The 114,700-nt window shown below is 64.5% G+C and carries 98 protein-coding genes and 2 pseudogenes (2 of these 100 cut by a window edge); 45 read left to right on the plus strand and 55 right to left on the minus strand.

All coding sequences use genetic code 11. The annotated features are described in order from the left end of the window. On the minus strand, window positions 1-309 hold the 5' portion of the coding sequence (locus ACVW16_RS19235) for a MarR family winged helix-turn-helix transcriptional regulator (protein ID WP_092232161.1). It extends 174 nt beyond the left edge of the window; the window shows 309 of its 483 coding nt (coding positions 1-309); its start codon is at window positions 307-309; its stop codon lies off the left edge, out of view. A gap of 156 nt (window positions 310-465) precedes the next feature. Between ACVW16_RS19235 and ACVW16_RS19240 the strand changes: the two genes are divergently transcribed. The 4 genes from ACVW16_RS19240 to ACVW16_RS19255 all read left to right on the plus strand — a co-directional run bounded on the left by ACVW16_RS19240 (window position 466) and on the right by ACVW16_RS19255 (window position 4,249). Next, on the plus strand, window positions 466-960 hold the full coding sequence (locus ACVW16_RS19240; RefSeq protein ID WP_456700720.1) for a Fur family transcriptional regulator: 495 nt from the start codon (window positions 466-468) through the stop codon (window positions 958-960). A gap of 34 nt (window positions 961-994) precedes the next feature. Then, a complete protein-coding gene (locus tag ACVW16_RS19245; RefSeq protein WP_456738257.1) occupies window positions 995-1,948 on the plus strand; it encodes a DMT family transporter in 954 nt (317 codons plus the stop codon). A gap of 12 nt (window positions 1,949-1,960) precedes the next feature. Further along, window positions 1,961-3,244, plus strand: a complete 1,284-nt coding sequence (gene ispG, locus ACVW16_RS19250; RefSeq protein WP_456700721.1) for a flavodoxin-dependent (E)-4-hydroxy-3-methylbut-2-enyl-diphosphate synthase — start codon at window positions 1,961-1,963, stop codon at window positions 3,242-3,244. A 177-nt stretch (window positions 3,245-3,421) separates the two neighbouring features. After that, on the plus strand, window positions 3,422-4,249 hold the full coding sequence (locus tag ACVW16_RS19255) for an N-acetylmuramoyl-L-alanine amidase family protein (protein ID WP_456736640.1): 828 nt from the start codon (window positions 3,422-3,424) through the stop codon (window positions 4,247-4,249). Between the two features lie 133 nt (window positions 4,250-4,382). Here ACVW16_RS19255 and ACVW16_RS19260 read toward each other — a convergent pair whose 3' ends face one another. From ACVW16_RS19260 to ACVW16_RS19270, 3 genes are all read right to left on the minus strand, one after another. After that, window positions 4,383-5,993, minus strand: coding sequence for a Na+/H+ antiporter (locus tag ACVW16_RS19260; RefSeq protein WP_456736639.1), 1,611 nt, complete (start codon window positions 5,991-5,993; stop codon window positions 4,383-4,385). A 45-nt stretch (window positions 5,994-6,038) separates the two neighbouring features. Next, window positions 6,039-6,896 carry a class A beta-lactamase gene (bla, locus tag ACVW16_RS19265; protein ID WP_456700723.1) on the minus strand — a complete coding sequence of 286 codons (858 nt, stop codon included), beginning with the start codon at window positions 6,894-6,896 and terminating at the stop codon, window positions 6,039-6,041. A 166-nt stretch (window positions 6,897-7,062) separates the two neighbouring features. Beyond that, on the minus strand, window positions 7,063-7,437 hold the full coding sequence (locus ACVW16_RS19270) for a nuclear transport factor 2 family protein (protein ID WP_456700724.1): 375 nt from the start codon (window positions 7,435-7,437) through the stop codon (window positions 7,063-7,065). A gap of 92 nt (window positions 7,438-7,529) precedes the next feature. Here ACVW16_RS19270 and ACVW16_RS19275 point away from each other — a divergent pair, with 92 nt between their 5' ends. Together ACVW16_RS19275 and ACVW16_RS19280 are read left to right on the plus strand one after the other, a co-directional pair. Continuing rightward, entirely contained in the window at window positions 7,530-7,958 is a 429-nt protein-coding gene (locus ACVW16_RS19275) for a GFA family protein (RefSeq protein ID WP_456705128.1), read from the plus strand. Window positions 7,959-8,135: 177 nt separating this feature from the next. Beyond that, complete coding sequence (locus ACVW16_RS19280) at window positions 8,136-9,941, plus strand: caspase family protein (protein ID WP_456736638.1); 1,806 nt, start codon at window positions 8,136-8,138, stop codon at window positions 9,939-9,941. A gap of 45 nt (window positions 9,942-9,986) precedes the next feature. Here ACVW16_RS19280 and ACVW16_RS19285 read toward each other — a convergent pair whose 3' ends face one another. Both ACVW16_RS19285 and ACVW16_RS19290 read right to left on the minus strand, forming a co-directional pair. Further along, window positions 9,987-10,676, minus strand: a complete 690-nt coding sequence (locus ACVW16_RS19285) for a DUF1345 domain-containing protein (RefSeq protein WP_456736637.1) — start codon at window positions 10,674-10,676, stop codon at window positions 9,987-9,989. Window positions 10,677-10,683: 7 nt separating this feature from the next. After that, window positions 10,684-11,607, minus strand: a complete 924-nt coding sequence (locus ACVW16_RS19290; protein ID WP_456738999.1) for a polyprenyl synthetase family protein — start codon at window positions 11,605-11,607, stop codon at window positions 10,684-10,686. 161 nt (window positions 11,608-11,768) lie between these two features. Here ACVW16_RS19290 and mtgA point away from each other — a divergent pair, with 161 nt between their 5' ends. The 3 genes from mtgA to ACVW16_RS19305 all read left to right on the plus strand — a co-directional run bounded on the left by mtgA (window position 11,769) and on the right by ACVW16_RS19305 (window position 13,583). Next, a complete protein-coding gene (mtgA, locus tag ACVW16_RS19295) occupies window positions 11,769-12,443 on the plus strand; it encodes a monofunctional biosynthetic peptidoglycan transglycosylase (RefSeq protein ID WP_456700727.1) in 675 nt (224 codons plus the stop codon). A gap of 171 nt (window positions 12,444-12,614) precedes the next feature. Then, window positions 12,615-12,797, plus strand: a complete 183-nt coding sequence (gene rpmF / locus ACVW16_RS19300; RefSeq protein ID WP_007598106.1) for a 50S ribosomal protein L32 — start codon at window positions 12,615-12,617, stop codon at window positions 12,795-12,797. A 144-nt stretch (window positions 12,798-12,941) separates the two neighbouring features. Continuing rightward, on the plus strand, window positions 12,942-13,583 hold the full coding sequence (locus tag ACVW16_RS19305) for a hypothetical protein (RefSeq protein WP_456700728.1): 642 nt from the start codon (window positions 12,942-12,944) through the stop codon (window positions 13,581-13,583). Between the two features lie 74 nt (window positions 13,584-13,657). On the opposite strand, the gene ACVW16_RS19310 is transcribed toward ACVW16_RS19305, so the two are convergent. After that, window positions 13,658-13,918, minus strand: a complete 261-nt coding sequence (locus ACVW16_RS19310) for a hypothetical protein (protein ID WP_456738256.1) — start codon at window positions 13,916-13,918, stop codon at window positions 13,658-13,660. Between the two features lie 219 nt (window positions 13,919-14,137). Between ACVW16_RS19310 and ACVW16_RS19315 the strand changes: the two genes are divergently transcribed. Then, window positions 14,138-15,832, plus strand: coding sequence for an EAL domain-containing protein (locus ACVW16_RS19315; protein ID WP_456736636.1), 1,695 nt, complete (start codon window positions 14,138-14,140; stop codon window positions 15,830-15,832). A gap of 137 nt (window positions 15,833-15,969) precedes the next feature. On the opposite strand, the gene ACVW16_RS19320 is transcribed toward ACVW16_RS19315, so the two are convergent. From ACVW16_RS19320 to ACVW16_RS19330, 3 genes are read right to left on the minus strand one after another with little or no spacing between them, the layout of a single operon-like run. Then, window positions 15,970-16,845, minus strand: a complete 876-nt coding sequence (locus ACVW16_RS19320) for an acyl-CoA acyltransferase (protein ID WP_456700730.1) — start codon at window positions 16,843-16,845, stop codon at window positions 15,970-15,972. Between the two features lie 35 nt (window positions 16,846-16,880). Beyond that, a complete protein-coding gene (locus tag ACVW16_RS19325; RefSeq protein ID WP_456736635.1) occupies window positions 16,881-17,861 on the minus strand; it encodes an amino acid--[acyl-carrier-protein] ligase in 981 nt (326 codons plus the stop codon). 40 nt (window positions 17,862-17,901) lie between these two features. Further along, window positions 17,902-19,119: an acyl-CoA dehydrogenase family protein gene (locus ACVW16_RS19330; RefSeq protein ID WP_456700732.1), complete on the minus strand. Its 1,218-nt coding sequence runs from the start codon at window positions 19,117-19,119 to the stop codon at window positions 17,902-17,904. A 358-nt stretch (window positions 19,120-19,477) separates the two neighbouring features. Between ACVW16_RS19330 and ACVW16_RS19335 the strand changes: the two genes are divergently transcribed. The 3 genes from ACVW16_RS19335 to mtnA all read left to right on the plus strand — a co-directional run bounded on the left by ACVW16_RS19335 (window position 19,478) and on the right by mtnA (window position 22,014). Further along, a complete protein-coding gene (locus tag ACVW16_RS19335) occupies window positions 19,478-19,750 on the plus strand; it encodes a phosphopantetheine-binding protein (protein WP_456700733.1) in 273 nt (90 codons plus the stop codon). 260 nt (window positions 19,751-20,010) lie between these two features. Further along, window positions 20,011-20,886, plus strand: a complete 876-nt coding sequence (locus ACVW16_RS19340) for an S-methyl-5'-thioadenosine phosphorylase (RefSeq protein WP_456736634.1) — start codon at window positions 20,011-20,013, stop codon at window positions 20,884-20,886. Between the two features lie 18 nt (window positions 20,887-20,904). Continuing rightward, window positions 20,905-22,014, plus strand: a complete 1,110-nt coding sequence (mtnA, locus tag ACVW16_RS19345; protein WP_456700735.1) for an S-methyl-5-thioribose-1-phosphate isomerase — start codon at window positions 20,905-20,907, stop codon at window positions 22,012-22,014. Window positions 22,015-22,092: 78 nt separating this feature from the next. On the opposite strand, the gene ACVW16_RS19350 is transcribed toward mtnA, so the two are convergent. Beyond that, a complete protein-coding gene (locus tag ACVW16_RS19350) occupies window positions 22,093-22,728 on the minus strand; it encodes an HAD-IA family hydrolase (RefSeq protein ID WP_456738255.1) in 636 nt (211 codons plus the stop codon). Between the two features lie 87 nt (window positions 22,729-22,815). On the opposite strand from ACVW16_RS19350, the gene ACVW16_RS19355 reads away from it, so the two are divergent. Continuing rightward, entirely contained in the window at window positions 22,816-23,574 is a 759-nt protein-coding gene (locus ACVW16_RS19355) for a S1 family peptidase (RefSeq protein ID WP_456700737.1), read from the plus strand. Window positions 23,575-23,694: 120 nt separating this feature from the next. Further along, entirely contained in the window at window positions 23,695-25,197 is a 1,503-nt protein-coding gene (locus ACVW16_RS19360; protein ID WP_456700738.1) for a flavin-containing monooxygenase, read from the plus strand. 63 nt (window positions 25,198-25,260) lie between these two features. Here ACVW16_RS19360 and ACVW16_RS19365 read toward each other — a convergent pair whose 3' ends face one another. The 4 genes from ACVW16_RS19365 to ACVW16_RS19380 all read right to left on the minus strand — a co-directional run bounded on the left by ACVW16_RS19365 (window position 25,261) and on the right by ACVW16_RS19380 (window position 31,595). Then, on the minus strand, window positions 25,261-26,091 hold the full coding sequence (locus ACVW16_RS19365) for an MlaD family protein (protein ID WP_456736633.1): 831 nt from the start codon (window positions 26,089-26,091) through the stop codon (window positions 25,261-25,263). Between the two features lie 141 nt (window positions 26,092-26,232). Beyond that, a complete protein-coding gene (locus ACVW16_RS19370; RefSeq protein WP_456802388.1) occupies window positions 26,233-28,452 on the minus strand; it encodes an acetate--CoA ligase family protein in 2,220 nt (739 codons plus the stop codon). 180 nt (window positions 28,453-28,632) lie between these two features. Then, on the minus strand, window positions 28,633-29,202 hold the full coding sequence (locus ACVW16_RS19375) for a class GN sortase (RefSeq protein ID WP_456738254.1): 570 nt from the start codon (window positions 29,200-29,202) through the stop codon (window positions 28,633-28,635). 125 nt (window positions 29,203-29,327) lie between these two features. Further along, window positions 29,328-31,595 carry a marine proteobacterial sortase target protein gene (locus ACVW16_RS19380; protein WP_456736631.1) on the minus strand — a complete coding sequence of 756 codons (2,268 nt, stop codon included), beginning with the start codon at window positions 31,593-31,595 and terminating at the stop codon, window positions 29,328-29,330. 187 nt (window positions 31,596-31,782) lie between these two features. Here ACVW16_RS19380 and ACVW16_RS19385 point away from each other — a divergent pair, with 187 nt between their 5' ends. Beyond that, window positions 31,783-32,553, plus strand: coding sequence for a helix-turn-helix domain-containing protein (locus ACVW16_RS19385; RefSeq protein ID WP_456700742.1), 771 nt, complete (start codon window positions 31,783-31,785; stop codon window positions 32,551-32,553). Window positions 32,554-32,625: 72 nt separating this feature from the next. Here ACVW16_RS19385 and ACVW16_RS19390 read toward each other — a convergent pair whose 3' ends face one another. Both ACVW16_RS19390 and ACVW16_RS19395 read right to left on the minus strand, forming a co-directional pair. Continuing rightward, on the minus strand, window positions 32,626-33,846 hold the full coding sequence (locus ACVW16_RS19390; RefSeq protein WP_456700743.1) for an ABC transporter substrate-binding protein: 1,221 nt from the start codon (window positions 33,844-33,846) through the stop codon (window positions 32,626-32,628). Between the two features lie 74 nt (window positions 33,847-33,920). Beyond that, window positions 33,921-35,471, minus strand: a complete 1,551-nt coding sequence (locus tag ACVW16_RS19395; protein WP_456700744.1) for an acyl-CoA synthetase — start codon at window positions 35,469-35,471, stop codon at window positions 33,921-33,923. Window positions 35,472-35,734: 263 nt separating this feature from the next. On the opposite strand from ACVW16_RS19395, the gene ACVW16_RS19400 reads away from it, so the two are divergent. The 7 genes and pseudogenes from ACVW16_RS19400 to ACVW16_RS19430 all read left to right on the plus strand — a co-directional run bounded on the left by ACVW16_RS19400 (window position 35,735) and on the right by ACVW16_RS19430 (window position 44,402). Beyond that, window positions 35,735-36,871, plus strand: coding sequence for an acyl-CoA dehydrogenase family protein (locus ACVW16_RS19400; RefSeq protein WP_456802389.1), 1,137 nt, complete (start codon window positions 35,735-35,737; stop codon window positions 36,869-36,871). A gap of 17 nt (window positions 36,872-36,888) precedes the next feature. After that, on the plus strand, window positions 36,889-38,052 hold the full coding sequence (locus ACVW16_RS19405) for an acyl-CoA dehydrogenase family protein (protein WP_456736629.1): 1,164 nt from the start codon (window positions 36,889-36,891) through the stop codon (window positions 38,050-38,052). Next, window positions 38,052-38,708, plus strand: coding sequence for a glutathione S-transferase family protein (locus tag ACVW16_RS19410; protein WP_456738253.1), 657 nt, complete (start codon window positions 38,052-38,054; stop codon window positions 38,706-38,708). Before ACVW16_RS19405 ends, ACVW16_RS19410 begins: the two co-directional genes overlap by 1 nt. A 175-nt stretch (window positions 38,709-38,883) precedes the next feature. Continuing rightward, the gene (locus tag ACVW16_RS19415) at window positions 38,884-39,684 is read left to right on the plus strand and encodes a helix-turn-helix domain-containing protein (protein ID WP_456736628.1); all 801 of its coding nucleotides are present in this window, start codon (window positions 38,884-38,886) and stop codon (window positions 39,682-39,684) included. A gap of 127 nt (window positions 39,685-39,811) precedes the next feature. Continuing rightward, window positions 39,812-40,679 (plus strand): annotated as a pseudogene (locus tag ACVW16_RS19420) (3-keto-5-aminohexanoate cleavage protein). A 136-nt stretch (window positions 40,680-40,815) separates the two neighbouring features. Continuing rightward, on the plus strand, window positions 40,816-42,432 hold the full coding sequence (locus ACVW16_RS19425) for an acyl-CoA carboxylase subunit beta (RefSeq protein ID WP_456736627.1): 1,617 nt from the start codon (window positions 40,816-40,818) through the stop codon (window positions 42,430-42,432). Next, window positions 42,429-44,402 carry an acetyl-CoA carboxylase biotin carboxylase subunit gene (locus ACVW16_RS19430; RefSeq protein WP_456736626.1) on the plus strand — a complete coding sequence of 658 codons (1,974 nt, stop codon included), beginning with the start codon at window positions 42,429-42,431 and terminating at the stop codon, window positions 44,400-44,402. Before ACVW16_RS19425 ends, ACVW16_RS19430 begins: the two co-directional genes overlap by 4 nt. A 37-nt stretch (window positions 44,403-44,439) precedes the next feature. Here the strand turns inward: ACVW16_RS19430 and ACVW16_RS19435 are convergent, their stop codons facing one another. The 7 genes from ACVW16_RS19435 to ACVW16_RS19465 form a co-directional block, all read right to left on the minus strand. Then, window positions 44,440-45,426, minus strand: coding sequence for an ABC transporter ATP-binding protein (locus tag ACVW16_RS19435; RefSeq protein WP_456736625.1), 987 nt, complete (start codon window positions 45,424-45,426; stop codon window positions 44,440-44,442). Next, window positions 45,423-46,427, minus strand: coding sequence for an ABC transporter ATP-binding protein (locus tag ACVW16_RS19440; RefSeq protein ID WP_456736624.1), 1,005 nt, complete (start codon window positions 46,425-46,427; stop codon window positions 45,423-45,425). Before ACVW16_RS19440 ends, ACVW16_RS19435 begins: the two co-directional genes overlap by 4 nt. Then, window positions 46,427-47,320: an ABC transporter permease gene (locus ACVW16_RS19445; protein WP_456736623.1), complete on the minus strand. Its 894-nt coding sequence runs from the start codon at window positions 47,318-47,320 to the stop codon at window positions 46,427-46,429. Before ACVW16_RS19445 ends, ACVW16_RS19440 begins: the two co-directional genes overlap by 1 nt. Window positions 47,321-47,510: 190 nt before the next feature. Continuing rightward, entirely contained in the window at window positions 47,511-48,458 is a 948-nt protein-coding gene (locus ACVW16_RS19450) for an ABC transporter permease (RefSeq protein ID WP_456700755.1), read from the minus strand. Between the two features lie 100 nt (window positions 48,459-48,558). Then, window positions 48,559-50,157, minus strand: coding sequence for an ABC transporter substrate-binding protein (locus ACVW16_RS19455; RefSeq protein WP_456736622.1), 1,599 nt, complete (start codon window positions 50,155-50,157; stop codon window positions 48,559-48,561). Window positions 50,158-50,419: 262 nt separating this feature from the next. Then, a complete protein-coding gene (locus ACVW16_RS19460; protein ID WP_456739001.1) occupies window positions 50,420-51,970 on the minus strand; it encodes an AMP-binding protein in 1,551 nt (516 codons plus the stop codon). A 19-nt stretch (window positions 51,971-51,989) separates the two neighbouring features. Continuing rightward, window positions 51,990-53,144, minus strand: coding sequence for an iron-containing alcohol dehydrogenase (locus tag ACVW16_RS19465; protein WP_456736621.1), 1,155 nt, complete (start codon window positions 53,142-53,144; stop codon window positions 51,990-51,992). 324 nt (window positions 53,145-53,468) lie between these two features. Here ACVW16_RS19465 and ACVW16_RS19470 point away from each other — a divergent pair, with 324 nt between their 5' ends. From ACVW16_RS19470 to ACVW16_RS19480, 3 genes are all read left to right on the plus strand, one after another. Then, window positions 53,469-54,686: an efflux RND transporter periplasmic adaptor subunit gene (locus tag ACVW16_RS19470; protein WP_456700759.1), complete on the plus strand. Its 1,218-nt coding sequence runs from the start codon at window positions 53,469-53,471 to the stop codon at window positions 54,684-54,686. Next, window positions 54,683-57,847 (plus strand): efflux RND transporter permease subunit, encoded by a 3,165-nt coding sequence (locus ACVW16_RS19475; protein WP_456736620.1) that lies wholly within the window; start codon window positions 54,683-54,685, stop codon window positions 57,845-57,847. The genes ACVW16_RS19470 and ACVW16_RS19475 overlap by 4 nt, the downstream gene beginning before the upstream one ends. Window positions 57,848-57,933: 86 nt before the next feature. After that, on the plus strand, window positions 57,934-59,136 hold the full coding sequence (locus ACVW16_RS19480; protein WP_456736619.1) for an ABC transporter substrate-binding protein: 1,203 nt from the start codon (window positions 57,934-57,936) through the stop codon (window positions 59,134-59,136). A 65-nt stretch (window positions 59,137-59,201) separates the two neighbouring features. Here the strand turns inward: ACVW16_RS19480 and ACVW16_RS19485 are convergent, their stop codons facing one another. The 4 genes from ACVW16_RS19485 to ACVW16_RS19500 are packed head-to-tail and all read right to left on the minus strand — an operon-like array spanning window position 59,202 to window position 63,799. Further along, window positions 59,202-59,588, minus strand: coding sequence for an MAPEG family protein (locus tag ACVW16_RS19485; protein WP_456700762.1), 387 nt, complete (start codon window positions 59,586-59,588; stop codon window positions 59,202-59,204). A gap of 26 nt (window positions 59,589-59,614) precedes the next feature. Further along, entirely contained in the window at window positions 59,615-60,697 is a 1,083-nt protein-coding gene (locus ACVW16_RS19490; protein ID WP_456802390.1) for a lipocalin-like domain-containing protein, read from the minus strand. Further along, on the minus strand, window positions 60,687-63,149 hold the full coding sequence (locus tag ACVW16_RS19495; protein WP_456700764.1) for an FtsX-like permease family protein: 2,463 nt from the start codon (window positions 63,147-63,149) through the stop codon (window positions 60,687-60,689). The genes ACVW16_RS19490 and ACVW16_RS19495 overlap by 11 nt, the downstream gene beginning before the upstream one ends. After that, the gene (locus ACVW16_RS19500; protein ID WP_456700765.1) at window positions 63,146-63,799 is read right to left on the minus strand and encodes an ABC transporter ATP-binding protein; all 654 of its coding nucleotides are present in this window, start codon (window positions 63,797-63,799) and stop codon (window positions 63,146-63,148) included. Before ACVW16_RS19500 ends, ACVW16_RS19495 begins: the two co-directional genes overlap by 4 nt. A 143-nt stretch (window positions 63,800-63,942) precedes the next feature. On the opposite strand from ACVW16_RS19500, the gene ACVW16_RS19505 reads away from it, so the two are divergent. Beyond that, a complete protein-coding gene (locus ACVW16_RS19505) occupies window positions 63,943-65,280 on the plus strand; it encodes an MFS transporter (RefSeq protein WP_456700766.1) in 1,338 nt (445 codons plus the stop codon). Between the two features lie 70 nt (window positions 65,281-65,350). On the opposite strand, the gene ACVW16_RS19510 is transcribed toward ACVW16_RS19505, so the two are convergent. The 10 genes from ACVW16_RS19510 to soxX form a co-directional block, all read right to left on the minus strand. After that, window positions 65,351-66,562: an MFS transporter gene (locus ACVW16_RS19510; RefSeq protein ID WP_456736617.1), complete on the minus strand. Its 1,212-nt coding sequence runs from the start codon at window positions 66,560-66,562 to the stop codon at window positions 65,351-65,353. A gap of 215 nt (window positions 66,563-66,777) precedes the next feature. After that, complete coding sequence (locus ACVW16_RS19515; RefSeq protein ID WP_456700768.1) at window positions 66,778-66,963, minus strand: hypothetical protein; 186 nt, start codon at window positions 66,961-66,963, stop codon at window positions 66,778-66,780. A 75-nt stretch (window positions 66,964-67,038) separates the two neighbouring features. Beyond that, window positions 67,039-68,076: an MBL fold metallo-hydrolase gene (locus tag ACVW16_RS19520; protein WP_456700769.1), complete on the minus strand. Its 1,038-nt coding sequence runs from the start codon at window positions 68,074-68,076 to the stop codon at window positions 67,039-67,041. Window positions 68,077-68,221: 145 nt separating this feature from the next. Beyond that, window positions 68,222-68,677 carry a DsrE family protein gene (locus ACVW16_RS19525; RefSeq protein WP_456700770.1) on the minus strand — a complete coding sequence of 152 codons (456 nt, stop codon included), beginning with the start codon at window positions 68,675-68,677 and terminating at the stop codon, window positions 68,222-68,224. A 3-nt stretch (window positions 68,678-68,680) separates the two neighbouring features. Beyond that, entirely contained in the window at window positions 68,681-70,426 is a 1,746-nt protein-coding gene (gene soxB, locus ACVW16_RS19530) for a thiosulfohydrolase SoxB (protein WP_456700771.1), read from the minus strand. Between the two features lie 46 nt (window positions 70,427-70,472). Continuing rightward, window positions 70,473-70,778, minus strand: a complete 306-nt coding sequence (locus ACVW16_RS19535) for a hypothetical protein (protein WP_456700772.1) — start codon at window positions 70,776-70,778, stop codon at window positions 70,473-70,475. Further along, window positions 70,775-71,638 carry a sulfur oxidation c-type cytochrome SoxA gene (soxA, locus tag ACVW16_RS19540; protein WP_456700773.1) on the minus strand — a complete coding sequence of 288 codons (864 nt, stop codon included), beginning with the start codon at window positions 71,636-71,638 and terminating at the stop codon, window positions 70,775-70,777. Before soxA ends, ACVW16_RS19535 begins: the two co-directional genes overlap by 4 nt. Continuing rightward, window positions 71,638-71,949 carry a thiosulfate oxidation carrier complex protein SoxZ gene (gene soxZ, locus ACVW16_RS19545; RefSeq protein ID WP_456700774.1) on the minus strand — a complete coding sequence of 104 codons (312 nt, stop codon included), beginning with the start codon at window positions 71,947-71,949 and terminating at the stop codon, window positions 71,638-71,640. The genes soxA and soxZ overlap by 1 nt, the downstream gene beginning before the upstream one ends. 10 nt (window positions 71,950-71,959) lie before the next feature. Further along, a complete protein-coding gene (soxY, locus tag ACVW16_RS19550) occupies window positions 71,960-72,445 on the minus strand; it encodes a thiosulfate oxidation carrier protein SoxY (protein ID WP_456736615.1) in 486 nt (161 codons plus the stop codon). A 21-nt stretch (window positions 72,446-72,466) separates the two neighbouring features. Beyond that, complete coding sequence (gene soxX, locus ACVW16_RS19555; protein WP_456700776.1) at window positions 72,467-72,823, minus strand: sulfur oxidation c-type cytochrome SoxX; 357 nt, start codon at window positions 72,821-72,823, stop codon at window positions 72,467-72,469. Window positions 72,824-73,045: 222 nt separating this feature from the next. On the opposite strand from soxX, the gene ACVW16_RS19560 reads away from it, so the two are divergent. Further along, window positions 73,046-73,720, plus strand: coding sequence for a DUF938 domain-containing protein (locus ACVW16_RS19560; RefSeq protein WP_456700777.1), 675 nt, complete (start codon window positions 73,046-73,048; stop codon window positions 73,718-73,720). A gap of 5 nt (window positions 73,721-73,725) precedes the next feature. On the opposite strand, the gene ACVW16_RS19565 is transcribed toward ACVW16_RS19560, so the two are convergent. Next, window positions 73,726-75,795, minus strand: coding sequence for a prolyl oligopeptidase family serine peptidase (locus ACVW16_RS19565; RefSeq protein WP_456736614.1), 2,070 nt, complete (start codon window positions 75,793-75,795; stop codon window positions 73,726-73,728). Window positions 75,796-75,982: 187 nt separating this feature from the next. On the opposite strand from ACVW16_RS19565, the gene ACVW16_RS19570 reads away from it, so the two are divergent. Further along, window positions 75,983-77,230 carry an MFS transporter gene (locus tag ACVW16_RS19570; protein WP_456736613.1) on the plus strand — a complete coding sequence of 416 codons (1,248 nt, stop codon included), beginning with the start codon at window positions 75,983-75,985 and terminating at the stop codon, window positions 77,228-77,230. A 138-nt stretch (window positions 77,231-77,368) separates the two neighbouring features. Then, window positions 77,369-78,607 carry an MFS transporter gene (locus ACVW16_RS19575; RefSeq protein ID WP_456700780.1) on the plus strand — a complete coding sequence of 413 codons (1,239 nt, stop codon included), beginning with the start codon at window positions 77,369-77,371 and terminating at the stop codon, window positions 78,605-78,607. Window positions 78,608-78,765: 158 nt separating this feature from the next. Here the strand turns inward: ACVW16_RS19575 and ACVW16_RS19580 are convergent, their stop codons facing one another. Both ACVW16_RS19580 and ACVW16_RS19585 read right to left on the minus strand, forming a co-directional pair. Continuing rightward, complete coding sequence (locus ACVW16_RS19580) at window positions 78,766-79,260, minus strand: VOC family protein (RefSeq protein WP_456802391.1); 495 nt, start codon at window positions 79,258-79,260, stop codon at window positions 78,766-78,768. A 108-nt stretch (window positions 79,261-79,368) separates the two neighbouring features. Then, window positions 79,369-79,914, minus strand: coding sequence for a carboxymuconolactone decarboxylase family protein (locus ACVW16_RS19585; protein WP_456736612.1), 546 nt, complete (start codon window positions 79,912-79,914; stop codon window positions 79,369-79,371). A gap of 125 nt (window positions 79,915-80,039) precedes the next feature. Between ACVW16_RS19585 and ACVW16_RS19590 the strand changes: the two genes are divergently transcribed. After that, window positions 80,040-81,239, plus strand: a complete 1,200-nt coding sequence (locus tag ACVW16_RS19590) for an acyl-CoA dehydrogenase family protein (RefSeq protein ID WP_456700783.1) — start codon at window positions 80,040-80,042, stop codon at window positions 81,237-81,239. A 149-nt stretch (window positions 81,240-81,388) separates the two neighbouring features. Beyond that, window positions 81,389-82,528: an acyl-CoA dehydrogenase family protein gene (locus tag ACVW16_RS19595; protein ID WP_456700784.1), complete on the plus strand. Its 1,140-nt coding sequence runs from the start codon at window positions 81,389-81,391 to the stop codon at window positions 82,526-82,528. 267 nt (window positions 82,529-82,795) lie between these two features. Here the strand turns inward: ACVW16_RS19595 and ACVW16_RS19600 are convergent, their stop codons facing one another. The 10 genes from ACVW16_RS19600 to ACVW16_RS19645 all read right to left on the minus strand — a co-directional run bounded on the left by ACVW16_RS19600 (window position 82,796) and on the right by ACVW16_RS19645 (window position 93,981). Next, a complete protein-coding gene (locus ACVW16_RS19600) occupies window positions 82,796-83,833 on the minus strand; it encodes an amino acid ABC transporter substrate-binding protein (protein WP_456705131.1) in 1,038 nt (345 codons plus the stop codon). A 94-nt stretch (window positions 83,834-83,927) separates the two neighbouring features. After that, the gene (locus ACVW16_RS19605) at window positions 83,928-84,521 is read right to left on the minus strand and encodes a L,D-transpeptidase (RefSeq protein WP_456700785.1); all 594 of its coding nucleotides are present in this window, start codon (window positions 84,519-84,521) and stop codon (window positions 83,928-83,930) included. 345 nt (window positions 84,522-84,866) lie between these two features. Next, complete coding sequence (locus ACVW16_RS19610; protein ID WP_456736611.1) at window positions 84,867-85,841, minus strand: hypothetical protein; 975 nt, start codon at window positions 85,839-85,841, stop codon at window positions 84,867-84,869. Window positions 85,842-85,919: 78 nt separating this feature from the next. Next, complete coding sequence (locus ACVW16_RS19615) at window positions 85,920-86,486, minus strand: redoxin family protein (RefSeq protein WP_456736610.1); 567 nt, start codon at window positions 86,484-86,486, stop codon at window positions 85,920-85,922. 29 nt (window positions 86,487-86,515) lie between these two features. Continuing rightward, window positions 86,516-87,214 carry a cytochrome c biogenesis CcdA family protein gene (locus tag ACVW16_RS19620; RefSeq protein ID WP_456736609.1) on the minus strand — a complete coding sequence of 233 codons (699 nt, stop codon included), beginning with the start codon at window positions 87,212-87,214 and terminating at the stop codon, window positions 86,516-86,518. Between the two features lie 296 nt (window positions 87,215-87,510). After that, window positions 87,511-88,122 (minus strand): sigma-70 family RNA polymerase sigma factor, encoded by a 612-nt coding sequence (locus ACVW16_RS19625; protein ID WP_456700789.1) that lies wholly within the window; start codon window positions 88,120-88,122, stop codon window positions 87,511-87,513. A gap of 275 nt (window positions 88,123-88,397) precedes the next feature. Next, window positions 88,398-89,135 carry a response regulator gene (locus ACVW16_RS19630; protein ID WP_456700790.1) on the minus strand — a complete coding sequence of 246 codons (738 nt, stop codon included), beginning with the start codon at window positions 89,133-89,135 and terminating at the stop codon, window positions 88,398-88,400. A gap of 35 nt (window positions 89,136-89,170) precedes the next feature. Then, the gene (locus ACVW16_RS19635; RefSeq protein ID WP_456736608.1) at window positions 89,171-90,916 is read right to left on the minus strand and encodes an ATP-binding response regulator; all 1,746 of its coding nucleotides are present in this window, start codon (window positions 90,914-90,916) and stop codon (window positions 89,171-89,173) included. Next, the gene (locus ACVW16_RS19640) at window positions 90,886-92,916 is read right to left on the minus strand and encodes an ATP-binding protein (RefSeq protein ID WP_456738252.1); all 2,031 of its coding nucleotides are present in this window, start codon (window positions 92,914-92,916) and stop codon (window positions 90,886-90,888) included. The genes ACVW16_RS19635 and ACVW16_RS19640 overlap by 31 nt, the downstream gene beginning before the upstream one ends. Before the next feature lie 54 nt (window positions 92,917-92,970). Then, a complete protein-coding gene (locus ACVW16_RS19645; protein WP_456739003.1) occupies window positions 92,971-93,981 on the minus strand; it encodes a TRAP transporter substrate-binding protein in 1,011 nt (336 codons plus the stop codon). A gap of 204 nt (window positions 93,982-94,185) precedes the next feature. Between ACVW16_RS19645 and ugpB the strand changes: the two genes are divergently transcribed. From ugpB to ACVW16_RS19695, 10 genes are all read left to right on the plus strand, one after another. Beyond that, window positions 94,186-95,499, plus strand: a complete 1,314-nt coding sequence (gene ugpB, locus ACVW16_RS19650) for a sn-glycerol-3-phosphate ABC transporter substrate-binding protein UgpB (protein ID WP_456738251.1) — start codon at window positions 94,186-94,188, stop codon at window positions 95,497-95,499. A 186-nt stretch (window positions 95,500-95,685) separates the two neighbouring features. Then, entirely contained in the window at window positions 95,686-96,642 is a 957-nt protein-coding gene (locus ACVW16_RS19655; RefSeq protein WP_456736607.1) for an aminoglycoside phosphotransferase family protein, read from the plus strand. Between the two features lie 218 nt (window positions 96,643-96,860). Continuing rightward, window positions 96,861-98,483 carry an ABC transporter substrate-binding protein gene (locus ACVW16_RS19660; RefSeq protein ID WP_456736606.1) on the plus strand — a complete coding sequence of 541 codons (1,623 nt, stop codon included), beginning with the start codon at window positions 96,861-96,863 and terminating at the stop codon, window positions 98,481-98,483. 100 nt (window positions 98,484-98,583) lie between these two features. Beyond that, window positions 98,584-99,597, plus strand: a complete 1,014-nt coding sequence (locus ACVW16_RS19665; RefSeq protein ID WP_456736605.1) for an ABC transporter permease — start codon at window positions 98,584-98,586, stop codon at window positions 99,595-99,597. A 140-nt stretch (window positions 99,598-99,737) separates the two neighbouring features. Then, window positions 99,738-100,637: an ABC transporter permease gene (locus tag ACVW16_RS19670; protein WP_456700797.1), complete on the plus strand. Its 900-nt coding sequence runs from the start codon at window positions 99,738-99,740 to the stop codon at window positions 100,635-100,637. Window positions 100,638-100,725: 88 nt separating this feature from the next. Next, complete coding sequence (locus ACVW16_RS19675; protein ID WP_456802392.1) at window positions 100,726-102,495, plus strand: dipeptide ABC transporter ATP-binding protein; 1,770 nt, start codon at window positions 100,726-100,728, stop codon at window positions 102,493-102,495. Between the two features lie 15 nt (window positions 102,496-102,510). Next, on the plus strand, window positions 102,511-102,690 hold the full coding sequence (locus ACVW16_RS19680) for a DUF4089 domain-containing protein (RefSeq protein WP_128930863.1): 180 nt from the start codon (window positions 102,511-102,513) through the stop codon (window positions 102,688-102,690). A 7-nt stretch (window positions 102,691-102,697) separates the two neighbouring features. Next, window positions 102,698-104,092 (plus strand): AtzE family amidohydrolase, encoded by a 1,395-nt coding sequence (locus tag ACVW16_RS19685; protein ID WP_456736603.1) that lies wholly within the window; start codon window positions 102,698-102,700, stop codon window positions 104,090-104,092. A 1-nt stretch (window position 104,093) separates the two neighbouring features. Then, entirely contained in the window at window positions 104,094-104,486 is a 393-nt protein-coding gene (gene hpxZ, locus ACVW16_RS19690; protein ID WP_456700800.1) for an oxalurate catabolism protein HpxZ, read from the plus strand. 4 nt (window positions 104,487-104,490) lie between these two features. Next, on the plus strand, window positions 104,491-105,213 hold the full coding sequence (locus ACVW16_RS19695) for a GntR family transcriptional regulator (protein ID WP_456700801.1): 723 nt from the start codon (window positions 104,491-104,493) through the stop codon (window positions 105,211-105,213). Between the two features lie 3 nt (window positions 105,214-105,216). Here the strand turns inward: ACVW16_RS19695 and atzF are convergent, their stop codons facing one another. Next, the gene (gene atzF / locus ACVW16_RS19700) at window positions 105,217-107,022 is read right to left on the minus strand and encodes an allophanate hydrolase (RefSeq protein WP_456736602.1); all 1,806 of its coding nucleotides are present in this window, start codon (window positions 107,020-107,022) and stop codon (window positions 105,217-105,219) included. A gap of 192 nt (window positions 107,023-107,214) precedes the next feature. Beyond that, entirely contained in the window at window positions 107,215-107,709 is a 495-nt protein-coding gene (locus ACVW16_RS19705; RefSeq protein WP_456738250.1) for a MarR family winged helix-turn-helix transcriptional regulator, read from the minus strand. Between the two features lie 148 nt (window positions 107,710-107,857). Here ACVW16_RS19705 and ACVW16_RS19710 point away from each other — a divergent pair. Then, a pseudogene (locus ACVW16_RS19710) lies at window positions 107,858-109,715 on the plus strand (feruloyl-CoA synthase). A 317-nt stretch (window positions 109,716-110,032) separates the two neighbouring features. On the opposite strand, the gene ACVW16_RS19715 reads toward ACVW16_RS19710, so the two are convergent. Next, window positions 110,033-110,536, minus strand: coding sequence for a MarR family winged helix-turn-helix transcriptional regulator (locus ACVW16_RS19715; RefSeq protein ID WP_456736600.1), 504 nt, complete (start codon window positions 110,534-110,536; stop codon window positions 110,033-110,035). 82 nt (window positions 110,537-110,618) lie between these two features. On the opposite strand from ACVW16_RS19715, the gene ACVW16_RS19720 reads away from it, so the two are divergent. Next, the gene (locus ACVW16_RS19720; RefSeq protein WP_456736599.1) at window positions 110,619-111,827 is read left to right on the plus strand and encodes a cytochrome P450; all 1,209 of its coding nucleotides are present in this window, start codon (window positions 110,619-110,621) and stop codon (window positions 111,825-111,827) included. Between the two features lie 192 nt (window positions 111,828-112,019). Here the strand turns inward: ACVW16_RS19720 and ACVW16_RS19725 are convergent, their stop codons facing one another. Next, window positions 112,020-113,285: an NAD(P)/FAD-dependent oxidoreductase gene (locus tag ACVW16_RS19725; RefSeq protein WP_456736598.1), complete on the minus strand. Its 1,266-nt coding sequence runs from the start codon at window positions 113,283-113,285 to the stop codon at window positions 112,020-112,022. A 313-nt stretch (window positions 113,286-113,598) separates the two neighbouring features. Between ACVW16_RS19725 and ACVW16_RS19730 the strand changes: the two genes are divergently transcribed. After that, window positions 113,599-114,700 carry the 5' portion of an ABC transporter substrate-binding protein gene (locus ACVW16_RS19730; protein WP_456700809.1) on the plus strand. The gene runs 71 nt beyond the window's last position, so 1,102 of the gene's 1,173 nt are visible here — the first part of the coding sequence; it begins with the start codon at window positions 113,599-113,601; its stop codon lies beyond the right edge, outside the window.

Below are 114,700 nucleotides of genomic sequence, written 5' to 3' on the forward strand. Positions count from 1 at the left end.
CAGCGCCCGGCCGGCCTTCTTCAGGTAGAGGCGCTTGACCCGACGGTCGGTGGCGTCGTTGCGACGCTCGATCCAGTCGCTGTCACAGAGCTTGTCGATCAGCCGCGTCAGCGTGATGGGCTGCATCTCCAGCAACTCGGCGAGTTCCGACTGCTTCATGCCCTCGCTGCGCTCGACTTTGGCCAGCACAGCCCATTGCGCGCGGGTGATGCCGAAACGCGAGGCCTCCTTGTCGGCATAGACGCGCAAGAGGCGGTAGAGCTCGCCGAGCGTGAACAGGAAGTTCTGGTCGACAGACCCGCGGGTCATAAGCTTGGTCTCCAATAAGCTTGGATATAATAAGCTAGCTTATGATTATTTCATGGCAGGTAGATGCGATGCTGTCCCGCGGCAAAAGCATGGCTGACCGCCATCGTGGCGGTCGTGCTTTGGGTTCCCTGGCCGAAATGCTAGAACCCCGGTCGAATGACCCTCGCAAAGCCGGCATTTCCGACGCCCGACCACGATCACGGCCGCTGCACCGCGGACGCGCTGGCGCATGCGGAGGCGGTTTGCGACGCCCGCGCGCAGAAATTCACGCCGATCCGCCGCCAGGTGCTGGGCGCGCTGCTCTCCAGCCATCGCCCGCTCGGCGCCTATGAGGTGATCGACGAACTGGCCAAGTCGATGCCGCGGCCGGCGCCCATCACCGTCTATCGCGCGCTCGATTTTTTGATGGCGAACGGCCTCGTGCACCGCATCGAGAGCCGCAACGCCTATCTCGCCTGCGCTGCCCACGACCACGACGCGACCTCGGCGGTGGCGTTCCTGATCTGCGAGCGCTGCGGCCTCGTCGGCGAAATCCCGTCAGGATCCTTTGCCGGGGATCTCAACGCCGCAGCGCGCGCCTCGGGCTTTGCACCAAAGCTGTCCGTGGTGGAGATCACGGGCGTCTGCACTCATTGTCAGAAAGCATCTTAAAGCAACAACGGCGCAAGCCGGGACTCAGGAAGACATGCCCCCACTCCAAGCCATTCCGTCCGCCGCGCGCCCGCTGAGTGCCGGCGCCATCGCCCTGATGCTCATGCTATGTCTGACCTGGGGCTTCAACCAGATTGCGGTGAAGCTGGTGTTGCCCGATATCCCGCCGATGCTGCAGGCGATGATTCGCTCGACGGTCGCGTTGCCGGTGCTGTTCCTCATCGGTACATTTCGGGGCGTCAAATTTTTCGAGAATGACGGCACGTGGAAGCCGGGCCTGATCGCCGGGTTGATGTTCGGCCTCGAGTTCGTGCTGATCTTCCAGGGCCTGCGCCTCACCACGGCCTCGCGCGCGGTCGTGTTCCTCTACACCGCGCCCTTCTTCGTCGCGCTCGGCTCCTACCAGATGCTCGGCGAGCGCCTTGGCAGCACGCAGTGGTTGGGACTGGCCGTGAGCTTTGCCGGCGTCGCGCTCGCGATCGGCGTCCCGCAGGCCAATGTGGATTCACATGTGCTGCTCGGCGATCTCATGATCGTCGGCGGTGCATCGCTGTGGGCCGCGACCACGCTCGTCGCCAAGGGCACGCGGTTGCGTTTCGCCGCGCCGGAGAAGGCGCTCGGCTATCAGGTCGCAACCTCGATCCCGATCCTCGGCACCGCCGCCCTGTTATCAGGGGAAACCATCAGCCACACCCCGTCGCCGCTGTCGTTCGCCTTGATGGCCTTTCAGGCTGTCTGGGTGGTCGGAACCACGTTCACGCTTTGGTTCGCGCTGGTGAAGGCCTATTCGGCCAGCAAATTGTCGGCTTTTACCTTCATCACCCCTTTGTTTGGCGTGGTGGGTAGCTATTTCATCATGCACGACAGCCTGAGTCTGGCCTTTGGGGCGGCAGCCGTCCTTGTAATTGCTGGACTTTTTCTGGTTAACCGTCCGAGCCAAACGGCCGCGGCGCCGGCTGATGCATTGCTGAACGTCACCAAAACCTGATATTTGGACCCCATGAACAAGCTCGAGAACACCATCGATTCCGACCTCGCAGGCCCCGCGCCCCGGCACAAGACCACCCAGGTCAAGGTCGGCAACGTCAGCGTGGGCGGCGGCGCGCCGATCGTCGTCCAGTCGATGACCAATACCGACACCGCCGACATCGACGGCACCATCGCCCAGGTCGCAGCGCTCGCGCGCGCCGGCTCCGAAATGGTCCGCATCACCGTGGATCGCGAAGAGGCGGCGGCCGCCGTCCCGCATATCCGCGACGGCCTCGCCAAGCGTGGCATCACCACGCCGCTGATCGGCGACTTCCACTATATCGGCCACAAGCTGCTCGCGGCCTATCCGGCCTGCGCCGAAGCGCTGGCGAAGTACCGCATCAATCCCGGCAATGTCGGCTTCAAGGACAAGCGCGACACCCAGTTCGCCGACATCATCGAGATCGCGAACAAGAACGGCAAGCCGGTGCGCATCGGCGCCAATTGGGGCTCGCTCGACCAGGAACTGCTGACCAGGCTGATGGATGAGAACGCCGCGTCCGCCAATCCGCGCGACGTGCGCGCGGTGACGCGCGAGGCGATGGTGCAGTCGGCCCTGCTGTCGGCCGCGCGCGCCGAAGAGCTCGGCATGCCCAAGGATCGCATCATCCTCTCCGCCAAGGTCTCGGCGGTGCAGGATCTGATCGCGGTCTATCAGGATCTCGCCAGCCGTTCCGATTACGCCATCCATCTCGGCCTCACCGAAGCCGGCATGGGCTCGAAGGGCATCGTGGCGTCCTCGGCCGCACTCGGAATCCTGCTGCAGCAGGGCATCGGCGACACCATCCGCATCTCGCTGACGCCGGAGCCCGGCGGCGATCGCACCCGCGAGGTGCAGGTCGGCCAGGAGCTGTTGCAGACCATGGGCTTCCGCACCTTCGTGCCGCTGGTTGCAGCGTGCCCCGGTTGCGGCCGCACCACATCGACCACGTTCCAGGAGCTGGCGCGCTCGATCCAGGATTTCATCCGCGACGAGATGCCGAACTGGAAGAGCAAATATCCTGGTGTCGAAGAGCTCAACGTCGCGGTGATGGGCTGCATCGTCAACGGCCCCGGCGAATCCAAGCACGCCAATATCGGCATCTCCTTGCCCGGCACCGGCGAAGCGCCGGCCGCGCCTGTTTTCGTCGACGGCAAGAAGTTCCGCACGCTGCGCGGCCCGACCATCTCGGCCGACTTCAAGGCACTGGTGATCGACTACATCGACCAGCGCTACGGCCAGGGCGCCAAGGCGCCGGTCACTGCGGCGGAGTAAGCGTCGTTCGACATCGAAATTGTAGGGCGGATTGGCGCAGCTAATCCGCCCTATTTTTTGCCCGAGCGAAGTGGCCGGTTACGCTTCGCTAACCCGCCCTACATTGCTACGATAATTCCCGATCAGAACGCGGACCCGCTCGGGGGCGCGCGTGACGGTGAAGGGGGAAGGGCCGGTGTGAAAAATGCGTGGCGCATCACCGCCGCTCTTGCTGTGTCGCTGATCCCGCTATTGGTCTTGCCAGGTCACCATGGCGAAGCGGTCGCGGCGCGCAAGGCCGCGAGAGCAAAGCCCAGACCCTCGTCGATCAAGCCGCCTGCGCCGAAGACATGCGATCCGCGCAAATTCAAGATCATTCTCGATGTCGGACACACCTCGGACTCGCAAGGCGCGACCAGCGCGCGCAACGATGTGGAATTCGGCTTCAACCTGCATTTGGCGCGGCTGATCGGGGAGCGCTTGACCTCGGCAGGCTTCGCCGCGACCCGGGTGCTGGTGACCGAGGGCAACGCGCGCGCAAGCCTGCTCAAGCGCGTCGGCACCGCCAACGCCGCGCATGCTGATTTCTTTCTCTCGATTCACCACGATTCCGTGCCGGACAAGATGCTCGAGCCTTGGGAGTTCGAGGGCGCGAAGAGCTATTTCAGCGACCGCTTCAGCGGTCACTCGCTGTTCGTGTCCGAGCGCAATCCGCACTTCGCCGCCAGCCTGCTCTTCGCCAGGCTGCTGGGCCGGGAGCTGAAGGACAAGGGCCTGCACTACGCCACCCAGTACGCCCTGCCGTTGATGGGCCATTACCGCCACCCATTGCTCGACAAGGATGTCGGCGTCTACCGCTACGACCGCCTTGTCGTGCTGTCGCAGACCCGGAGCGCCGCGGTCCTGCTGGAAGCCGGCTCCATCATCAACCGCGACGAGGAGATGGCGATGAACTCGCCGGAGCGGCAGGAGTTGATCGCGACGGCCGTGGTGGCGGCGATGCGGACGTATTGCGAGCGTCGGTAGACCGTCACCGGTCATTGCGAACGCAGCGAAGCAATCCAGAATCTTTCCACGGAGACAGTCTGGATTGCTTCGTCGCCAGCGCAAAATTGCTTCGCGATTTTGTCGCGGGCTGCCCGCAATGGCGAGAAAGCCGCTATAGCGGCCCGCCACGATACTCCCGGTTCGCCAGGCTCGCCTCTTCCAGATCGAGATCGCGCTCGATCCTCCGCCGCGTTTCGTCGGTGATCCGGCCGTCGCGCAGGAGATCATGGATGAATTTGCGCTCGGCTTCGATCAACTCGCGGGTCAACGCGGTGCCGGCGGCGGAGACGTCGTGGTGGGCGGGATCCAGTGAATCGGGAAGCTGGTTGAGGCGGATTTCGTGGCGGGCGCGCAGGAGCCGCATCACCTCGTCGGAGACCTCCTTCTCCTCGGTCAAGGCATCGAGCGATTTCAGCGCGGCGTCCAGCGCCTGGCGCCGTGCCGCGATCTCGGCCTCGTGTTCGGCGACGTGCTCAACGCGGCCGGCTTGCGCGATGCCGAGCCAGCGCACCACCGGCGGCAGCGTCAGGCCGACGCCGATCAGCGTGATGAAGATGACGCCGAAGGCGACGAACAGGATCAGGTCGCGATAGGGGAAGGCGTCGCCCCCAGGCAGCGTGAACGGCAATGCCAGCGCGGCTGCCAGCGACACCGCGCCGCGCACGCCGGTGAACGCGAGCGCGAACGGCCATTGCCAGGGCGGCGATGGATCCCGCATTCGCAGCGACTTCGAGAGCATTCGCGGCAGATAGGTCGCGGGATACAGCCAGGCGAAGCGCGCCAGGACGATGATGGCCATGACCAAGGCGGTCGCGATCATGATGTCGTCGAGCGGGAACGCCTTCGATTTCTCGTACAGCGCCCGCATCTGGAAGCCGGTGAGCAGGAACAGCAAGCCCTCGATCAGATAGATGATGAGATCCCAGAAGAAGATGCCTTGCAGCCGCGTCGACGCCGATATCAGCAGCGGCCCGTTCCAGCTGACATAAAGGCCGCAGGCAACGGTCGCGATCACGCCGGAGCCGCCGACATGCTCCGGCAGCCAATAGGAGACGTAAGGCGTGATCAGCGACAGCGTCAGCTCGACCTGCGGATCCCCAGACCATTTGCGGAAGCGCAGGGACAGCCAGCCGACGCCGATGCCGAAGGCGATTTCGCCCGCGACGATCAGGGAAAATTCACCGGCCGCCAGCGGCAACGAGAAATGTCCGACCATGATCGCTGCGAGCGCGAAGCGGTAGAGGATCAGTGCCGTGGCGTCGTTGGCGAGCCCTTCGCCCTCGAGGATGACCAGGAGGCGGCGCGGCATGTTCAGGCGGCGCGCGATCGCGAGCGGCGCCACCACGTCGGGCGGCGCGACGATCGCGCCCAACAGGAAGCCGACGTCCCAGGGCAGGCCGATCAGATAATGGGTCGCGGTTGCGACCATGGCCGCAGTGAAGATGACCGCGCCGACCGCGAGCAGCACGATGGGGCGCAGATTGTTCCTGAACTCGCGCCAGCTCATCGCGACGCTCGCCGAGTAGATCAGCGGCGGCAGCACCATCAGCAGCACCAGCTCCGGCGGCAGCTCCACCGGCGGCATGCCCGGCACGAAAGCCAGGCCGACGCCGGAAAGCATCAGCAGAATGGCAGGTGCCATGTTGAAGCGGCGTGCGACCAGCGCCGTGCCTGCCAGCACCGCAAGCAGGATGAGGAAGGTCTGGAATTTCGCTGCGATCATGACCTGTCTTGGCCCGGAAGCGGCCAAGAGGTCAATGCAGACGGCTTACACCAGCCGCTCGGCCACCATGCGCCCGATCCGCGCGAATACGGCCTCGAGCTGCGCCGCATCAGGTGTGCCGCCCTGGGTGTAGGCGGTGATCAGGATCGGTGCACCGGGTTTAGGCCAGGCGACCGCGATATCGCCCGATGCGTCCTTGCCGTTGTTGCCCGTCTTGTCGCCGATCGTCCAGCCTGCCGGCAGACCGCCGCGCAGCCGGTTCGCGCCGGTCTTGCAACCCACCATCCATTCGGTGAGTTGGGCTCTTGAGGCCGCCGACAGCGCCTCGCCTGTCACCAGCCGCTTGAGATTCCCAGCCATCGCCGCCGGCGTCGTGGTGTCCCTGACATCGCCGGGCGGCGAGCGGTTGAGCTCGGGTTCATTATGGTCGAGCCGCGATGTGGTATCGCCGATCGAGCGCCAGAACGCGGTGAGCGCGGCGGGGCCGCCGATCCGCGCCAGCAACAAATTGGCGCAGGTGTTGTCGCTGAGCTCGACGCTCGCCTTGCACATGTCGGCCACCGACATCGCGCCGGCCGAGAGGTTCTGTTTCGCGACCGGTGCGTACTCCAGGAGATCGGCCTTGCCGTAGGAGATCGTTGCGGCGAGCTTCTCCTCGCGGCGATCCACCCGCGCCAGCACGCACGCCGCGAGCGATGCCTTGAACGTCGAGCACATCACGAAGCGCTCGTCCGCGCGCCAGGCGAGCTTCGCGCCGGTGACGAGATTCTCCGCATAGACCCCGATCCGGCCGCCGCTCTCGCGCTCATAGGATTCGAGATCTTGCGGCGCGTCAGCTGCAAATGCGGGAGAGGCGGCCATCCAGCACAGCGAGGCGAGCAGGGAACGACGATCGAGATTCATGGGTGACTTTCGGGGGGAAGGAGGTGAGGTGCGGATGCGTCATCCGCACCGTCATTGCGAGCGCAGCGAAGCAATCCAGGCTGTCTCCGGGACGGGATACTGGATTGCTTCGACCCGCAATGACGGAGAGTGAGGGACGAGTGGGCTCGATTCGGGCAGCGGCCCCTCATTCCTTCAGATCATACCGATACGATTTCGACACGATCTGCCAGCCGCCGGCGAGTTTCATCGCCACCAGATAATCCGTGAAGAACCGCGGCGGCAGCTGGCATTTGACCTTGATGAAGGCGGTCTTGTCGTCCGAGCGGTCGATCGTGACGATGAAATCCTCGCGCGGCTTGCCTTCGGCCTTGGCGGAGGGACGTTTGCGGACCCAGGCAAGCCAGTCCGGCACGGTCAGGATCTTCAGCTCGCCGTTTTCCACCCAGCGCAGATCGGCGGACGGATGAAAGACGGCTCCGAGCTTGTCGGCGTCACCCTCGTAGAGCCCGTCGAAATAGGATTGCACGACGGCTTCGACGCTGGACCGGTTCTCGCTCATGGGTCATCCTTTCGCATGATGGCTGCGCGGAAACTTAGTCGTACACGTCAAATCGCGCTATGGCTGTCTTCTGCCATTTTCGCGAGGGCATCATGACCGGTTCACAACATCGGAACGCTCGTATCCTTGCCGGCGAATGCTTTTGCCGCGCCGTCCGCTACGAGGTGGCGGACGCGTTTTCCTATGCATTGAACTGCCACTGCTCGAATTGCCGCCGCACCACCGGTTCCGCCTTCAAGCCGTTCGCCGGCATCGCGTACGGCCAGCTCCGCCTCATCGGGGGTGAAGACCAGCGGATGATCTACGGGGACGACACCACCCATGACGCGCACTGCGCCCGTTGCGGCTCGCTGCTTTATTCCCGGGTTCGCGAAGGACAATGGATCCATGTCACCTTGGGAACCCTGGTCGACGCCCCCTCGATCCGCCCGAGCGCCCATATTTTCGTCGGCTCCAAGGCGCCATGGCACGAGATCACGGACAATCTGCCGCAGTATCGGGGCCATATCGGGGACGGTTAGGGAAGCCGGCCCGCGCCGATTCGGCGGCGAACCGCCAACGCGCTGGCGCGACTAACAAAAGGGGCTCCTCAACCTGCCAGGGTGCCGTCTTCGTGACCCCCATCACAAGCGCGGATGGCGGAGCTTGCTAAGGTCGTCCCGGAGGGTGTGAACTGCTCCGGATTTGGAAGTCTCGTCATGCGCAATTTGTTCAGACCATTGCTCCTCGCTGTCGCGCTGATGTTTGCCGCCGGGCCAGCCTTCGCCGGAAAGCGCGTCGCGCTGGTGCTCGCCAACTCGGACTATCAGCACGCTCCCTCGCTCGCCAACCCCGTCAATGACGGTGCGGTGATGGCGACGACGCTGAAGGATGCCGGCTTCGATGTCGTCGATTCCCGCCACGACCTGACGGCGCTCGATACGCGGCGCGTGCTGCGCGAATTCGCCGACTCTGCACGTGATGCCGATATCGCCGTCGTCTATTACGCGGGCCACGGCATCGAGGTCGACGGCGCCAACTATCTGATTCCGGTCGACGCCAAGCTCGAACGCGACACCGACGTGTATGACGAAGCGTTGTCGCTCGACCGCATCCTTGTCGCGATCGAGCCGGCCAAGCAGCTTCGTCTGGTGATCCTCGACGCCTGCCGTGACAATCCCTTCGGCAAGGCCATGAAACGCACGATCGCCTCGCGCGGCATCGGGCGGGGCCTGGCGCAGGTCGAGCCGGGCAGCCCCAACACCCTGATCGCCTATTCGGCCAAGGCCGGCTCCACCGCGCAGGACGGTGACGGCAGCAATAGCCCATTCACGGTTGCGCTGTCGAAGCATCTGACGACGCCGGGCCTCGATGTCCGCCGCGCCTTCGGCTTCGTGCGCGACGACGTCTTGAAGATCACCAACAACAAGCAGGAGCCGTTCGTCTACGGCTCGCTCGGCGGCGAAGACGTGCCGTTGGTGGCAGTCAAGGCCGCGGCGGCGCCCGCACCTGCGATCAATCCGCAAGCCGATATGCGCCGCGACTACGAACTGGCGCTTCAAATCGGCAACAAGCCGGCGTGGGAAGCCTTCCTGGCCCAGCACCCTGATGGGTTCTACGCGAGCCTCGCCAAGCTCCAGCTCGACAAGATCGAGGCCGAGCAGGTTCACGCTGTCGCGATCGAGAAGGCGAAACAGGCGGAGGCCGAGCGCGACCGTCTCGCCGCGCTCGGCGCGCAGAAGGATGCGCAGACCAAGGCTGCGGCCGATGCGAAGGCGGCCGAGCAGGCCCAGCTTGCCGCGCAGAAAGCCAAGGAGCAGGCGCAGCAGCAGGCTGCGGCTGCCGAGCAGCAGCGCGTCAATCTCGCCGCCTCGGCGCCGGGCGCTGCGCCTGCCAGCTCGGCGAGCCTCTCCGGCACCGATGTCGCCGCGTTGACGCCAGCAAGCGCGCCGGCCGATCTCAGCCGCGCAGTTCAGACCGAGCTCGGTCGCGTCGGTTGCTTCTCAGGCCAGGCCGATGGCAACTGGAACACGTCCTCGCAGCGGTCGCTGTCGCAGTTCAATCGCTATGCCGGCACCAAGCTCGACGTGAAGGTGGCGAGCACCGATGCGCTCGACACGATCAAGTCAAGGCAGTCGCGCGTCTGCCCGCTGGTCTGCGATCACGGTTTCAAGTCCGACGGCGACAAATGCACCAGGATCGTTTGTGGCGACGGCTATGTGCTGAACGACGACAATGAGTGTGCCAGGAAGCGCGACGCAAAGCCCGCAACCGCCAAGCGCGACGATCGGGACGAGCGTCCGGCAAGACAGCGTCGCCAGCCCGGCGGTGCGGTTGCCGGAGCGGAGGGCGGCCACGGCGCCGCTGCGGGCATTGCCGCTGCCGCCGGCGCTGGCCGCGGCACGGGCAGCGGTCAGATTTTCTGCAACACCCTCGGCTGCCGTCCGGTCTCGCGTGGCTGTCATCTCGAATATCGCGGCGGTGGCGGCCCCCACAATGACGCAAATGTCGAGGTGTGCAATTAGGGGGCACTGCGTCAACGCCGTCCTGCGCGACGGTACGGACGGCGGTCAAGTCGAGATCGCGCTCGCCGCGATGTTCACCGTCAGCGCCAGCAGCGCGGTGTTGTAGATGAAAGACACGATGCCGTGCGCCGTGGCCGTGCGGCGGATGGTCTTGTCGGTGATGCCGACATCCGAGACCTGAGCGGTCATGCCGATCACGAACGAGAAATAGACGAAGTCCCAATAGTCGGCGTGGTCTTCCTTGTCGCCGCTCGGGAACTGCAATCCGCCGGACGGCGGACGGTAATAGTCATGGGCGTAATGCAACGCAAAGGTCGTGTGCACGGCGGCCCAGGACAGCGCGATCGTGGTGATGGCAACGGTCAGTTCCATCGCGCCGCGGTGGGGCGTGCCGAGCTCATAGACGATCGCGGCAATGCTCGCGAAGGCACCGGTCGCCGTCACCAGCAGGATCACGAAGCGGCCGTCGTCCTGCATCGCGGCCGCACGGCGAATGTGCTGGTGGTCGTTGCACAGCATCATCGTGTAAACCAGCACGAGATAGGCCGCGATCAGCGCATCCCAGCCGAACAGCAGCCGAGTCACCAACCGGTACGAGCCGGGCATGAGCAGGCAGACGAGGATTCCGACGCCGAGCGAGATGAAGGTCCGCGGCCGCGAGTAAACCAGCCGCATCGGCCGCGACATCTGGCGGAAGCGGGCGAGGACGGGATCTTCTTTGCCCTCGGTCGCCATGAACGCGTCAGTTCTTGCGTTCAGCCACAAACCGCGCAGCGGCTTGCAACACGGCGGCGCGGTCGCCGAAGATCGAGACTGCGCTGTCGGCGCGCGCGAGCAGATCGCGCACCCGCTGCTTGGCGCCTTCGATGCCGAGCTGGGTGACGAAAGTGGTCTTGCCGAGTGCAGCATCGGCGCCGGCCGGCTTTCCGAGCGCGGCCGCATCGCCTTCCACATCGAGCAGGTCGTCGGCGATCTGGAAGGCTTCGCCGAGCGCGCGGCCGTAATCGTCGAGCGCCTGATATTCCGCCTTCGAGGCCTGGCCGAGGAGCGCGCCGGCGATGCAGCCGTAGCGCAGCAGCGCGCCGGTCTTCATCTGCTGAATGCGGGCGACGTCGATCGGCTCGTTGCCGCCGAAGCGGCCTTCGCCGGCCAGATCGAGGATCTGACCGCCGACCATGCCGCCGATGCCGGCGCAGCGGGCCAGCGCGCGGGTCAAGAGCAGCCGCACATTGGCGTCGCGATGGACCTCGTCGCGGGTGATGATGTCGAAGGCGATCGTCAGCAGGCCATCGCCGGCGAGGATCGCGGTGGCGTCGTCGGTCTGCTTGTGCAGGGTGGGGCGGCCGCGGCGCAGGTCCGAATTGTCCATCGCCGGCAGATCGTCATGGATCAGCGAATAGCAGTGGATGCATTCAAGCGCGGCGCCGACCAGCAGCGCGGCCTCGCGGGGAACGCCGAACACGGCGGCGCTCTCGACCACCAGGAACGGCCGCAGGCGCTTGCCGCCGCCGAGGCTCGAATAACGCATTGCGTCCATCAGTCGCTTGGGGCGCGCGATCTCATCGTGCAGGATGTCGTCCGACAGCAGGCGAGCGAGCAAGGCCTCGGTGTCGTCAGCGGTCTTGTCCAGACGCTTGGCGAAATCGGACGGGGACGTGCCGGTCATCAAGAAAGGCTCCAGGACTAAAATTCGGCCGGACAATCCTTTATGCGCCCGCCCCAGTCAATCGTTTGGAAGGCCTAAAAAGTGCTGGAAAACGCCCGAATTATCACAGACTTAATGCCGGGATCCGTGGCCGCGTTTGATTTCCCGCCGGAAAGGTCGATTTGCGCATCGTCAAAATCCTGCTGGTAGCGCTGGCGGTCGTGGCTCTCGCACCCTACGTGGTCGCGCCGTTCTACCGCAGCGGTCGTCCGGTTTCGACGCTGATGGCCTGGCGCTCGCTGACGGGCGCGCCGATGCATCGGGAATGGATGGATCTGGCGGCGATGTCGCCCTATTTGCCGCGCTCGGTGGTGGCGGCCGAGGACGCCCATTTCTGCAAGCATCACGGCATCGATTGGGGGGCGCTGCGCGAGGCGATCGACGACGCTCAGGAGGACGGTACGCCGTTCCGTGGGGCCTCCACCATCACCCAGCAGGTGGCAAAGAACCTGTTCCTCTGGCAGGGCCGGGATTTCGTTCGCAAGGCGCTGGAATTTCCGCTGGCGCTCTGGATCGACCTCGTCCTGCCCAAGCACCGGATCCTGGAAATTTACCTCAACATCGCGGAGCTCGGCCCCCAGGGCCAGTTCGGAGCGGAGACGGGGAGCGCGTATGCCTTCGGCAAGTCGGCCGCGAGCCTCTCCCCGCGGGAAGCGGCGCTTTTGGCCTCGATCCTGCCGAATCCGGTCAAGCGCAGCGCCCGGACCCCGGGGCCTGGCGTTCGTCGGCTGGCCGGGACCTATGTGGCGAGGGCGCAAGCCTCCTCGCTTTTGACCTGCTGGCGGGAAAATCGCTGATTTCGGGCCATTTCCGGGCGCATTTTCCGTTCCAGAACCCTAGCTTTACGGCCAGCCTTCCTCTATAAGCCCGGCCTTGATCGGCATTCAGCTCGCCTCGTATTTGCGGGTGCTGAGCCGTCCCTCCGCGGACGATGCCCGGATGAACACCAATCCCTAGAGGATACTGAAATGGCCGTTCCGAGAAGAAAAACCTCGCCGTCGCGCCGTGGCATGCGCCGCTCGGCAGACGCCATCAAGAAGCCGACCTATGTGGAAGACAAGGACTCCGGCGAGCTCCGTCGTCCGCACCATCTCGACCTCAAGACCGGCATGTACAAGGGCCGTCAGGTCCTGAAGAAGAAAGAGTCCTGAAGTTTAGGACCTTTCTCCGGGCAGAATGATTTCACCTGCCTGATTTCGGCCAACCCATGAGATATGACAGTGACGGCGGCGGAGCCAATGCTTCGCCGCCGCATTGTCCTGCCTGGACATCTTGATCGAGAAGGCGATTTGCCGATGGTCGGTTTCCCGCTGCTCCTGATTCCGCTCGCGGTGTACAATATCATCGCCTTCCTGATGCCCAGCGTGTCCTTTTCGGACGTGCTGTTCAAGGTGCCGATGATCACGGGCGAGACCTGGCCGGTTACCCTGGCTGATCTGCTGCTGGCGCTCGGCGTGTTGCTGCTGCTGCTCGAAGTGGTCAAGGGCGCGCGGCCCGGCGCCAAATTCCTGATGGATCATCTGCTGTCGCTGATCATCTTCGGCGCGGCCGCGGCCGAATTCGTGATGTGGCCTAAATTCGGCAACTCCACCTACTTCCTGCTGGTGCTGCTGGCGATGGCCGATTTCCTCGGCGGCATCGCCCAGCGCGCGCGCCGGCGCATCGCCTATGTCGCCGCCGAGACCGTCGCGGTGCCGCGCAAGACGAAGCGCCAGGTCGAGGCGCCGCCGCCGGCGACGGCGTTCGAGCCGAAGCTCGATCCGGTGTCCGCGCCGCAGCCCGAACGGCCGCCAGCGCCCTCGGCCCAATCGGTTGCGGAATCCGTTTTGATGGATCACCCCGCGCCCAAGCCGGGCATCGTCCCGTCGCCGGAAATTCCCTCGCCGCATTTGCAGCCGGGCAACGGCACGCCGCCCTCGCCCGAAGAGCCGCGCTGATCTTGCGGCAGGGCCAGTGTGCTCCCCGGCCCCGCTCTTACGGGCAGAGGTGAAGGGGAGAAGGCCTCGCTTGCTCAAGCCACCTGGCGCGTACGTGCGCTGACGCTGGGCAGCGGGCGCTTGCTGCCATAGGCCATGCGCGCGTCCTCGGAGGAGCCGCGCCGCAGCCGGCTCGCCTGCGGCAGGTGCTCGGCGTTGGCGATCAGCTGGGTGACGAAGCTAGGATCGGGTCGCGTCAGCGGCATTTTGCGGACCCACTGCAAAACCGGCGTCAGCGGGACCAGCGCGGTACTTGCTTCCCGCGTTGTTTCTTCGATCTGGTCCGCATTCACCATCGCCACACCGCTGATCCGGTTGAACTGGCGCATTTCGGGACGCTGGCGCCGGTGCATGTGATGGTCTCGCAAGGCCTATGCCGGCCGAGCCTATTCCGTTCCCAGGGCCTCGGGAACGTGGTTTCCAAATTGTTTATGAACTTTGCCTAGGTTGGACGACGAATCTGGCCGTATCCTGTGCCGGCCCAGGACTCCCCGCTGTCCCGAAACGAGGCGCTTTTGACCCCAGCATTGCCGCAAGCCTCCGAGATCCTGGCCGCCCTCGGCCAGGCGGTCTTCGTCTGGGATATCGCCAGCGATGCCATCGTCTGGGGCGAGCAGGCCGGCGCCATCTTCCCCGGCATCCCGGCCGAGCGGCTCGCGACCGGCGCCGAGTTCGCCAAGCTGATCGAGCCCGCGCAGACGCTGCGGAGCGCCGCGCTGACGCAAACCTCCGCCGTGCATGGCGCCGAGGGCACGCCCTACCGGATCGAATATGGCGTGCGCCTGAGCGCGTCCGATCCCGTGGTCTGGATCGAGGAGACCGGCCGCTGGTTCGCCGGTGCCGACGGCCGCCCAACGCGTGCGATCGGCTCCGTCCGCATCAACAATGAGCGGCACGCGCGCGACGAGGAACTGACCAAGCTTGCGCGGCTCGATCCGCTGACCGGCGAGCTCAACCGCTCCCATCTGCTCGCGGCGCTGGCCGAAGCGATCGAGGAGACGACCCGCTTCCGCTCGACCGCGGCCTTCATGCTGGTCGGCATCGATCACCTTGCCCGCGTCAACGATGCTTTCGGCTTCGACGTTGCCGATGCCGTGATCCTCGATATCGCCAGGCGCATTCGCGCGCGCCTGCGTGGCGGTGACGTGCTCGGCCGTTTCTCCGGCAACAAGTTCGGCCTGATCCTGAAGAACTGCACCGTCGACGACATGAACGTTGCCGCCGAGCGATTTCTCGCCGGCATCCGTGACGAGGTGGTGCCGACCAAATCGGGACCGGTTTCGGTCACCGCGTCGATCGGCGCGGTCAGCCTGCCGCGCTATGCCCGCAATGCCGGCGAGGCGGTCAACCGCGCCCATGAGACGCTGGATGCCGCCAAGCGCCGCCGCGCCGGTTCGTTCGCGGCATGGCGCCCGGACGCCGCGCGCGATGCGCAGCGCCGCGTCAACATCCGTGTCACCGACGAGATCGTCACCGCGCTGAACGAACGCCGCATCAAGCTCGCCTATGAACCGGTGGTGTCGGCCGCCTCGCGCGAGGGCGCGTTCCACGAATGCCTGGTGCGCATGGACCAGGGCGACGGGCAGGTGCTGCTCGCGCCCGACATCGTGCCGGTGGCCGAGCGGCTCGGCCTGATCCGGCTCGTCGATCACCGCGTGCTCGAGCTCGTGGTCGCCGAGCTCGCGGCTGCGCCGGATGTCAGGCTCAGCCTGAATATTTCGCCCGATACCACGATGGATCCCGATTGGTGGGCCGGGATCGAATCGCTGATGCGCGCCCATCCCGGCGTGGCCGAGCGGTTGATCGTGGAGATCACCGAGACGGTCGCGATCCAGGACATCGACGATGTCCGCGCCTTCGTCGGCCGCCTGAAGAATTTCGGCAGCCGCATCGCCATCGACGATTTCGGCGCCGGCTACACCTCGTTCCGCAATTTGCGCAAGCTCGGCGTGGACATCGTCAAGATCGACGGCGCCTTCGTGCAGAACATCACCCATTCCGCCGACGACCGTGCCTTCGTGCAAACCCTGATCGATCTCGCCCGCCGCCTCGACATCAAGACCGTCGCCGAATGGGTGCAGGACGAGGAGGCCGCGAACATGCTGCGCGACTGGGGTTGCGACTACATCCAGGGCCGGCTCATCGGATTGGCGTCAGCCGAACGGCCGTGGAGCGCGACATCGGACAGCGCACTACCCGCGGCGGGGTGAGGTGCCGTCGGGTGGGCAAAGGCGCCCTTGCGCCGGGTCCACCATCTCGCGGCGGATGCGACGAATTTCTCCTTTGAAATCAACGCCCGTTCTACTGTGCATGGGGTTGTTTTCGAGGACATCAACGAGAACCGCGCCTATGGCCCGTAAAGCACGAGTTCCGTATCGGTGAGATCGGCCAATCGCGGGCGGTGCGGGCCCTTGAAATATTTGCGGCCGCGTCGCTCGGTATAAATGCCGACAAGGCCGCGGATCGGCTCGTTGGAATCGGCGAGCACCAGGATCTTGCCGAGCCTCAGCAGCAGCCGGCCGATGCGGCCGGCGCAGGCGGCGTATTCGGCCGCGCTGCGGCAATAGATCAGCTGCATCACCGGGGGTGCGATGAAACCGCGCCGGATACGCACCGGTTGCAAGATGAAGGGGAACACGCCCTTCGGCGTGCGGCAGATCAGGCTGAGGCAGTTGTAGCGCGCATGCCGTGTCAGCAGTTCCGTCTCAGCCTCGGAAAGTCCCTCGATCGTCTTGGCGTGCTGGGAGATGACCTCGATCTTGCTCCAGCGCGGCGCCCGCGACAGCGCCGGCACCGAGATGAAGATGCCGCGGCAATAAGCGCGAAAGCCCTGTGTCTCCACGATCGGCCAGGTCCACGGCGCCGGGCTGATGTTGAGGTAGGTGACGTGCTTGTGCCGCTGCGCGATCTTGGTCAGCAGCGGCGCGTAGTTGCGATAGGCCGGCTCGACATACCAGCTCGAAAGGTTGCACTGGATGGCGGTCTCCTCGCCATGCCCGCGCGTGGTGTAGATCAGCAACAGCACGCCCACCGGCTCGCCGTCGTTGTCCAGCATGTAGCCGAAGCGCGGATAGCCGTCCGGCACCGGCCGGAACGCTTGCCGTCGCAGGCCCTGGATCCAGTAATCCCGCGAGCGGCCGACGAAGCCGCGCGTCAGCAAGTCCGCGATGGCTTCAACATCGGACTCGGTGATCTCGCGACATCGGACCTTGGTGTGGATCACGCTCGTTTTGCCCGTGGAAATGGTCGGCCTCTCACTCAGCGCCAGCCTTCGCCGTGGGCGTCCGCCGGAGCGAGCGGCTGCATGCCCATGATGTCCCGCACTTTGCCGGGCCACGCGGAGAGATCGGCGCCGTGGGTATGGAACATCGCGACGGCCAGGCGATCCATGCCGAACGCGACGCAGCCGGTGTGCGCCGGCTCGCCATTGGCGTCCCGGATGCCCCAGGTCGTGCCGAAGTGCTCGCGGTGATAGTTGAAGCTCATGCAGGCGGTCGGCTGCTCTTCCGAGCGCAGCGGGATCAGCAGCTCGAACTTGAGCTGCTGCTGCTTCTGGCTCACCGCCTTCATCTGACCGACGCGGCCGAAGAAGGGATCGCTCGCATAGTCGACGCGGAAGGTCAGGCCGAGGTCGGTCGCGATCGCCTGGGCGCGCACCATCCAGCGCTCGCGGAAATCGGCGACGTCGTCGGGGGTCCCGATGCAGACATATTCGCGCATCCGAAACGATTGCAGGCGGTCGAGATGCTTTGACGGCTCGCGGCGGAAGCAGTCGGCAGCGACGTCGAAGCGCAGGCCGCCTTTCGGCAACTGGCCGCGGCTCGCCGCGATCGGATAGACGGGATAGCAGGCGGCGGGCGATAGCACGAGATCGGCCGGCGAGAGCGAACTGGTCCAATCGCCGCCGGCGTCGAAGCGGCTCACCGCGGCGTTGATCTCGCGTTCGGTGCCGTGCAAGCCGCAGACGCAGCCGAGCAGGTTCGGAAAGCTCTTGAGGTAGCCGGACTTTTCCAGCTGCGCGCGGCTCATCACCGGCGGGAAGCGCATCACCTCCGTGCCGGCCTCGCGATTGCTCGTGATCAGCGCGGCGAGCTTCTCGACGACACCCTCATAGAGCGCAGTGCGCGCGTAAACGCCGTCCGCACCCATGCGGTGGAACAGCTTGTCGGCGAGATGATCGAGCGGATCGACGACCTGAGGGGCCGTTTCGGGTGAATCGGGGAGGACTGCGATGTTCATGGGCCGGATGTCCTGCTATCTGAAGATTGTTCTTGTTGATTTAGTCACGAAGGCTTGCCGGCACGCCGCTCATCAGGGTGGCGGTGCCGGCGTTGGCCAGAATGCGGTCATTGTTGATCATGATCGGCGAGGACAGCACGTCGCGCAGATGGCGGCCCATGGTGAACTCGCCGTCATTGCGGTAGCCGGAAAGACCCGCCGTGCGCATCGCATGCATCACTGTCTCGACGGCGAGCTCGGAGGCCTGCACCTTCAGCAGCGTGATGGAGGACTGGAAGTCGAGCGACCCGAGCGCGCGCTCATCATGTTCGACCCGGGCGAAGGCATCGACGTTTGCGGCAATCAGTGCACGCAGCTTCGCCAGCGACATTTTTGCGGCGGTGAAATGCGCGGCCGCCGGCGGCATCTGACCGCCGGAGCTACGGGCGGCCTTGCGGACGAACGCCTGCGCACGCGTGACCGAGGCGGCGGCAATGCCGGCCCAGGCCGACGACCAGCACAGATGCGCGAACGGTGTCATGGTCTGCGCGTGGATCTTGTCATAGGCTTCCGGGAAGACGCGGTCGGCGGGGCAATCGACCTTCAGCTCGAATCCGGTCGAGCAGGTCCCGCGCATGCCGAGCGTTTCCCATCCCAGCGTCTGCTTCAGCGAATAATCGTCCTTGGCGAGCGCCAGCAGCACCTGGTCGGAGGCGGCCGCCTCGGTGGCGCGGCGGGCGATGGTGACGAGGCCGTCGGCTTGGGCCCCGTAGGAAATCACGGTGGCGTCGCGCAGCAGCGAAACGGTGTCGCCGGCGACGTCGACGGCGGCGGCGCTGGCGCGGATGTTGCCGCCGTTCTGGCCTTCAGTGGTGGAGGAGGCGAGCAGCCACTGGTCGCGGGCGACCCGCCGCATCATGGTTTCCATCCAGGGAATGCCATGGCCGTGCCTGACGACGCAGGCGACCTTGGTCTGGTGCATCGCGTAGATCATCGCGGTCGACGCGCAGGCGCGCCCGAGCGTGTAGCAGATGTCGGTGACGTCGTAGATCGATGCGCCGAAGCCACCGAATTCGACCGGGATCATGACGCCGAGCAGCTCTTGTTCACGCGCCGCGTCGAATGCCTTGTGGGGGAAACGGGCGTCGCGATCCACTCCGTCGGCGTCGGCCGCAGCCACGCTCGCGGTGCGCGCTGCCCGCTCGATCAATGACGGGCCCTGCCCGAGAGGGCTCGGCTGCGCTTCGTCGACAGTGAGGACTGCTTCACGCACGTTCATGCTCGTCCGCCTCCGTTGCGTCGTGATGGATCGCCGCCATCATTCGCGACGGCGTATCAGCGATGCTCCGACCTTCTTTGCTTGTGAGATGAGGCTACGGATTTAATTCAAATTCGTCGATCAAATAGAGGGTAAACGAACTGCAATTCAGAATGAACAGTTAAGGTCCGGTTGTTTGCAGGATGAAATTTTCAGCGGTCGCGTTAGGGATCCGGAAGAGGCCGGGATTCCAGACGATCTGAGGCATCGTTTACTAAGAAACGCGAAGTAATGGTGGCGCCCATTGTGAGATCGGCCCGTCGCGCCCATCGTACCGGGCGACCGGTTCGACCTATGATGGACAGACGGGAACTTAACCATGCAGGCCTTCGACACTGACGTGCGTAACCGCATCATCAAGCTGGTGAAAGATATCCTCGAGCAGAACTCGCTCACCGCGGACGTCGCACCGTCGACGAAGCTCGTCGACGCCGGCCTGACCTCGATGGACATGGTCAATCTGATGCTGGGTGTCGAAGCCGAGTTCGACTTCACGATTCCGCAAACCGAGATCACGCCGGAGAACTTCCAGTCCGTCGCGACGCTGGAGCGCATGGTCGCAACCCAGCTGAAGCTGGCAAAGGCGGCTTAACGTCCGCTGTCGTTCCGGCGAACGCCGGGACCCATAACCCCCAGGGGGAGTTTGCCAAGGCTGGTCGTTCGGGACTAAGGGCACCGGCCAACGATTCGCGGTCTTGATCCCGGCCTTCGCCGGACGGCACCGATGCGCGGTCGAGGCCGGTCACATCTCACAGTGTCGACATCGCCGCCTTGCCATCACCCCGTTCCAAATCCGTCCCAAAACTGGCATAGCTTAACCATGTCGCGCGAGGCGGACAGGGTGGAGCAGGCATGACGCAGGCGGTATTGGGCATCATCGGCGGCTCCGGCATCTACGATTTGCCGGGTCTCGAGGGCGCGCACGAAGAGGTGATCAAGAGCCCCTGGGGCGACCCGTCGGCACCCGTGCGGCGCGGCACCATTGCAGGCCTGCCGATCGTGTTCCTGCCGCGACACGACAAGGGCCACCGGCTGTCGCCCTCCGACATCAACTATCGCGCCAATATCGACGTGCTGAAGCGGGCCGGCGTCACCGACCTGATCTCGCTCTCGGCCTGCGGCTCCTTCAAGGAGGAGCTGCCGCCCGGCACCTTCGTGCTCGTCGACCAGTTCGTCGACCGCACCTACAAGCGCGAAAGCTCGTTCTTCGGCAAGGGCTGCGTTGCGCATGTCTCGATGGCGCATCCGGTTTCGCCGCGGCTGCGGATTCACCTTGCTGCGGCCGCCGAGGCCGAGGGCATAGCGATCGCGCGCGGCGGCACCTATGTCTGCATGGAGGGGCCACAATTCTCCACCTATGCGGAGAGCATGACCTACAAGACATCAGGCTATTCCGTGATCGGCATGACCAACATGCCCGAGGCGAAGCTCGCCCGCGAGGCGGAGATCTGCTATGCGACCGTCGCGATGGTGACGGATTTCGACTGCTGGCATCCCGATCACGACGCCGTCACCGTGCAGGACATCATCCGCGTGCTGACGTCGAACGCCGACAAGGCGAAATCACTCGTGGCGCGACTCGCCAGGGATTTCCCGCGCGAGCATGAGCTGTGCCCGATCGGCTCGGACCGCGCGCTCGACACCGCGCTGATCACGGCGCCGGAGGCGCGCGATCCCGAACTCCTGAAGAAACTCGACGCGGTAGCCGGGCGCATCCTGCGCGGTTGAAGTGAGAGGCAGAAGGCCATGAAGGTCGACGGCAAGCATTTCCGCAGCATCTGGCGCGAGCGTGACGGCTGGTCGGTGGGCGCCATCGACCAACGCCGGCTGCCGCACGACTTCGTCGTCGCGCGCCTGACTTCGTGTGAGGACGCGGCGGTCGCGATACGGGATATGCTGGTTCGCGGTGCACCGCTGATCGGCGCGACCGCGGCCTATGGCATGGCGCTCGCTATGCGCGAGGACGCCTCCGATGCCGGCTTGAAACGCGCCTATGACACGCTGGTCGTGGCGCGGCCGACGGCGATCAACCTGAAATGGGCGCTGGACGAGATGCGCACGGCGCTCGCGCCGATCGATCCGGTCGAACGGGCGGAAGCGGCGTATGCCCGCGCCGACGAGATCGTGGAACAGGACGTCGAGATCAACCGCGGCATCGCTGCCAACGGCCTTGCGCTGATCGATGCGATGGTGGCCAAGAAGAAGCCGGGCGAGACGGTCAACGTGCTGACCCATTGCAACGCCGGCTGGCTCGCCACCGTCGACTGGGGCACCGCGACCGCGCCGATCTATCTCGCACATGAGCGCGGCATCAAGATCCATGTCTGGGTCGACGAAACCCGGCCGCGCAACCAGGGAGCCTCGCTCACGGCGTGGGAGCTCGGCCATCACGGCGTGCCGCACACGGTAATCCCAGACAATACCGGAGGGCACCTGATGCAGCACGGCATGGTCGATCTCGCCATCGTCGGCACCGACCGCGTCGCCGCCAATGGCGACGTCTGCAACAAGATCGGCACCTATCTGAAGGCGCTCGCCGCGCACGACAATGGCGTGCCGTTCTATGTCGCATTGCCGTCGCCGACAATCGATTTCGCGGTTGACGACGGCATCCGCGACATCCCGATCGAGCAGCGCAGCGGCACCGAAGTGACCGACATGACTGGCCGCACCGTGGATGGAAGGCTTGAGACTGTGCGGATCGTGCCCGAGGGCTCACCGGTCGCGAACTATGCGTTTGACGTGACACCGGCGCGGCTCGTCACCGGCCTCATAACCGAACGGGGGGTGCTCAAGCCGGATCGCGCCTCGCTCGCAGCTGCGTTCCCAGAGCGCATCGCCGCCGCGGCGGAATAGGGGTTCGCGCGAGGCGAGGTCGCCACGCGCCATCATTGCTTCGTCGCTTCGCTCCTCGCAAATGACGAGAATGATAGACTACCCCAGCATAAGCCCCGTTGCGGCCTCCAGCTCGGCGATCGCCTGCGTGCCGCTGGTGACCTTGATCGTGGTCATGCCCATCTCGCGCGCCGGCTTCAGGTTCACGCCAAGATCGTCCAGATAAACGCAGTTCTTCGGATCGACCTTCAACGTCTCGACCATCAGCTGGTAAATCCGCGGATCCGGTTTGCGCAGGCCGATCTTGGCGGATTCGATGACGTGATCGAACAGCACCATAACCTCGGCAACGTAGAGCGAGCGTCCGGTCATGCTGCCGATGGCATTGGCCGGCAGATTGTTGGTGATACAGCCGGTCTTGAATTGCGCCTTGATGCGCTTCAGCGCTTCGACCATCTCGGGGCGCAGATCGCCCTGCAGCAGCGGCAGCACCTCGCGGCCGCGAACTTCCGCCCCGAGGGCGAGTGATTCCGCCGCGAACAGTTTGTCGAATGTCTCGATATCGACCTCGGCGCGCTCAAATTTGGCCCAGGCATTTTCCAGATGATTGGCCGCGTTGGTGCGTCGGATGATGTCGGCCGGCAGACCGCGCTCTGTTTCGAATCGCGAGAATGCCTCGAACGGCGAACTCGTCAGCACGCCGCCAAAATCAAAGATCACAGCCTCGATCGCCACCAATTCTGCCCTCGTCAATTGCTTTCCAGGAGGGCTAGCATGCGCTATCGGCAAGGGCCAGTCCTGCCGATGCCAGAGCATGTTCCCATGAAGAAGGTCGTCACTCTCCTCGCAGCCGCGCTGCTGCTCACGATGCCCGCTCATGCCATCGTCGGCGGCGGGACGCCGCAAACCGAAGGTGTTGCGCGTGCCGTCGTCACCATCGTCGGCTCGCGCGGCAATTTCTGCACGGGCACCCTGATTGCGCCGAAGCTTGTGCTGACGGTCGCCCACTGTGTGCAGCCCGGCGCGGACTACAAGATCGTGGATCGCGGCGCCGACGGTCAGCCCCAATTGCTGAACGTTCGCACGGTCGCGATCCATCCGAACTTCAACATGCAGGCGATGCTGGCGCATCGTGCCACGGCAGACGTGGCATTGCTGCAACTTGAAATTCCACTCAAGGGAAAATCGACGGTGCCGGTCGGAATGCCGAATATTCCAATCCAGGTCGGCAGCCGTTTCACCATCGCCGGGATCGGCGTCACCATGCGCGGCGATGGCAAGAGCGGTGGCGCAATTCGCGTTGCCGGCCTTGTTGCCACCGGCCAGCCCGGCACGTTCCAGATTCGCCTGGTCGATCCCGTAACCAACGGCGTTCGCGACGGAATTGGCGCCTGCACCGGCGATTCCGGTGGCCCCGTGTTCGAGGACAAGCCTGATCGTGCCGTGCTTGTTGGGGTCATCAGCTGGTCGACGGGGCCGAATGGCGCCGCCGGCTGTGGCGGGCTGACCGGCGTCACGCCGTTGACGCTCTATCGCGACTGGATCTTGCAGACGGCGCGGAGCTGGGGCGCGGCGTTGTAGTTTGATCGCGACTTGATCTATGTCATTTTGCAAGGGAAGCGCGATGGGTGACCCTGCCCGTCGCAGAGGAAACGCGCCGCCATCAAGGCGGCCTGACCAAGACAAGGCATAGAATCAACAATGAATGTCGCTGTTCGCAATCACGCCTCGGCTAAACAGGCTTCAGAACATTTCGACGTGCTGATCGTCGGTGCCGGAATTTCCGGCATCGGCAGCGCCTATCACGTCAGCAAGCAGCTTCCGGGCACGAGCTACGTCATCCTGGAGACGCAGGCGACCTTCGGCGGCACCTGGAGCACGCATCGCTATCCCGGCATTCGATCGGACAGCGATCTCCATACCTTCGGCTACAGCTTCAAGCCTTGGGTCGGGCCGCCGATCGCGACGGCCGAGGAGATCCTCGCTTATATGAACGAGGTGATCGACGACAACGATATCGCCCGCCACATCCGCTACAAGCACAAGATCGTCTCGGCGAACTGGTCCAGCGAGCAGAATCTCTGGACCATCGAGGCGGTGACGACCGACACAGGCGAGGCAAAGACCTTTACCGCGAACTTTCTCTGGATGTGCCAGGGCTATTATCGCCATTCGGAAGGCTACACGCCGGAATGGAAAGGCACGGACCGGTTCAAGGGCCCCATCGTCCATCCGCAGACCTGGCCTGACGACATCGATCTCGAGGACAAGAAGATCGTCGTTATCGGCTCAGGCGCCACCGCGGCGACGCTGGTGCCGAATATCGCGGACAAATGCGCGCATGTCACCATGCTGCAGCGCTCGCCGACCTATTTCCGCCTGGGGCGCAACGCCATCGAGATCGCGGAGGAACTGCGCCGGCTCCAGGTCGACGAAGCCTGGATCCACGAAATCGTCCGCCGCAAGATTCTGTTCGAGCAGGATGCGTTCACCAAGCTCTGCCTGTCCAAGCCGGAGGAGGTGAAGAAGGAACTGATCGGCCAGATCAGCGCCGTGCTCGGTCCTGACTACGACGTCGAGACGCACTTCACGCCGAGCTACCGGCCGTGGCGTCAGCGCATCGCCTTCGTGCCGGATGCCGATCTGTTCAAAGGCATTGCCAGTGGCAAGGCCTCCGTCGTCACGGACGAGATCGAATGTTTCGTCGAGAACGGCATCCAGCTGAAATCGGGCCGGCTGCTGGAGGCCGACGTCATCATCACTGCAACGGGCTTCAATCTCTCGGCGCTCGGCGATATTGCCTTCGAGATTGACGGCAAGCCGCTCGCTTTCGGCGAAACGGTCACCTATCGCGGCATGATGTTCACGGGCGTGCCGAACATGGCCTGGGTGTTCGGCTATTTCCGCGCCAGCTGGACCTTGCGCGTCGATCTCGTCGCGGATTTCGTTTGCCGCCTGCTCGGCCACATGAAGGCGAAGGGCAAGAAGAAGGTCGAGGTGTCCTTGCGTGCCGAAGACCACAACATGCCGATCCTGCCCTGGATCGATCCGGAAAACTTCAACCCCGGCTACATCATGCGCAACATGAACTTGCTGCCCAGGCGCGGCGACAAGCCGGAATGGCAACACAGTCAGGATTACTGGACCGAGAAGGACGAAATCCCGAAGACGGATCTGGATGACAAGGCGTTTGTGTACGGGTGAGGTTTTCGAACGTCACGCGCTCCAATGCCGGCAAGGGGCGTCGTGCGCTACAATTGGTGGGCTCTAACGCTTCTGCTGGGCCGGCTTGCGCGGTGGGCGCGGAGCGACGGCGGCTGCAGGCATGCCGCTCATCTTGTTGGCGGCCTCGCTGAGGTCGAGCAGCGAACGCCTTGTGTCTTCGAGGAAGCTCGCGGATTTCTTCTTCATGGTGTCGGCGAGCTCGTGCAGCCCCTTCAGTTTTTCGAACAACTCGTCGGTCTTGCCATCGATGAAGCCGGGCACCGCGCCCTCGATCTTGGCGACGGCCTTGTCGAAACCGGCAAATGCATCGTCGACCTTGAGCATCACCGTGTCGATCTCGTCACCCCTGCCCCTGAGATCGGCGGTATGATCCTCGAACGTGCGCAGGCCATCCTTGATCGCGGGCGCATTGCTGACGATCGCGCGATCGACGCTGTGCAGCGTATCGACGATGGATTCGGCGTCGCTGAGATCGGCGATCAGTACGGGGATGCCGTCGGCATCGAGCGGCACCGGCGGCGCGGAGGGGGCACCGCCGATCAGCGAGACCGCGGCGACGCCGGTGAGGCCCTGGAACTCGATGCCGGCCACTGTGTCCTTGCGCAGCGGCGCGGCGTTGTCGAGCGACACCAGCGCCACGACCTTGCGCGGACTCTCCAGCTTGATCGAGAGGATCTGGCCAGCCGGCACGCCGTCGAAATCAACCGGGCCGCCGCTGCGCAGGCCGCTCGCGGAACCACCTTCGAAAACGACGCGCAACTGGCTGCGGCTCTGGCTGGCGCGCCATTTCTGCACGCCGAGTAGGCCGCCGAACGCGACGGCGATCACCGTCAGCGTCGCCGTGCCGATCACCAGATTGCTTGCGCGTGCCATGCGGGTGACTCTACGACCAAAGCCGGGAAGTTGGAAGCAGGCCCGATGGTACGCAGGGCGGCTTAGCGGAGCGTGACCCGCCGTCGTCTCAATCAGTTTCAGTTGGCGGATTACGCCGCGCTAATCCGCCCCCGTGCCACATCAATGCTTGGCGGCGCGTTTGGCGGCGGCATTGTTCAACACGATCAGCGCATCGACAGCGACACCCGTCCTGGCATTGATCAGGAACGGATTGACGTCGATTGACGCGATCCGGTCGCCGGCGTCCGCAATCAAATTGGAGAGCCCGACCAGCGCCTTCACGGCGGACGCCTCGTGCAATGCCGGCTTGCCGCGATAGCCGCGCATCTTGGTGCCGGCCTTGGTGCGGCCGATCAGGAGCCGCGCCTCGGCCTCGTCCAGCGGTGCGCCCGCCAATGCCACGTCCTTCATCAGCTCGATATCGATGCCGCCGGTGCCGAACAGCACGACGGGTCCCATCTCGGCATCGAGCGAGGCGCCGACCACGAGCTCGAGGTCGGCCTTGACCTGCTGCGCGATCAGGATGCCGTCGAGATCAGGCTTGCCCTTCAGCTTCTTCACCCGCGCGATGATGTCGGCAAACGCCTTCTTCACCTCGGCCGCACTGGTGAGGTTCAGCACCACGCCGCCGATGTCGGATTTGTGCAGGATCTCGGCGCTGACGACCTTGGCGACGACCGGGAAGCCGATCTGCCTGGCGATCTTCACGGCCTCCGCCGCCGTCTGCGCGATTCCCTCCTTGGAGACCGGGATACCGTAGGCTTTCAGCAGCTTCTTCGAGGCGACCTCGTCGAGCGCGGCGCCACTCGCGGATTTCAGTGCCTTCTCAAGCACGGCGCGCGCGGCGGGCTTCGAGCTCGAGACGATGTCGGGGATTTCCTTGCGCAGCTTCGCATAGGCGAGCAGCGATTTGATCGCGGTCACCGCGCGGTCCATGCCCTGCATCACGACGAGATGCGGCAGCGATTTGCGCAAGCCTTTGGTGAACTCGGTGAAGCCGATCGACATCGCGCTGATATAGATCACGGGTTTTGAAGCACGGCTCGCCATGTCGTTGACGATGCGCAAATTGCGCTCGCGCTGCTCGTGCGGCGTCTTGGGAAACTCGGCGTCGACAATGACGATGTCGATATCGGGGTCGTCGATCATCAGCTTGATCGACTTCATGTAGACGGAGGGATCGACCACCGCGGCAAAGCCGGCATCGAGCGGATTGCCGATGATCGAGCCGGGACCCAGCATCTTTGCCAGCTCGCTGCTGACATGAGGGCTCAGCGGCGCAAAATTCAGGCCTTCGGCATAGAAGGCGTCCAGCAGCATGCCGCGCTTGCCGCCTGATAGCGTGACTGCCGCAAGCCGGTCGCCCCTGGGGACAGAGGCGAGGACGAAGCATTCCGTAGTCTCGATCAGCTCGTCGAGCCCGCTCACGCGGATCACGCCTTCGCGGGTTGCTATCGCATCGAATGTCTCGATCGAGCCCGCAAGCGCGCCGGTATGGGCCATCGCGGCGGCGCGCCCACCCTCTGACGATCCGAGCTTGAGCGCTATCACCGGCTTGCTTGCGGCGCGCGCAGCCTTGCAGGCGTCGCGAAACGCCTTGGTGTTGCGCACGCCTTCGAGATAGACCACGATCACCTTGATGCTCGGATCCTCGGCGAAATAGCGCATCAGGTCCGGCGTCTCCAGCCCGGCCTCGTTGCCGGTTGTCACCATGTAGCCGACGCCGACGCCGCGATCTTCCAGCGCCTGACGGATCGCCATCACGATGGCACCGGATTGCCCGGCAATCGCCACGGGGCCTTGTTCCATGGTGACGATTCGGTCGTCGATATTGGTGAAGAGCTTTTCACCGGCGCTCAAATTGCCCAGGCAGTTCGGGCCGGTGACGGCGAGCCCGGTCTCGCGCACCGCCCGTCGCAGCTCGACGGCGAGCTTCTGGCTCTCCTCGTCCTGCAGCTCGCTGAAGCCCGAGGTGACGATGGTGGCGGACCGCGCACCGGCTGCGGCGGCGTCGCGGATCACCTGTACGGCAAAGCGTGCGGGCACCAGCACCAAAACGTGATCAGGCTTTTCGGGGAGGCTCGCAAAATCCTTGTAGCAGGGCACGTTCCAGATGGTCTCGCGCTTGGCATTGAGCGGATAGAGACCGCCCTCGAAGCCGTATTTGACAAGATTGTTCCAGATGCGCTCGGCGTAATTGCCCGGCTTGTCGGTCGCGCCCACCAGGACGATATTGCGGGGATGCAGCATGGCGTGGATGCCTTTGACGACGTCGCTGGCATCGGGCGAGGGAGACCATGGGTGGGCAGGACCCGACGCGGCAGAGACCCGAGCTTCCATGGCATGACCTCTTCTGTTGTTCTTTTTGATCGGTTGTTCTTTTTGGCGGCGTGTCACTTGATCGTATGGGGAGTTGCGTGGAGTGGCAACCAGCAGCGCTGCATGCCGCACGGCGGAATGAGCGGTGGGCTGCAATGTTGTGAACGCTGAATCGATACCGGAGCGACCGATTGCGGACAGCTATTCACGTTCTCCGATCAAGGTGGCATGCAGCAGGTAGCGTTCGAGGCCTGGCGTGACCGCGTCAAACGGCCAGCAAGTCGCAAGCACCAGCTCGAAGCCTTGAGTCGCGGGATCGATGCCCGATGCGTCGAAATGGACGACCGCCATGGAATCCGCGCGATAACGAAAGCGTTTGCCGTCACTGCGCGTGACGTCGATCACGTCGCCAATGGCAACCCTGCGCAAGAAGCGGAAGTGGGTATCGCGATGAGCCGCATACACGGCGACGCCACGCTCGCCGGCGTCAACCGTCTCGCTGATGTGCCCGGGCCCGAAGGCGAGCGCCTGGCCGCTTGTGCCTTCCAGAACGATGGCACTGGCGCCGATCCGCTGCACCTCGATCCTTGCCACCGGCCATGTGTCGGCCCACGACCACGGTTTGACCGGTCGGCCGATCGCAATGCTGCTGTCGAACGCACGTTGCAGCAGCACCTGTGCAAGCCAGGCCTTGGCGTGAATGTAGGCGCCGTTGCCGAACAGGATGGCGCCGATCAGCGCGAGGATGAGGGGCGAGATGAAGCGGGGCATTACTTCCACCACGGTCATTGCTTCGCTGCGCTCGCAGTGACAGCAGAAAAAATACGCGCGCGGCCGTTGAGTTCGGGACGGGCAGCCGCGCGCGCAAAGGAAGAGGAGTTCGGGGGACTCCTCTCTCAAGCGGCGCCAGCGAGCAAGCTCTGACGCCGGTTGAACAGGAACAGGAGCAAGGCGAGCACGATCATGATCAGGCCTGCGATCATCTTCAGCCCGGCCGAGGTCGCGGACTTGGGCAGGCGGATCGCATCCGATGTGACCGGTGCCGGTCGCCTTGCGGCAGGTTGGCCCGCATCGGCGTGGCGTTCGCGCAATTGCGTCGGCTGCGGCCGTTCGCCAAGCACTTTCGCGAAATCCCAGCCGGCAGGCAGGTTGACCGGCAGCTCGCTGAGCTCGAGCGGCGCGCCTTCGGGGCGGCTCGGCGTTTTGTCGACAGCGACGAGACTGGTCAGCCGCGTGACGATCTGATGCTCGAGCGCCAGGGCAAGGATCGTCTTGTCGGTATCCTCAGGCGTCATCTCGCGAAGCGTCCGCGCCACTTCGGCATCGCTGACCTTGCGCCTCGCCCAGAGCTTCGACAGGCCCTTGCCTTCGGCGGCATTTTGCAGCGGGAGCGTCACGGACCACGGGCGGTCGCCGACGCGCCCCTTGATCTCCAGCGAGCCCGCGAGCTTGTCGAGCTTCGCCGCCAGCACGAGCGGCTCGTCGCGATAGACGTCCGGAATGATCGCGGGCGTGATGTCGGCTTGGGCCTGAGAGAACTTTGCGGTGAGGCCGGTGACGGCGGGATTCTCCAGCCTGGCGAACAGGCCGCGCATGCGCTCCTCGACCTGCTCGACGGACCCGATATGGGTGAAGGCGCCGCGGCCGAGTTCGGAAGCGCGCGTCATCAGATAGGTGTTCGGCGCGGAGCCGATGCCGACCATGAAGATTCGCGAGCGGCCGCGCATGGCCGTGATCGTCTCGAACAATTGCTGCTCGTTGCCGATCGCGCCGTCGGTCAGGAAAACGATCTGGCGAACCATGTTGATGTCGCCGAGCCTGTCGGTCAGCGCCGCGCGCATCGCAGGCACCATCTCGGTGCCGCCGCGCGCCTGCAGTGCGCTGACGAACGAGGTCGCTGCACCGACATGCGCGGCGTCGGCCGCAACCGAGGCCGGAAACAACACGTCCATGGTGTCGTCGAAACGGATCACGTTGAAGCGGTCGTCCGGCTGGAGGCGGCCCAGCGCATAGAGCAGGCTCGCCTTGGCCTGCTCGATCGAGGTGCCGCCCATCGAGCCGGAATTGTCGATCACGAACACCACTTCGCGCGGCAGCGGCTTTTGCGTCGCTTGCTCCGCGGCCGGCGGCGTGACGAAGGCAAGCAGGTAATCGGCATCGCCGACATGTTCGCGGAACAGCCCGACCGACGGCGCCTTCTCGGCAGCGGGCTTCCAGGTCAGCTCAAAATCGCGGTCGGCGGGCACGGCGCCGTCGGCAAGCGTCACCACGCGCGTGGTGTTATCAGGGCTCTCGATCTCGACATCGTGATGGTGGCTCTTCACCTCGCCGAGCGCGAAGCCGGCTTTCAGGTGCACCGTGATGCTGGTCGGATTGACCGGCGCGTTATTCGCGGGATCGACAACCGGCGGCGAGATGCGGTCACGGTCGGGCACCGGGTCCGAACTGGTCGAGCCCCAGCCGGAGCCGTCCTTGCCGAAGTCGACGCTCTGAACGATCGGCGCCGGATTGTAGCGCGGCCCGACGACGAGCGGCACACGCAGCGAATATTCGCTGCCGGATTGATGGACAGGCTCCTGATATTCGATCTGCACCAGGACGGTTTCGCCCGGACCGATATTGGCGACCGAATTGGTGAAGATGTTGGGCCGTTCCTGCTCGGTCAGCGCCGCCTTCTGTCCGCTGCGGCGCGCCTGCTGGTAGATCACGCGGGCCTGCTGACGCTCCTTGATGTCGCCGACGATGACGCGGCCGCCAACGATCATCTTCAGCGTATCGACGGCACCGTCACCGGCGAGCGGATAGACATAGGTCGCCTCGACCCAAGCCTTGCTCGGATTACGAAAGACCTGCGTGACGCGCGTGCGCAGCGTCGGGCCTGAGACCGTGATGTCGAAATCGGTCCGGAGGCGGATGGCTTCGGTCGTGATGCCGTCCTTCCGTAGCAGGAGGGTGCCGGAATTGGCGTCGCCGGGCTGGAGCAGGCTCGCTTGCTCTGTCGTCGCCGACCAGGAGGTCTCGAAGCTCACCAGCAGGGCGACGAAACTGACCAGGAGCACGGCAATGCTTTGCGCCAGAAGGAAAAGTCCGATCTTGATCAACCTGTTGAGCCAAGGGCGCTCGTCTGGGTGGTCGTCGCTGTCGACTGTGTCGTAAGTGTCCATTTGGCTTGCTCCCGAACGGTGTTGGACGTCGCTGAGCATCGGTCGGGCGGGGGCGATTTCGCGAGCAGAATGATCGGCAATGTTCCGCCGCGGTTGGCCTCCCCGGGCCGCCGCTTTGGCGGTCATGTCCGGTTTTGTGCTGATTGGTCCGCCCTGCTACAGTAGCGGGCGTGGAGCGGGGTTAACGATGCAGACGCAAGACAAGCTCTCCGACAGGCAGCTTTCGGACGAGCAGAGCCGGGAGGTCGCGGAGACGATCCGCGAGGAAATCGCCAGACGCCGGATTTCGCGGCAGGCGCTGGCCGAGCAGGCCAAGCTCAGCCTGTCGACGCTCGAGAAGGCGCTCGGCGGCCGCCGCCCGTTCACGCTGGCCACCACCGTCCGGCTGGAGCAGGCGCTGGGCGTGTCCTTGCGCAAGAGCATCGTTGCGCCGGCGCCCGCTGTTGGTAGCGATGTCGCGCCCGACAGTCTCGGCTCTTATTCGCATCGTGCGGTGACCTGGATCGAGGGCGTCTACATCACGCTACGTCCGTCGTTTGGCGACAAGGATGCGATTTTTGCCTACCGCACCGAGATCGTCTGGGAGCCGAAGGTCTCGTCGCTGGTTTTCCGCGAAGGCGAGCGGACGGATACGGCCTATGAGCACACGGGTGAAGTTGCCGTGCCGCACCAGTCCGGCTTCATCTATCTTGTCATCAACAAGCATGGCCAGCACCGCGTGATCACGGTGTCGCGGCCGACCGTATCAGGCGCGATGTATGGCATCATTTCGACGCTACGCGCCGGCGCCGGCTCGCAACTGACGCCGGTCGCGGCGCCGATCGCCTATGTACCGGCACGAATTATCGCCGATCCGGCTGTGGGCCGGATCTCACAGGACCACGCGAACTACAAGCTGTATCGAGATCATCTTCGGCGTACCGTCGACGACTCCTTTGCGCTTTTCCTGCCGGCTTGATCTCGCCGGCTGACGCATGAAAAGATAGCGGCCTGTCGACCGCTATCCTGTGTCAGTTGCCTCCGGCCGAAACTAGCCGCTCGGCTCGGCGCTGATGATGGGGCCGAACAGCTCCCACTGGCCGCTCTTGAACCGCCACATTTTGAGCTGCTCGATCGGCGCGAAGTCGGTGGCCGAGGTGTTGATCGTAATCCCCGGGATCAGCGTGTCGGGGGTGAAGTCCTTCAGGCTGGCGGCCTGCTTCATCACGTTCTCGCGGGTCAGATTGTCCCCTGCCTGCTTCAGCACCTGCACCATGGTCTGGGCTGCGGCATAGCCGTAGACCAGATTGGCGTCCGAGATGTTCGCGCCCGGCATGTACTTCTCGATGAAAGCCATGAACTTCTTCATGCCGGCATCGTCCTTCCACTGCGGATCGGACGCATCCTTGAGGTAACCGGCCGACAGCACGCCCTCCGAGGCCTCGAGCCCGGCGGGCTTCATCACCGCGCCGATCGAAACCGAGACGTCGGTCATCAAATGCATCGGTTTCCAGCCGAGCTCGGCGATCTTCTTGATGGCTTGAGCGGCAAATTTCGGGGTCGCAATGTTCACGAAGACATCGGCGCCGGTGTCCTTGAGTTTGACGATATGGGCGTCGATCGAGGGCTCCGACGTCTCATAGCTCTCTTCGGCCACGATCAGCTTCGAGGCCTTGTCGCCGAACACGTCCTTGATGCCGGCGAGGTAATCCTTGCCGAAATCGTCGTTGGCGTAAAAGATCGCAACCTTTGCGTCCGGCTTCTCCTTCAGGATGTATTTGGCGAAGATCCGCGCCTCGACCCGGTAGCTCGGCTGGAAGCCCATCGTCCAGGGGAAATTCTTCGGATCATTCCACTTGCTGGCGCCGGTGGCGAGGAAGAGCTGCGGCACCTTCTTGGCATTTTGGTATTTCTGCACGGCGGTCTGGGTCGGCGTGCCCAGCGCGTTGAAGACAAGAAATACCTCATCGCTCTCGATCAGCTTGCGGATCTGTTCCACCGTCTTCGGCGGCGAGTAGCCGTCATCGTAGGAGATGAAGTTGATCTTGCGGCCGTTGATGCCGCCCTGGTCGTTGATCATCTTGAAATAGGCGTCTTCGGTCTTGCCGATGATGCCGTAGGCGGAGGCCGGGCCGGAATAGGCCTCGACATTGCCGATCTTGATCTCGGTGTCGGTGACCCCGGTGTCGTACGCCTTCTGCGCGAAGGCACCCTGGGTCGTGAGCAGCGTCAACGCGGTTGCTGCGGCAAGCAGGGAGAGTTTCCTGTTCATGAAAATTCCTTGCGGTTCGTCTGGATTGGAGCAGGCACGTCGAAAAACAAATGCGCCCGAGAGGAGCGCTTCGATCAGGCATTGGCGACTTTCTTGTCCACTTCGGAAGCAACGGAGAATTGCTTGCGCAAGGTCGGCTTGTGGATCTTGCCGGTGGCGTTGCGGGGCAGCGCATCGACGAAACGAACCTGGCGCGGGCATTTGAAGCGTGCGAGATTGGCGGCGCAGTGCGCGAAGACGTCAGCTTCCGTCAGCCGCTGGCCTTTTTTGGTCGCGACGATGGCGAGGCCGACCTCGCCCCATTGCGTATCAGGGATGCCGATCACCGCCGCTTCCGCAATCGCGCTGAGCTGGTGCAGGACGTTCTCGACCTCGGCTGGATAGACGTTCTCGCCGCCGGAGATGTACATGTCCTTCCAGCGGTCGACGATATAGTAGAAGCCCTCCTCATCCACGCGCGTCGCATCGCCCGTGTGCAGCCAGCCATCGGTGAAGGATGTCTCGTTCGCCTCCGGCCTGTTCCAGTAGCCCGGCGTGATGTTCGGCCCTTTGACCCAGAGCTCTCCGAGCTCGCCGACCTCGGCATCGCTGCCGTCGGGGCGGACGATGCGCACCTCGGTGTGCAGGACCGGCTTGCCGGCAGAGCCCGCTTTCCGCGCTGCGTCCTCGCGGTCGAGCACCAGCACGGCCGGCGAGGTCTCGGTCATGCCATAGCCCTGCTGGAGCGCGACGCCGCGCTCCTCCCATGTTTTCAACAGCGGCACCGGCATCGGCGCGCCGCCGACGCCGCAGACGATCAATCGGCTGAGATCGGTGGTCGCGAAGGCCGGATGCTGCGCCATGAATTGGTAGATCGCAGGCACGCCGAAGAACACATTGATGCCCTGCGCGGGATCGTTGATCAGGCCGAGCGCGGTGCCGGGATCGAAGGCGCGCATGATCATCACGGTGCCGCCGGCATGCAGCACCGGGTTGGTATAGCAGTTCAGCCCGCCGGTATGAAACAGCGGCAGCACGGTGAGCAACACCGATGCCGGCCCGATGCAGGCGGGGCCGCCGAGATTGACGCAATTCCAGAAGGTCATGCCGTGGGTGATGGTCGCGCCCTTCGGATGTCCCGTCGTGCCCGACGTGTACATGATGGTCGAGATATCATCGAGCGTGACCTGCTCGGTGCGGTCGAGCAGCTTGGCCCCGGCGATGCCGGCCTCATAGGTGCCGTCGGCACCGAGCAGCAGGCTGGTCGCGACGTTGCAGAGCTTTGCTACGGTGATCGCCGTCTCGGCGAGATCGGCATCGTGAATCATCACCTTCGGCGCACAATCGCCGGTGATGAACTGAAGCTCCGGAATGGTGAGGCGGGTGTTCAGCGGCACGAACACGGCGCCCACGCGTCCGCAGGCGAATTGCACCTCCAGCGTATCGGTCGTGTTCAGCGCCAGCACGGCGACGCGGTCGCCGCGCGAAACCTTCAGCGTATGACGGAAGAACGAGGCGAGGCGTGAGACGCGGGCGTCGAACTGCGCATAGGTGAAGCGGCGCTCGCTCGCGAGATCGACGGCCGCGATCTTGGAGGGCGCGCGACGGGCATGATGGGCGATCCAGTCGTAGTAACGAACGGCCAACAATCCCTCCCTCGGCGGTGTTTGCCGCCTGAATTTTTTGAGTGCTGTGCACCATGCCCGGCGTGGCCTGGGAGGCCAGCCGGGAGTTTTTGTGCAGTAGTCTTTTTTGTTTGGAGTTGGCCTGCGAGGGACGAAAACCTCTTGCGTTGAGTTGCTAGGCGAGGACCTGCACCGGCAGGCCTTTCGGGTCAGCCACTCCGCGCAAGTGGCCCGCGAATGTTCCGGCCATGGTGCAACGACCGGAATCGCCGAAGGCGCAAGCCATGAAGAGCCCGTTCTATACCGCCGAGCACGATGCCTTCCGCGACGTCATGCGCCGCTTCGTCGACAAGGAGATCACCCCGTTCGCCCATGAATGGGACGAAGCCGGCGAATTCCCCCGCGCGCTCTACCGCAAGGCGGCAGAGATCGGTCTGTTGGGGCTCGGATTCCCCGAGGAGTATGGCGGGATCCTTGCCGACCAGTTCATGAGGATCGTCGCGACCCAGGAGTTGGCGCGGGCCGGGGCCGGGGGCGTCAGCGCCAGCCTGATGAGCCACACCATCGGTTCGCCGCCGATCGCACGCGCAGCGCGGCCGGAGGTGAAGGCGCGCGTGCTGCCGCAGGTGCTCTCGGGCAAGAAGATCTCCGCGCTCGCGATCACCGAGCCCGGCGGCGGCTCTGACGTCGCGAGCTTGCGCACCAAGGCGCGGCGCGACGGCAATCACTACGTCGTGAGTGGCGAAAAAACCTTCATCACATCAGGCGTCCGTGCCGACTATCTGACCGTTGCCGTGCGGACCGGCGGCGAGGGCGCCGGTGGCGTCAGCCTGCTCCTGATCGAGGGCGATACGCCCGGCCTGTCACGCACGAAACTGAAGAAGATGGGCTGGTGGGCGTCCGATACCGCGACATTGCATTTCGATGAGTGCCGCGTGCCGGCCGAGAACTTGATCGGTGAGGAGGGCCAGGGCTTCAAGATCATCATGCAAAATTTCAACAGCGAGCGCATGGGCATGGCCGCAGGCTGCACCGCCTTCGCGCGCGTCTGTCTCGATGAGGCGATCGCCTATTCCAAGGAGCGCAAGACGTTCGGCAAGCCGCTGGCCCAGCATCAGGTCATCAGGCACAAGATCGTCGACATGGCGCAGAAGGTCGCGGCGTCGCAGGCGATGCTGGAGATGCTGGCCTGGCGGCTGGAGCAGGGCGAGAGCCCGGTCGCGGAAATCTGCATGATGAAGAACCAGGCAACCCAGACCATGGCGTTCTGCGCCTCGGAAGCCGTCCAGATCTTTGGCGGCGCTGGCTTCATGCGCGGCATCAAGGCGGAGCGCATCTACCGCGAGGTCAAGGTCAACGCCATCGGCGGCGGCACCGAGGAGATCATGAAGGATCTGGCCTCGAGGCAGATGGGGCTGTGAAGGACGAGGCTGAAAGAATGCTATTCACCGCCGACCACGACGAGATCCGTCGCTCCCTGCAAAAATTCATAGCCAACGAGATCAATCCGCATGTCGATGAATGGGAGAAGGCCGACATCTTTCCGGCGCATGCGCTGTTCAAGAAGATGGGCAGTCTCGGCTTCCTCGGCCTGAACAAGCCGGTGGAGTTCGGCGGCTGCGGCCTCGACTATTCCTACGCGCTGATGATGGCGGAGGAACTAGGGGCCATCACTTGCGGCGGCGTGCCGATGGCGATCGGGGTGCAGACCGACATGGCAACGCCGGCGCTGGCCCGATTCGGCTCCGACGAGGTGCGGCGCGAATTCCTCAGCCCGTCGATAGCAGGCGATTACGTCGCCTGCATCGGCGTCTCCGAGCCGGGCGCGGGCTCGGACGTCGCCTCCATCAAGACCCAGGCGCGCTCCGACGGCGACGACTACCTCATCACCGGCGGCAAGATGTGGATCACCAATGGCACCCAGGCCGACTGGATCTGCCTGCTCGCCAATACCGGCGATGGCCCGGTTCACCGCAACAAATCCCTGATTTGCGTGCCCATGAAGAGCAAGGGCGTCACCGTGGCCCGAAAGCTCGACAAGCTGGGCATGCGCTCCTCCGACACCGCGCAGATCTTCTTCGACAATGTCCGCGTGCCCAAGCGCAACCGGATCGGCGAAGAGGGCAAGGGCTTTACGTACCAGATGATCCAGTTCCAGGAGGAACGGCTCTGGGGTGCGGCCGCCTGCCTCAAGGCGCACGAATACATCATCGATCAGACCATCGAATACACCCGCAACCGCAAAGCCTTCGGCCAGAGCATCCTCGACAACCAAATCGTCCACTTCAAGCTCGCGGAGATGCAGACCGAGGTGGAGCTCTTGCGCGCGCTGATCTATCGCGCCGCCGAGCAGCTGGTCGCCGGTGAGGACGTGACGCGGCTTGCGACCATGGCCAAGCTCAAGGCCGGCCGGCTCGGCCGCGAGCTCACCGACGCCTGCTTGCAATATTGGGGCGGAATGGGCTTTACCAACGAGACGCCGGTCAGCCGCGCCTATCGCGACAGCCGCCTGACCTCGATCGGCGGCGGCGCCGACGAGGTCATGCTGATGGTCCTGTGCAAGATGATGGGCACGTTGCCAGGTAGTAAAGGGAAGGCATGATGATCACGCTCTATCATTGCGACGCCGCGCGCTCGTTCCGTCCGCTCTGGATGCTGGAGGAGATGGGGCTGCCCTATGAGCTGAAGATGCTGCCGTTCCCGCCCCGCGTCTTCGCCAAGGACTATCTCGCGCTCAATCCATTGGGCACGATTCCGTTCATGGTCGACGGCGAAACCAGGATGACGGAGTCATCGGGCATCTGCCATTATCTCGGCGTCAAGCACGGGCCGACACCGCTGATGGTCAACCCCGAAGATCCCGCCTATGGCGCTTTCCTGAACTGGATGTATTTCAGCGACGCGACGTTGACCTTCCCGCAAACGCTGGTGCTTCGCTACAGCCAGCTCGAGCCGGAGGAGCGCCGCAATCCGCAGGTCGCCACCGACTATGCAAAGTGGTTCCTGGGGCGGCTGCGCGCCGTCGAGGCAGCGACCGCCAATGCCGAAACCTTGTGCGCGGGCCGCTTCACCGCCGCTGACATTGTCGTCGGTTACGCGCTCCGCCTCGCCCACACCATTGGACTCGCCAAGGATTTTGGACCGAATGTCGCAGCCTATTGGGCGCGCCTGCAGCAGCGCGACGGGTTCAAGCGCGCTGTGGCTGCCGAGCAGAAGGCCGGCGCCGAACAGAATGTTGCGCCGCGCGTGAGACCGTAAACATTCCGCACGGCGGGACTACGATCTCCGCGCGGTTCCGGGAAGACCGATCGTCGTACCGGAATGGTAATCTTTTGCGCGCCATGACAGCGCTACCCGCCGTGACAGCGCCCAAATTTCCGCTAAGCTGACCTCCGTCCGCAGCGGCCAAAGAGCCGCGCGAGGAGGATACGCAATGGAAGACACGGGTCGCGAATCCGACCATCTGATGCTGATCACGCCGGAGCGGGTGTTCTATGCCGGTTTGCTCGGCAGGCCTCGCAAGCGGACCCCGGGCTGCTGCCACGTCTACGTGGCGGTGAAGGGTAGCCTGCATCTCACCATCGACGACGTCCTCGCCTCCGCGGAGCTGTTCGTCACCCTGCCGAACCAGCGGCATTCCATCGCCGGCGACTACCGCACCGCAATCAGCGTGACGCTCGAGCCGGAAAGCATGCCAGATGGCGTGCTGGAGGCCTTGGCCCGGCGGCTGATGGGGCCGGATCGCGCTGCGTACGCCAGAAAAATCCTCGCCGCCTATGCGCTGCTGCGGCAGCGCCGCTATGGCGACATCACCACCGCTGAATTCGACGAGATGTGCTTTGGCGAAGCACTGCCGCGCCGCGTGCTCGACCCGCGCGTCACGCGCGCCGTTGCCCGCATCGAACGCTTCTCCGGTGAGCCTGTCACCGCGGATACCTGCGCGGCCGAGGCGGGCCTTTCGACCTCGCGCTTCCTGCATCTCTTCAAGGAGGAGACCGGCATCTCGTTCCGCTCCTTCCGCGCCTGGAAGCGCGCGCGGCATCTGCTGCACTTCGCCAACCAGGACCTCAACCTCGCTCATCTCGCGCAGGACATCGGCTACCCCGATAGCACCCATTTCAGCCACTCGATCCGCCGCTTCTACGGATTGAAGCCGCGCGCGATCTTCGTCGGCTCGCGCGATCTTGCGATCTATCGCAGCACCGAGACCGTGCGGCTCGATATCGCTTCGTAGGGTGGGTTACGCCTTCGGCTAACCCACCCTACGGCATCTCGTTTGTCAGCTTCTCCGCGCAAGAAGCTGCATGCCCTGCATCACATGATTGCATCGTTGAATTCTCAACGTGCGAGATAGCTGTGGCATGAGCGACAAGGCCGTCATCACCTGCGCGCTGAACGGCGTGCTCACCGACCCCAAACAGCACAACGTCCCTGTCACGCCCGAGCAGATGGCGCGCGAGGCAAAGGCTGCGTTCGATGCCGGCGCCTCCATCATGCACATCCATCTGCGCCAGCAGGCGCCGGGCAAGGGCCATCTGCCGTCCTGGGAGGTGAGCGTCAGCAAGGAAATCCAGCAGGCGATCCGTGAAGCCTGTCCCGGCGTCATCATCAACCACACCTCGGGTGTTTCTGGCCCGAACTACAGCGGCGCCCTGGATTGCATCCGCGAAACCAGGCCGGAGATCGCCGCCTGCAACGCGGGCTCGCTCAACTATCTGAAGGTCAAGGCCGACAACAGTTGGGCCTGGCCTCCGATGATGTTCGACAACGCGGTCGAGAAGGTGAAGGACTATCTCGACGTCATGGACGAAGTCGGCACCATTCCCGAGTTCGAGTGCTTCGACGTCGGCATCGTGCGCTGCGTCGGCATGTATACCCAGGTCGGCATGTACAAGGGCCCGCTCGAATATAACTTCGTGATGGGTGTCGCGTCGGGAATGCCTTCGGATCCGGAGCTGCTGCCGATCCTGATCAAGCTGAAGCGCCCCGAGGCGCAATTCCAGGTCACGGCGATCGGCCGCGAGGAGATCTGGCCGCTGCACCAGCGCTGCGCCGAGCTCGGCGGTCACTTGCGCACCGGTCTCGAGGACGCCTTCTATCTCGCCGACGGCAAGAAGGTGACATCAAACGGCCAACTGATCGAGGCCATTGCGGCTTGCGCCCGCCGCGCCCGGCCGCGAGGTCGCGAGCCCCGCCGAGGCGCGGAAGATCTTTGGGACGAACAGATAGCCCCAGCCGTCATATCGAGCGAAGCGAAACAATCCAGAGTGCATCCGCGGAAACAGACTGGATTGCTTCGTCGCCAGCGCAAAATTGCTTCGCAATTCTGTCGCGGGCTCCTCGCAATGACGGGTAGGAAAGAATCATGTCCATTCTCGAAAACACCATTTCCACCGGCAGCGCCGCCTACCGCGCAAACCGCGACGGCATGCTCGCGCTGATCGATCGCATGCGCTCGCTGGAAGCGCGCACGCGTGCCGCGTCGGCCGCGGCAAAGGATCGCTTCCACAAACGCGGCCAGCTCTTGCCGCGCGAGCGGGTCGCGCTGGTGCTCGACCCCGGCGCGCCCTTCATCGAGCTCTCGACACTCGCCGGCTATATGTTCGATGTGCCCGATACGAGCAAGAGCGTGCCGGGCGGCGGTGTCATCGCCGGTATCGGCTTCATCTCAGGCATCCGCTGTATGGTCAGCGCCAGCGATTCCGGCATCGATGCCGGTGCACTCCAGCCCTACGGCCTCGACAAGACACTGCGGGTGCAGGAACTGGCGCTGGAGAACAAGCTGCCTTACGTCCAGCTCGTCGAAAGCGCCGGCGCCAATCTCCTGCGCTACCGCGTCGAGGACTTCGTCCGCGGCGGCAATATTTTTCGCAACCTTGCGCGGCTCTCGGCCGCAGGCCTGCCCGTCGTCACCGTCACGCACGGTTCGTCCACCGCCGGCGGCGCCTACCAGACGGGCCTGTCCGACTACATCGTCATGGTCCGCGGGCGTACGCGCGCCTTTTTGGCCGGGCCGCCGCTGTTGAAGGCTGCAACCGGCGAGATCGCCACCGAGGAGGAGCTCGGCGGCGCCGAGATGCATACGCAAATCTCCGGCCTCGGCGACTATCTCGCCGAGGACGACCGCGACGCCCTGCGCATCGCGCGCGAGATCATGGCGGCGCTGGAATGGGAGCGGCCGGGCCGGGCGGCTCGAGAGTTCGAGCCGCCGCGCTACGATCAGGACGAGCTGCTCGGCATCATGCCGATGGATCACAAGCGCACCGTCGACATGAAGCAGGTGATCGCCCGCATCATCGACGATTCCGATTTCACCGAGATGGCCTCGAATTACGGTCCGGCCACCGTCTGCGGCCATGCCCGCCTCGAGGGCCATGCCATCGGCATCATCACCAACAACGGTCCGCTCGATCCTGCCGGCGCCAACAAGGCGACGCATTTCATCCAGGCTTGCTGCCAAACCCGCACGCCGATCCTCTATCTCAACAACACCACCGGCTACATGGTCGGCAAGGCCTATGAAGAAGCCGGCATGATCAAGCACGGCTCGAAGATGATCCAGGCGGTGACCTCGGCGACGGTGCCGCAGATCACGATCTATTGCGGGGCGTCGTTCGGCGCCGGCAATTACGGCATGTGCGGCCGTGGCTTCCATCCACGCTTCTGCTTCTCCTGGCCCAACGCCAAGACCGCCGTGATGGGCGGCGAGCAGGCCGCGGAAACCATGGCGATCGTGACCGAGGCGGCGGCGGCGCGCCGCGGCAAGCCGATCGGGAAGGACAAGCTGGATGCCATGAAGGCCGAGATCGTCGGCGTGTTCGACGGCCAGATGGACGTGTTCTCGACCAGCGCGCGCGTGCTCGACGATGGTGTGATCGATCCGCGCGACACCCGCGCGGTCTTGTCCGAGGTGCTGGCCATCTGCCGCGAGGGCGATCGTCGCGCGCCCCAACGCATGCAGTTTTCGGTGGCGCGGCCATGAGGAACGGATCAGTGCCGCACCGGCCGTTCCACAGGGTCCTGGTCGCCAATCGCGGCGAGATCGCGCTGCGCGTGATGCGTAGCGCGCGGCGGCTGGGCCTCGGCGTTGTCGCCGTCTATTCGGATGCCGATCGTGATGCGCTCCACGTCCAGCGGGCTGATCAGGCCGTGCGGATCGGTGAAGCCTTGCCGGCGCAATCCTATCTCAACATCTCCGCGATCATCGCAGCTGCCAGGGCCAGCGGCGCGGATGCCGTTCATCCCGGCTATGGTTTCCTCGCCGAGAATGAGGACTTCGCACAAGCCTGCAAGGACGCCGGGCTCGTCTTCATCGGCCCATCGCCGCAGGCGATCGCGGCGATGGGCAACAAGGCCGGCGCCAAGGAGATCATGAAGAAGGCCGGCGTGCCTGTCGTGCCCGGCTATCAGGGCGCCGACCAGAGCGACGAGGTCATGCTCGCGGAAGCCGGGAAGATCGGCTTTCCCGTGATGATCAAGGCGGTCGCGGGCGGCGGCGGTCGCGGCATGCGGCTCGTGACTGATGCCGCATCGTTCCCTGATGCGTTGCGCAGCGCGCGGTCAGAAGCCAAAGCCGCATTCGGCGATCCGACCGTGATCCTCGAACGCGCCATCGAGAATCCGCGCCATATCGAGATTCAGGTGTTCGGCGACGTCCATGGCAACGCCATCCATCTCGGTGAGCGCGATTGCTCGGTGCAGCGGCGGCACCAGAAGCTGATCGAGGAGGCGCCGTCGCCGGCCGTGACGCCGGAGCTGCGCGCGAAGATGGGCGAAGTCGCCGTCGCTGCGGTCAAGGCGCTGCGTTATGAGGGCGCGGGCACGCTGGAATTCCTGCTCGATGAGAGCGGCGAATTCTACTTCATGGAGATGAACACGCGTCTTCAGGTCGAGCATCCCGTCACCGAGGCGATTACCGGGCTCGACCTCGTCGAGCTGCAATTGCGCGTTGCGCGCGGCGAGCCCCTGCCGGTGAAGCAGCAGGACATCAAATTGTCCGGTCACGCCATCGAGGTGCGGCTCTGCTCGGAAGATGCCGCGCAGGATTTCATGCCGCAGTCCGGCCGCATGACGCGCTGGCAGGTACCCGATGGCATCCGCGTCGAGCACGCGCTGCAATCGGGCTCGGAGATTCCGCTATTCTACGATTCCATGATCGCCAAGATCATCAGCCAGGGCGCCACGCGCGAGGAGGCGAGGGGGCGGCTGATCGTCGTCCTGGAGCAACTCACCGCGCTTGGCGTCACGACCAATCAGGCATTTCTGCTGACGTGTCTGCGCCATCCCGGCTTTGCCAGGGGCGAGGCGACGACGGCCTTCATCGGCGCGCATCGCGACCAGCTGCTGCGGCCGGAGAATGCTGCATTCGATACCGCGCTCGCGGGCCTGCTGCTCTACGTTACCAATCCGCGCGCACCGTCATGGCGGCGTGGCCGGAGCCTGTCGGCAACGTTTCCTCTGCCCGCGAAAATCGAAATCGCCGGCCATGCGGTCGAGCTCGAAATCACCCGCGAGCGCGATGGCAGCTACACCGTCGCCACCGACAGCCGAGAGGACAAGTTCGAGATCGAGCACGTCGATCCCGATGCCGTCCGCTTCCGCCGCGACGGCGTCACGGACAGCGTAAAATTCCTGCGCGATGGCGACAGGCTCTATCTCCAGCACCGCGGCATCGCGCTCGCGGCCACCGACCTCACCCTCGCCCCACCGAAGGCCGCGGCAGGCAACGGCGGCGACGGCAAAGTCCGCGCGGCCATGAATGGTCGCGTCGTTGCGGTGCTGGTCAAGCCGGGTGATCGCGTCACATCAGGCCAGCCGGTGTTGACGCTGGAAGCGATGAAGATGGAGCACGTCCACAAGGCCGGCATCGACGGCGTGGTCGCCGCGATCGAGGTCGCCGAGGGCGAGCAGGTCACGACGGGCAGGATCGTGGCGGAGATTGGGGCGGGGTAGCGGCTGTCGTCGTCATCGCCGGGAGCGAGAGCAAGGGCTACCCGCTCCGTCCCATCCCCTCGTTGAGCAGGCACGCCACCTCATGCTGGTCGCCCGTATCCTTCAGCGCCGGCCGCTCGGTCCTGCATCGCTCCATCGCAAACCGGCAGCGCGTGTGAAAGGCGCAGCCGGGCGGTGGATTGACCGGGCTCGGCACGTCGCCGTCGACCAGCGGCGCGAGCTTTTTCGCGAGCGGATTGGCGATCGGCACCGAGGCGAGAAGCGCCTGTGTGTAGGGATGGCGCGGATTGCCGAACAGCTCGTCCTTGCCGGCGATCTCGACGATGCGGCCGAGATACATCACCGCGACGCGGTGGCTGATATGGGCCACCACCGCGAGGTCGTGCGCGATGAAGAGATAGGAGAAGCCGTGTTCACGCTGCAAATCGACCAGCAGGTTGATCACCTGCGCCTGGATCGAGACGTCGAGCGCTGACACCGGCTCGTCGCAGACGATCAGCCGCGGCTCCAGTGCCAGTGCCCGCGCGATGCAGATGCGCTGGCGCTGGCCGCCGGAAAATTGATGCGGAAAGTTGCGCATCTGGTCGGGCCGCAAGCCCACCTGCTCGAACAGCTTTGCGACGCGCACCTCCAGCGCCCTGCCGGTGGCAAGACCATGCACGGCCAGCGGCTCGCCGACGATGTCGCCCGCGGTCATGCGCGGATTGAGCGAGGCAAACGGATCCTGGAAGACGATCTGCATCGAGCGGCGATGCGGGCGCAGCGCGCTCTTGGACAGATGCGTGATGTCCTCGCCGCCGAGGCGGATCTTGCCGGACGTCGGCTCGACCAGCCGTAGCACGCTGCGCGCCACCGTCGACTTGCCGCAGCCGGATTCGCCGACGAGACCGAGCGTCTCGCCCGCGCCAAGCGAGAACGAGACGCCGTCGACGGAATGCACGGTGCCCACCTGCCGGCGCAGCACGCCGGCGCGCACGGGATAATGCTTCTTGAGATCGGTAACTTCGAGCAGCACTTCAGTCATGCCACCTCCGCCACATCGGCCGCGCGCCAGCAGGCGGCGAGGTGGCCGCCGCCCCAATCCATCAGCGGTGGATATTCCTCGCAGCGCTTGATGGCGAGCTTGCAGCGGGGCGCGAAGGCACAGCCCTTCGGCAGCCGCACCAGCGATGGCACCGTGCCCGGAATTTCGTTCAGCCGCTCCTGTGCGGCGACGCCTGATGCCGGCACCGCGGGGATCGAGGCCATCAGACCGCGCGTATAGGGATGCTTCGGCGCGGCGAACAGCGCCTCGACGCCGGCTTCCTCGACTTTTCGTCCCGCATACATCACGATCACACGCTGCGCGGTCTGCGCGACGACGCCGAGATCATGGGTGATCAGGACGAGGCCGGTGCCGAGCTCCTTCTGGAGATCGAGGATCAGCGCCAGGATCTGCGCCTGGATGGTGACGTCGAGCGCGGTGGTCGGCTCGTCCGCGATCAAGAGCGCCGGCCGGCACGCCAGCGCCATCGCGATCATGGCGCGCTGGCGCATGCCGCCGGAGAGCTGGTGGGGATACTCCTGCGCACGCCGCGCCGGCTCGGGAATGCGCACCAGCCGCAGCATCTCGACGGCAATGTGTCGGGCTTCTTTCGACGAGATGTTCCGGTGCAGCCGCACCGCCTCCACGATCTGGTCGCCGATCCGCATGACGGGATTGAGCGATGTCATCGGCTCCTGGAAGATCATGGACATGCGATTGCCCCGGACCTTGCGCATCTCCGCCTCGTCAAGCGCCAGCAGATCGGTGCCTTCGAGCGTGACGGAGCCGCCGACGATGCGCCCGGGAGGATCGGGCACCAGCCGCATCATTGACAGCGCAGTGACGCTCTTGCCGCAGCCGGATTCGCCGACGATGGCGAGCGTCTCGCCACGGCTTACGGTGAAGGAGACGTCGTCGACCGCTTTGAAAAGACCGGAGTTGGTGAAGAACACCGTCTTCAGGTTCTTCACATCGAGCACGATTTTGGAGGTATCAGCCATCAGCCGCGCTGCCGGGGATCGAGGATGTCACGCAGCGCGTCACCGAACAGGTTTGCTCCGAACACCGCGAGGCTGATCGCGATGCCCGGGAAGATCACGAGCCACGGCGCGGTCCGGACATATTCGGCGGCGGATTCCGACAGCATGCGGCCCCAGGATGGATAGGGCTCGGGAATGCCGAGACCCAGAAAAGAGAGCGAGGCCTCGGTCAGAATGGTCGAGCCGAGCTGGGCGGTCGCGAGCACGATCAGCGGCGCCAGCGTGTTCGGCAGCACGTGACGAAGCGCGATACGTACCTCGCTCATGCCGATCGATTTCGCGGCTTCCACGAACGGCAGCTCCCGTAGCGCCAGGGTGTTGGCGCGGGTGACGCGCGAAACGGTCGGGATCAGCGGAATGGCAATGGCGAGGATGACGTTCGGCAGCGACGGACCGAGTGCCGCCGTCATGATCAGGGCCAGCACCAGCAGCGGCAGTGCCTGCAGGATATCGGACACGCGCTGGAACACGAGGTCGACCCAGCCCGAGAGGTAGCCGGAGGTGAGGCCGACCATGACCCCGATCGTGCCGCCAAGCGCGGTCGAGCCGATCCCGACCGCGAGCGAAATTCGCGCGCCATGGATGATGCGGCTGAACACGTCGCGGCCGAACGAGTCCGTGCCCATCCAGTGCGCGAGACTCGGACGCATCAGCGCGTGGGCGGAATCGACGCTCAGGGGATCGTAGCGCGCGATGAAATCGGCGAAGATGGCCGTCAGCACGAACAGCGTCATGATGAAGAGTCCCGCCGCGCCCAGCACGTGCCGCTGTGCCAGGAACAGCACCCGCGGCCAGCCGCCGGTCGCATGCGCGCCGGCACGCCGGAGTTCAACATCGTAGTCGATTGCGGCCATGCAAGCTCTATCTTCTCCCTCTCCCCGCTTGCGGGGAGAGGGTTGGGGTGAGGGGGGCGCTCCGAGGGGGAGGTGGGAGTCGGACTCGCGGAGACTCCCCCTCACCCGGATTGCGGCGCAATCCGACCTCTCCCCGCAACCGGGGCGAGGTGAAGGGGACTGCGCACGCCTCGTGAACAACAATCATGAATCAATCCGTATATCTTATGCGGGGATCGAATACCGCGTACAGCATGTCGACGATGAAATTGGCGCTCACCACCACGACGGCAATCAGCATCACGAGGTTCTGCACGATCGGATAATCGCGCCAGCGAATCGCCTCGACCAGGAAGCGCGCGACGCCGGGAATGTTGAACACGGTCTCCGTGACGATCAGGCCGCCGATCAGGAACGCCGCCTCGATGCCAATCACGGTGATGACGGGCAGGATCGCGTTCTTCAGCGCGTGATGATAGTTCACGGCGGCATCGGACGCACCTTTGGCACGCGCGGTGCGGATATAGTCCTGCCGCAGCACCTCCAGCATCGACGAGCGGGTGATGCGCATGGTCAGCGCCGCGCTGCGGAAGCCCACGGCGGCCGCGGGCACCGCGTATGTCGCGAACGCCTCGAGCCAGGTCCGCGGATTCGGATTGAAGATCGGGATCTCGCCGAACATCGCCACCGCGGCGGTGAGAATGAGCAGACCGAGCCAGAACGAGGGCAGCGACAATCCGCTCAGACTCACCACGCGCAGCGCATAATCGAGCCGCGTGCCTTGCTTGACCGCGCTGATGACGCCCAGGGGAATGCCGATCGAAGCCGAGAACAGCAGCGCAAGACCAGCGAGCCGCGCCGTGATCGGGATCCGCGGCAGGATCTCCTGGAGCGCCGGCTTCTCGGAGACATAGGAGTAACCGAGATCGCCGTGCAACAGGCCGCTGATCCAGTGCAGATATTGCATCACCAGCGGCTGGTCGATGCCGAGCTGCTTCTCGAGATCAACCTTGTCGGCCGGATCGACGTAGCCGGCCGCGGCAAACAGGATGTCGACGATGTTGCCGGGAACGATGCGCAACAGGAAGAAGATGACGACCGAGATCCCGAACAGGGTCACGAGCATTAGGAACAGGCGCCGCACCAGATAGGCAAACATCCTTCGCCCTCCGCGAGCCGCTGCTAGAGGTTAGCGTAAAGTGCGTCGCGGTTTTCCGACAAGATCATGCTCAAACCAAAACCGCCTTCAGCCTGACATGCTACTTGTCGAGCCACACATCCTCGAAGCGAAAGCCGTTATAGGAGCTGTTCGACATGATCGTGATCCCCTTGACATAGGGCTGCCAGCAGGTGCCGGCCCGCGCATGGAAGATGATCGGACGGGCGACATCCTCCTGCAGCTTCCTGTCGATGTCCCAGACCAATTGCTTGCGCTTGTTGATGTCGATCTCCTGCGACTGCACGTCGAAGAGCTTCTCGATCTGCTTGTTGCAATAGTTGGTGTAGTTCCGCTCCGAGCCGCAGGAATAGTTCTCGTAGAAGGACTGGTCGGGATCGTCGACGGAATTGCCGGTCAAATTGAGACCGAGCATGTAGTCCTTGCGCGCCACTTTCGGGAACCAGTTTGCGGTCTCCACGACGTCGAGTTCGCCGTCGATATAGATGCTCTTGAGCTGGTCGATCAGGATCACCGCGGGATCGCGATATTCCGCGAGATTGCGCGTCGAAACCTTCACGGCGAGATGCTTGTCGGGGCCATAGCCCGCCTTCTGCATCAGCTTCTTCGCTTCCTCGCGATTCGCATTCACGTCCGGGCCGTAGCCCGGAATCGTCTCGAGCTTGTCCTTGGGCATGCCCCAGATGCCTTGCGGCGGCGGCAGCATGGTGCCGCCGATGTCAGCCTGGCCTTCGAACAGGATGTCGATGAACGCCTTGCGATCGAGCGCCAACGACATCGCGCGGCGGATATCGATGTTGTCGAATGGTGGGGAGCTCGAATTGACGATGATGTTGGTCGAGACGTTGGTCGGCTCGACGACGCAGACCGCGTTCGGCGCCTGCGACTTGATGTCCTTCAGGAGCGGGATGGTGATATGGGTCGGAAAAGTCATATCGAACTTTCCGGCGACGAAGGCGAGGATCGCGGTCGAGCGGTTCGGGATGATCGTGTACTCGATGCCGTCGACATAGGGCAGACCCTTCTTCCAGTAGTCCGGATTTCGCGTCAGCTTGATGGATTCATTGGCCTTGAACTCGAGGAATTTGTACGGCCCGGTTCCGATCGGATGGGTGCGCATGTCCGCCGGCGAGACGTGACAGGGATAGATCGGCGTATAACCGGAAGCGAGCATCGCCAGCAGCGAGGGCTGCGGCCGCTTCAGGTCGAAGGAAACCTCGAAATCGCCGTTGGGCGTGACGTCGTTGACCTCGCTGTACCAGGCTTTGCGCGGATTCTGCCGCAGCTTCTGCTGCGATTTGCCCATCAGGAGATCGAACGTGCACTTGACGTCAGCCGACGTGAACGGCTTGCCGTCATGCCATTTGACTCCCTGTCGGAGCTTGAACGTCAATTTCTTGTTGTCGCTGCTCCATGACCAGCTTTCGGCCAGCTCCGGTCTGAGGGTATCAGGGCTGTTCTGCGCGATGTGCTGATCATAGATGACGAGATTGTTGAAGACCCCCATGAAGGGCACGTTGACCGAATAGGTCGCACCCTCGAGGATGGACGCGTTCGCCGGGCTGTCACGGTGATATATCCGCAGGATGCCGCCCTGCTTGGGCTCGGCTGCGAATGTCATGGTCGAAAACGCCAGCAAAGATAGCGCCGCCGTCGCGGCAAGCGCCCACACGCTCCGCATCCTCGTCCTCCCTGGACACCGGCCATTAGTGGCCTGTTTGACCTCACGATAGCCGAGGCGCGTGGAGGGAAGCAACCGGCCAAGGCGTTTTAGAGGCTTGGCAATTGGGATGACGGTTCGCTCCCTCGCCCCGCTTGCGAGGAGAGGGTCGGGGTGGGGCGATGACAACAACAGTCGGACACGCGGAGGTTCCCCCTCACCCAATCGCGCTCAAGGCGCGCATTCCGGCCTCTCCCTGCACGCGGGGAGAGGCGAAGAAGGCTCACACAATCCGCGACGTCTTGTTGCCCCAATACCGGTCCCGCAGCAGCCTCTTGTAGAGCTTTCCCGTCGGCAGCCGCGGCAATTCCTTCTCGAAATCGACCGAGCGCGGCACCTTCTGCCGCGACAGCGACGCTCCGCAGAAGGCGATCAGCTCCGTGGCGAGCGCGTCATCGGGCATCACGCCCGGCATTGGCTGCACCACCGCCTTCACCTCCTCGCCGAGATCGGCGTTCGGCACGCCGAACACGGCGGCGTCAGCGACCTTGGGATGGGTGATCAGCAGGTTCTCGCACTCCTGCGGATAGATGTTCACGCCGCCGGAGATGATCATGAAGGTGGCGCGGTCGGTGAGATACAGGAAATTGTCGTGGTCGACATAGCCGACATCGCCGACCGTGCTCATACTGCCGTCGGCCGAGCGGGCCTCCCTGGTTTTGTCGGGGTCGTTGAAATATTCGAACGGCGATCCGGTCTTGAACCAGACCTGGCCCGGCGTGCCGGTCGGACAGGGCTGCATGTTCTCGTCGAGAATGTGGAGATCGCCCAGCAGCACCTTGCCGACGGTGCCGCGATGGCTGAGCCATTCCTCGCTGTTGCAGGCCGTGAAGCCGAGGCCTTCCGTAGCGCCGTAATATTCGTGGATGATCGGCCCCCACCATCTGATCATGTCGTCCTTGACCAGCGCCGGGCAGGGCGCTGCGGCATGGATCGCGATCTCGAGCGATGACAGGTCGTAGCGGCGGCGCGCCTCCTCCGGCAGCTTCAGCAAGCGCGAGAACATCGTCGGCACCAGCTGCGTGTGCGTGATGCCCCATTGCTGGACGAGTTGAAGGTAACGCTCGGGATCGAACGTCTCCATGATAATCGCGGTACCTCCCATGCGGATGGTGAGATTGACCGCAGCTTGCGGCGCCGAGTGATACAGCGGGGCGGGCGACAGATAGACCATGCCTTCGCGGTAGTGCCAAAGTTTTGTCAGGAAATCGAACAGCGGCAGATTGTGCTTCGGTGCCTCCTCCGGCAGCGGCCGCAAAATGCCTTTCGGCCGTCCCGTCGTGCCCGACGAATAGAGCATGGCGGTGCCGAGCCATTCGTCCGCAATCGGCGTCCTCGGCAGACCGGCGGTGACATCGGCAAGTCCCACGATCCGGTCATTCTCGCCCGGTCCGTCGGCGACGATGCAGAGCTTGATATCAGGGCAGGCCTGGATCGCCTCGCGCGCAATGTCGAGCTTTGCAGCGGACGTGATCAAGATCTTCGACTGGCTGTTGACCAGGAGATAAGTGAGCTCGCCCGCAGTCAGGAAGGAGTTGATGCAGGTGTAGTAGAGCCCCGAGCGCTCGCCCGCGCTGCAGGCTTCGAGATAGCGCGAATTGTTCTCCATGAAGATCGAGTAGTGGTCGAGCCGCTTCAATCCGTGCTTCCGGAACAGGTGGGCCAGCCGGTTGCTGCGTGCATCGAGCTCGCGATAGGTGACGGCCTCGCCGGTTGCCGCCATGATGAAGGCGGGCTCGAGCGGGCGCAGGCGGGCATGCAGGCCTGGGTACATCAGAGCTCCGGGTTTGACATCATGCGGCGAGATCGAGGATTTCACGCACCTCGGCCGGGCTCTCGATCTTGCGCGGATTGTGCGGGATCCAGTTCGTGCGCATCGCCTGTTCCGCGATGACGTCGAAATGCTCCGGAGAGACGCGCATTTCGGCGAGCCTGCGCGGCATGCCGAGCGAGCGGATGAAGGCATCGAGCACGTCGGCGGCATTGTGCCCGGGGAAACCCATCGCGGCGGCGGCGATCATCTGGCGCTCGGCGTTGGCGCTGGCATTCCAGCGCATCACCGCCGGCAGCATGATGCAGGAGGTGTAGCCGTGCGGCACGCCGAAGGCGGCACCGAGCACATAGCCGATGCCGTGGCTCGCCCCCATCGGCACGCCGGCCGCGAGCGCGCCCATGGACAGCCAGGTGCCGATCTGGGCATCCATGCGCGCGTCGAGATCGGTGGGGTCGGCCTTCACCCGCGGCAGCGCGTCCGCGAGCATCGCGAGCCCTTTCACCGATTGCGCGTCGGCATAAGGGTGGGTCTCGTGCGAGCAGATCGCCTCGACGCAATGATCGACGGCGCGGATGCCGGTGGACAGAAACAGCCATTCCGGCGTGTGCATTGTGATGGCAGGATCGAGGATGGTGGCGCGCGGCACCGTGAGCGGATGCCGCAGCATCTGCTTCACATGCGTTCTGCCGTCGGTCACGCCAGCGATCGATGAGAACTCGCCGCCGGCGATCGTGGTCGGCACGCTGATCTGACGCACATTCGGCGCTGTCATCTCTGGTGTGACGCCCCTGTGCACGCGGATGCGGTCGATGCCTTCGATCGTGTCGATGCCATTGGCAAGGCAGAGCTGCACCGCCTTGGCGCCGTCGGTGATCGAGCCGCCGCCCACGGTCACGATCAGATCGGCGCCCGCCCCGCGCGCGGCATTGGTGGCGGCGATCACCGCTTCGCGCGGGGTGTGGGGCGGCATCGCATCGAACAGCCCGGCGCAGCGCGGCCCGAGTGCCTGGACGATCTTTGCGATTTCGTCGGTCTCGCGGTTCAGGGTGCCCGAGACCATCAGGAAGGCACGCCGTGTTCCCAGCCGGTCCATTTGCGCGACGATCGCGTCAGCCGCCGGATGGCCGAACACGACCTCCTCGATCGCACCGTAGACGACACGTCCCTGATGCACGCCTGTCCTCCCCGGACAATTCGTCTCGTTTTGTAAGGACTAATCTAGCTGAGCACCCGCCGCCCGTCATGTGCGAAGACGCTGGCTCCTTCTTACCCCCTCCAGGGGACGGTCGTGAATGCCGCTGCGCCATTGCCAACCTAACGTTGACCGATCGCCGCCGTCGCCCCTCTCTTCGTGTCAACCCGCCATCCGGCCAGGGCACCGTTCCAGTCCCTGCGCATCCTTTGGTCTTGAAGAGTTCATCAACTCCAACCATGTTGGAACGCCCGCGGGTAAAGGCGTACCCTGCCTTTTCCGCGGCTTTTGAGGCGAGGACTTCGGATGACCGGACCGGACGGAAGCGAGCGACTTGTCAAACAGCACGATTTCGTTCAACCGAGGCACCCCGCGGTAGCTTGCCTCCTCGCCGCCGCCTTCGCGCTCAGCGGCTGCGGCCAGCCGGCCTCGCAAGCGGCCGCGCCGCCGCCTCCGCCTGTTACCGTCGCCCAGCCGGTCAAGCGCACCGTCACCGATTGGGACGAGTACACCGGCCGCTTCGAGGCGGTCGAGGAGGTGCAGGTGCGCCCCCGCGTCGGTGGCTTCGTCAACTCCGTCGAATTCCAGGACGGCGCGATCGTGCATCAGGGCGATCTGCTCTATGTGATCGATCCCCGCCCGTTCGAGGCCGTGGCCGAGCAGGCGGACGGCCAGCTCTCCGACGCCCGCGCCAAGGTGGAGCTCGCCAAGCGGGAGCTCGATCGCGGCTTGAACCTGGTGCAGACCAGCGCGGTCTCCGAGCAGGCCGTCGACCAACGCCGCCAGGCTTTGCAGGCCGCGCACGCCGCCGAGACCCAGGCCGAGGGTGCACTGAAGGCCGCCAAGCTCAACATCGAGTTCACCCATGTGACCGCGCCGATCACCGGCCGTGTCAGCCGCCATCTCGTCAGTCCGGGCAATCTCGTGCAGGGCAGCGACGCCGGCTCCTCCACCTTGCTGACCTCGATCGTGACGATGGATCCGATCTACATCTATTTCGACATGGATGAGACGACCTTCATCAAATACAGCAAGCTGTGGTTCGAGGGTAAGCGCCCAAGCTCGCGCGACACAGCGAACCCTGTGCAGGTCACGCTCGCCGGCGAAACGAAGCCGTCGCATGACGGCTCCATCAACTTCCTCGACAACCGCCTCGATGTCTCCACGGGAACGCTGCGGAGCCGCGCCGTCGTCAAGAACACCGATCTGTCGATCCTGCCCGGCCAGTTTGGCCGCGTCCGCCTGATCGGCAGCGCACCTTACGAGGCGCTCTTGATCCCGGATGCCGCGGTCGCGACCGACCAGTCGCGCAAGATCGTGTTCGTGGTGAAGCCTGATGACACCGTCGAGGCGCGGCCCGTGGTGCTGGGGCCGCTCGACGAGGGCCTCCGCGTGATCCGCGAAGGGCTGAAGGCCGAGGACCGCGTCATCGTCAACGGCATCCAGCGGGCCCGCGTCGGCGCCAAGGTCGCCCCGTCTCCCGCGCCAGCGCCGGCCGGTGGCAAGGCTGGTGACAAGTCATGAATCTTGGTCGTCTGTCCATCAACCAGCCCATCCTCGCGATGGTGCTGTCGATCGTGCTGCTGATCGTCGGTACGCTCGCTTACTCGACGCTGCCGATCTCCGAATATCCGCAAGTGGTGCCTCCAACCGTCGTCGTCACCACGCAATATCCGGGCGCCTCGGCGCAAACCGTGTCCGACACCGTCGCCGCTCCGATCGAGCAGCAGATCAACGGCGTCGAGGACATGCTGTATCTCTACAGCCAGGCGACCTCGAACGGCCAGCTCACGATCACCGTCACCTTCAAGCTCGGCACCGACCTGGATAAGGCCCAGGTGCTGGTGCAGAACCGCGTTGCGATCGCACAGCCGCAGCTGCCGGACGAGGTCCAGCGCAACGGCGTCGTCACCCGCAAGAACTCGCCCGACATCCTGATGGTCGTGTTCATGTTGTCGCCGGACGACACGTTCGACCAACTCTATATATCCAACTACGCGCTGCTGCAGGTCCGCGACCAGCTGCTGCGCATCGACGGCGTCGGCGACATCCAGATCTTCGGCGCGCGCGACTATTCGATGCGGCTGTGGCTCGATCCTGACCGCATCGCCAATCTCGGCCTGACCTCGACCGAGGTGCTGGCCGCGATCCGTGCCCAGAACGTGCAAATCGCCGGCGGCCAGATCGCCGAGCCGCCGATCGCCGACCGCGCCTTCCAGCCCAACCTCGTCTTTACGGGGAGGTTGAAAGACAAGAAACAGTTCGAGGACATCCTGATCAAGGCCGGCTCCGACGGCCGCACCGTGCGTTTGCGCGACGTCGCCCGCATCGAGCTCGGCGCGCTCGCTTATTCCACCAACAGCTTCCTGCTGCGCAAATCCGCAGTCGCCATGCTGGTGACGCAGCGGCCGGGGTCGAACGCGCTCGCGACGGCAAAGAGCATCTCGGACACGATGGAGAAGCTCAAGACGAGCTTCCCGAAGGGCCTCGACTACAACATCGGCTACAACCCGACCGAGTTCATCGCACAGTCGGTCCACGAGCTGATCAAGACCATCTACGAGGCGATGCTGCTCGTGGTCGTCGTCGTGCTGGTGTTCTTGCAGGGCTGGCGGCCTGCGATCATCCCCATCATCGCGATCCCGGTCTCGCTGGTCGGCACCTTCGCGGTGATGGCTGCACTGGGCTTTTCCATCAACAACCTCACGCTGTTCGGCCTCGTGCTCGCGGTCGGCATCGTCGTCGACGACGCCATCGTCGTGGTCGAGAATGTCGAGCGGCATCTCGAGCACGGCCTCAGCCGGCGCGACGCGGCGTTGAAGACCATGGAAGAGGTCGGCGGCGCGCTGGTCTCGATCGCGCTCGTGCTGTGCGCGGTGTTCGTGCCGACGGCGTTCCTCGGCGGCATCTCCGGGCAGTTCTTCCAGCAATTTGCCGTCACCATTGCGGTTGCGACTGCGATCTCCTGTTTCTGCTCCCTGACGCTGTCGCCGGCGCTGGCCTCGCAGATACTCGTCCCGCACGAGGAGAAACGGCCGCCAGCCGCCTGGAATCTGGTCGCACGCGCCTGGGGTACCTTCACCGCCGCCTTCAACCGCGTGTTCGACCGATTGGCGCACGGCTATGCCGGCGTCGCCAATTTCGTGATCCGGCACGCGGTGGTGATGCTGCTGATCTATGTCGTGTTGATCGGCAGCGCAGGCTGGCTGATCGGGACGACGTCGCAGGGCTTCATCCCCGCGCAGGACCGCGGCTACGTCATCATCTCGGTGCAATTGCCGGGGGCGGCGTCGCTGGCGCGGACCACCGAGATCGTGCGTGAGATCGAGCGGATCTCGCTGGATACGCCGGGTATCATCCGTGTCGCCGCATTCGCCGGCTTCTCCGGCGCCACGCGCACGCAGGCGGGCAATGCCGCCGCGCTGTTTCCGGTGTTCGATGAACCCGAGGCGCGTATCAAGAAGGGACTGACGGCGAATGCCATCACGGCGGAGCTGCGCAAGCGCCTCGCCGCGATCCAGGGCGCCTTCATCATCGTGATCCCGCCGCCGGCCGTGCCCGGCATCGGCACCGGCGGCGGCTTCGCCATCCGCATCCAGGATCGGCAGGGCCGCGGGCCCGAGCTGCTGGCGTCTGCAACCGACGAGCTCGTCGCCGCCGCGCGCAAATCCCCGGCGCTCCTCGGGCCCACGGTGTTCTCGCCGTTCTCGGCCAGTACGCCGCAGCTGTTCGTCGACATCGATCGTACCAAGGCGCAAAAGCTCGGAGTGCCGATTGCGAACATCAACGACACGATCCAGACCTATTTCGGATCGACCTATGTCAACGACTTCAACCTGTTCGGCCGAACCTATCACGTCACCGCTCAGGCGGATTTCCCGTTCCGCAAAGAGCCTGCCGATCTCGCGCGGCTGCGCACGCGCAATGCCTCGGGCGACATGGTGATGCTCGGCAGCGTGGTCGACTTCAGGGATGTCTCGGGCCCCGACCGCGTCGCGCGCTACAATCTCTATGCGGCGTCCGAATTGCAGGGCGAGCCGGCGCCGGGCGTGAGCTCGACCACCGCGCTCAACACCATCAAGAAGCTCGCCGACGAGACCTTGCCGAGCGGCTTCTCCTTCGAGTGGACGGACCTGTCCTATCAGCAGATCACCGGCGGCAATGCCGGCCTCTACGTGTTCCCGATCTGCGTGCTGTTCGTCTATCTCGTGCTCGCCGCGCAATATGGCAGCTGGACCCTGCCGTTCGCGGTGATCCTGATCGTGCCGATGTGCCTGCTCGCCGCCACCATCGGCGTCCGCATCATGGGCCAGGACGTCAACATCCTCACCCAGATCGGCTTCGTCGTGCTGGTGGGCCTGGCGGCAAAAAACGCCATCCTGATTGTCGAGTTCGCACGCGATATCGAGAAGGAAGGCAAACCGCGGCTGGAGGCCGTGATCGAAGCCTGCCGGCTGCGGTTGCGGCCGATCCTGATGACGTCCTTCGCCTTCATCCTCGGCGTGCTGCCGCTGGTGATCTCGTCCGGCTCCGGCTCCGAGATGCGTCAGGCCGTCGGCGTCGCCGTCTTCTTCGGCATGATCGGCGTCACGCTGTTCGGCCTCCTGTTCACCCCGATCTTCTATGTGGTGGTGCGGAACCTGGCGGACGGGCGCAACGAGAAGGGGGCGATCTCGTCATCTTGAGGTATTCGCGATACCCATGGGCACGGGCCGTCGTCTTCACTACACTCCGCGCGATTTCAAAACAGAACAATGCTGGGAGATAACAGATGAAATCAGTCCTTTTGGCCGCTGTCGCTGCGTCGGCTTTGCTGCTGGCCGCGCCCGCCTCCGCGCAAGGAACGGGACAAGCCGTCAAGATCGGCATCCTCAACGATCAGTCCGGCGTCTACGCCGACTATGGCGGCAAATACTCCGTCGAAGCCGCGAAGATGGCGATCGAGGATTTTGGCGGCGAGGTGCTCGGCCACAAGATCGAGATGGTGACCGCCGATCACCAGAACAAGCCGGATTTGGCCACCTCCATTGCGCGGCGCTGGTATGACGCCGAGAATGTCGACATGATCACGGAGCTGACCACCTCGTCGGTCGCGCTCGCCGTGCAGGAGCTGTCGAAGGAAAAGAAGAAGATCGACATCGTCGTCGGCGCGGCGACGTCGGCCATCACCGGCAGTGCCTGCGTGCCCTACGGCTTCCACTGGGCTTTCGACACCCATGCACTCGCAGTCGGCACCGGCGGTGCGTTGACCAAGACCGGTGGTGATACCTGGTTCTTCCTCACCGCCGATTACGCGTTCGGCTACGCGCTGGAAAAGGACACCAGCGAGATCGTCACGGCCAGCGGCGGCAAGGTGCTGGGCTCGGTCCGCGTGCCGCTCAACTCGTCGGACTTCTCCTCCTTCCTGCTGCAGGCGCAGAGCTCCAAGGCGAAGATCGTCGGCCTCGCCAATGCCGGCCAGGACACCACCAACTCGATCAAGCAGGCGGCCGAATTCGGCATCGTGCAGGGTGGCCAGAAACTCGCCGGCCTCTTGATGACGCTTGCCGAGGTAAACGGTCTGGGGCTCCAGGCGGCGCAGGGCCTGGTCCTGACCGAAGGCTTCTATTGGGATCAAAACGACACGACGCGGGCCTTCTCCGAGCGCTTCTTCAAGCGCACCGGGCGGATGCCGAGCATGATCCACGCCGGCACCTATTCGGCGACGCTGAGCTATCTGAAGGCCGTGAAGGCCGCGGGCACCAAGGACTCCGAGGCAGTGGCCAGGAAGCTCAAGGAGCTGCCGGTCGACGACGCCTTCGCCAAGGGCAAGGTGCTCGAGAACGGCCGCATGGTCCATGACATGTATCTGTTCGAGGTCAAGAAGCCCTCGGAATCGAAGAAGCCGTGGGACTACTACAAGCAGCTCGCCGTCGTTCCCGGCGACCAGGCCTTCTCGAGCGCCAAGGACAGCGGGTGCCCGCTGACGAAGTGACGGTCTCGTCATTCCTCAATGCGAATGCCGCGCTCACGCGCGGCATTTTGTTTATGAGGCAATCCTCACACCAGCCGGTGCACCACCGCACCCAACGCTCCCGCCCACAGCGCAATGGCAGCGATGGCCTGGATCGCAAAGCCCGGACCGCGCTTGGCGGCGGCCCGCGAGTAGCCGACGAAATAGACGATGCGGCCGATGATCCAGACCGCGCCGATGCCGGCCGCGATGGCATCGCCGATATAGATCGCGAACAGCCACAGCGACGGCAGGAAGATCGGCATCCATTCCAGCGTGTTCATCTGAATGCGGAAGGCGCGCTCGAAGTCGGGATGGCCCGACATCGCCGGCACCTTGATGCCGGTCCGGGCCCGCGACCGCGAGACGTTGATGCAGGTGAAGAAATAAAATGCAAGCGCCAGCAGCGTGACGAGGGCGGTGAAATGGTACATCGCGCGTTCCCCAGAAAGACCGCGCTTCAATACCCGGTCAGCTCGAGATAGCCAACGCCATCATGCGTGCCGGCGAAGCTGATCGGTCCCTCCCAATAGGAAAAGCCGGTCCCCATCCACGCCCCGGGATTGAGCGGCTTGCAGGTGATCGAGAGGGATCGCGAGGGGATCGCGATCTGCCACTCCAGCGGCAGCTTGCGGCCGGCGACCTCGGCCGTCGCTTTCGGGGTCATCCGGATGTCGCTGCCCGCAATCATCTGCGTGCTGCCTGAGGCGCTGATCCAGTTGCCGAACGGATAATCGTGCCCGTCTTTCTGGCGCAGCCGGTACAGCATCAGCTTGTCGCCCGACGCCAGATGCAGCGACAGCCAGTCCCAGCCGGTCTGGTCGGCGTCGAGCGGCTGGCTGCTCCATTCGCGGTCCATCCAGGCCTGGCCTGAGACCTCGACCTGGACGTCGTCGATGGTGAGCGTGCCCCGCGCGCGGTAGAAAGGCTGGCTGTAATAGTAGGACGCCTGCCCGCGCTCCGACTTGCGGCTGTATCCGCCGTCACCCTGCAAGACGACGGGACGATCGGCGTCCAGCGTCAGCGCATAGCCGAAGTCGGTGCCGGAGGCTTTCAGCGTCACCGGCGCCAAGGTCCGATCGTCGGTACGCTCGGTCCCCTTCATCTCCCAATCGTCGATCCATGCCGCGAACGGCTTGGCCTCGACGCCGGCCTGCCCGATGCCGCCGCGCGAAAACAGCTCGTTGAAACGATGGGTGTCGGCGCGAGTCACCGCGGCATGCGCCATCCATATCTGCTGATTGGCCCAGCCTTCGGCTTGTGGTCCCGGCTTTTCTGCCTGGCGGAATAATGTCCATTGCAGCCCGCAGGCAGCGCCATTGCTGTCGACCAGGTTCGCCGTCAGATACCACCACTCGATGCGATAATCCGGATGCGGCCCGTGATCGCCAGGGAAGGTGAACGTCCTTCCGGGTGTGACTATCGCAAAGCCGTCGGCGGTCTCGCCGAGCCCGGCATAACCTTGCGCGCTGGCGCGGCGCGCGAAAGCCAGCGCGGCGATGCCGCCGGCAAGCGCGCGGCGCGAGAGTTTGTCAGCGCTCATTGGCAAACACCTTGACGAGGCTCGCCGGCTGCATCCTTGCCAATCGCAAGACGGGCAGCAGCGCGGCGAACGACGATGCGACCAGCGCGACCGCGATCAGCTCGGCCAATTGCAGCGGAAACACATGGAACGGCAGCCGCCAGCCGAACGCCTTCACGTTGACGATCGCGATCAGGCACCACGCCACCAGCAGCCCGAGCGGCACCGCCAGCAGCGAGGTGAACAGCGCGACCGAGAGCGTCTTGGTCAGCTCGATCGCCGCAAGGCGTGGCCGGGTCATGCCGATCGCCCAGAGCGGCGCAAGCTGCGGCAGCCGTGAGTTCGCGAGCGTCAAGAGGCTGGTCAGCAGTGCGATGCCGGCGACGCCGAGCGTGAACGCATTCAGCGCCGACGTCACGGCAAAGGTGCGGTTGAAGATGCGGATCGATTCCGCCTTCACCGTGGCCTGGTCGGCCACGGCGCGGTCGTCGAGCGCGAACTGCTTTTGCAAGGCCGCGATCAATCCGGGGACCTTGTCGCGCGGGACAATCAGCCCGATCCGCGTTTGCGGTGTCTGTGGAAATTGCCGGATCAGCGCCGCGACATTCACCGCCAGCTGCCCCTTGGGATTGCCGTAATCGGCATAGATGCCGACAATGTCGAGCTCCCAGGTCCCCTCAGGCGCCGGCACCTCGATGACGTCGCCGACGCGGACATTGAGGCGACGGCTCAGCTGCTCGCTGATGAAGGCGGCATTGCCGGGCACGAGTTGCTCCCAGGCGTGCGGCGCGCTTTCCAGCAGCGGCCAGCGCTCGCGATAGAGCGGGTGATCGGGCAGGCCGAGCAGCTCCACCGGCTGCCCCTCGACCAGCGTCTCCGCGCGTCCGCCCGACAGGATCGCCTGGACCTCGCTGCGGTCCTTGAGCCAGTTGCGGACCGCGATCGCTTGCGCATTGTCGGCGGCGCTGATGTAGACGTCGGCGGCGAGCCGGCCGTCGAGCCAGCCGACAAAGGTGCGGCTGAACGTTTCCACCATGGTGGACACCCCGACATTGACTGAAAGCGCGAGCAGCAGCGCCATCAGCGCCAGCGACAAGCCGGAGAGCTGCTGCCGGCTGTCGGCCCAGAACCACAACGCCAAAGGTCCGCGCGCAAGACGCTGGCCAGCGAGCAGCAGCATCTCGAGGAAGGCCGGCAGGATCAGCGCCGCACCGAGCATCAGCGCGGCCAGCAGGCCAAAACCAGCGATCAGCGATTGGCCGTACTGGAGCAGCAACAGCGCGGCGGCGAACACGGCACAAGCGGCGAGGCTCTGCAGCACCAACCAGCGGCGCTGTCGTTGCTGCCAGGCCCGCGGCTGCGCGGTCGCGAGCACCGGCATCCTGACCGCCTTGATCAGGCTGGTCGCGGCCGCCACGATCGCACCCGCCACGCTGATGCCGATCCCGGCGAGCCACCATTCGGGCTGAAGCGACAGCTGCCCTGGAATCTGCGCGCCATAGAGTCCGCGCAGGGAGGCTGCGACATCAGGCAGGAGCGCAGCCGCGATGAAGTAACCGCAGACGAGTCCGATCAGCCCCGCGACCAGCGCCAGCGCCACCAGCTCCAGCACCAGCACGCTGTTGACGAGCCGCGCCGAGGCGCCGCAGGCGCGCAGGGTTCGCAGCATCGGCAGCCGTTGCTCGAAGGCGAGGCCGACGGCCGAGTTGACGATGAAGAGGCCGACGAAGAACGACAGCAGGCCGAAGGCGGTGAGATTGAGATGGAAACTGTCGGTGAGGCGCTCCAGCTCGGTCTCGGCGCTCGGCTCGACGCGCTGCAGTCGATCGCCGACGACGCTTTGCAGCGGTGCGGGCTTGCCCTTCGGCTTCCCGATCAGCAGGCGTGAGACCTGGTCCGGCTTGTTCAAAAGCCGCTGCGCGACCCCGATATCAACCACCAGCACATCAGGCACGAGCTGAGGCAGCACATGCAGCGGCGGCAACTTTGCCCCGCCGCTGGTCGATGGCATCGCGCCTTCGTCCTCGTGCAGATCGCCCAGCGTCTCCCGCGCCACCAGCGTCTGGCCGGGTGCGGCCACGAAACGACTCAAATCCCCCGCACCGAGGCGCGGTGCGTTGCCGACATCGGCGGGCAGCGTCACCGGCTCGATGCCGAGCAGCCGCATCGAACGTCCATTGATCTGAACCCGGCCTTCCAGCACCGGCGAAACCGGCCAGCCCGCGCGACGGAGTTTGATGAACAAGTCCTGTGGGAACGTCGCCGCATTGGGCGCGACCAGCGTGGCGGTGCGGACGCCGCCAAACGTCGCGGCCGCGCGATCATAGGCGGTGCGGGCCTGCTGGTTGATCGCCTGCACCCCGCTCCACAGTGCCGTTGCGGCGATCAAGCCGATCAGCAGCGTCGCGAACTGCATCCTGTGCCGCCGCCAATGGCTGAGCAGCACCGCGAGCACCCACAGCGCGCGCCTCATGCGATTCGTCCCGCATGGAGGACGACGTGCCGGTCGAGCGTGCCGGCCAGATGCAGGCTGTGCGTCACCATCAGGAAGCCGCAGCCGGTGCGCGCGACGAGATCGCGTGTCAGCGCCAGCACGTCCTCGGCGGTGGCTTCATCCAGATTGCCGGTCGGCTCGTCCGCAAGCAGCAGCGATGGTTTTGTCGCCAGCGCCCGCCCGATTGCGACGCGCTGCTGCTGGCCGCCGGACAATTGCTCGGGATAACGCTTGAGCAGGCCGCCCAGCCCGAGGCGTTCGACCAGCTCCCTGGTCCAGGCTGCATCATGCCGGCCGGCGATGCGCGCCTGGAAGGCGAGGTTGTCCGCCACCGACAGGCTCGGGATCAGGTTGAACTGCTGGAACACCAGCCCGATCCTGTCGCGGCGCAGCTCGGCGCGCCCGGCGTCGGAGAGGCCCGTGACCTCGGAATCCCCGAGCCGGATCGCGCCACCGTCGGCGGCATCGAGCCCGGCGATCAGGTGCAGCAGCGTGCTCTTGCCGCTGCCGGATTCGCCCGTGAGCGCGACGCGTTCGCCGGGCCTGAGATCGAGGTCGACGCCGCGCAGCACATGGACCAGCTCGCCGGCCGAGGTGAAGCTTTTGGAGAGGTTTCGGATGCTGAGCAAGATTAATGCGCCGGACGGAATGAACTCAATGCTGCGTAGCACACTTGCTGCGGAAATACCGGGGTTGCGTTGCCGTTCAAGCCGTTGTTAGCTCCCAGGACGGCCATGCAAAAAGTGCCGAAAAATGACATGTGGGGAGAACTATGAGCGCTCAGGCAACGCCGTCGGCGGCGGCTAAGACGGCAGAGGCATCCATGGCAACGCCGAAGGGCGCCTGGACCGTCACTTTTCTCCTCTTTCTCTTCATGGTCGTGAATTTCGCCGACAAGATCGTCGTCGGCCTCGCCGGCGTGCCGATCATGACCGATCTGAAGCTCGAGCCCGAGCAATTCGGCTTGCTCGGCTCCTCGTTCTTCTTCCTGTTCTCGATCTCGGCCATCGTGGTCGGCTTCGTCGTCAACAAGGTGCCGACGCGATATGTGCTGCTGACCCTCGCGGTGATTTGGGCACTGGCGCAGTTTCCAATGGTCGGCACCGTCTCCTTCACCACGCTGCTGGTCTGCCGCGTCGTGCTGGGCGCAGGCGAAGGCCCGGCATTCTCGGTGGCCGCGCACGCGATCTACAAATGGTTCCCGGACGAAAAGCGCACGCTGCCCACCGCGATCCTGTCGCAGGGCTCGGCCTTCGGCGTCATCCTCGCCGTGCCGGCGCTGAACTGGGTCATCGTCAATCACTCCTGGCACTACGCCTTCGGCGCGCTCGGCGTGACGGGCCTGATCTGGGTCTGCGCCTGGCTGGCCTTCGGCAAGGAAGGCCCGCTCGAGGACACGCAGGCGCTCGCTGCCACCGAGCCGAAGATTCCCTACGTCCAGTTGCTGACCTCGCGCACCTTTCTCGGCTGCGTGATCGCGACTTTCGGCGCCTATTGGGCGCTCTCGCTCGGACTCACCTGGTTCACCGCGTTCATCGTCACGGGGCTCGGCTTCTCGCAGCAGCAGGCCGGCTTCATCTCGATCCTGCCCTGGATATTCGGCGCCACCGTCGTGATCTTGACGGGCTGGATCTCGCAGGTGATGACAGCGCGGGGCTACAGCACGCGCATTTCGCGCGGCGTGCTCGGCTCGGCACCGCTGGTCCTCGGCGGCCTGATCCTGGCGACGATGCCGCATGCCTCGGGCGCTGGTCTTCAGATCGCGCTGCTCGTGGTGGGCGCGGGCCTGTGCGGCGCGATCTACGTCGTCTGCCCGCCGATGCTCGGCGAGTTCACGCCAGCCTCGCAGCGCGGCGCGGTCATCGCGATCTACGGTGCGCTCTACACGCTCTCGGGCATCATCGCGCCGATGGTGATGGGAAGCGTGATCCAACGCGCCGGCAGCATTCTGGACGGCTACATGACCGGCTACACCATCAATGCACTGGTGATGATAGGCTCCGGCGTCGTCGGCCTGCTGCTGCTCTGGCCGAACACCGAAAAGGCCCGCCTCACGCGCAGCGCGGCTCCGCGGCAAGCCGGGCTGAAGGGCGTGGTGTCGCCGACGTAAGGTTTGGCTGACAACTGACCAAACGCGGCTGTCGTCCCCGCCTTGGCCGGGACGACAGTTGAATTCCTGGTTACGCAGCCTTGGCCTGCGGCTTCCGTTCCGTGCGCGGCGACAGCACCACGGTCGCGACCATGAAGATCACGGAGGCGCCGAACACCCAATGCGGTGCGCTCTGGTCCATGATCCAGCCGAACAGCAGCGGCGAGACGATGCCGCCGAGATTGAAGCCGGTGGAGACGATGCCGAAGGCACGCCCGGCGGCACCGGGAGGCGCCGCATTGCGCACCAGCATGTCCCGCGACGGCGCGATCACGCCGGAGAGGAAGCCTGCGGTCGCCATCGTGCCGGTCAAGACCCAGCCCGGCAGCGCGACCACCGCGATCAGCAGCACGATCGCGGCATTCGCAGCAAAGCAGGCAGCGGCGACATAACCGTGGCGCTCGGTATGGTCGGCGAGGAACCCGCCCGCGAGGACGCCCACAGCGCTTGAGCCGAGGAACGCCGTCAGCGCGACGTTGGCGGCGGAGTAGGTTGCGCCGTAGCCGCTCATCAGCGCGACCACGCCGAAATTATTGATGCCGGCCACCGACAGGCTCAGCAGCATGAACAGTGCGGTCAGCGTCATCAGTGCCGGCGTGATGACGGGCTGTTTCGGTGCGTTTGCGTGTTCAGGCTTGGCCTTGTGCGCGCCGGCATCCGGAATGCTCATCGCCACCAGCAGCAGCGCGACCAGCACGCCGATCGCACCCGACGCAAGGAGGGCACCTGTCCCGCCGGACAGTGTGACGAGGGCCGCGACGATCGCCGGCGCGACGGCGCCACCAAAATAGCCGGCAAAGGTGTGGACCGAGAAGGCGCGACCCATCCGCGCCTCGTCCATATGCTCGGCGAGGATGGCGTAATCGGCGGGATGATAGACGCTGTTGGCGAGACCGAGCAGCACGCCGCAGGCGATCAGCGATGCGTAGCTGAGATGCAGGCCGAGCATGATCAGCGCGAGACCGCCGAGCGTCAGTCCGCCGAGCAGGATCTTGCGCGCGCCGAAATGGTCGACGAGATAGCCGGTCGGCGCCTGCGTCAGACCGGAGACGACCGCCGACACGGTCAGCGCGAAGCCGAGTTCGACATAGCCGACGCCGAGCTGATCTTTGAGGAACGGGAACAGCATCGGCAGGACCAGCAGATGGAAATGGCTGACCCAATGCGCGATCGAGATCCCGGTCAGCGTGCGCAGCGCGCTGTCCGCCTTGCCTTGTTGCGGTGCGGCGAGAACGTCGACCATTGCAGTTCCGTTTTGCCTCCGAGGGAAAGGCAAAATATCGACCAGGCAGCTTATTTGTCCATGAACGCAGGCGCATGGCAGGTAGCGCGGGCGGGCGCGAGGCCATCAATAAGGGCTCGATAGAGCCGCGTAGCACAACTGCGCTCCCTCCCCCACAAGGGGGGAGGGAACGTACGGTTCGTGTGGCAAGATCACCCTCTCAACACCTCATCCCCTCACAACGGCTCGTCATCAGGCCCATAGCGATCACGCTTCGGCGTGGCGATGTCGCCATCTTCATAATCGTCGTCGGTGTCGGGTGGCGGCTGGGGCTTCTTCGCCTTGTCGGCCGCGCTCTTCGTCTTCGGCGGTTCGCTCGGCTCGACGGTCTTGCTTCCGATCTTGCTTCCGATCTTGGCCATGGCTGGTCTCGGACGGTGATGCATCATCCGCTTCTAGTCTGAAAACAGGTGCGCTTCCTGACTTATCTCAAGCCTTCAGTGCACCACCGGCCCGCCCGCCTTTTTCCAGGCATCGATGCCGCCGGCGATATGCGCTGTATTGCTGAGCCCGGCCTCCTTGGCGGCGGCAACAGCCATCGCCGAGCGCTCGCCAAAGGCGCAGAAGAACACAACGCGGCGACCGGTGGCGGCTGCGACCTCGCGCAGCATGCCGCCCGGCTTGAGGCTTTCCTCGACGCTCGGATAGGGCGTGTGCAGGGCGCCTTCGAGCATGCCGTGTTTCATTCGCTCATTGGTCTCGCGCAGATCCACCAGCAGCATGTCGGGCCGGCCGAGAATGCGGATCGCGTCGACCGCGCTGAGCGCACGGCCCTCCTTCTCCAGCTCTTCCTGATGCAGGCCGACATGCATGTTGGCCGGCACCGCCACATCCATCATCTTCGGATTGGGCAGCTTCAAATTCGCCATCAGCTCGATATATTCGTCGACCGAGCGGACCTGGAGCCGCGGATTGTAGCGCTTCTCCTCGCCGATGGTGGAGACCGTGTCGCCCTTGTAGTCATGCGCCGGGAACACCATCGTCTCATCAGGCAGCTTGAGCAGCCGGTTGAAAATTGACTCGTATTGTGCGCGCGAAGAACCGTTCTGGAAATCGGTGCGTCCGGTGCCGCGGATCAAGAGCGTGTCGCCGGTGAAGACGCGGTCGCCCATCAGGTAGGAATAGGAATCGTCGGTGTGGCCCGGCGTATACATCACGTCGAGCGAGAGGCCCTCGATGGTCACCTTGTCGCCGTCGGCGACCCGCATCGCCACCACGTCGGCCTTGGTCTGGTCGCCCATCACCGTCATGCAATGGGTGCGGTTGCGCAGCTCGCCTAGCCCGGTGACGTGGTCGGCATGCAGATGCGTGTCGACGGCCTTGACCAGCTTGAGGTCGAGCTCGCGCAGCAGCTGGCAGTAGCGGTCGACCTTCTCCAGCACGGGATCGAGGATCAGCGCCTCGCCGCCGGGGCGGCTGGCAAGGATGTAGCTGTAGGTGCCTGAAACGCTGTCGAAGAGCTGGCGGAAGATCATGGCAGAACCCCGGCGTGCAGTGGTTTCGAGGATTCTACTACGTCGGAGGGCTACAGGAGAAGTAATTCACTGCGGAGAGAAGAGATTTTAGAAAATTTTTATTGCGGCGCAGGGACGACGGCGGCGTGTGATGCGGCAGAAGGGGCTACGGCCTGACCAATGTGTACCCGTTCTCCGCCAGAAACAGGATCTGCCCCACGCCGACCTGCACCGGTGTCGCCCCCGGAATGAACTCAGGCCTTTTTCCCGTCTCGCGCTCGACCGTATCCACTGTGTTGAGGCAGATGTCGAAGCGCACGCCCTGTGCGATCAGGCTTTCGACCTGCTTGCGACGCTCGTTGCCCGACAGCAGCAGATCGATGCCGGGACCGAAGGCGACGACCTCCACCGCGATCTTGTCGGGGTCATAGGCCTTCAGGAGATTGTTGGCGACGCTGAGCACCAGCGCCTGCTTCCTGGCATCGCCGTCGGAGAGCTGCAGCACGATCTTGTGCTCGGCGAACGGTTTGTCCTGGAGCGCCGCCTGCTGCGCGAACGCGAGAGGCGCCGCCGCCCAGGCGAGCAGCGCCAGCAGCATCGTGCGAAAGACTTGCGAGCGCATATCCTATCCTGCAATGCCCGGGTTGCCGTCCACACCCTTCAGCGTGACGCCGGCGCCGAGGCGCTCCTGAAACATCCGGCCCGATCGCAGATATCTGCCGACGACGTCCCACACCGGCGCGCCCTGCTGGCCGTTCACCGAGGCCCAGCCCGCGACCTTGTAGTGACGGCTTGCCGAGATCGCCCTGCCGTTGTCGAGCTTGAGTTCGGAGATGCGGCTGCCCATGCTGTTCGCAGGCGCGCAGGTGTAGCTCAGTCCGCCCGCGCGGACCATGTCGCCGCCCTGCTGATGATAGGGATCGGTATTAAAGAGATTGTCGCAGACGTCTTCCAGCACATCCTTGATTTGCGCGCCGGTCATCTCCTGCACGTAAGTGTCGGGATAGGTGATCGCGGTTTCCGCGAGCACATCTTCCATGGTGATGGGCTGGCCGGACAAGGCGGTGAGGCCCCAGCGGAAGCCCGGCGACAGGGCGATCTCGGCGTTGAGCTCAGTGCGCAACGCAGTGCAGATCAACTCGTCGACAGGGCCGGCGAAATTGTCGCGGCGATAGAGCAGGCGGTCGGGCGTTGCGATCTTCTCGGACCAGTCGGTCACAACTGGCGCGCGCAGCTTTCCGATCAACTCGGCCATGGCGGGATCGGGCTTCAGCAGCTCGGAATAGACAGGCAGCAGATGATATCTGACGTCGCTGACCTTGCCCTTGTCGAGTGCGAGATCGAGCACACCCAGGAATTTTCCGTTCGAGCCGGCATTGGTGACGAGCGTCGTGCCGCCGGCGTTCTTCATCGGGACGGGCTGCGGCACGGCGTCATGGGTGTGGCCGCCGAGAATGACGTCGATGCCGGTGACGCGGGTTGCAAGCTTGAGGTCGACGTCCATGCCGTTGTGCGACAGCAGGATCACCGCGTCGACCTTGTCGGTGCCGCGCAACGCGTCGACATGCTTCTGCAGCTCCTCCTCGCGGATGCCGAAGGTCCAGTCCGGCGTGAACCGCTTGGGATGCGCGATCGGCACGTAAGGGAAAGCCTGGCCGATCACCGCGACGCGATGGCCACTGAGCTCTTTGATGATCGACGGCTTGAACACGCGCCCGCTAGCCTTGTCGAAGGCGGGGGCGTCGTTGAACGCGGCTTCCTCGGTCAGGAAGACGTTCTGCGCGAGGAACTCGCCCTTGAAGTGCTCGAGATTGTCGCGCAGCGCCTGCTCGCCATAGGTGAATTCCCAATGCCCGGTCATGGCCTCGATGCCGAGCAGATTGGCGACCTCCACCATGTCGCGGCCCTGCATGATGTTGGCAAGCCCCGTGCCCTGCCAGAGGTCGCCACCGTCGACCAGCATGGCACGCTTGTCGCCGACATCGGCGCGCAGACGGTCGATCAGTGTCTTCAGATGGGCGAAGCCACCGAGCTTGCCGAACCGGCCGGCAGACTTCTCGAACTCGATGGAGGTGAAAGCATAGGCATCGGCACTGTCGGGCCGGATGCCGAAGCGCTCCAGGAACGCGCGCGCGACCAGATGCGGCGGCCGTCCCGACATCTCGCCGACGCCGATATTGACGCTGGGCTCGCGGAAATAGACCGGGTTGAGCTGCGCATGGGTGTCGGTGGTGTGCAGGATCCGCGCGTTGCCGAAGCGCTCGATGTCGTAGATGCTGGCGGCTTCAGCACCGTGCGCACGCCACGGCAGGCCGAGCGAGGTGGCGACAGCGGCTGTACTCTTCAGGAAATCGCGGCGGCGGATCGCCATCACACATTCTCCGCGCCGGTTCTCGGCAGTTCCACTGGGCGCTAGTCTAGCGGATTTCCATTGCCTTCCAGGCTTCTTTTTCGGAGCTCGCCTGGACAATCGACGCCTTCGCCAGCGCTTCGGCTTCTTTTGCCGCAGCCACGGCGCCGTCGAAATCGCCGCCATCGCCCGCCTTCTTGGCAGCCGCCAGCGTCGAGACGGTCGTGGTCCACTGGTTGCGCATCCCTGACGCCTCCTTGGAGGCTGCCTCCGCGGCGGCATAGGCAGCCTTGTAGTCTGCTTCATTTGCCGCGCGCGCTGAAGGCGCGAGGCTCGAGAGAACCAACATCGCCAAGACAAGTGACCGCTTCATGGCCGCGCTCCCGGGCCTGAGATCGGCAGGCCGTTGGCGACGTAGGACAGGAAATATTCGACGTCGCGATATTCGTCCGCCTGCGGCTCCAGCGGAACCGCGCGGGTCTGGCTGTTGCAGGTGATGAAGCGGCGGCTGATGGTGCCCATGCCGCTCCATTCGGAGCGATAGATCGGCATCGCGTTCAGGATTCCGAGTGCCGGCGCCAGGATCTCGGCGCGGATGCGCTCGCCCGGGCTTTGGACATGGCAGCTCGCACAGGAGAAATTCAGCTGGCCGCGGCGGGTGTAGAAATAGCGCTTGCCGTTCTCGAACGCTTCGAGCGCGCGGGGATCGTCGGGGATCCTGATGTCCATCGGCTTGCCGCGCGAGGTGAAGGCCATGTACGCGGTGAGCGAGGCCATCTCGTCCTTGACGTAGGAGTAGGGCGCTTCGCCATTGGCCTCGCGGCAGCGGTTGAGCGCGAGCTCCAGCGTGACGACCTTGCCTTCCTTCGTGTCGAAATAAGGATAGTTCTGGCGAATGCCGATGCCGCCGTTCGGGAAGCAGTCGGCGTAGGTCTTGCCGTTCTTGAACGGCGTCGCAAACATCTCCTTGCCGGCGTCGAGCGAGAACTCGTAAGGCGGGAATTCTTCCTTCTCCTGCCACTGCCGCTTCATGTCCTCGTTCATGGAATAAGGACCGTTGACGAAATCGTCGTGCTTCACATCGGGAAACTTCTTGAAGAAGAAGTTCTGGAACGCCTTGGCGTCAGCCGCGGGATCGACCTTGTCGGCGGCGCTCACGCGGGGAACGGCGAGCGCAAACGCGACGAACGCGGCACCCAACGAACCACGCAGGAGGGAGATGCCGGCTTTCATCACGTGATCTTCGCGGTGATCTCGTCGGAGCCGCCCTTGTTGTCGGTCCAGGAGATCTTGAGGTCGTCGCCCTTCTTGCCGCCCTTGAAGCTGAACTTGACGTAAGGGTCCTTGGAGACGGCCGGGCCCCAATCGGCGACGAAGACCTCCTTGCCGTTACAGGCGAACTTCAGCTCCTGGATGAAATGCGGCGGGATCAGCTCGCCCCTGGCGTCCTTGACGAAGCCGGAATCCATGGGGTGCTGGATCAGCGCCTGCACCTCGGTGATATCGCCGTTGGCGGTGGCGCGGACGCGAATGCTGGATGCCATCTCGATTCTCCTAGCCGCCGCAGCCACCGACGGTGACTTTGACTTCCCTGGTCGCGCTGAAGAGCTTGCCGTCGGCCTCGACGATCGCGACCACGCTGGTGGTCTTGGCCATCTTCAGGCGATTGGCGATGCTGGGCATCGTACCGTCGGGAATCCTGTAGCTCGCCGCGAGCGCGTTCGGGTTTTCGGCGACGAAGAACGAGATCGAGGTGACCTTGTCCAGCGTCGTCGTCACCGAGATCGGCACCACCGCGCCGTTCTCGGCGATCTCGGGCGCATCGAGCTTGACCTTGTCGGAGGGCTCCGCGGTCTTGCCGTAGAGCGCCTTGATCGCGTCGGCCTCGCTCTTTTGCTTGAACGCGGCGTCCGGGTATTTGTCATTGGCCGCGGCGCGCGCCGGCGCGAATGCGAGATTGCCGAGGCCGAACAGCACGACCGAGGCTGTGCCCTGAAGGATCAGGCGCCGCGTCGCGTGAGGGCCGGTGGTCGTGGTCATCAAAGGTCTCCTTGCCCACCGTTACAGCGTTTGCAGGAAATCAACGATCGCGTTGATCTCCCGTTCGGTCAGAATCCGGTTGCGACCGAACGGCGGCATCATGGTCTGCGGGTTGCGCTTGGTCTCGTCGATCAGGATCGCGACCAGATCGTTGCGGTCGGGATACTTGGCCTTGAGGTCTTTCAGCTCGGGCCCGATCGTGCCCGGCAAATCGCCGCCCTTGATGACATGGCAGGTCAGGCAATTGCCCTTGCCGCGGTCGAAGGCGAGCTTCTCACCCTCGGCGACGGTGGATTGCGCGCACGCCGGGCGCGCGGCGAGGCCCGTGAGCACGACCAGCGCGAGGAGCAGGGCGGGCTTGTGAGGAAAGGCGGTCAAGGCGTCGTTCCGAGGCTTATGACGTCCGGAAAAGATAATGTTCAAAAGCACAAAGGACATGCCCTGACAATCAAGACTATGCAGGCCGCAAAATGGCGTTAATATCTTCCGCATTGCAACTGAAGTGAAGGATCGTTCATCAAGCCGGCCTTGTCAGGCAAGGTCCGGGGCGTTTGGCCCTTGTTGCGTTTTGGTCTGCTTTCTCATTTCCGGGGACACCATTTGGCTGAATATGTCGTTGAATTTGGCAGGGACGGCGGCAGGGTCGAATCCGACGGCCGGCTCGATGCGCCGGCTTTCCATCGCAATCACGGGCCGCTCTGGGCAGCGCTCGACAAGCATCTCGCCGGGCGGACGGGCGACGTGGTCGAGGTCGGCAGTGGAACCGGCCAGCACGTGGTCCATTTCGCCCGCCATACGCCGGGTCTCGTCTGGTGGCCGAGCGACCTCAACCAGCGCCACGTGAAGAGCATCGAGGCCTGGCGCCTGCATTCGGGCCTGCCCAACATCCGTTCGCCGCTGCGGATCGATCTCTCCGATCCGGACTGGTGCCCGGAGATGAAGAACGGGCAGGGGCCGAACAACCTTGCCGCGGTGTTCTGCGCCAATGTCATTCATATTGCGCCCTGGAGCGTGGCCGAAGGCCTGTTCGCCGGCGCCGGCCGCTATCTGCGCGCCGATGGCCAGCTGTTCCTCTACGGCCCGTTCAAGCGCGACGGCAAGCACACGGCCCTGAGCAACGCCGTGTTCGACACCTCGCTGCGCGAAGGCAATTCCGATTGGGGCGTGCGCGACGTCGGCGATGTCGAGACACTCGCGCGCGGCGTGGGTCTTCGTCTCGTCGATGCGATCGAGATGCCCGCGAACAATCTGACGCTGGTGTTCGCGCGCGGGTGAGGCCATCAGGCCTCACCCTCCTTCCACCCTATCTTCTCCTTCAGAAACTGAAACCCGAGCACCTGGAAACCGGCGCGCTCCTTGTTGTCCTTGCCGTAGCCGTGGCCGCCGGCTTCAGGCTCGTAGAACCAGGCCTCATAGCCCATCGCCCGCAGCTTGGCCGCCATCTTGCGCGCGTGGCCGGGATGGACGCGGTCGTCGCGCCGCGTGGTGGCGATCAGGATCGGCGGATAGGGCTGGCCGGGCCTTGCGTTGTGATAGGCCGAATAGGTCTTGAGCCATTCCCACTCTTCCGGCTTGTCGGGGTCGCCGTATTCTGCAATCCAGCTCGCGCCCGCAAGCAGCTTGGTGTAGCGGCGCATGTCGATCAGCGGAATGGTGCAGAACAGCGCGCCGAAACGCTCGGGGTATCGCACCAGCATGTTGGTGATGAGGATGCCGCCGTTCGATCCGCCCTGGGCTGCGATGCGCTTCGGCCTGGTCACGCCGCGACGGACGAGGTCGGCTGCGACCGCCGCGAAGTCGTCGTGCGACAGCTTCTTGCCGGCGTAACGGCCGGCATCGTGCCAGCGCGTGCCGAACTCGCCGCCGCCGCGCAGATTCGCCTGTACGGTCGTGCCGCCGCGCTCCAGCCAGAGCTTGCCGAGCGCGGAATTGTATTGCGGCTTCACGGCGAGCCCGAAGCCGCCATAGGCGCTCATGTAAACAGGCGCATCCCCTGACACGCCGGCGGGTCCGGTCTGCACATAGGGAATGCGCTCGCCGTCAACGGAGATCGCCTCGTGTTGCGTGACCACGAGGTCGTCGGCATTGAAGATCTTGGGCGCCTGCTTCAATACAACAGGACTCTCGACGCCGCGCTCGATCAACAGCAGCGATGGCGGCGTGAGCGGGTCCTGCACATTGGCGAGCAGGTCGCCATTGCTCTCGGACTGGTGCGCATCGAGGCTCCAGACCTCGACCACGCCGATGTCGGGGAGCCCAGGCAGTGTCTGCCGAGACCAGCCGTTCGGTGATGGCGTGCAGATCTCGTGGATCGGCCGCAGCTCGTCGAGAATGGAAAGCAGGAGCTTGCCGTCGCTCCAGGAGAAACCCTGCAACGCGCGTCGCGGCCCCGGCTCGAACAGCACCGCGAAGTCGCGGCTGCCAGCCAGGAATGCAGGGAGCGAAATGCCGAGCATGGCATCGGCTTCATAGCGATGCCCCGCGACCGACCAGGTTTCCCGCGGCTTGATCGAGAGCCAGTCCCCATGAACCTGCATCCAGACGTTGCTGGGCAGATCGAGCCTGGTGGTCGCGCCTGATGTGGTGCCGATCGAGCTGCGGAAATTGAAGAAGTCGGACTGGTCGATGAACCAGATGCGTTGGGGCTGCACGGTGTCGTCGACATAGCTGTACACCCGCATGTGGTCGGGCGTCGTCTCGAACACCACCGGCGCCTGCTCGACGCTGGTTCCCCGGCGCCACAGCCGCACGGTCCTTGCATAGCCCGAGGTCGTGGCCATGCCGTCGCCAAGCGCGCTCGACAGCAGCAGCGTGTCGGCATCGACCCATTCAGCGCTGCCCTTGGCTTCCGGCAGAAAGAATCCGTCCGCCACAAAATTCTTCGTCTCGGTGTCGAACTCACGCAATGTCACGGCATCGCTGCCGCCCCGCGACAGGCTCAGGATGACCCGCGCAGCTCCGGGCCGCGACGATACCCAGCTGATCAGCCAGTCCTCGCCTTCCGTCGCGGCGAGCTGGTCGACGTCGAGCAGGATCTCCCAGGAAGGCCTGGCCTTGCGAAAATCATCCAGCGTGGTCCGCCGCCACAGACCACGCGGATGGTCAGCGTCCTTCCAGAGATTGTAGAGCCGGCCGCCGCGCCGCCGCACGTCGGGAATATTGTCGGGACGGTCGAAGATCGCCGCGAGGATATCACGGTCACGCGCGAACGCCGCGCCGCCGAATGTGTCCAGCGTCATCAGGTTCTGCCGTTCGACGAAATCGAGCGCGCGGGCGCCTTCGATCTCCTCCAGCCAGAGCCAGGGGTCGTCGTCGGGAGCATCGAGCGCAGGCCGGTCGTCGATGGACATGAACGTAACTCCCTGAAAGGCGGCGGGATAGGATTTGATCGAGCGCAAGCCGTCAAGAGCGGGGGCCGCTATCATCGGCCCGATTGCGTCGGAGGCATGGCCTGCGCCCGTTTGCGCCGGTTGCCCGGCCCTTTCGGCCCCTCCATAGTGCCGGGAATCAACAAGGCCCTTCCGGGCGGAAATGCCGATGATCGACGTGACTGCAGCCGATGAGATCGCCGAGGACGCTCGCGTGCGTGCCAATGTGGTGCGTCTTGCCGCCGCGCAGGCGCTGACGGGTGCCAATTCGGCCGTGATCTTCGCCACCGGTTCGATCGTCGGCGCTACGCTGGCGCCCGACATGTCGCTCGCGACCGTGCCGTTGTCGATGTACGTCGTCGGGCTCGCGGCCGGCACGCTGCCGACAGGCGCGATCTCGCGCCGCTTCGGCCGCCGCTGGGCCTTCGTCATCGGCACCGGCCTCGGTGCGCTCACCGGCATGATCGGCTCGTTTGCGATCCTGCACGCATCCTTCGCACTGTTTTGTCTGGCGACGTTCCTCGGCGGCCTCTACGGCTCCGTAGCGCAATCCTATCGCTTTGCGGCCGCCGACGGCGCCAGCTCGGCCTACCGGCCGAAAGCCGTGTCGTGGGTGATGGCGGGCGGCGTGTTCGCCGGGGTGCTCGGTCCGCAGCTCGTGCAGTGGACCATGAACATCTGGTCGCCCTATCTGTTCGCCTTCAGCTTCCTGGTCCAGGCCGTGGTTGCGCTTGTAGCGATGGGCATCGTCGCCGGCGTCGATATGCCGAAGCCGGCGCCGGCGGATCTGCATGGTGGCCGGCCGCTGCTGACCATCGTGACCCAGCCGCGCTTCATCGCGGCCGCGCTCTGCGGTGTCATCGCCTATCCCATGATGAACCTTGTGATGACCTCGGCGCCGCTCGCCATGAAGATCTGCGGCTTAAGCCTCTTCGATTCCAATTTCGGCATTCAATGGCACATCGTCGCGATGTACGGGCCGAGTTTCTTCACCGGCACGCTGATCGCCCGCTTCGGCGCACCCAGAATCGTTGCCGCCGGATTGCTGCTGGAAGCAGGCGCCGCCGCCATCGGTCTCTCCGGCATCACCGCGATGCATTTCTGGGCGACGCTGATCGTGCTCGGGATGGGGTGGAATTTCTCTTTCATCGGCGCCTCCGCGCTGGTGCTGGAGACGCACCGGCCGCAGGAGCGCAACAAGGTGCAGGCTTTCAACGATTTCCTGGTTTTCGGCATGATGGCGATCGGCTCGTTCTCATCGGGGCAGCTGCTTGCGAATTACGGCTGGTCCGCGGTGAACATGGTGGTGTTCCCGCCTGTTGCCGTCGGCCTCGTCGCGCTCTCGCTCGCGTCCTGGGCCCGCCGCCGCAGGGCGCGGCTCGCAGCAGCGATGGGCGAGTTCCCGGACGCGATTTGAATTGGCGGCAGGCTGTCAGCAGCGTTGATGGTTCGATCGCGGTCGAAGTGATTTTCGGAAGTCGGGTTGTTACATGATGCTCGTCATGAACAGGCGAGCGTGAAGGCGCTCGCGGGGGAAAAGAAGGACAAAGCGCAAATGCTCGACAATCCCCGCTCCACCACGTCGATCGACGAATCCTCGCTCCGTTACGAAGGCTGGCGCATCGTCGCCGTTTGCTTCCTGCTCGCGACCTTCGGCTGGGGCCTCGGCTTCTACGGCCAGAGCGTCTATGTCGCCGAGCTCCAGCGCGCACGGGGCTGGCCGGCCTCGCTGGTCTCGTCCGGCACGACGTTCTTCTATCTGTTCGGCGCGCTGCTGGTGGTCTTCGTCGGCGAAGCCGTCCGGAAATATGGTCCAAAACTGTGCCTGATATCAGGCACGGTGGCGATGGCGGCAGCTGGCGTCGCGATCGGCGCGGTGCGCGAGCCCTGGCAGCTCTATCTCGCGGATGCCGTGCTCGCCTTCGGCTGGGCGGGCACCAGTCTCGCCATGATCACCAACACGATCAGCCTGTGGTTCGATCAGAAGCGCGGCATGGCGATCAGCCTGGCGTTGAACGGCGCCAGTTTCGGCGGCATCGTCGGCGTGCCGCTGCTGGTGAACATGATCGGCCATGTCGGGTTTGCCAACGCGATGTACGCGGCCGCGGGCGCCATGCTGGTGCTGCTGGTGCCGGTGATCCTGATGGTCGTGGGCCGCCCGCCCGATCTTCATGGCTGGCATGGGGCGACGAAAGCAAAGCCGCAATCATCGGCGCAGATCCGCGGCAATGCACTGCGTGACGTCGGCTTCCTCACGGTGACGATTGCCTTCGCGCTGGTGCTGTTCGCGCAGGTCGGCTTCATCGTGCACTTGATCGCGTTCCTCGATCCCGTGATCGGCCGTGAGCGCGCCGCCGCAGCGGTTGCGGTGCTCACCGCGATGGCGGTGATCGGCCGGGTGCTGTTCTCGATGGTGATCGACCGCCTCAACCAGCGGCTTGCTTCCGCCCTGTCATTCCTGAGCCAGGCCGCCGCGCTGTGCGTGGTCATCAACCTGCACAATGACTATGTGCTGATCGCGGCCTGCGCGGTGTTCGGCTTCTCGGTCGGCAATCTCATCACCTTGCCGTCGCTGATCGTGCAGCAGGAGTTCGATTCTGCCTCGTTCGGCGTGCTGATCAGCCTCAACACGGCGATCAACCAGGTGACCTATGCGTTCGGCCCCGGTGTCGTCGGGGCCTTGCGGGATTGGTCCGGGAGCTACGCGTTGCCGTTCTATCTCTGCATCGCGCTGGAGGTGGCCGCGGCGGCGCTGATCATGGTGCGGGGGAAGTCGCGGTCAAGGGCTGCGTAGGGACGCAGCGATGTCTCCACGCACTCCGTCATTGCGAGGAGCTCGCGACAAAATTGCGAAGCAATTTTGCGCTGAAGCGACGAAGCAATCCAGACTGTTTCCGCGGAGACGGCCTGGATTGCTTCGCTTCGCTCGCAATGACGGGGAGAGAGTGGAGTTTACGTCTCCCGCTGTCTCAGCAACGCCTCCACATCCAGCCGCTTCGTGAACATCGCGAGCTTCCCATCCGGCCCGAGCGGCCATTGCTCCCGCGGCTTGTCCCAATACAGCTCCACGCCGTTCTGGTCCGGATCGCGCAGATAAAGCGCTTCGCTGACGCCGTGGTCGCTGGCGCCATCCAGCGCAATGCCGGCCGAGAGCACGCGATGCAGCGCATCCCCGAGCGCCGGCCGGGTCGGATAGAGGATCGCGGTGTGAAACAGCCCGGTCGTGCCTGGCGGCGGCGGCGAGCCGCCCTTGCTCTCCCAGGTGTTGAGCCCGATGTGGTGATGATAGCCCCCGGCCGAGATGAAGGCCGCGCCGGAGCCCATCCGCTGCATCAGCTCGAAGCCGAGTACGCCGCAATAGAAGCCGAGCGCGCGATCGAGATCGGCGACCTTGAGGTGGACGTGGCCGATCCTCGTGCCGGCGGCGACGGCTTTGTTGTCCGACATGGTGGTGCTCCCTGATGAACTCCACATAAGGCGGGCTCCGGGGCAGCGCCACTGGCTGATCCCGAAACCCAGCGTTTCCTGATGCGCAATTGCGCATCGGGGCCGGAGCTACGAAAGCTCCGGCACCTCGCCTTCGGGCAGCTCGAACTCAAAAGCATTCAGCGTCATCGACACCATGGTGTAATAGCCGCACAGGCCGATCACCTCGACCACGCCGCGCTCGCTCAGCAATGCAACGGCTGCGTCATAGAGGCCCTTCTCGACGCCGTGCCCCTCGTGCAGCGACTTCGCGAGATCGTAGATCATCTTCCCCTTGGGATCGTCAAACTCGGGCGTGCGGCGATCGCGGATCGCATCGATGATTTCAGCCTCCATGCCGGCCGCGAGCGCGAGGCGCTTATGCGCATACCATTCGTAATGCGCGGTCCAGTGCCGCGCCGTGACCAGGATCGCGATCTCCGACAGCTTTGCCGGAAACATCGTGTCATAGCGCAGCACCTCGCCGAGTCTCGTGGCGTGACGGGCCATGTCGGGGCTGTTGAGCCAGGCCATCATCGGCGCCGGTGGCTTGCCGCGTTTGCCGGCAATCGACTCCTCATAGGTCTGCCGCTGGCTCTCACTCATTTCGCCAGGCGAAAGAAGTTTCAGGCGCATTGTCGTTTCCTCTTTGTTTTCAAGCGCCACTATAGCTGAATGCGGGCTGCGGAAGAGGTTGAATTCCACGGTGCGATGGCCCAGAGTCGCGCCCAACAAATCCGATCTGACTGATGGAAACGACCATGAGCGAGACTGAAGCCGCCGATCTCGAACAATTCCGCAAGGAGACGCGGGCTTGGCTGGAAGCCAATTGCCCGCCGGAAATGCGCAAGCCCGCCACTGCGGACACCGATGTGTTCTGGGGCGGGCGCAACGCAAAATTCTCCTCCGAGCCGCAGCGCATCTGGTTCGAGCGGATGCGCGACAAGGGCTGGACTGTGCCTGATTGGCCCAGGGAATATGGCGGTGGTGGTCTCAGCCCCGCCGAGCACAAGGTGCTGCGTTCCGAGATGGCCAGGATCGGCGCGCGTCCGCCGCTGTCGAGTTTCGGCATCTGGATGCTCGGGCCGGCGCTGTTGAAATACGGCAACGAGGCGCAGAAGAAAGAGCATCTGCCAAAAATCGCGGCGGGCCTAATCCGCTGGTGCCAGGGATATTCCGAGCCGAACGCCGGCTCCGATCTGGCCTCGCTGCAGACCCGCGCCGAAAGCGACGGCGACGATTTCGTCATCACGGGCTCGAAAATCTGGACCTCCTACGCCAACTACGCCGACTGGATCTTCTGCCTCGTCCGCACCGATCCCACGGCGAAGAAGCACGACGGCATCAGCTTCATCCTGTTCGACATGACCTCGAAGGGCGTCACCACCAAGCCGATCCTGCTGATCTCAGGCTATTCGCCGTTCTGCGAAACCTTCTTCGACGGCGTCCGCGTGCCGAAATCGCATGTGGTCGGCACCGTCAACCGCGGTTGGGACGTCGCCAAATATCTGCTGCAGCACGAGCGCGCGATGATTTCAGGCATGGGCGAACGTGGCGTCGGCCGTCCGCTCGGTCAGATCGCCGCGGATTCCGTCGGCTCCGATGCGCTGGGGCGGCTCGACGATTCCATGCTGCGCGGCCAGATCGCGACGTTTGACGTCGATGAAGCCGCGCTCGCGGCTTGCGCCGAGCGTGCAGTCGATCTCGCCAAGGCGGGGCAGGCGCATCCGGCGTTCTCCTCGGCGATGAAATATTACGGCACGGAGCTCAACAAGCGCCGCTATGAGATCCTGATGTCGGCCGGCGGCGTCGATGCGCTGGAATGGGAGAGCGAGCGCTCGCGGCAGGGCGCCCGCCCGCGCGCCTGGCTGCGCACCAAGGCCAACTCGATCGAGGGCGGCACGTCCGAGGTCATGCTCGGCATCGTCGCCAAGCGCATCCTGGATTTGCCGGGGGCGTAAGCCACGCTCTCACCACACCTCGTTCCGGGGCGCGCAATGCGCGAGCCCGGAATCCATACTCCCGATCGTGGTTATGGATTCCGGGCCTGGCCCTTCGGGCCATCCCGGAATGACGGAGAATGTCTAGATTTCGAATCGGAAACACACCCATGGCCCTCGTCCTCACCGAAGAACAATCGATGCTCCGCGACAGCGCGCGCGGGCTGATCAGCGACAAGGCGCCGGTGTCGCACCTGCGCAGCTTGCGCGATTCCAAAGATCCCACCGGCTTCTCGAAGGAGCTGTGGCATTCCTTCGCCGAGATGGGCTTTGCCGGCTTGCTCGTGCCGGAAGAATTCGGTGGCAGCGGTCTCGGCTTCATGGAGGCCGGAATCATCATGGAGGAGATCGGCCGCACCCTGATGCCGTCACCCTTCCTCGCCACCTCGGTGGTCGCGGCCTCGGCCCTGAACCGCGGCGGCAATGCCGCGCAGAAGTCGGAATATCTGCCGAAGGTTTCCAACGGCTCGCTGCTCGCGACGCTTGCGATCGACGAAGGCGCCAAGCATCGCCCGCTGCAGACGAACTTGCAGGCCGTGCGGGCCGGCAACGGTTTCAAGCTGTCCGGTGCCAAGGCGCTGGTGGTTGACGGCCACGTCGCCGATCTCTTCATCGTTGCCGCGCGCACGGCCGGATCGGCCGGCGAGCGCGACGGGTTGACCCTGTTCCTGGTCAATCCGAAAGCCAAGGGTGTGTCGGTCGAGCGCACCATCATGGTCGACGCGCACAATGCGGCGCGGATCGAGCTCGCCAATGTCGAGGTCAACGCCGACAGCGTTCTCGGCGAAGTCGATCAGGGCGCCGCCCTGCTTGACGGCATGCTCGACATCGGCCGCGGTGCGCTCGCCGCTGAGATGGTGGGGTTGAGCGATGAGGTGTTCAACCGCACCGTCGAGTACCTCAAGAACAGAAAGCAGTTCGGCAAGCTGATCGGCGAATTCCAGGCGCTGCAGCACCGCGCTGCGCAGCTCTACATCGACATCGAGATCACCCGCGCCGCGACCATGAAGGCGCTGCAGGCGTTGGACGCCGATGTCGCCAAGGCCGCTTCAGCCGTCGCGGTGGCAAAAGCCCGCGCCGGCACCACCGCCACCCGCGCGGTGCAGGAAGGCGTGCAGATGCACGGCGGCATGGGCATGACCGACCAGTTCGACATCGGCTTCTTCATGAAGCGCGCGCGGGTCTGCGAGGAGCTGTTCGGCGACGCGAACTACCACACCGAGCAGCTGGCGCGGGCGCGGGGGTATTGAGGCAAACGGAGGCGCGAGGTGCGCGCCTCATCTCCGGTGTCGTCGCCCGCGCAGGCGGGCGATCCAGTACGCCGCGGCGCCTCGACATACGATTGACGTCTCGGAATACTGCATCGCCCGGTCAAGCCGGGCGATGCCATGGAATGTGTGGAAGGCGCTTGCCCCGCGTCGTCATTGCGAGCGGAGCGAAGCAATCCAGAATCTTCCGCGTGGGCAGTCCGGGTGATTCGTCGCTTCGCTCCTCGCACTGACGGCCGATAGACTGCCCTACCGCATCGGCGGCGCATACTGCACACCACCGGCATTCCAGAGCTGGTTCATGCCGCGCGGGATCTTCAGCAGCGACTTCTCGCCGATATTGCGCTCGTACATCTCGCCGTAATTGCCGACGTGGCGGATGATGCGCACGGCCCAGTCCTTGGTGAGGCCGAGCTCTTCGCCGTAATTGCCCTCGGTGCCGACCAGTCGCATCACTTCCGGCTTCTTCGACTTCAGCGCTTCGTCGATATTCTGCGAGGTGACGCCGAGCTCTTCGGCGTTGATCATCGCGTAAAGCGTCCACTTCACGATCATCATCCAGTCGTCGTCGCGCTGGCGCACCACGGGGGCGAGCGGCTCCTTGGAGATCATGTCGGGCAGGATCATGTGGTCACCGGGCTTGGACATGTTCAGCCTGAGCGCATAGAGCTGGGACACGTCGGCGGTGAGCGTGTCGCACTTGCCGGTGTCGTAGGCCTTCACCACGTCGTCAAGCTTGTCGAACTTCATCAGCTCATACTTCATGTTGTTGGCCTTGAAGTAGTCGGCGAGGTTGAGCAACGTCGTGGTGCCTGATTGCACGCAGACCTTGCTGTCGGCGAGATCGAGCGACGTCTCCTTGTTGCGCGACCGCGGCACCATGAAGCCTTCGCCATCGTAATAGGCGACAGCAGGGAAGTAGAGGTCGTAGTCGAGCTCGCGCGACATGCTCCACGTCGAGTTGCGCGACAGGATGTCGACCTTGCGGCTCTGCAATTCCTTGAAGCGCTCGCTGGCGTCGAGCGGAACGAACTTGGCCTTGCTCGGATCGTCGAAGATGGCGGAGGCCACGGCGCGGCAGAAATCGACGTCGAAGCCGGTCCAGTTGCCCTTGTCGTCGGGAATCGAGAAGCCCGGCAGGCCCTTGTTGACGCCGCACAGCACTTCGCCGCGACGCACCGTGCGCTTCAGCGTGCGGGTGTCATAGAATTCGTAAGTGATGGCCAAGGCGGCGACCAGCACGGCGACCGCGAGCCCGATCAGCAGGCCGCCTCGAAATGTGCGCATCATGTTGCTCTCTCGAAAAGAACGGGAAGAAAAAAGGAAGGTGTCGCGAAGGCGGGAAGCATGATCCGGAGCATATCATGCTGGGATGACAGGCTCAGAGCTCAGGCTTCTGCCGGATGACCACCTTGGTGCCAACAGGGACCCGATCGTAGAGATCGGCGACGTCATTGTTGACCAGACGGAAGCAGCCCGAGGATACCTTGGTGCCGATCGTGTCAGGACGGTTGGTGCCATGGATGCGGTAGACCGTGGTGCCCAGATACATGGCGCGGGCGCCGAGCGGATTGCCGGGGCCGCCGGCCATGAAGCGCGGCAGATAGGGCTGGCGTTGGATCATCTCCGGCGGCGGCGTCCAGTCCGGCCATTCCTTCTTGTTGGTGATCTGCACCAGGCCCTGCCACTGGAAGCCGTCGCGGCCGACGCCGATGCCGTAGCGGATCGCGCGCCCGCCGGGCTGCACCAGATAGAGGTGACGCTCGGAGGTCGAGATGATGATGGTGCCCGGCGCTTCGGTGGTGCGGTAGTAGACGACCTGCTTCTGCCATTCCGGATCGAGCTGGTAGCTGTCATCGGCGATCAGGCCGGGCTCGTCGCCCCGGTCAGGCTGCTGGGCGAACGCGTGCGATGCGGACAGGATCAGCCCCATCGCAACCAACCAGGTCCCCGTCAGGCGACGAAAATCCGTCATGTCATAGCTCTCCCCGCTGCCACGGCGCAAATCGATAGGAACCATCTGAACTCAGGGGCAGCTTCGTGGCAAGTTCAAGGCGCGCCCGGTTGGTATGTCATGAGAATGCTTTGGTTTTTTGACGTGAATCAACGCCATGAACAGGCTGGGCTGGCGCGAAAAGCCAAGGCTGGGCTCGGTGCGCGCCCCTCTCCCGCTGCGGGAGAGGGTTGGGGAGAGGGTGTCTCCTCCAGGGAGACTCCCCAAGAGGATAGAACCCTCACCGGCGTCGCTTCGCTCCGCGACCTCTCCCGCAAGCGGGAGAGACTCAGACCGAGCCAGCGGTGAGGTCGACGTCGCCAAAGGCTAGATCTGACTTGCCTCCGCCCCGACCCCGAGCCGCCGGACGATCTCGGCACCCACGGCGCGGGCCTCGTTGCGCGAGCCGATACGGGGACTGCGAAAGCGCTTTCCGGACAGCGACCGGATCACCACGATGCAGTGCTCGTCCTCGGACCGGCCGCGGCGCTCGACCGTGATCGCCTTTACCTGGGGGCCTTCGATCCGGTCCACGCGCGGCTGGCCGTTGCCCCAGAGGCGTTCGACCTGAATGTCGCCCTCGCGGATGATCCAGAGCGCCCCGGTCAAGAGATTGGCAAATCGGTAGACGCCGAACGCCGCGACCACGCCGAGCGGCAGCAGCATGTAGTCGATCCATTGGGGCTGCAAGCCGCGCCAGAGCTTGTAAGCATAGGGTGCGACGCTCAGCGCGACGACGATCAAGGCAGCGATCCCGATGTCTCGCTGCGAAAACGGCTCGACGGGATCGCCGAGACGCATTTCGGGATTGCTGGCGTCGAGCGGATTGACCGGCGCCTCGACATCATGAACGTCGAACTGAGCGGCAATCCGCGTGACCGTGTCACGAACATGGGTGACGTCGGAGAGGGGTGGGGAGATCAGGCGTTCGCCCGAGGCCAGGGTGAAGGCCAGCTGGAAGCGGGCTTTTGCGGCTTTGCTGCCGGCAACCCGTAGTCCGAGGATGTCGTCCTTCCCGACGATTCTGGTCTGGAGCGTCCCGAACGGACGCTGCCGTCCGATCAGGATCTCATCCGGCGTGATGATCCACACCACCGCCGGCATCAGCATGACCACGCCAACGAAGGCGGCGCCTGCCAGCAGGGCGACCAGGGAGATCGTCACTTCGAGGATGTCGTGCGTGAACAGGCCGGGCGTGAAGCAGAGCGCGACCGCCGCTGCAGAGCCGGCCACGACCAGCCGCTGCGCGATCGAGGAGCCTTCGCGAAGGCGGATGTCGTTGCTGATGGTCGCGTCGTCCATTGCGGCGGCTGTTTTCGAGGTTCGCGAAACTCCACGGACGGGTCCGTGGAGTCAAGCACAACGCCGCCGGGGGCGGCATCAACTCTCGGCGTTCAGCAGCTTGGCGACCGTGCGGTCGATCTCGTCGTAGCGGCCTTCGCCCGCGTGCTGGAACACGATCCTGCCGGTCTGGTCGATGACGTATTGCGCCGGCCAATATTGGTTGTTGTAGGCGTTCCAGGTTTTGGAATCATTGTCCTGCGCCACCGGATAGGTGATGCCGTGGCGCTTCAGCGCGGCCTGCACATTGGAGGCGGAGCGTTCGAACGGGAATTCCGGCGTGTGCACGCCGACCACGACGAGGCCCTTGTCCTTGTACTTGGCGTAGAGATCGGTGACGTGCGGCAGCGTATTGACGCAATTGACGCAGCCATAGGTCCAGAAATCGACCAGCACGACCTTGCCGCGGAGATCGGCGATGTTGAGCGGCTTCGAGTTGAACCAGTTGCTGATGCCGGTGAAATCAGGCGCGGTCGCAGTCTGGTTTGCCGCCGCGACCTTGACCGGCGCCGCTTGCGTGGCCTCGTCGCAGATGCCGGGAATCACCGCACCGGCGACGGCGATGCCGATCAACGCGGCGCCCACAGTGAGCAGCTTGAAGGTCATGGACTTGTTCTCCGTTGAGAGGGGAGGGATCACAGGCCGATCTGGCCGGTGGGGTAGAAGCCGGTGAGCCACGCCACGATCAGCGTGTCGTACTGGAAGTAGGCGGCGAGCGCGAAGGCGATCACGACCACCCCAAAGCCCTGCTGCAGCCGCGGCGAGACGCGGGCGAGGCTGCGCACGCGCGTGGTCGCGGCCTGCCCGCCATAGGCGATCGCCAGCATCGGAACTGCCGCGCCGATCGCATAGGCGACCAGCAGCGTGCCGGCCCAGGCCAGATTCTTCGACGTCGCGACCAGCGTCAGGATCGAGCCGAGCACGGGGCCGGCGCAGGGCGTCCAGACCAGGCCGAGCGTGGTGCCGAGCATGAGGCCGCCGAGCGCGCCCTCGCGCTGCACGCCGCTCGTCGTGCCGAGATTGAGCCAGCCATTGAGCCGGATCGACAGCCATTCGAACGGCGCCGGCCACAGCATCAACAGGCCGAAGCCGAGCAGCAGGACGGCAGCCGCCTCGCGCAGCACATTCGGATCGAAATCGAAGATTCGCGTCAGCGCGCCAAGCAGCAGCGCGACCGCGGAGAAGGAAACGACGAAGCCGAGCGCGATCATCGCCGGCCGCAACTGCGAGCTTCGCCCGATCGAGGCGCCGAGCAGGATCGGCAGCATCGGCAGCGTGCACGGCGCGGCAATGGTGAGGATGCCGGCAAGGATAGCGAAGAGAAGCTCGATCATGGGGCACTCGCGAATGAGGTCACGAGGGCAGTTCGGGATGGAGGTCCCGGTCGTTACGCGCCGTCACGCGGTCGTGACGGGGAGGGCCACCTCAAACATGAAACGACCCGGAAGGGGGGCATCCCGTCCGGGTCGCTGGAGGTCTTGGGAGGCTTAACGAAACCGTATGCGAGCTTTATAGGGTGGATGTTTTTCCGCCTGATGTTGTGCTTTGTTTCATTTGTTTCGTCGGCGGTAACTTTTGGTGCCTCGGGACAGGCCGCCAGTTACGCCCCATCCCATTGAAATCATTAGACTTAAGCCGCGAAACGGTCGACCCCGCAACCCTTAAGCAGATCGGCGAGTTGCTTGCGGGCGTAGAACATCCGGGTCTTCACCGTGCTCTGGGGGATGCCGATGATCTGCCCGACCTCCTCCACCGATTTCTCGTGGTAGTAGATCAGAGTTATGATCTCGCGATGTGCGGGTGACAATTTCTGCACGCAGGCGCGCAGGATCGCGCTGGTATCGCTGCGGTCGAGCGACGCCTCGGGCGTATCCGATCCATCCGGAATCTCGCGTACGTCTTCCTGGTCGATGTCCTCGAAGCGGCGCTGGCGCATCGCGGTCAGGGCCTTGAAGCGGGCGATCGAGAGCAGCCAGGTCGAGACCTGCGAGCGGCCCTGGAACTGGCCGGCGGTCCTCCACACGTCCAGGAAGACCTGGCTGACCAGGTCTTCCGCGGTGGTGGCGTCACGCACGATGCGCAGGATGAACCGATAGACCCGCACATTGTGCCGGCAATAAAGGATGTGCATCGACGTCCGGTTGCCGTCGGCAATGCTCTCCAGAAGCATGTCGTCCGAAGTCGCCTGAGCGGCAATGATGCTCTGATTGGCCTGGGCGTTGATGGCGATGACGTTCGGCATGACTTGGCTCCCCGGTGCGCCGCAACCGAGCGGCGTTTCCTTGGATCAAAGTGTTAATGAGCCAAGGTTTCGGGACGTCTGCACGACAAGAGGAAAATGGTTTCGTGCGCGGCCAAATTGTTTCGTCACTCACGCCGCGACGAAACATTCGGACCAAAAAGGCGTGTGATTTCAATGTGTGGATATTACGGTGTCGCTGATTTGGACTGGGCGGAACCGATTTCCGGGGCTTGCGTTTGGTCGCGCCGAACACCACCGCGCGTGGGCGACGCGCTTTACGTCTTCTCGCCCGCGGGTGAGAACAGATAGCCGCCGCCGCGGATGGTGCGGATCACGGCGGGCTTGGTGGGGTCGGGCTCGATCTTGCGGCGGATGCGCATGATGCGCAGGTCCACGGCGCGGTCGAAGGCTTCGGCGTCGCGCGCATTGGCCAATTCGAGGAGGCGCTCGCGCGACAGCACGCGCTTCGGATTGGCGGCGAACACTTTCAGCAGCCCGAATTCGGACGCGGTCAGCGGATGCTCGTTGCCCTCGTCGTCGCGCAGCGCCTGGGCTTCGAGGTCGAGCCATTTGGTGCCGAAGCGTACCAATTGATCCTTGTCGGATTTCGCTGGCCCGGCGTCGCTGGCTGCTGATTTCGCCGGCGTGCTCCGGCGCAGCACCGAGCGGATTCGCGCCATCAACTCGCGCAGCTCGCAGGGCTTTGCGACGTAATCGTCGGCGCCGAGCTCGAGGCCGACCACGCGGTCGATCGGGCTCGCGGTCGCCGTGAGCATGATGACGGGGACGTTGATGCGGCTCTTGAGGTCGCGGATGATCGAGAGACCGTCTTCCTCGGGCATGTTGAGGTCGAGCACGACGAGATCGGGCATGCTGCCGTCGATCGCGGCGCGCAAGCTCTTGCCTCCGTCGCACAGCGTCACGGTGAAGCCGTGCATCTTGAGGTAATCACCGACCATCTCGCGGGCGGGGGCCTCATCGTCGACGATCATGATGTGCTGGCTTTGTGTCATGTCACTTCAGATTCTTGCAGATCTCAGGACGCAAATCACGGCATCTCGGTCGCGGGCAGGGTGATGGTGAAGGTCGAGCCCTTGCCCGGACCGTCGCTCTCGGCGGTTACCTCGCCGCCGTGCATGTCGATAATACGCTTGACGATGGACAACCCAAGCCCGGTCGAGCTCTCACCTGCCGTCGGTTTTGCGGATAGCCGCTGAAACCGGCCGAACAGCCGGCCGAGGTCTTCGGGCGAGAGGCCGGCGCCCTCGTCGTTGACGCGGATGATGGTGTCGCTGCCCTCATGGCTGACCACGACGCCGATCTTGCCTGAAATCGGCGAGTATTTGATGGCGTTGCTGATGAGGTTGTCGATCGCCTCGCGGATGCGGTCGGTGTCGCACATGGTGACGATATTGGCCGGCGCGGTGACGCTGATCGTCTGCTGCTTGTTGACCGCGAGCGGCTGGTTGGCCTCGGCGACCTCCTTCACCAGGGCCGCGACGTCGACCGGCTCGCGGCGGATGGTGATGTCGAAGGCATCGGCCATCGCATCCGAGATCAGATGGTCGACCATCGTGGTCAGGCGCTTGGTGGCGTCGCGGATGTGGTCGACCTGGGCGACCACCCCCGAAGACGAGGCGCCGGTCGAGATCAGCTCCTTCAGCATCTCGGTGCGACCGAGAATGACGCCGAGCGGGTTCTTCAAATCGTGCGCGACGGTGCCCAGGATCTCGTTCTTGAAGCCGTTGGCGCGCTGCAGCCGCAACCATTGCGCCGAGAGACGGCGGTTGGCCTGCATCAGCGCGCGGGTGCGTTGGGCGACGCGGTCTTCCAGCTGCGCGTTGGCGGCCTGGAGCTGCTGGTAGAGGATGACGTTGTCGAACGCGATCGAGAGCCTGGAGGAGAATATCTCGACCAGCGAGCGGTCGGTCTCGGACAGATCGCGCTCCGACTGCAGCAGCACCACGACCTCGCGGCCGGATCCGGTGCGCAAATAGATCACGCTGCGGTGGTCGGCGAATTCGTTCTTGCGGCGCTGGAACGCGTCCTCCACCAGCTGGCGCAAATCCGGGTCGAGCGCCTTCGAGGAGGTGGTGCCGATGAAGCGGCTGTAACAGCCGCTGCCCGCGAGCACCGAGAGTTCAGGGTCGACGCCGCCATTGTCGCGCAAAACCAGTATGCCCGCGCAATCGACGTTGAGCAGCGAGGCGAGCTGGGTCAGCACGCCCTCCGCGAGCCGCTGCATCGACTTGAAGTCGTACAGCGTCGAGGCCGCGTCGATGATGATCTCGAGCCCGCGCCGCGTCTGCACCATGCGCTCGAGCTGCTGGTAGGAGCGCAGCGCCGCGGTCAGCGAGGTGAACAGCTTGTCGGCGGTGAGCTCGGTCTTGGCCTTGTAGTCGTTGATGTCGTACTGCACGATCACGCGCCGCTCCGGCGCCTGGCCGGGCTGGCCGGTGCGCAGGATGATGCGCACGGTCTCGTTCTTGAGCACGTTGCGGATGTATTCGACCAGCTCGAGGCCTGCGACGTCGGTCTCCATGATGACGTCGAGCAGCACCGCGGCGATGTCGCTGTGCTCGGCCATCAGCTTGCGGCCTTCCGCCGCGGAATGGGCGGAGAGGATCTCCAGGCTCTGGCCGTTCAGGCTGTAATCGGACAGCGCAAAGCGGGTGCCGTCATGCACGGCCGGATCGTCGTCGATGACCGCGATCTTCCATTTCCGGGCGTCCATATCCTCCGGCGCGGTACCGGTGTCGTCGATCAGGTGGAGGACATCGTCCTGTTCGGCCATTGAGAAGTCCCGTCAGTTTCTGTGTTTTGCGCGCCGCCCTTGGCGATCCGCGGCATGATAATGCGAAAAGTAGTGCCTTGTCCCAGCTTGGATTCCAGCATCATCCGTCCGCCGAGCTGCTGGGTGACGAGGTTATAGACGATATGCAGGCCCAGTCCCGTGCCACCTTCATTGCGCCTCGTGGTAAAGAATGGGTCAAAGGCCTGGCGCTGCACGTCAGGGGTCATGCCGGCCCCGTCGTCGGCGAAGCTGATCTCGATATCGTCGGTGCCGCGGGGGCGGGCGGAGACCGTGATGGTGCCGGCGCGGCCGTCGGCAAAGGCATGGTTGGCGGCGTTGAGGAACAGATTGGTGAGGATCTGGCCATAGGAGCCGGGGTAGCCGTCGAGCAACAGCCCCTCGGGCACGTCGACATCGAGCGTGATCGGCGAGCGCTTGAGCACCGGGCGCAGGCTCGCGATGATCTGGTCGGTGGCTTCGCTCAGCGAGAATTGCCGCCGCTCGGCGTGGGAGCGGTCGACCGCGACCTGCTTGAACGACTGGATCAGCTCGCCGGCGCGCGTGAGGTTGGCGACGAGCTGCTGCGAGGCATCGCGCGAGGATTGCACGAACTCCTCGAGCTGCGAGCGGCGAAGCCCGCCGTCGCCCCTGAGCTGGGCCTCGAAGATCTCGCTGCGCCTCGCAAAACTCGAGGCGACCGTCAGGCTGATGCCGATTGGGTTGTTGACCTCGTGCGCGACGCCGGCGACGAGGCCGCCGAGTGCTGCGAGCCGTTCGGCATCGATCAGGTTCTGCTGTGCGGCATTGAGCTCGAGCAGCGCGCTCTCGGCCTTTTCCTTCGAGGCCCGCAGCTCGTCCTCGGTCTGCCGTTTCGCGATCGCGTTCTCGCGGAACACCTCCACCGCGCGCGCCATCGCGCCGACCTCGTCGCGTGCCTTGGTGCCCTGCACCTCCCGGCCGAGATCGCCGAGCGCGATCGCGCGCATCGCCGCCATGATCTGCTGCAGCGGCAGCCGGATCGACAGCGCGATCAGCACGCCGGCGCTGAGGATGATGCCGAGAAAGATCACCGCGATCGACAGCACGCGCCGTGAAATGTCGGCGAGCGTACGATCAAACGTCTCCTGCGCCTTCTGCTCGCGCTGGCGCATCTTGGTCGAGAGATCGTCGATGGCGCCGATCGCCTCGGCCTGGCTGGCATCGATGGTGTTGCGCAGCAAGTCGGTGCGGTTGGTCAATTGCTCGCTGAGCCTTGCGAAGCCCTGGCGCAGCGCCGTCGTGCGGGTCGAAAGCTTCTGCAGCGCCATCTTCTGGAGATCGTTGTCGGCCAGATCGATCATGACGGGAATGGTCTTCTCGATCGTCTCGGTGTTGCGCCGCGCTTCCTCGGCCGCACCCGGCGACAGCGACAAATAATAGGAATTGGCTGCGACCAGCATCGCCGTGAAGGCCTCGCGCGACTTGCCCAGCGAGGGCCAGATCAGCGCATCGCGATGGCCGGTGGCGCCCTCGATGATGGAGTAAAGACCCGCCATGTCCCTGGCCGGCCCCTGCACCTGCTCTTCATAGGTCTTGGCGATGGTGGCCTGCACGGTGCGCAGCTCGCCGAAGCCGTTGAGGAAGCGGTCGGTGGTGCGCTCCAGCTCCTCGACCGAGCCTGACAGCATCGGGTCCTTGGCGGCGCGGTCCGTCAGCGTGCCGAGCACGGCCTCGCGCAGCAGCAGGATCTCGGCGAACAGCTCCGGGCTCGGCTGGTTGATGTAGCGGTGGATCAGGTTCTGCAGCCGTCCGGTCTCGCTTTCGAGCAGCGCCAGGACCCGGTCCGATTGGCGCACCTGGCGCACGTCATCCCAGGCCGAGCCCAGCACCTGCGCGCCGTTCCAGATCATTGCCACCAGCACGATCACGACGGCCGAGTTCAGCGCCGCGATGGAGAGGATGCGCCAGCGGATCGGCACCGCGCGCAGCACGCCGACGAGCCGGGCTCGCAGCCGTCCGATCGGGCCGGGCGGCCGCTCTGCGCTCTCGCTGGTGCCGGGCGCGATCAAGCGGCCTCACTCCACCTTGCGAATGCGTTCGAGCAGCGCGGCCGTGGCGGGGTCCTGCGCGGCCTTGGCGTATACGGGCGCCATCGCGTCCTCGAACGGCTTGCGGTCGATCGTCTTGATCACGGTGATGCCGGCGGCCTCGGCCCTGCGCTGCGATCGCTCCTCGAGGTCGCGCCATTTCTCGCGCATGAACAGGCTCGAGCGCGCCGCGGCCTCCCTGAAAATCGTCTGGTCTTCGGCCGACAGGCTGCGCCAGGCCTTGAGCGAGATCACCAGCACCTCCGGGCTCATCGTATGCTCGGTGAGGGTGTAGTAGCCGGCATATTTGTAATGGTCCGTGGTCACGAAGGACGGCCAGTTGTTTTCGGCGCCGTCGATCAGGTGGGTCGCGAGCCCCGTCAGCACCTGGCCGTAGGGCAATTCGACCGGCTCGGCGCCGAGCGAGCGGATCATCTGGCTCATCAACTCCGATTGCTGCACCCGGATCCGCAATCCCTTGAGATCGGCGATGCTCTTGACCGGACGGACGCTGTTGTAGATCGAGCGTGCCCCGGAATCGTAAAAGGCGAGCCCGACGAAGCCATAAGGTTCGAAGCTGTCGAGGATCTCCCTGCCGATCGGACCGTCCAGCACCTTCTGCATGTGCTCGATGGACCGGAACAGGAACGGCATGGCGAGCACGTTCATCGCCGGGACGAAGTTGCCGATCAGCGCCACGTTGGTACGGTTGAGATCGATCGCACCGGCGCGGGTCTGCTCGATGGTCTCCTTCTCCTCGCCGAGCTGGCGGGAGTGAAACACCTTGATCTCGTGCCGGCCGCCGGTGCGCTCAGAGATCAGGACGCTCATGTAGCGTAGAGCCTGGACGGTCGGGTAATCCTCGGTCTGGGTATCGGCGGCGCGGAATTCGCGCGCAGCAGCATCCGTCGCGCACACGCCCATCGCGAACGTGGCGAGCAGAAATGCGACGAAGATCACCCCGGTCCGTGTGGGTTCGGCACGGTTTAACACTGGCACACTCAACCCCTCGGAGATGGAGTCTATGGCGAGACCGAATGGTTCAATGCAATCTAGCAGATGGTAAAGAGAAGGCCATCCCGCCGGGCTATTGTGCAGCGCGACGGGCTCTTCTTCCCGGTTGAAACGACCTGTGCCGCGCCTTAAGCAGGGTTTGGTCGCCTTTTGCTGCTTGATCCGGGAAAAGCCATCGTGACTTCAGCATTGCGTCTATCGCAGGTCGCCGCCGCCATCATGGCCCTCGCATGGAGCTGCGAGGCGCGCGCCAAAACCGATATCGCCTGGTGGCATGCGATGTCGGGCGAGCTCGGCAAGCAGGTCGAGAAGCTCGCCTCCGACTTCAATGCCTCGCAGTCGGATTATCGCGTCCTGCCTGCTTACAAGGGCAATTACACCGAGACGGTGACGGCCGCGATCTTCGCCTTCCGCTCGCGCAGCCAGCCCGCGATCGTCCAGGTCAACGAGGTCGCCACCGCGACGATGACCGCCGCCAAGGGGGCGATCTACCCGGTGTACAGCATGATGCGGGACATGGGCGAGCCGTTCTCGATCGACGATTACCTTCCGGCGGTCTCCGGCTACTACAGCGATGCTTCGGGCAATCTGTTGTCCTTGCCGTTCAACTCGTCGACGCCGATCCTCTATTACAACAAGACCATGTTTCGCGATGCCGGGCTCGATCCGGAGACGCCGCCGAAAACCTGGCCCGAACTCGGCGCCGTTGCAAGGCGCCTGCGCGAGCACGGCGCTGTCTGCGGGTTCACCACGTCGTGGCCATCGTGGATTCATGTCGAGAATTTTTCGGCGTTTCACAATCTGCCGCTTGCGACCCGGGCCAACGGCTTTGCGGGCCTTGATGCCGAGCTGACCATCAACAATCCGGCCGTGGTCAAGCACATTGCCCAGCTCGCCGAATGGCAGAAGACAAAGCTGTTCGACTATGGCGGCCGCGGCCAGGCCGCCGAGCCGCGCTTCCAGAACGGCGAATGCGGCATCTTCATCGGATCCTCGGCGACGCGCGCCGATATCAAGGCGAATTCGAAATTCGAGATCGGCTACGGCATGATGCCGTATTGGCCCGACGTGAAGGGCGCGCCGCAGAACTCCATCATCGGCGGCGCCACGCTGTGGGTGCTGCGCGACCGGCCGCGCGAGGAATACAAGGGCGTGGCGCGATTCTTCGCGTATCTGTCGCAGCCCGGCGTGCAGGCCGCCTGGCATCAGAACACCGGCTATTTGCCGATCACCCGCGCCGCCTTCGAGGTGACCCGCGCACAGGGCTTCTACGAGCGTAATCCGGGCTCGGCGATCTCGTTCGAGGAGATCACGCTGCATCCGCCGACGGAGAATTCGAAGGGCATCCGGCTCGGCTCCTTCAACCTGATCCGCGGCACGATCGAAGAGGAGCTGGAGCAGGCCTTCTCCGGCCAGAAGAGCGCGCAGGCCGCCCTCGATGCCGCGGTCGAACGCGGCAACAAGCTGCTGCGCCAGTTCGAGCGCGCCAGCCCGGAGCAGTAGGAATTTCAGATTGGGCCCCTCCGTCGCCGCAGATAAGGTGCGCCCCCTCTCCCGCTTGCGGGGGAGGGCTGGGCTGGGCGTCTCTCCGGTTGCGAGAACCCCCCAGTGGAAAGAGCCCTCACCCGCGCCTTCGGCGCGACCTCTCCCGCAAGCGGGAGAAGTGCATCGTCTGCTTGGTTTGCACCGATGACCATCGCGCCATCGCAAAACTTGCCGGCCTTCGCCGACACGCTGGCCTTTCGCACCTGGCGCTCCGGCCCCCAGCAATGGTTGCCGATCGCCCTCGACATCGCTCGTAGCCACGGCCTGGATACCAGCGCGCCGCACGTGTTCTCGACCGGCACCAATCTCGTGGTCGGACTCAACGACAAACTGATCCTGAAGATCTTCCCGCCGCTATTGCGCGCGCAATTCGTCGCCGAGCGCGGCTCGCTGACGCAGCTCGCGGGCCGGCTTCATTTGCCGATCCCCGAGATCGTCGCAGACGGTGAGCGCGACGGCTGGCCCTATCTGATCATCACGCGGTTGGCAGGCACGCTCGGCTCGGAGGCCTGGCCCTCATTGCCGGAGGCGCAGAAGGAGCGCGTGCTGGGACAGATCGGCGAGACCATCGCCGCCGTGCAGCGCGTGCCGCTCGGCCCGATCGCCGAGATCGAGCCGCGCTGGGATGCGTTCATGCGCGCGCAGATGCGGGGCTGCAGGGCGCGGCACAGGCGTCTTGGCCTCGCGCCGAAATTCCTTGAAGGCCTCGACGATCTCCTGCGCGACGCCGCGACGTTGATCCCGATGGACGCCCCGCCGGTGATCCTGATCGGCGAATACATTCCCGAGAATTTTCTGCTCGCCTGCGATGGCGGCAACTGGTCGCTTGCCGGCCTGTTCGACTTCGGCGACGTCCGGGCCGGCTGGCGCGACTACGATCTGCTCGGCCCCAGCGCCTTCATGGCGGCGGGCCGGCCGGGCAGGGTGCGCAGCCTGCTCGAAGGCTTCGGCTATCCCAATCCCGATTTCGCGCTGAAGCGGCGCCTGATGGCTCTGATGCTGCTGCACCAGGCCAGCGACCTCAACAGCCACATCTGCATCGAGGGCTGGCAGCAGCAGGCGAACGATCTGATCGAGCTGCAGGAGCTGATCTGGGCGTGATGGCGTGCTGCGCCTCCCAAATAGGCCAAATCGAGATTGGCCTACTATTTGAGCAAATACGTATCTTTGTATGCAATGCGCGCAGCTCGAGCGCTGACGATGCATCCGCCGGTCTCGGATATAAACGCGTGATATCAAGGTATTAATCCCTCGCTAACCCTTGGCACGAACCTTGCGAGTCCTGTTCCAACCAGAAGCATCCGCGTTGGAGCAGGCTCATGCAGCGCCGCGATTTCCTGAAATCCGTGTCCGGATTGGCCCTCGGCGCGGCGCTACCGGCCGCCCCCCACATCATCTCCCCGGCCCATGCCGATGCGCGCTCGGAGACGCTGCTGATCGTCTCGGAGGGCGGCCCCAACAATCTCGACATCCACGGCGTCGGCACCAACGTGCCGGGCTACGAGGTGTCCTGGAATTGCTACGACCGCCTGATCAGCCATGAGATGAAGACCGGTCCCGGCGGCGTGCCCTATTACGACCGCGACAAGTTCAAGGGCGAATTGGCCGAAGACTTCAGGATCGACGACATGTCGGTCACGTTCAAGCTGCGCAAGAATGCGAAATTCCACGATGGCGCGCCGGTGACTGCCAAGGACGTGAAATGGTCGCTCGACCGCGCGGTCAGCGTCGGCGGCTTCCCGACCTTCCAGATGAGCGCGGGATCGCTGACCAAGCCCGAGCAGTTCGTCGTGATCGACGACTATACCGTGCGCGTCGACTTCCTGAAGAAGGACAGGCTGACGGTCCCCGATCTCGCCGTGATCGTGCCCTGCATCGTCAACTCCGAGCTGGTGAAGAAGAATTCAAGCGAGAAGGACCCCTGGGGTCTGGAGTTCACCAAGCAGCAGACCGCGGGCTCCGGCGCCTACAAGGTGACGAAGTGGACCGCCGGCACCGAAGTGATCATGGAGCGCAACGACGACTGGGTGTGCGGTCCGCTGCCGAAGATCAAGCGCGTGATCTGGCGCATGGTGCCCCAGGCCGGCAACCGCCGCGCGCTCCTGGAGCGCGGCGACGCCGACATTTCCTACGAACTTCCGAACAAGGATTTTCAGGAGATGAAGGCCAACGGCAAGCTCAACGTGGTGTCGCTGCCGTTCTCCAACGGCATCCAATATATCGGCATGAACGTCACCAGGCCGCCGTTCGACAATCCCAAGGTCCGTCAGGCCGTCGCCTATGCGCTGCCCTACCAGAAGATCATGGACGCCGTGATGTTCGGGCTGGCGAATCCGATGTTCGGTGCCGCGAAGGACAAGCCGACCGAAGTCGCCTGGCCGCAGCCGCACAAATACAACACCGACATCGAGAAGGCGAAGGCGCTGATGGCGGAAGCAGGCCTCGCCGGCGGCTTCGAGACCACGATCTCGTTCGACCTGAATTTCGCCGGTGTCAACGAGCCGCTCTGCGTGCTGGTGCAGGAGAGCCTCGCCCAGATCGGCATCAAGACCATCATCAACAAGGTGCCGGGCGCCAACTGGCGTACCGAGCTCAACAAGAAGGAGATGCCGCTCTTCACCAACGTGTTCTCGGGCTGGCTCGATTACCCCGAATACTTCTTCTACTGGTGCTATCACGGCAACAATTCCGTCTTCAACACCATGAGCTACAAGTCGGCGGAGATGGACAGGCTGATCGACGGCGCGCGCACCGCTGCCGCCAGCGGCGACACAGCCGCCTACGATGCCGACGTCAAGGGTTTCGTTGACCTCGCCTACACCGACATCCCGCGCATCCCGCTGTACCAGCCCTTCGTCAACGTCGCGATGCAGAAGAACATCAGCGGCTACCAGTACTGGTTTCACCGCAGACTGGACTATCGCGCGATGGCGAAGGGGTGAGTGGCGACTAGCGAATAGGGGGTAGCGAATGCGGATTGTCGGCCATGAGTAAGCCATTCGCCACTCGCTATTCACCATTCGCGCGAGCGGAGCGAGCCCCATGCTCACCATGATCGGCAAGCGCCTGATGTTTGCGATTCCCTCGCTGATCGGCGTCGTCATCGTCACCTTCCTGCTGACGCGCGCGCTGCCGGGTGATCCCGCCGCTTATTTTGCCGGTCCCGCAGCGACCAAGGAAGCCGTCGAGCAGATTCGCAAAAAGCTCGGCCTCGACAAGCCGTTGATCGAGCAGTTCTTCCGCTACACCAACGATCTCGCCCATGGCGATTTCGGCAACTCGCTGACGACGGGGCAGCCGGTCGCAGCCGAAATTCGCAACCGCCTGCCGGCCTCCGCCGAGCTGACGCTGCTCGGCCTGATCGTTTCCGTCGCGATCGCCATTCCGCTCGGCGTATTGGCCGCAACACGGCCGGGATCGTGGATCGACCATCTCTGCCGGGTGACGACGACAGCGGGCGTCTCGCTGCCGGTGTTCTTCACCGGTCTCGTGCTGGTCTATGTCTTCTACTTCCGGCTCGGCTGGTCGCCGGCACCCCTCGGCCGCTTGGACGTGTTCTACAGCGCACCGCCGACTGTCACCGGCTTCTATCTGGTCGACACCCTGATCGCCCGCGACTTCGAGGCGTTTCGCTCGGCGCTGGGCCAGCTCATCCTCCCTGCGACGACGCTCGCGATCTTCTCGCTGGCGCCGATCGCGCGCATGACGCGCGCCTCCATGCTCGCGGTGCTCGCATCCGAATTCGTTCGCACCGCGCGCGCCAGCGGCCTGGCACCGTCGACAGTCATCGTCACCTATGCCTTCCGCAATGCGATGCTTCCCGTCGTCACCACGCTCAGCATGGTGTTCTCGTTCCTGCTTGGCGCCAACGTGCTGGTGGAAAAGGTGTTCGCCTGGCCCGGCATCGGCTCCTACGCGGTGGAAGCGCTGATCTCGTCGGACTTCGCGCCGGTCCAGGGTTTCGTCCTCACCATGGCGGTCATGTACGTGCTGCTCAATCTCGTGATCGACATCTTGTACGGCGTGATCGATCCGCGCGTGCGGCTGGAGGGTTAGCGCATCATGATCGCGGTCGATGCGAGTCACGCGAGCGGTGCGCTCCCTCCCCCGCTTGCGGGGGAGGGTTGGCGAGACGGGAGAGGTGAAGCCAACTCCCGGCTCGCGACCCAAAGTCATGAAGCTCCAGGAGTGAAACAATGAGCTCCGTTGCGCCTGCTGTCGAACCCGTCGGCCCTGCGCGGACCTCGGGGCTTGGTGCCGTCCTCGAACAGACCCGCTACGTCCTGAGCGAGAACAAGGTCACGGGCTTCGCTTTCGCTCTGCTGATCCTGATCCTGATCGCCGCGATCTTCGGCCCCTCGGTGGTGCCCTACGATCCGCTGGCCTCCGACACCGCCGCGGCGCTGAAACCGCCATCGGCCGCGCACTGGTTCGGCACCGACCAGCTTGGCCGGGACATTTTCAGCCGTGTCGTGGTGGCGACGCGGCTCGATACGTTCATTGCGGTCGCTTCGGTCGTGCTGGTGTTTTTGATGGGCGGGCTCGCCGGCATCGCGGCCGGCTATTTCGGCGGCTGGACCGACCGCATCGTCGGCCGCATCGCCGATACCATCATGGCCTTCCCGCTGTTCGTGCTGGCCATGGGCATCGTTGCCGCGCTCGGCAACACGGTTCAGAACATCATCCTCGCGACCGCCATCGTGAACTTCCCGCTCTATGCCCGCGTCGCCCGCGCGGAGGCGAACGTCCGTCGCAATGCCGGTTTCGTGCAGGCGGCGCGCCTCTCCGGCAACGGCGAGTTCCGAGTTCTTCTGGTGCACATCCTGCCGAACATCATGCCGATCATGATCGTGCAGATGTCGCTGACCATGGGCTATGCCATCCTCAACGCCGCGGGTCTCTCCTTCATCGGCCTCGGTGTTCGCCCGCCGACCGCCGAATGGGGCATCATGGTCGCGGAAGGCGCGGGCTTCATGGTGTCAGGCGAGTGGTGGATCGCGCTGTTCCCCGGCCTTGCGCTGATGACCGCCGTGTTCTGCTTCAACCTCCTCGGCGACGGCCTGCGCGACATCGTCGACCCCCAGCGGAGGACGTGATGGTCTGGCAGAAATTCTCCAATGATTCCAACGTTCGTTCTACGGTGCATGGGGTTGTTTTCGATATCTTGAGCAACGTGAGCCGTCCATGACCGCCCAACCGCTGCTCGACGTCCAGGATCTCACCGTCGAATTCACCACCCGCCGCGGCATCGTCAAGGCCGTGCAGCACGTCAACATCTCCGTCGCCAAGGGGGAGACGCTCGCGATCGTCGGCGAATCAGGCTCCGGCAAGTCGGTGACGTCCTATGCGGTGATGCGCATCCTCGACCGCGCGGGGCGGATCGCCGAGGGCTCGGTGATGTTCTCGGGCATCGACGTCAAGGCGGCGAGCGAAGGCCAGATGCGCGATTTGCGCGGCCGCGAAGTCTCGATGATCTTCCAGAACCCGCGTGCCGCGTTGAACCCGATCCGCAAGGTCGGCGCTCAGATCGAGGATGTGCTGCGCACCCATGTGCAGCAGGCGATGGTTTCGGACCACGGCGAAAAGGCGATCGAGGCGCTGGAGCAGGTCAAGATCGCCCGGCCGCGCGAGCGCTATCACGCTTATCCGTTCGAGCTGTCAGGCGGCATGTGCCAGCGCGTCGTCATCGCGCTCGCGCTCGCCTGCAATCCGCAGCTCTTGATCGCGGACGAGCCGACGACGGGTCTCGACGTGACGACGCAGAAGGCGGTGATGGATTTGATCGTCGAGCTCACAAAGCGCCGCGCGATGTCGACCATCCTGATCACCCACGATCTCGGCCTCGCCGCCGCCTATTGCGACCGCGTGGTCGTCATGGAGAAGGGCCGAGTCGTCGAGACTGCCAAGGCCGCCGACATCTTCGCGAGCCCGCAGCACCCCTACACCAGGAAGCTGATGCGCGCGACGCCGCGGCTCGGCGTGAGCTTGCGGGATCTGCTGCCCGTGGAAGAGGGCGCGACTGTCATGCCCGGGCTCGACCCGGCCATCCATCACGCTTCGCAAGACTCATCTCGATCGATGGACCCCCCGGTCAAGCCCGGGGGTGACGAGACTCTCAAGCCCCTCCTGCTCATCGAAAAGCTCGTCAAGGAATATCCCCGCCAGGGCGCCACCGCGACGCTCGGAAAGCTGTTCGGCCGCAAGCCGCGCCTCGAGCCCGACATGTTCCGCGCGGTCGACGGGATCAGCTTCTCGATGCGCGCCGGCGAGAGCGTCGGCCTGGTCGGCGAATCCGGCTGCGGCAAATCGACCACGTCGATGATGGTGATGCGGCTGCTCGACCAGACCTCGGGCCTGATCCAGTTCGACGGTGAGGACATCTCCGGCATCGCGCCATCAGCCTTTGCCCGGCTGCCGCAGCGCAGCCGCATCCAGATGGTGTTCCAGGATCCGACCGACAGCCTCAACCCGCGCTTCACCGCGGCGCGCGCCATCGCGGACCCCATCATGCAACTCGGCGACAGCAGGGGCCGCGATGCGCTTCGTGCTCGCTGCGAGGAGCTTGCGACCATGGTCGGCCTGCCGCACGATCTGCTGGATCGCTTCCCACACCAGCTCTCCGGCGGCCAGAAGGCCCGCGTCGGCATCGCCCGCGCGATCGCGCTGCATCCCAAGCTGGTCATCCTGGACGAGCCGACCGCGGCCCTGGACGTCTCGGTGCAGGCGGTTGTCCTGAACCTGCTTCAGGATCTCAAAGCGCGGCTAGGTATGAGCTATCTGTTCGTCTCTCATGATTTGAATGTAGTGCGCTTGTTGTGCGATCGTGTCATTGTGATGCGGGCGGGGCGGATCGTCGAGCAAGGCGCTTCCGAGAAGGTCTTGAGCGATCCGCAGGATGACTACACCAAGGAGCTGCTGACGGCGATCCCGCATCCGCCGTTGCCGGTGCACTGATTGTTTGGGAGCGTGATGGCCGAGCCGCTGGACGACTATATCGACGCCGTATCGAAAGCGCTGGCGCTGCCGGTGGAAGAGGCCTGGCGGCCCGCTGTGCGTGCCAATCTCGAAGTGTCGCTGCGGCTTGGTCGCCTGGTCGACGAATTCGCGCTGCCGGACGAGACCGAGCCCGCGCCTATCTTCACGGCCTGATGCTGCCATGACCACCAATCCACAGATGACGGCCGCGGGAATCGCAAGTTCGGTCGCCGGCGGCAAGATGACCGCGCTCGACGCCACTGAAGCCGCTCTTGCGCGCATCAAGCAGCACGACACTACCCTCAACTCCTTCACCGACGTCACCGCCGATCGCGCCCGTGCGAAAGCACGCGCCATCGACGCCGACATTGCGGCCGGCAAGACAGTCGGCCCGCTCGCCGGCGTCCCCTTCGCCGTGAAGAATCTGTTCGACGTCGCGGGCCTGCCCACGCGAGCCGGCTCGAAGATCAACCGCGACCTCGCGCCGGCGACACGCGATGCCGCGCTGATCGAGCGCATGGAAGCCGCCGGCGCCGTTCTCGTCGGCGCGCTCAACATGGGCGAATATGCCTATGACTTCACCGGCGAGAACATCCACGACGGTCCCTCGCGCAATCCGCATGACACCACGCGGATGAGCGGCGGCTCCTCCGGCGGTTCGGGTAGCGCGGTCGGCGGCGCGCTGGTGCCGATCGCGCTCGGTTCGGACACCAATGGCTCGATCCGCGTGCCGTCGTCTTTCTGCGGCATCTTTGGCCTGAAGCCGACTTATGGCCGCCTGTCGCGGGCGCGCTCGTTCCCGTTCGTGGCGAGCCTCGATCATCTCGGCCCGTTCGCACGCGATGTCACCGATCTCGCGCTTGCCTATGATGCGATGCAGGGCCCGGATGCGGACGATGACGCCTGCACCACGCGTGGTTTGGAGCCGACATTGCCGCTGCTTGCCAATCCGATCTCGGATTTACGCATCGCAATCGCCGGCGGATACTTCCAGAAGAATGTATTTCCGGAAGCCGTCGAAGCCGTCAGCCGCGTTGCCAAAGCGCTTGGCGCGACAGAGGTCGTGGACGTGCCCGAAGCCGCGCGTGCCCGGGCCGCGGCCTATGTCATCACCACCACCGAGGGCGCCTCGCTGCATCTCGATCGCCTGCGCAAGCGTCCCAACGATTTCGATCCGGCCGTGCGTGACCGCCTGATCGCCGGCGCGATGGTGCCCGCGCCGCTGGTCGATCGCGCGCAAAAATTCCGTCGCTGGTATCGCGCGCAATTCGCGGAGATTTTCAGATCCGTCGACGTGCTGATCGCACCGGCCACACCCTGCACCGCGCCGAAGCTTGGTCAGGTCAATTTCAATCTGGACGGCGTCGAACTGCCAGTGCGCGCCAATATCGGCATCCATACCCAGCCGATCTCGTTCATCGGCCTGCCCGTGGTTGCGGTGCCGGTGCCGCTCGAGCCATTGCCGATCGGCGTGCAGATCATCTGTGCGCCCTGGCGCGAGGACATTGCGCTCCGCGTCGCGTACGCATTGGAGAAGATGGGTGTCGTCGCAGCGCCCGACCCAAGAGGAATTTGAGATGGAGATCGATCTCCCCGACGTGATCGCGGAAGTCAAAGCCGCATTCGAGCGCTATGAGCAGGCCCTCGTCAGCAACGACGTTGTCGTGCTCGGCGAACTCTTCCGCAATGATCCTCGTACGCTGCGCTACGGCATCGGCGAGAACCTCTACGGCTATGAGGCGATCTCCGGCTTCCGCGCCGGCCGCTCGCCGGTTGGTCTCAACCGTCGCACCGCCAAGACGGTGATCTCGAGCTATGGCCGCGACACGGCGGTCGCCTCCACCCTGTTCTATCGCGACACGGCTCCCGGCAAGGTCGGGCGGCAGATGCAGACCTGGATTCGTTTCCCTGAGGGCTGGCGCGTCGTCGCTGCCCATGTCAGCATCATCGACGAGTCGAAAGAGACCTGACCGTATGACGCTTGACGATTTTCCGCCCGGGATACTGCCGGCCGAACCGGTGGTGCCGCGGGTCGACCGGGCCTCGCCATCGGTGCTGAAGGTCACGCGCGCCGAAGAAATCCGCCTCCAGCTTGCCGACGAGATCGTGCGCGGAACCTTGGCACCGGGCGCGCCGCTGGACGAAACCGACATCGCGCGACGCTTCAGCGTCTCGCGCACGCCGGTGCGCGAAGCCTTGCGTCAGCTGGTCGCAAGCGGCCTGGTCGAGGCGCGGCCGCATCGCGGCGCGGTCGTCGCGCAACCCTCGATCGAGCGGCTGACGAGCATGTTCGACGCGATGGCCGAGCTGGAGGCACTGTGTGCCGGCCTCGCCGCGGAGCGCATGTCGGCCGCCGAGCGTCACGGCCTGGAGGCCATCCACGAAGAGCTGCGCGTTCTCAGCTACGCCGGCAATCCCGACCGCTTTCACGAGGTCAACGAGCGTTTCCACAACGCGATCTATGCCGGATCGCAGAACGGCTATATCGCCGAGATCACGCTGGCGACGCGAGTTCGGGTGCAGCCGTTCCGCCGCGCCCAGTTCCGCAATCTCGGCCGATTGGCAAAATCTCAAGCCGAGCACGACCGTGTCGTCGTCGCCATCATGCGCGGCGACAAGCAGGGCGCCGCCGCCGCGATGCGCGCCCATATCGAACTCGTGCGCGGGGAGTACGAGATTTACGCAGTGTCGGTGTAGGCTCTACGCCGTCGCGGCCTCCGCCATGAACTTCCGCCATCCCCCAAACGCGGTGATATCCCGCGCCTCGCCCAATACCTCCGGCTCGACGAGAAACCCCTTGACGGTGCGGCCATCCGCCAGCCTGATCGTACCGATCGCCATCGGCGCGGGAATCGCGTTGACGAACTTGCCGAACGCGGACGGTGACAGCGACCAGATCTCCAGCTCGATCGATGCGCCTTTTCCAGCCCCGACGCGCAGCATGCCGGGCTTCGGCGGCGTGGTCTCGAGTGCGTAGAGCTTGTAGTCCGGCGCAGTCTCCGACGCCTCGACAAGCTTTGCATTCAGCGCCTTCAGTTCGCCGTTGAGCGCCATGCCGGAGAGATGCGCGCCGACCACCGCAATCGGAATCCCGTCGTCGCTACCACCCGGCAAAGGGGCGAGCGGCGCTTGCGCCGCGCCCTTCGCGCCAACCGTCAGCTTCGTATCCGCATGGAACACGCGGCCGATGCTCGCAAGCAGCGCATCGCATCCGGCCGGCGCGAGCAGCGTGATCCCGAACGGAATGCCGTCCGCACGCATTGCGGCCGGCACGGCGAGACCGCAGAGGTCGAGCAGATTGACAAAATTGGTGTAGGTGCCGAGCCGGCTGTTGAGCTCGATCGGATTGGCCAGCACCTGCGCGGTCGTGTAGGGCGTCGGCGCCGTCGGCAGCACCAGCGCGTCGATGTTTGCAAACGTGCGCTCGGCGATCTTGCGTAGGCCCTGCAGGCGGTAGAGCGCGGAGAAAGTGTCCGCTGCCGTGAGCCGCGCGCCGGCGGCAGTGATCTCTCGTGTCACTGGATGAATAGCATCGGGTGCCGAAGCCAGCAGATTCTTGATCACGAGATACCGCTCGGCAACCCAGGGCCCCTCATAGAGCAGCCGTGCCGTCTCGTAGAACGGCTCGAGATCGAATTCGACCAGCGCGGCACCGAGAGCCGTCCAGCGCTTGAGGGCTTCGCCGTAAGCAGCTTCCGATTTCGTGTCGCCGAAGAAGATCAACTGCCCATTCCGCGGCACGCCCAGCCGCAAATTCGCTGGAAAGCGTGTGAGCGCCTGAAGCGGCCGGTCGCGCGAGAACGGATCGGCCTGGTCAGGTCCGGCCATGACCGACAGCGCGAGCGCCGCGTCATCCACCGTCAGCGCGAACACCGAGATGCAGTCCAGCGTTCGGCAGGCCGGCACCAGGCCAGCAGTCGAGATCATGCCGAGGCTCGGCTTCAGTCCGACGATGTTGTTGAACATCGCCGGCACGCGCCCGCTGCCGGCCGTGTCGGTGCCAAGCGCCAGCGGCACGAGCCCTGCGCCGACCGCGACCGCCGAGCCTGAGCTCGATCCGCCGGGAATCAGATCCTCGCGGATCGAATTCCTGGGAATGCCGTAGGGTGATCGCACGCCGACGAGGCCGGTTGCGAACTGGTCCAGATTGGTCTTGCCGATGATGATCGCGCCCGCTGCCCGCAGCCGCTCTACGGCGGTCGAGTCCTGCGCCGGCGTGTAAGAGAACGCCGGGCAGGCCGCCGTGGTCGGAAATCCCAGCGCGTCGATGTTGTCCTTCACCGCGACCGGCACGCCGTAGAGCGGCAAGCTGGCGGGGTCCTCGGCGGCAAGCTTTTCGGCTTCCGCGATCGCGTCCTTCTCGTCGCGCAGGCTGATGAAAACAGCGGGATCGTTGTGGTCGCGGATGCGCTGATAGGTTCGCGCGATCGTCTGCGCCGGCGTGATGGTGCCCGCGCGATGCGCGGCCACGATCGCGGCGATCGTTTCAGGCTGTTCAGCCCCCATGGCGACAAAACTCCGGCAACTGGTCTCACCCGGATTGAAGCAAGCGATGTGCCATTGTGTACATTATCCGGGCGGTGCAGTCGTTCCAGATATCGTCGTGAGATCATAGGCTTGACGGATGGGCTGATGCGCGGGAAGCCGTCCCGCAAACGCCCTATGCAGGGCACTTGCGCAAATATTGGGCAGTCCCGATCAGGTGAAGCCAGCAAGCATCTGAAGCAGCCGCTCCCGGTTCGCCTTGCCGATCTTCTCCTCGACGTGCCGCTCGTGCTCGGCGGCGAGCCGCTTCAATGTGGCCAGCGCCGCGTTGCCCTGCGCTGTGAGGTGGAGCGCGTGGGAGCGCCGATCTGATTTCGACTTGATTCGCTTCAACAGCTTGCGTTCCTCGAGGCCGTCGAGCAGACGGACCAGCCGAGCGCGCTCGATACCAAGCCGGTTGGCCACCGCCATCTGCGACAGGCCGGGATTGGCGCCGACAACGGTGAGCACCGAGTACTGCGTCGGCCGGATGCCGGCGTCGCCGAGCGTCTTGATGAAATCCTGAAAGATCCAGATCTGGAAGCGCCGCACCGCATAACCGGCATGGCCGACCAATGCATCGAGGCCGATCCCGTCCGCGTCGATCGGCCGCGCCGCGCCGTAGCCGCCGCGTTTGCGGAGAGAAGTCCGGGTTGCGCTGGCTGTCACATCGCGTCTCCTGCCACGCCACCTTAGCGCTCCGGCGGCTTCAGTGGAAGATTGTTGTTGACGACAACAATTGTCATGCTCAACCTTGTGGCCAAGGCAGCCCGAAACGAGGCTGTGACCGATCCCTGACAGGGGCGAGGAGGAAACCATGACGTCAGCCCCACCCGGTGATCCTTCGAGCCTGTTCGCAGCGTCAAAAACGGTCGCCGCGCATCGCGCCGACGGCAGCATCGTGCTGCGCTCGCCGGAGCCCCTGCGCGAGAGCGCGCGCTGCATCGGCGACTGGCTGGAGCATTTTGCGCGGCAGACGCCGGACAAGATTTTTCTCGCCGAGCGCGACAGCGGCGAGACGCCCTGGGCCACCGTGACTTACGCGGGGGCCCTGCGGCGGGTGCGTGCGGTGGCGTCGTGGATCCTGGCGCAAGGGCTCAGCGCCCAGCGCCCCGTCGTCATTCTCTCCGACAATAGCATCGATCACGCGCTGCTGGCGCTCGCCGCCCAGCATGTCGGCGTGCCCTCGGCCGCGATCTCGCCGGCCTATTCGCTGATGTCGAAAGATTTCGACAAGCTGAAAAGCATGATCTCGCTGCTTGAGCCCGGCGCGATCTATGTTTCCGGCACCAAGCCGTTTGCGGCGGCACTCGCTGCGATAAAACCGCTGCACAAGGCACAGATTATCAGCGGCGTCGCCGGCGATGCCGATGCGCTTGCGTTCCGCGTCATCGCGGCAACGGCCGAGACGCCCGAGGTCGCAGAGGCCTTTGCGGCGGTGACGCCTGATACAATCGCAAAATTCCTGTTCACCTCGGGCTCAACAGGCACGCCGAAGGCGGTCATCAACACGCAGCGCATGCTGACCTCGAGCCAGCAGGCAAAGGCACAGACCTGGACATTTCTTGGACAGAGCGGCGACGATCTCGTCATCCTCGACTGGCTGCCCTGGAGCCACACCTTCGGGGCCAACCACAATTTCAATCTCGTGCTGCGCAATGGCGGCTCGCTCTACATCGATGGCGGCAAGCCCGCCCCCGGCCTCTTTGCGACATCGCTCGCCAATCTGAAAAGCGTGATGCCGACGGTCTATTTCAACGTGCCGCGCGGTTTCGATATGCTGATCGCGGCGCTGCGCGACGACGAAGAACTGCGCCGTCGTTTCTTCAGCGAGGTGAAATTCGCCTTCTACGCCGGCGCCGCACTGCCGCAGAATCTCTGGGATGCGCTGGAAGAGCTGTCGATCAAAACCATCGGTCATGCCATGCCGATGGTTTCGGCCTGGGGTTCGACCGAGACCTCGCCGCTGGCGACCGACTGCCATTTTCTCGCGGAGCGCTCCGGCAACATCGGCGTGCCCATACCCGGCACGGAATTGAAGCTCACCGCCTCGGGTGGCAAGCTGGAGGTGCGGGTGCGCGGGTCCCAATGTCACACCCGGCTATTGGAAGGCGCCGGAGTTGACCAGGCAGGCCTTTGACGAAGAGGGTTTTTATATCATCGGCGACGCCGTGAAGTTCGCCGACGCCGAGCGGCCGGAGCGCGGCCTGTTCTTCGACGGGCGCGTCGCGGAAGACTTCAAGCTCAATTCCGGCACTTGGGTCAGCGTCGGCACGCTGCGCGTCGCCGGCATCGCAGCGCTTGCGCCGCTCGCACAAGATATCGTTGTGACCGGCCATGGCGGCGATGAGGTGCGGTTTCTGGTGTTCCCGAACGTCGTCGCCTGCCGTGCGCGTGCCGGCCTGCCTGTCTCGGCAAGCGTGAGCGATGTGCTTGCGCATGACAAGGTGCGGTCCGCGATTGCACAGGGTCTGGCAAGACTGAAGCAGCAGGGCACCAATTCCTCCGGCCACGCCACGCGCGCGCTGCTGCTCGCCGAGCCGCCGTCGGTGGATGGTGGCGAGATCACCGACAAGGGCTACGTCAACCAGCGCGCCGTGCTGACGCGGCGGGCGGAAGTGGTGGCGCGGCTGAATGATGATGCATCGGTGGAGTGGATTGGCTGCGCTGCCTGAGTGTGGATCGGCTGCACCGCCTGAGTTCATCGCATGGTATTGCTCTCTCGTGCCCCGGCTCTGCGCAGCAGCGTTGCACGCTGCAGCGCGTCCGCGGGACACGCGGCCCCAAATATGCCAGCCATTCTGCCGCAATATCTCGCAGGATTCTTTTGTTGCCTAAGCAACTAATTTGTGCGAACCGTTTCGGTCAGGAATGACGGCGGACAAACCGCCGCGACGGATCGGAGGAGACGATGCTCGGCAGAAAGCGTGCTGCGGGCAAATGCCGCCGGATGTCTGGAAGTGATGCCGGATCGCGCCTGTCGCGGATTCCGTCAGGCGTCGCTGCTGCCCGTCACCGCGCCGAGATTTTCGTGCAGCCGGCGCAGCAGGTCGATCAATACCTCGCGCTCGTCCTTGTTCAGGCAAGACAACAACCGGCGTTCGCGCTCGAAGGCGGCGGCGATCACCTTGTCATGGGTGGTCCGGCCCTTCGCCGTCAACGAGATCGAATGGGTGCGGCCGTCGTTCGGATCGGGCCGGATCGACACATGGCCGCGCTTCTCGAGGCCGGCCAGGGTCCGGCTCACCGGGCCCTTGTCGAAGCCGATGACGTGGCAGATGCGCGAAGCGGGAATACCGGGCTCGATCGCCAGCAGCGACATGATCCGCCATTCCGTGACGTTGACGCCGAACTGCCGCTGGTAGAGCGCGGTCGCGCTGTTCGAAAGCTTGTTGGCAATGAAGGTGATGAAGGCCGGAACGTACCGATCGAGATCGAGCGTCGGCCCGACGTCGGCGGGCGCAGGCTTTTGGCGGAATCGGGTCGAAGGCGGCATGTCGGGTTCTGTCTCGCGGCGCTGCTCATGACCTAAGTGCAAGCGCCGCCCTTTCACAAGATCAAAATGAGAGAGAACACTTATGAGCCCACCCGCCTCGACCGCATCAGGCGTCCCGCATCTCGACGTCGATCCCTTCGACATGAACTTTTTTGCCGACCCCTATCCCACACATGAGTTGCTGCGCGAGACCGCGCCCGTCGTCTATCTCGACAAATGGAAGCTCCATGGCGTGGCGCGCTATGCCGAGGTCCATGCCGTGCTGAACGATCCCGCGACGTTCTGCTCGAGCCGCGGCGTCGGCCTGAGCGACTTCAAGAAGGAGGCGCCGTGGCGACCGCCGAGCCTGATCCTCGAGGCCGATCCACCCGAGCACACCCGCACCCGGGCCGTGTTGTCAAAGGTGCTGTCGCCGACGGTGATGAAGGGACTGCGCGACCGCTTTGCCGCGGCGGCCGAGAAGCGCGTGGACGTGCTCCTTGAAAAACGCAGCTTCGATGCGATCGCAGATCTCGCCGAGGCCTATCCACTCGCGATCTTCCCCGATGCGCTCGGTCTGAAGCCTGAGGGGCGCGAGCATCTCATTCCCTATGCGAGCCTGGTGTTCAACGCCTTCGGTCCGCCGAACCGGCTGCGCCAGGGCGCGATCGCGCGCTCGGCGCCGCACCAGGCTTACGTCACCGACCAGTGCCAGCGCGACAACCTGACGCCGGGCGGCATCGGCGCCTGCATTCATGCCCATGTCGACGAGGGCGCGATCACGGCCAGTGAAGCGCCGCTGCTGGTGCGCTCGCTCTTATCGGCCGGCCTCGACACGACCGTCAACGGCATCGGCGCCGCGGTCTATTGCCTCGCGCGCTTCCCCGATCAGTGGCAGCGCCTTCGCGGCGATCTCACGCTTGCGCGCAATGCATTCGAGGAGGCCGTGCGGTTCGAAAGCCCGGTGCAGACCTTCTTCCGTACCACGACGCGTAAGGTCGAACTGTCAGGTGCGAGCATCGGCGAAGGCGAGAAGGTTCTGATGTTCCTCGCCGCCGCCAACCGCGATCCCAGGCGTTGGGACAAGCCTGACAGTTATGACATCACGCGGCGCACCTCCGGCCATGTCGGCTACGGCTCCGGCATTCATATGTGCGTGGGCCAGCTCGTGGCGAGGCTCGAAGGCGAGACGATGCTCTCGGCGCTGGCCCGCCGTATCGCCAGGATCGAGATCACGGGCGAACCGAAGCGCCGCTTCAACAACACGCTGCGCGGGCTCGACAGCCTGCCGGTGACGATCACGCCCGCCTGACACGGCGGGCGACGCGATTGCAATTGCGGGCGCTGATCATGCCCTCGCGGCATTACCTCCGCAGCATCCGCAATTCCCCGCGCCGTCGACACAAACTCGCTGGCATCATCACCGGGATTCCTCGGACTCTCCACGCTCTTGATCTGCAAGTGATAGCCTCCGGCGCAATGTTTTTGATCGGGGCCTTGACGTCTAGCCCACCACCTTGCTGCTCCCTTGCGTGATCAGCCGCGCCGCGCGTTGGTCGCGGGCGTAAATCCACAGCCAGCTCAGCGCGACGCTGAGCCGATGACGCAGGCCGATCAGGAAGTAGATGTGGGCGATGCCCCAGATCCACCATGCGATGGCGCCGCGCAATTTGACCTTGCCGAAATCGATCACGGCGAGCCGCTTGCCGATCTGGGCGAGGCTGCCGGCGTGCTTGTAGCGGAACGCACCCTTGCTCTCGCCGCGCAGGCGGGCCTTGATCGTTTCGGCGACATGCTTGCCCTGCTGCTTGGCAGCCGGCGCGATCCCGGGCACCGGCTTGCCCTCCCAGGCATTGATGTTGATGGTGTCGCCGATTGCAAATATCTCGGGGTGGCCGGGGATGGTGAGATCGTTCTCGACCTGCGCGCGCCCGGCACGATCGGCCGGTGCGCCCAGCCATTCGGCGGCGGGTGAAGCGCGCACGCCGGCGGCCCAGATCCGCGTCTTCGCCTCAAGCAGCCTGCCGCCGAAGACGACGCCTTCACGGTTGATTTCGGTGACGGCCTGCCCGAGTACGACCTCGACACCGATCTTTTCGAGCGAGGCCTGGGCATAGGCGGAGAGGTCGTCGGGAAAGCCCGCGAGCACGCGGGGGCCAGCCTCGATCAGCACGACGCGGGCCTTGGTCGTATCGATGTTGCGAAAATCATCGGGCAGCGTGTGATGCGCCATCTCGGCGATGGTGCCCGCGAGCTCAACGCCTGTAGGACCGGCGCCGACGATGACAAAAGTCAGTCTCGCGGCGCGCTTCGCCGGATCGGTCTCGCGCTCGGCGCGCTCGAACGCCACCAGGATGTGACGGCGCAGCGTGGTCGCGTCTTCCAGCGTCTTCAGTCCCGGTGCCCATGTCTCCCACTCATCATGGCCGAAATAGGCGTGACGCGCGCCGGTGGCGAGCACCAGGGTGTCGTAGGGCACCTCGCTGCCGTCGTCGATCAGCACGCAGCGCCTGTCGGCATCGACGCCGTTGACTGTGGCAAACAGCGTCGTCACCTCGCGCCTGTGGCGCATGAGATGGCGCACGGGCCAGGCGATCTCGCTGGGCGAAAGCGATGCGGTCGCGACCTGGTAAAGCAGCGGCTGAAACAGATGATGGTTGCGGCGGTCGATGAGCGTAATTTCGACCGGCGCGCCCGCAAGCCGGTAGGTCGTCTCCAGCCCGCCGAAGCCGGCACCGACGATGACGACGCGATGGGGAGTTGTGGCCATGATGCACCCTCGAATCTCGCTGCTCACTGTCCTGCATTTAAGTGCGGATTGGGTGCCGCGGTCCAATAGTCGTCATCAATCAGGGAATAGGGGCGAGGCATCGATCAGGCGCGGAAAAGCGCCGCAGCCTCGGAGTGGCGTTGGCCGAAGTGAGTAGAATTATATTTCTTGCCATCTCCGTTTAGGGCGAAATATGGTGCAGGAGCCGGCGCCGACCCATTTGGCCGCGCGACAGATTTTGCGTTCAATCGAGACAGACCCGAAGGCGGCGATCACCCCGTTTCCGGGATCGATAATAAGGAGGGGAGTGGCTATGAGGACGGCATTCTGGCTGGCGGGCGCGGCGGCGCTTGTGCTGGCGAATCAGGCATTCGCCGGCGACACCATCAAGATCGGCTTCGTCTCGACTTTCAGCGGCCCGACCGCCGTGATCGGCAACGACATGCGCAATTCGTTCGAGCTCGCGCTGGACCACATGGGTCGCAAGATGGGCGGCAAGCCGGTCGAGGTGATCTACGAGGACGACGGCCAGAAGCCCGATGTCGGCAAGCAGAAGACCGAGAAGCTGGTGCAGTCCGACAAGGTCGATTTCCTGGTCGGCTACATCTGGTCGAACGTGCTGCTCGCCTCGCTCAAGACCGCGGTGGATTCGGAGACCTTCATGATCTCGGCCAATGCCGGCCCGTCGCAGCTCGCGGGCGAGCTGTGTTCGAAATACGTGTTCTCGACCTCCTGGCAGAACGACCAGACGCCGGCCGCCATGGGCCTCTACATGAATGCGAACGGCGTCAAGAGCGTGTTCCTGATTGGTCCGAACTACGCCGCCGGCAAGGATATGCTGGCCGGCCTGAAGAGCACGTTCAAGGGCGAGATCAAGGGTGAGGAATACACGGTCTGGCCGAGCCAGCTCGATTTCTCGGCGGAGCTGGCGAAAGCCCGCGCCTCCGGCGCCGAATCGATCTTCGTGTTCTATCCCGGTGCGGCCGGCGCGCAGTTCCTCAATCAATACGTCCAGGCCGGCATGAAGAGCACGATGCCGCTCTACACCGCCTTCACCGTCGACGAGACGACGTTGCCGTTACAAAAGGAGAATGCGTTCGGTGTGCCCGGTGCGCAGGAATGGGTGAACGATCTCCCGAACGAGCAGAACAAGAAGTTCGTCGCCGACTACCGCGCGAAATATCCCGGCGCCCGGCCGAGCTATTACGGCGCGCAGGCCTATGACGCGGCGCAGCTCATCAACAGCGCGGTGATCGCCGTCGGCGGCGACACCTCCAAGAAGGAAGCGATGAAGGCCGAGATGGAGAAGGCCAACTTCAAGTCACTGCGCGGCGCGTTCAAATACGGCAACAACCACATCCCGATCCAGAACTTCTATCTCCAGGACGTGGTGAAGGGTGCAGGCGGCGAGCTTT

Source organism: Bradyrhizobium sp. USDA 4474 (genome assembly GCF_054057515.1).

What these genes read in the sequence shown, in the direction of transcription:
- ACVW16_RS19355 (WP_456700737.1), top strand. Translation starts at nt 22,816, where the DNA reads ATGAAGAAGGTCGTCACTCTCCTCGCAGCCGCGCTGCTGCTCACGATG.
- ACVW16_RS19335 (WP_456700733.1), top strand. Translation starts at nt 19,478, where the DNA reads ATGCAGGCCTTCGACACTGACGTGCGTAACCGCATCATCAAGCTGGTG.
- ACVW16_RS19485 (WP_456700762.1), bottom strand. Translation starts at nt 59,588, where the DNA reads ATGTACCATTTCACCGCCCTCGTCACGCTGCTGGCGCTTGCATTTTAT.
- ACVW16_RS19435 (WP_456736625.1), bottom strand. Translation starts at nt 45,426, where the DNA reads ATGACTGAAGTGCTGCTCGAAGTTACCGATCTCAAGAAGCATTATCCC.
- ACVW16_RS19455 (WP_456736622.1), bottom strand. Translation starts at nt 50,157, where the DNA reads ATGCGGAGCGTGTGGGCGCTTGCCGCGACGGCGGCGCTATCTTTGCTG.
- ACVW16_RS19260 (WP_456736639.1), bottom strand. Translation starts at nt 5,993, where the DNA reads ATGATCGCAGCGAAATTCCAGACCTTCCTCATCCTGCTTGCGGTGCTG.
- ACVW16_RS19725 (WP_456736598.1), bottom strand. Translation starts at nt 113,285, where the DNA reads ATGGCCACAACTCCCCATCGCGTCGTCATCGTCGGTGCCGGCTTCGGC.
- ACVW16_RS19450 (WP_456700755.1), bottom strand. Translation starts at nt 48,458, where the DNA reads ATGTTTGCCTATCTGGTGCGGCGCCTGTTCCTAATGCTCGTGACCCTG.
- ACVW16_RS19390 (WP_456700743.1), bottom strand. Translation starts at nt 33,846, where the DNA reads ATGAACAGGAAACTCTCCCTGCTTGCCGCAGCAACCGCGTTGACGCTG.
- ACVW16_RS19400 (WP_456802389.1), top strand. Translation starts at nt 35,735, where the DNA reads ATGAAGAGCCCGTTCTATACCGCCGAGCACGATGCCTTCCGCGACGTC.
- ACVW16_RS19525 (WP_456700770.1), bottom strand. Translation starts at nt 68,677, where the DNA reads ATGCGCTCGCAAGTCTTTCGCACGATGCTGCTGGCGCTGCTCGCCTGG.
- ACVW16_RS19410 (WP_456738253.1), top strand. Translation starts at nt 38,052, where the DNA reads ATGATCACGCTCTATCATTGCGACGCCGCGCGCTCGTTCCGTCCGCTC.
- ACVW16_RS19660 (WP_456736606.1), top strand. Translation starts at nt 96,861, where the DNA reads ATGCAGCGCCGCGATTTCCTGAAATCCGTGTCCGGATTGGCCCTCGGC.
- ACVW16_RS19675 (WP_456802392.1), top strand. Translation starts at nt 100,726, where the DNA reads ATGACCGCCCAACCGCTGCTCGACGTCCAGGATCTCACCGTCGAATTC.
- ACVW16_RS19340 (WP_456736634.1), top strand. Translation starts at nt 20,011, where the DNA reads ATGACGCAGGCGGTATTGGGCATCATCGGCGGCTCCGGCATCTACGAT.
- ACVW16_RS19430 (WP_456736626.1), top strand. Translation starts at nt 42,429, where the DNA reads ATGAGGAACGGATCAGTGCCGCACCGGCCGTTCCACAGGGTCCTGGTC.
- rpmF (WP_007598106.1), top strand. Translation starts at nt 12,615, where the DNA reads ATGGCCGTTCCGAGAAGAAAAACCTCGCCGTCGCGCCGTGGCATGCGC.
- ACVW16_RS19445 (WP_456736623.1), bottom strand. Translation starts at nt 47,320, where the DNA reads ATGGCCGCAATCGACTACGATGTTGAACTCCGGCGTGCCGGCGCGCAT.
- ACVW16_RS19270 (WP_456700724.1), bottom strand. Translation starts at nt 7,437, where the DNA reads ATGAGCGAGAACCGGTCCAGCGTCGAAGCCGTCGTGCAATCCTATTTC.
- soxA (WP_456700773.1), bottom strand. Translation starts at nt 71,638, where the DNA reads ATGAAAGCCGGCATCTCCCTCCTGCGTGGTTCGTTGGGTGCCGCGTTC.
- ACVW16_RS19620 (WP_456736609.1), bottom strand. Translation starts at nt 87,214, where the DNA reads ATGATCGAGCTTCTCTTCGCTATCCTTGCCGGCATCCTCACCATTGCC.
- ACVW16_RS19610 (WP_456736611.1), bottom strand. Translation starts at nt 85,841, where the DNA reads ATGGACGACGCGACCATCAGCAACGACATCCGCCTTCGCGAAGGCTCC.
- ACVW16_RS19305 (WP_456700728.1), top strand. Translation starts at nt 12,942, where the DNA reads ATGGTCGGTTTCCCGCTGCTCCTGATTCCGCTCGCGGTGTACAATATC.
- ACVW16_RS19310 (WP_456738256.1), bottom strand. Translation starts at nt 13,918, where the DNA reads ATGGTGAATGCGGACCAGATCGAAGAAACAACGCGGGAAGCAAGTACC.
- soxB (WP_456700771.1), bottom strand. Translation starts at nt 70,426, where the DNA reads ATGGCGATCCGCCGCCGCGATTTCCTGAAGAGTACAGCCGCTGTCGCC.
- ACVW16_RS19290 (WP_456738999.1), bottom strand. Translation starts at nt 11,607, where the DNA reads ATGACCGGCACGTCCCCGTCCGATTTCGCCAAGCGTCTGGACAAGACC.
- ACVW16_RS19460 (WP_456739001.1), bottom strand. Translation starts at nt 51,970, where the DNA reads ATGTACCCAGGCCTGCATGCCCGCCTGCGCCCGCTCGAGCCCGCCTTC.
- soxY (WP_456736615.1), bottom strand. Translation starts at nt 72,445, where the DNA reads ATGACCACGACCACCGGCCCTCACGCGACGCGGCGCCTGATCCTTCAG.
- ACVW16_RS19635 (WP_456736608.1), bottom strand. Translation starts at nt 90,916, where the DNA reads ATGGCCGAACAGGACGATGTCCTCCACCTGATCGACGACACCGGTACC.
- ACVW16_RS19480 (WP_456736619.1), top strand. Translation starts at nt 57,934, where the DNA reads ATGAAATCAGTCCTTTTGGCCGCTGTCGCTGCGTCGGCTTTGCTGCTG.
- ACVW16_RS19475 (WP_456736620.1), top strand. Translation starts at nt 54,683, where the DNA reads ATGAATCTTGGTCGTCTGTCCATCAACCAGCCCATCCTCGCGATGGTG.
- soxZ (WP_456700774.1), bottom strand. Translation starts at nt 71,949, where the DNA reads ATGGCATCCAGCATTCGCGTCCGCGCCACCGCCAACGGCGATATCACC.
- ACVW16_RS19440 (WP_456736624.1), bottom strand. Translation starts at nt 46,427, where the DNA reads ATGGCTGATACCTCCAAAATCGTGCTCGATGTGAAGAACCTGAAGACG.
- ACVW16_RS19695 (WP_456700801.1), top strand. Translation starts at nt 104,491, where the DNA reads ATGACGCTTGACGATTTTCCGCCCGGGATACTGCCGGCCGAACCGGTG.
- ACVW16_RS19575 (WP_456700780.1), top strand. Translation starts at nt 77,369, where the DNA reads ATGCTCGACAATCCCCGCTCCACCACGTCGATCGACGAATCCTCGCTC.
- ACVW16_RS19655 (WP_456736607.1), top strand. Translation starts at nt 95,686, where the DNA reads ATGACCATCGCGCCATCGCAAAACTTGCCGGCCTTCGCCGACACGCTG.
- ACVW16_RS19590 (WP_456700783.1), top strand. Translation starts at nt 80,040, where the DNA reads ATGAGCGAGACTGAAGCCGCCGATCTCGAACAATTCCGCAAGGAGACG.
- ACVW16_RS19580 (WP_456802391.1), bottom strand. Translation starts at nt 79,260, where the DNA reads ATGTCGGACAACAAAGCCGTCGCCGCCGGCACGAGGATCGGCCACGTC.
- ACVW16_RS19520 (WP_456700769.1), bottom strand. Translation starts at nt 68,076, where the DNA reads ATGATCTTCCGCCAGCTCTTCGACAGCGTTTCAGGCACCTACAGCTAC.
- ACVW16_RS19470 (WP_456700759.1), top strand. Translation starts at nt 53,469, where the DNA reads ATGACCGGACCGGACGGAAGCGAGCGACTTGTCAAACAGCACGATTTC.
- ACVW16_RS19495 (WP_456700764.1), bottom strand. Translation starts at nt 63,149, where the DNA reads ATGAGGCGCGCGCTGTGGGTGCTCGCGGTGCTGCTCAGCCATTGGCGG.
- ACVW16_RS19625 (WP_456700789.1), bottom strand. Translation starts at nt 88,122, where the DNA reads ATGCCGAACGTCATCGCCATCAACGCCCAGGCCAATCAGAGCATCATT.
- ACVW16_RS19715 (WP_456736600.1), bottom strand. Translation starts at nt 110,536, where the DNA reads ATGCCGCCTTCGACCCGATTCCGCCAAAAGCCTGCGCCCGCCGACGTC.
- ACVW16_RS19630 (WP_456700790.1), bottom strand. Translation starts at nt 89,135, where the DNA reads ATGACACAAAGCCAGCACATCATGATCGTCGACGATGAGGCCCCCGCC.
- ACVW16_RS19405 (WP_456736629.1), top strand. Translation starts at nt 36,889, where the DNA reads ATGCTATTCACCGCCGACCACGACGAGATCCGTCGCTCCCTGCAAAAA.
- ACVW16_RS19510 (WP_456736617.1), bottom strand. Translation starts at nt 66,562, where the DNA reads ATGGTCGACGTTCTCGCCGCACCGCAACAAGGCAAGGCGGACAGCGCG.
- ACVW16_RS19505 (WP_456700766.1), top strand. Translation starts at nt 63,943, where the DNA reads ATGAGCGCTCAGGCAACGCCGTCGGCGGCGGCTAAGACGGCAGAGGCA.
- ACVW16_RS19490 (WP_456802390.1), bottom strand. Translation starts at nt 60,697, where the DNA reads ATGAGCGCTGACAAACTCTCGCGCCGCGCGCTTGCCGGCGGCATCGCC.
- ACVW16_RS19595 (WP_456700784.1), top strand. Translation starts at nt 81,389, where the DNA reads ATGGCCCTCGTCCTCACCGAAGAACAATCGATGCTCCGCGACAGCGCG.
- ACVW16_RS19535 (WP_456700772.1), bottom strand. Translation starts at nt 70,778, where the DNA reads ATGAAGCGGTCACTTGTCTTGGCGATGTTGGTTCTCTCGAGCCTCGCG.
- ACVW16_RS19325 (WP_456736635.1), bottom strand. Translation starts at nt 17,861, where the DNA reads ATGAACATCGCAGTCCTCCCCGATTCACCCGAAACGGCCCCTCAGGTC.
- ACVW16_RS19570 (WP_456736613.1), top strand. Translation starts at nt 75,983, where the DNA reads ATGATCGACGTGACTGCAGCCGATGAGATCGCCGAGGACGCTCGCGTG.
- ispG (WP_456700721.1), top strand. Translation starts at nt 1,961, where the DNA reads ATGAACAAGCTCGAGAACACCATCGATTCCGACCTCGCAGGCCCCGCG.
- ACVW16_RS19360 (WP_456700738.1), top strand. Translation starts at nt 23,695, where the DNA reads ATGAATGTCGCTGTTCGCAATCACGCCTCGGCTAAACAGGCTTCAGAA.
- ACVW16_RS19280 (WP_456736638.1), top strand. Translation starts at nt 8,136, where the DNA reads ATGCGCAATTTGTTCAGACCATTGCTCCTCGCTGTCGCGCTGATGTTT.
- ACVW16_RS19585 (WP_456736612.1), bottom strand. Translation starts at nt 79,914, where the DNA reads ATGCGCCTGAAACTTCTTTCGCCTGGCGAAATGAGTGAGAGCCAGCGG.
- ACVW16_RS19415 (WP_456736628.1), top strand. Translation starts at nt 38,884, where the DNA reads ATGGAAGACACGGGTCGCGAATCCGACCATCTGATGCTGATCACGCCG.
- ACVW16_RS19245 (WP_456738257.1), top strand. Translation starts at nt 995, where the DNA reads ATGCCCCCACTCCAAGCCATTCCGTCCGCCGCGCGCCCGCTGAGTGCC.
- ACVW16_RS19380 (WP_456736631.1), bottom strand. Translation starts at nt 31,595, where the DNA reads ATGGACACTTACGACACAGTCGACAGCGACGACCACCCAGACGAGCGC.
- ACVW16_RS19605 (WP_456700785.1), bottom strand. Translation starts at nt 84,521, where the DNA reads ATGACGGATTTTCGTCGCCTGACGGGGACCTGGTTGGTTGCGATGGGG.
- ACVW16_RS19330 (WP_456700732.1), bottom strand. Translation starts at nt 19,119, where the DNA reads ATGAACGTGCGTGAAGCAGTCCTCACTGTCGACGAAGCGCAGCCGAGC.
- mtnA (WP_456700735.1), top strand. Translation starts at nt 20,905, where the DNA reads ATGAAGGTCGACGGCAAGCATTTCCGCAGCATCTGGCGCGAGCGTGAC.
- ACVW16_RS19685 (WP_456736603.1), top strand. Translation starts at nt 102,698, where the DNA reads ATGACCACCAATCCACAGATGACGGCCGCGGGAATCGCAAGTTCGGTC.
- ACVW16_RS19275 (WP_456705128.1), top strand. Translation starts at nt 7,530, where the DNA reads ATGACCGGTTCACAACATCGGAACGCTCGTATCCTTGCCGGCGAATGC.
- ACVW16_RS19370 (WP_456802388.1), bottom strand. Translation starts at nt 28,452, where the DNA reads ATGGAAGCTCGGGTCTCTGCCGCGTCGGGTCCTGCCCACCCATGGTCT.
- atzF (WP_456736602.1), bottom strand. Translation starts at nt 107,022, where the DNA reads ATGGGGGCTGAACAGCCTGAAACGATCGCCGCGATCGTGGCCGCGCAT.
- ACVW16_RS19720 (WP_456736599.1), top strand. Translation starts at nt 110,619, where the DNA reads ATGAGCCCACCCGCCTCGACCGCATCAGGCGTCCCGCATCTCGACGTC.
- ACVW16_RS19665 (WP_456736605.1), top strand. Translation starts at nt 98,584, where the DNA reads ATGCTCACCATGATCGGCAAGCGCCTGATGTTTGCGATTCCCTCGCTG.
- ACVW16_RS19600 (WP_456705131.1), bottom strand. Translation starts at nt 83,833, where the DNA reads ATGCGCACATTTCGAGGCGGCCTGCTGATCGGGCTCGCGGTCGCCGTG.
- ACVW16_RS19240 (WP_456700720.1), top strand. Translation starts at nt 466, where the DNA reads ATGACCCTCGCAAAGCCGGCATTTCCGACGCCCGACCACGATCACGGC.
- bla (WP_456700723.1), bottom strand. Translation starts at nt 6,896, where the DNA reads ATGAATCTCGATCGTCGTTCCCTGCTCGCCTCGCTGTGCTGGATGGCC.
- ACVW16_RS19565 (WP_456736614.1), bottom strand. Translation starts at nt 75,795, where the DNA reads ATGTCCATCGACGACCGGCCTGCGCTCGATGCTCCCGACGACGACCCC.
- ACVW16_RS19365 (WP_456736633.1), bottom strand. Translation starts at nt 26,091, where the DNA reads ATGGCACGCGCAAGCAATCTGGTGATCGGCACGGCGACGCTGACGGTG.
- ACVW16_RS19375 (WP_456738254.1), bottom strand. Translation starts at nt 29,202, where the DNA reads ATGCCCCGCTTCATCTCGCCCCTCATCCTCGCGCTGATCGGCGCCATC.
- hpxZ (WP_456700800.1), top strand. Translation starts at nt 104,094, where the DNA reads ATGGAGATCGATCTCCCCGACGTGATCGCGGAAGTCAAAGCCGCATTC.
- ACVW16_RS19425 (WP_456736627.1), top strand. Translation starts at nt 40,816, where the DNA reads ATGTCCATTCTCGAAAACACCATTTCCACCGGCAGCGCCGCCTACCGC.
- ACVW16_RS19680 (WP_128930863.1), top strand. Translation starts at nt 102,511, where the DNA reads ATGGCCGAGCCGCTGGACGACTATATCGACGCCGTATCGAAAGCGCTG.
- ACVW16_RS19615 (WP_456736610.1), bottom strand. Translation starts at nt 86,486, where the DNA reads ATGACCTTCAAGCTGCTCACTGTGGGCGCCGCGTTGATCGGCATCGCC.
- ACVW16_RS19285 (WP_456736637.1), bottom strand. Translation starts at nt 10,676, where the DNA reads ATGGCGACCGAGGGCAAAGAAGATCCCGTCCTCGCCCGCTTCCGCCAG.
- ACVW16_RS19670 (WP_456700797.1), top strand. Translation starts at nt 99,738, where the DNA reads ATGAGCTCCGTTGCGCCTGCTGTCGAACCCGTCGGCCCTGCGCGGACC.
- ACVW16_RS19515 (WP_456700768.1), bottom strand. Translation starts at nt 66,963, where the DNA reads ATGGCCAAGATCGGAAGCAAGATCGGAAGCAAGACCGTCGAGCCGAGC.
- ACVW16_RS19385 (WP_456700742.1), top strand. Translation starts at nt 31,783, where the DNA reads ATGCAGACGCAAGACAAGCTCTCCGACAGGCAGCTTTCGGACGAGCAG.